At 70.4% G+C, this 112,143-nt stretch carries 106 protein-coding genes (2 of these 106 running past the window's edge); 61 read left to right on the forward strand and 45 right to left on the reverse strand.

The window, feature by feature from the left end; genetic code table 11:
- The 3 genes from AC1DCT_RS12055 to AC1DCT_RS12065 all read left to right on the forward strand — a co-directional run.
- Window positions 1–625, forward strand: partial view of a glycine betaine ABC transporter substrate-binding protein gene (locus AC1DCT_RS12055; RefSeq protein WP_477429420.1) — the 3' portion only. The gene continues 305 nt to the left of window position 1, outside the view; the window shows 625 of its 930 coding nt (coding positions 306–930); the start codon falls outside the window, past its left edge; its stop codon occupies window positions 623–625.
- 157 nt (window positions 626–782) lie between these two features.
- Window positions 783–1,253 carry a hypothetical protein gene (locus AC1DCT_RS12060; protein WP_477429421.1) on the forward strand — a complete coding sequence of 157 codons (471 nt, stop codon included), beginning with the start codon at window positions 783–785 and terminating at the stop codon, window positions 1,251–1,253.
- Between the two features lie 110 nt (window positions 1,254–1,363).
- On the forward strand, window positions 1,364–1,972 hold the full coding sequence (locus AC1DCT_RS12065) for a DUF305 domain-containing protein (RefSeq protein ID WP_441977530.1): 609 nt from the start codon (window positions 1,364–1,366) through the stop codon (window positions 1,970–1,972).
- Window positions 1,973–2,118: 146 nt separating this feature from the next.
- Here AC1DCT_RS12065 and AC1DCT_RS12070 read toward each other — a convergent pair whose 3' ends face one another.
- Entirely contained in the window at window positions 2,119–2,553 is a 435-nt protein-coding gene (locus AC1DCT_RS12070; RefSeq protein WP_477429423.1) for a rhodanese-like domain-containing protein, read from the reverse strand.
- 22 nt (window positions 2,554–2,575) lie between these two features.
- A complete protein-coding gene (locus AC1DCT_RS12075) occupies window positions 2,576–3,301 on the reverse strand; it encodes a helix-turn-helix transcriptional regulator (RefSeq protein WP_440732910.1) in 726 nt (241 codons plus the stop codon).
- Between the two features lie 131 nt (window positions 3,302–3,432).
- Between AC1DCT_RS12075 and AC1DCT_RS12080 the strand changes: the two genes are divergently transcribed.
- On the forward strand, window positions 3,433–4,785 hold the full coding sequence (locus AC1DCT_RS12080; RefSeq protein ID WP_477429425.1) for an MFS transporter: 1,353 nt from the start codon (window positions 3,433–3,435) through the stop codon (window positions 4,783–4,785).
- A gap of 181 nt (window positions 4,786–4,966) precedes the next feature.
- Here the strand turns inward: AC1DCT_RS12080 and AC1DCT_RS12085 are convergent, their stop codons facing one another.
- Window positions 4,967–5,569: a bifunctional 4-hydroxy-2-oxoglutarate aldolase/2-dehydro-3-deoxy-phosphogluconate aldolase gene (locus AC1DCT_RS12085; protein ID WP_440732912.1), complete on the reverse strand. Its 603-nt coding sequence runs from the start codon at window positions 5,567–5,569 to the stop codon at window positions 4,967–4,969.
- 55 nt (window positions 5,570–5,624) lie between these two features.
- Window positions 5,625–6,536, reverse strand: a complete 912-nt coding sequence (locus tag AC1DCT_RS12090; RefSeq protein ID WP_477429427.1) for a sugar kinase — start codon at window positions 6,534–6,536, stop codon at window positions 5,625–5,627.
- Between the two features lie 70 nt (window positions 6,537–6,606).
- Here AC1DCT_RS12090 and AC1DCT_RS12095 point away from each other — a divergent pair, with 70 nt between their 5' ends.
- The 8 genes from AC1DCT_RS12095 (at window position 6,607) to AC1DCT_RS12130 (ending at window position 16,717) form a co-directional block, all read left to right on the forward strand.
- On the forward strand, window positions 6,607–7,860 hold the full coding sequence (locus AC1DCT_RS12095; RefSeq protein ID WP_477429429.1) for a type III PLP-dependent enzyme domain-containing protein: 1,254 nt from the start codon (window positions 6,607–6,609) through the stop codon (window positions 7,858–7,860).
- Between the two features lie 17 nt (window positions 7,861–7,877).
- Window positions 7,878–9,464 carry an N-acyl-D-amino-acid deacylase family protein gene (locus AC1DCT_RS12100; RefSeq protein ID WP_441977524.1) on the forward strand — a complete coding sequence of 529 codons (1,587 nt, stop codon included), beginning with the start codon at window positions 7,878–7,880 and terminating at the stop codon, window positions 9,462–9,464.
- A 3-nt stretch (window positions 9,465–9,467) separates the two neighbouring features.
- A complete protein-coding gene (locus AC1DCT_RS12105; protein ID WP_441977523.1) occupies window positions 9,468–10,199 on the forward strand; it encodes an IclR family transcriptional regulator in 732 nt (243 codons plus the stop codon).
- Window positions 10,200–10,237: 38 nt separating this feature from the next.
- On the forward strand, window positions 10,238–10,621 hold the full coding sequence (locus AC1DCT_RS12110; RefSeq protein ID WP_440732917.1) for a RidA family protein: 384 nt from the start codon (window positions 10,238–10,240) through the stop codon (window positions 10,619–10,621).
- A gap of 88 nt (window positions 10,622–10,709) precedes the next feature.
- Window positions 10,710–12,215, forward strand: a complete 1,506-nt coding sequence (locus AC1DCT_RS12115; RefSeq protein ID WP_477429430.1) for a lipase maturation factor family protein — start codon at window positions 10,710–10,712, stop codon at window positions 12,213–12,215.
- A 157-nt stretch (window positions 12,216–12,372) separates the two neighbouring features.
- Window positions 12,373–13,632, forward strand: coding sequence for an alanine racemase (gene alr / locus AC1DCT_RS12120; RefSeq protein WP_477429432.1), 1,260 nt, complete (start codon window positions 12,373–12,375; stop codon window positions 13,630–13,632).
- Window positions 13,521–14,555, forward strand: coding sequence for a D-alanine--D-alanine ligase family protein (locus AC1DCT_RS12125; RefSeq protein WP_477429433.1), 1,035 nt, complete (start codon window positions 13,521–13,523; stop codon window positions 14,553–14,555). The genes alr and AC1DCT_RS12125 overlap by 112 nt, the downstream gene beginning before the upstream one ends.
- Complete coding sequence (locus AC1DCT_RS12130; RefSeq protein WP_477429434.1) at window positions 14,552–16,717, forward strand: CapA family protein; 2,166 nt, start codon at window positions 14,552–14,554, stop codon at window positions 16,715–16,717. Before AC1DCT_RS12125 ends, AC1DCT_RS12130 begins: the two co-directional genes overlap by 4 nt.
- A gap of 65 nt (window positions 16,718–16,782) precedes the next feature.
- On the opposite strand, the gene AC1DCT_RS12135 is transcribed toward AC1DCT_RS12130, so the two are convergent.
- On the reverse strand, window positions 16,783–19,005 hold the full coding sequence (locus AC1DCT_RS12135; protein ID WP_477429436.1) for a glycoside hydrolase family 3 C-terminal domain-containing protein: 2,223 nt from the start codon (window positions 19,003–19,005) through the stop codon (window positions 16,783–16,785).
- Between the two features lie 217 nt (window positions 19,006–19,222).
- On the opposite strand from AC1DCT_RS12135, the gene AC1DCT_RS12140 reads away from it, so the two are divergent.
- From AC1DCT_RS12140 to AC1DCT_RS12160, 5 genes are all read left to right on the forward strand, one after another.
- Entirely contained in the window at window positions 19,223–20,572 is a 1,350-nt protein-coding gene (locus AC1DCT_RS12140) for an MFS transporter (protein WP_477429438.1), read from the forward strand.
- Between the two features lie 98 nt (window positions 20,573–20,670).
- On the forward strand, window positions 20,671–21,282 hold the full coding sequence (locus tag AC1DCT_RS12145; RefSeq protein WP_477429440.1) for a TetR/AcrR family transcriptional regulator: 612 nt from the start codon (window positions 20,671–20,673) through the stop codon (window positions 21,280–21,282).
- 10 nt (window positions 21,283–21,292) lie between these two features.
- On the forward strand, window positions 21,293–21,874 hold the full coding sequence (locus AC1DCT_RS12150; protein ID WP_477429441.1) for a TetR/AcrR family transcriptional regulator: 582 nt from the start codon (window positions 21,293–21,295) through the stop codon (window positions 21,872–21,874).
- 275 nt (window positions 21,875–22,149) lie between these two features.
- On the forward strand, window positions 22,150–24,807 hold the full coding sequence (locus AC1DCT_RS12155) for a beta-glucosidase (protein WP_477429443.1): 2,658 nt from the start codon (window positions 22,150–22,152) through the stop codon (window positions 24,805–24,807).
- Window positions 24,808–24,885: 78 nt separating this feature from the next.
- Complete coding sequence (locus AC1DCT_RS12160; RefSeq protein WP_477429445.1) at window positions 24,886–25,833, forward strand: histidine phosphatase family protein; 948 nt, start codon at window positions 24,886–24,888, stop codon at window positions 25,831–25,833.
- A 71-nt stretch (window positions 25,834–25,904) separates the two neighbouring features.
- Here AC1DCT_RS12160 and AC1DCT_RS12165 read toward each other — a convergent pair whose 3' ends face one another.
- On the reverse strand, window positions 25,905–26,945 hold the full coding sequence (locus AC1DCT_RS12165) for a Gfo/Idh/MocA family protein (RefSeq protein WP_477429446.1): 1,041 nt from the start codon (window positions 26,943–26,945) through the stop codon (window positions 25,905–25,907).
- Between the two features lie 4 nt (window positions 26,946–26,949).
- A complete protein-coding gene (locus AC1DCT_RS12170; RefSeq protein ID WP_477429448.1) occupies window positions 26,950–27,879 on the reverse strand; it encodes a hypothetical protein in 930 nt (309 codons plus the stop codon).
- 306 nt (window positions 27,880–28,185) lie between these two features.
- On the opposite strand from AC1DCT_RS12170, the gene AC1DCT_RS12175 reads away from it, so the two are divergent.
- Window positions 28,186–28,470, forward strand: a complete 285-nt coding sequence (locus tag AC1DCT_RS12175; protein WP_477229851.1) for a hypothetical protein — start codon at window positions 28,186–28,188, stop codon at window positions 28,468–28,470.
- A 34-nt stretch (window positions 28,471–28,504) separates the two neighbouring features.
- On the opposite strand, the gene AC1DCT_RS12180 is transcribed toward AC1DCT_RS12175, so the two are convergent.
- Window positions 28,505–29,734 carry an MFS transporter gene (locus tag AC1DCT_RS12180; protein WP_477429450.1) on the reverse strand — a complete coding sequence of 410 codons (1,230 nt, stop codon included), beginning with the start codon at window positions 29,732–29,734 and terminating at the stop codon, window positions 28,505–28,507.
- A gap of 87 nt (window positions 29,735–29,821) precedes the next feature.
- Here AC1DCT_RS12180 and AC1DCT_RS12185 point away from each other — a divergent pair, with 87 nt between their 5' ends.
- Window positions 29,822–30,694 carry a LysR family transcriptional regulator gene (locus tag AC1DCT_RS12185; RefSeq protein ID WP_477429452.1) on the forward strand — a complete coding sequence of 291 codons (873 nt, stop codon included), beginning with the start codon at window positions 29,822–29,824 and terminating at the stop codon, window positions 30,692–30,694.
- Window positions 30,695–30,721: 27 nt separating this feature from the next.
- Here AC1DCT_RS12185 and AC1DCT_RS12190 read toward each other — a convergent pair whose 3' ends face one another.
- From AC1DCT_RS12190 to purL, 7 genes are all read right to left on the reverse strand, one after another.
- The gene (locus AC1DCT_RS12190; RefSeq protein ID WP_477429454.1) at window positions 30,722–31,417 is read right to left on the reverse strand and encodes an SGNH/GDSL hydrolase family protein; all 696 of its coding nucleotides are present in this window, start codon (window positions 31,415–31,417) and stop codon (window positions 30,722–30,724) included.
- Between the two features lie 65 nt (window positions 31,418–31,482).
- Complete coding sequence (locus AC1DCT_RS12195; protein ID WP_440732934.1) at window positions 31,483–31,833, reverse strand: TraR/DksA family transcriptional regulator; 351 nt, start codon at window positions 31,831–31,833, stop codon at window positions 31,483–31,485.
- 35 nt (window positions 31,834–31,868) lie between these two features.
- The gene (locus AC1DCT_RS12200; protein ID WP_477429455.1) at window positions 31,869–33,473 is read right to left on the reverse strand and encodes an amidohydrolase; all 1,605 of its coding nucleotides are present in this window, start codon (window positions 33,471–33,473) and stop codon (window positions 31,869–31,871) included.
- Window positions 33,473–34,852 carry an APC family permease gene (locus AC1DCT_RS12205; RefSeq protein ID WP_440732936.1) on the reverse strand — a complete coding sequence of 460 codons (1,380 nt, stop codon included), beginning with the start codon at window positions 34,850–34,852 and terminating at the stop codon, window positions 33,473–33,475. The genes AC1DCT_RS12200 and AC1DCT_RS12205 overlap by 1 nt, the downstream gene beginning before the upstream one ends.
- A gap of 227 nt (window positions 34,853–35,079) precedes the next feature.
- On the reverse strand, window positions 35,080–36,108 hold the full coding sequence (locus tag AC1DCT_RS12210; RefSeq protein ID WP_477429457.1) for a LacI family DNA-binding transcriptional regulator: 1,029 nt from the start codon (window positions 36,106–36,108) through the stop codon (window positions 35,080–35,082).
- A 127-nt stretch (window positions 36,109–36,235) separates the two neighbouring features.
- Window positions 36,236–36,382, reverse strand: a complete 147-nt coding sequence (locus AC1DCT_RS12215; RefSeq protein ID WP_440732938.1) for a hypothetical protein — start codon at window positions 36,380–36,382, stop codon at window positions 36,236–36,238.
- Window positions 36,383–36,405: 23 nt separating this feature from the next.
- Window positions 36,406–38,733 carry a phosphoribosylformylglycinamidine synthase subunit PurL gene (purL, locus tag AC1DCT_RS12220; protein WP_477429459.1) on the reverse strand — a complete coding sequence of 776 codons (2,328 nt, stop codon included), beginning with the start codon at window positions 38,731–38,733 and terminating at the stop codon, window positions 36,406–36,408.
- Between the two features lie 326 nt (window positions 38,734–39,059).
- On the opposite strand from purL, the gene AC1DCT_RS12225 reads away from it, so the two are divergent.
- Window positions 39,060–40,661: an APC family permease gene (locus AC1DCT_RS12225; RefSeq protein WP_477429461.1), complete on the forward strand. Its 1,602-nt coding sequence runs from the start codon at window positions 39,060–39,062 to the stop codon at window positions 40,659–40,661.
- A 77-nt stretch (window positions 40,662–40,738) separates the two neighbouring features.
- Here the strand turns inward: AC1DCT_RS12225 and AC1DCT_RS12230 are convergent, their stop codons facing one another.
- A complete protein-coding gene (locus AC1DCT_RS12230) occupies window positions 40,739–41,200 on the reverse strand; it encodes an Lrp/AsnC family transcriptional regulator (protein ID WP_477429463.1) in 462 nt (153 codons plus the stop codon).
- A 93-nt stretch (window positions 41,201–41,293) separates the two neighbouring features.
- On the opposite strand from AC1DCT_RS12230, the gene AC1DCT_RS12235 reads away from it, so the two are divergent.
- The 6 genes from AC1DCT_RS12235 (at window position 41,294) to AC1DCT_RS12260 (ending at window position 45,049) form a co-directional block, all read left to right on the forward strand.
- On the forward strand, window positions 41,294–41,737 hold the full coding sequence (locus AC1DCT_RS12235) for a rhodanese-like domain-containing protein (RefSeq protein WP_477429465.1): 444 nt from the start codon (window positions 41,294–41,296) through the stop codon (window positions 41,735–41,737).
- Window positions 41,727–42,239 (forward strand): N-acetyltransferase family protein, encoded by a 513-nt coding sequence (locus AC1DCT_RS12240; RefSeq protein WP_477429467.1) that lies wholly within the window; start codon window positions 41,727–41,729, stop codon window positions 42,237–42,239. The genes AC1DCT_RS12235 and AC1DCT_RS12240 overlap by 11 nt, the downstream gene beginning before the upstream one ends.
- 148 nt (window positions 42,240–42,387) lie before the next feature.
- A complete protein-coding gene (locus AC1DCT_RS12245; protein WP_477429469.1) occupies window positions 42,388–42,573 on the forward strand; it encodes a hypothetical protein in 186 nt (61 codons plus the stop codon).
- 173 nt (window positions 42,574–42,746) lie between these two features.
- Window positions 42,747–43,793, forward strand: coding sequence for an iron-containing redox enzyme family protein (locus AC1DCT_RS12250; protein WP_477429471.1), 1,047 nt, complete (start codon window positions 42,747–42,749; stop codon window positions 43,791–43,793).
- Window positions 43,790–43,987 carry a CDGSH iron-sulfur domain-containing protein gene (locus tag AC1DCT_RS12255; protein WP_477429473.1) on the forward strand — a complete coding sequence of 66 codons (198 nt, stop codon included), beginning with the start codon at window positions 43,790–43,792 and terminating at the stop codon, window positions 43,985–43,987. The genes AC1DCT_RS12250 and AC1DCT_RS12255 overlap by 4 nt, the downstream gene beginning before the upstream one ends.
- The gene (locus AC1DCT_RS12260) at window positions 43,988–45,049 is read left to right on the forward strand and encodes a carboxylate-amine ligase (protein ID WP_477429475.1); all 1,062 of its coding nucleotides are present in this window, start codon (window positions 43,988–43,990) and stop codon (window positions 45,047–45,049) included.
- Between the two features lie 114 nt (window positions 45,050–45,163).
- On the opposite strand, the gene AC1DCT_RS12265 is transcribed toward AC1DCT_RS12260, so the two are convergent.
- Entirely contained in the window at window positions 45,164–45,472 is a 309-nt protein-coding gene (locus AC1DCT_RS12265) for a DUF7882 family protein (RefSeq protein ID WP_477429477.1), read from the reverse strand.
- A 500-nt stretch (window positions 45,473–45,972) separates the two neighbouring features.
- The gene (locus tag AC1DCT_RS12270) at window positions 45,973–46,971 is read right to left on the reverse strand and encodes an SDR family NAD(P)-dependent oxidoreductase (protein ID WP_477429478.1); all 999 of its coding nucleotides are present in this window, start codon (window positions 46,969–46,971) and stop codon (window positions 45,973–45,975) included.
- A 121-nt stretch (window positions 46,972–47,092) separates the two neighbouring features.
- Here AC1DCT_RS12270 and AC1DCT_RS12275 point away from each other — a divergent pair, with 121 nt between their 5' ends.
- The 3 genes from AC1DCT_RS12275 to AC1DCT_RS12285 all read left to right on the forward strand — a co-directional run bounded on the left by AC1DCT_RS12275 (window position 47,093) and on the right by AC1DCT_RS12285 (window position 49,267).
- Window positions 47,093–47,665, forward strand: a complete 573-nt coding sequence (locus AC1DCT_RS12275) for a TetR/AcrR family transcriptional regulator (RefSeq protein WP_477429480.1) — start codon at window positions 47,093–47,095, stop codon at window positions 47,663–47,665.
- A 211-nt stretch (window positions 47,666–47,876) separates the two neighbouring features.
- Window positions 47,877–48,422 (forward strand): hypothetical protein, encoded by a 546-nt coding sequence (locus tag AC1DCT_RS12280; protein WP_477429482.1) that lies wholly within the window; start codon window positions 47,877–47,879, stop codon window positions 48,420–48,422.
- Window positions 48,423–48,541: 119 nt separating this feature from the next.
- On the forward strand, window positions 48,542–49,267 hold the full coding sequence (locus AC1DCT_RS12285) for a PKD domain-containing protein (RefSeq protein WP_477429484.1): 726 nt from the start codon (window positions 48,542–48,544) through the stop codon (window positions 49,265–49,267).
- Window positions 49,268–49,301: 34 nt separating this feature from the next.
- Here AC1DCT_RS12285 and AC1DCT_RS12290 read toward each other — a convergent pair whose 3' ends face one another.
- Together AC1DCT_RS12290 and AC1DCT_RS12295 are read right to left on the reverse strand one after the other, a co-directional pair.
- The gene (locus AC1DCT_RS12290) at window positions 49,302–50,411 is read right to left on the reverse strand and encodes a nuclease-related domain-containing protein (RefSeq protein ID WP_477429486.1); all 1,110 of its coding nucleotides are present in this window, start codon (window positions 50,409–50,411) and stop codon (window positions 49,302–49,304) included.
- A gap of 77 nt (window positions 50,412–50,488) precedes the next feature.
- On the reverse strand, window positions 50,489–51,217 hold the full coding sequence (locus tag AC1DCT_RS12295) for a MazG-like family protein (RefSeq protein WP_477429488.1): 729 nt from the start codon (window positions 51,215–51,217) through the stop codon (window positions 50,489–50,491).
- A 35-nt stretch (window positions 51,218–51,252) separates the two neighbouring features.
- Here AC1DCT_RS12295 and AC1DCT_RS12300 point away from each other — a divergent pair, with 35 nt between their 5' ends.
- On the forward strand, window positions 51,253–52,146 hold the full coding sequence (locus tag AC1DCT_RS12300) for an HNH endonuclease (protein WP_477429490.1): 894 nt from the start codon (window positions 51,253–51,255) through the stop codon (window positions 52,144–52,146).
- A 33-nt stretch (window positions 52,147–52,179) separates the two neighbouring features.
- Here the strand turns inward: AC1DCT_RS12300 and AC1DCT_RS12305 are convergent, their stop codons facing one another.
- Window positions 52,180–52,587, reverse strand: coding sequence for a (deoxy)nucleoside triphosphate pyrophosphohydrolase (locus AC1DCT_RS12305; protein WP_477429492.1), 408 nt, complete (start codon window positions 52,585–52,587; stop codon window positions 52,180–52,182).
- A gap of 305 nt (window positions 52,588–52,892) precedes the next feature.
- Between AC1DCT_RS12305 and AC1DCT_RS12310 the strand changes: the two genes are divergently transcribed.
- Genes AC1DCT_RS12310 through panB form a run of 4 tightly spaced genes read left to right on the forward strand, consistent with a single transcriptional unit; the run spans window position 52,893 to window position 55,883 of the window.
- Window positions 52,893–53,762, forward strand: coding sequence for a DUF2520 domain-containing protein (locus AC1DCT_RS12310; RefSeq protein WP_477429493.1), 870 nt, complete (start codon window positions 52,893–52,895; stop codon window positions 53,760–53,762).
- Window positions 53,759–54,625 carry a pantoate--beta-alanine ligase gene (panC, locus tag AC1DCT_RS12315; RefSeq protein ID WP_477429495.1) on the forward strand — a complete coding sequence of 289 codons (867 nt, stop codon included), beginning with the start codon at window positions 53,759–53,761 and terminating at the stop codon, window positions 54,623–54,625. Before AC1DCT_RS12310 ends, panC begins: the two co-directional genes overlap by 4 nt.
- Window positions 54,625–55,017: an aspartate 1-decarboxylase gene (gene panD, locus AC1DCT_RS12320; protein WP_477429497.1), complete on the forward strand. Its 393-nt coding sequence runs from the start codon at window positions 54,625–54,627 to the stop codon at window positions 55,015–55,017. Before panC ends, panD begins: the two co-directional genes overlap by 1 nt.
- The gene (gene panB, locus AC1DCT_RS12325; RefSeq protein WP_477429499.1) at window positions 55,014–55,883 is read left to right on the forward strand and encodes a 3-methyl-2-oxobutanoate hydroxymethyltransferase; all 870 of its coding nucleotides are present in this window, start codon (window positions 55,014–55,016) and stop codon (window positions 55,881–55,883) included. Before panD ends, panB begins: the two co-directional genes overlap by 4 nt.
- Window positions 55,884–56,027: 144 nt before the next feature.
- On the opposite strand, the gene AC1DCT_RS12330 is transcribed toward panB, so the two are convergent.
- Window positions 56,028–56,669 (reverse strand): LysE family transporter, encoded by a 642-nt coding sequence (locus tag AC1DCT_RS12330; protein WP_477429501.1) that lies wholly within the window; start codon window positions 56,667–56,669, stop codon window positions 56,028–56,030.
- A 70-nt stretch (window positions 56,670–56,739) separates the two neighbouring features.
- Here AC1DCT_RS12330 and AC1DCT_RS12335 point away from each other — a divergent pair, with 70 nt between their 5' ends.
- Window positions 56,740–57,165 carry an Lrp/AsnC family transcriptional regulator gene (locus AC1DCT_RS12335; protein ID WP_477429503.1) on the forward strand — a complete coding sequence of 142 codons (426 nt, stop codon included), beginning with the start codon at window positions 56,740–56,742 and terminating at the stop codon, window positions 57,163–57,165.
- Between the two features lie 90 nt (window positions 57,166–57,255).
- Here AC1DCT_RS12335 and AC1DCT_RS12340 read toward each other — a convergent pair whose 3' ends face one another.
- The gene (locus AC1DCT_RS12340) at window positions 57,256–58,017 is read right to left on the reverse strand and encodes a ribonuclease H family protein (RefSeq protein WP_477429505.1); all 762 of its coding nucleotides are present in this window, start codon (window positions 58,015–58,017) and stop codon (window positions 57,256–57,258) included.
- 427 nt (window positions 58,018–58,444) lie between these two features.
- Between AC1DCT_RS12340 and AC1DCT_RS12345 the strand changes: the two genes are divergently transcribed.
- Entirely contained in the window at window positions 58,445–59,038 is a 594-nt protein-coding gene (locus AC1DCT_RS12345; protein ID WP_440732959.1) for a PadR family transcriptional regulator, read from the forward strand.
- 215 nt (window positions 59,039–59,253) lie between these two features.
- Window positions 59,254–61,026, forward strand: coding sequence for an ABC1 kinase family protein (locus AC1DCT_RS12350; RefSeq protein ID WP_477429507.1), 1,773 nt, complete (start codon window positions 59,254–59,256; stop codon window positions 61,024–61,026).
- A gap of 70 nt (window positions 61,027–61,096) precedes the next feature.
- On the opposite strand, the gene AC1DCT_RS12355 is transcribed toward AC1DCT_RS12350, so the two are convergent.
- The gene (locus tag AC1DCT_RS12355; protein ID WP_477429509.1) at window positions 61,097–62,944 is read right to left on the reverse strand and encodes a ParB-like protein; all 1,848 of its coding nucleotides are present in this window, start codon (window positions 62,942–62,944) and stop codon (window positions 61,097–61,099) included.
- A 182-nt stretch (window positions 62,945–63,126) separates the two neighbouring features.
- Window positions 63,127–64,356, reverse strand: a complete 1,230-nt coding sequence (locus AC1DCT_RS12360; protein ID WP_477429510.1) for an MFS transporter — start codon at window positions 64,354–64,356, stop codon at window positions 63,127–63,129.
- 82 nt (window positions 64,357–64,438) lie between these two features.
- Between AC1DCT_RS12360 and AC1DCT_RS12365 the strand changes: the two genes are divergently transcribed.
- A complete protein-coding gene (locus AC1DCT_RS12365; RefSeq protein ID WP_440732963.1) occupies window positions 64,439–64,759 on the forward strand; it encodes an ArsR/SmtB family transcription factor in 321 nt (106 codons plus the stop codon).
- A gap of 124 nt (window positions 64,760–64,883) precedes the next feature.
- On the opposite strand, the gene AC1DCT_RS12370 is transcribed toward AC1DCT_RS12365, so the two are convergent.
- Window positions 64,884–65,354: a hypothetical protein gene (locus AC1DCT_RS12370; RefSeq protein WP_441977473.1), complete on the reverse strand. Its 471-nt coding sequence runs from the start codon at window positions 65,352–65,354 to the stop codon at window positions 64,884–64,886.
- 38 nt (window positions 65,355–65,392) lie between these two features.
- Between AC1DCT_RS12370 and AC1DCT_RS12375 the strand changes: the two genes are divergently transcribed.
- From AC1DCT_RS12375 to AC1DCT_RS12410, 8 genes are all read left to right on the forward strand, one after another.
- Window positions 65,393–66,475: a winged helix DNA-binding domain-containing protein gene (locus AC1DCT_RS12375; RefSeq protein WP_477429512.1), complete on the forward strand. Its 1,083-nt coding sequence runs from the start codon at window positions 65,393–65,395 to the stop codon at window positions 66,473–66,475.
- Between the two features lie 134 nt (window positions 66,476–66,609).
- A complete protein-coding gene (locus AC1DCT_RS12380; RefSeq protein ID WP_477429514.1) occupies window positions 66,610–67,026 on the forward strand; it encodes a hypothetical protein in 417 nt (138 codons plus the stop codon).
- A gap of 52 nt (window positions 67,027–67,078) precedes the next feature.
- Window positions 67,079–67,516, forward strand: a complete 438-nt coding sequence (locus AC1DCT_RS12385) for a hypothetical protein (protein WP_477429516.1) — start codon at window positions 67,079–67,081, stop codon at window positions 67,514–67,516.
- 61 nt (window positions 67,517–67,577) lie between these two features.
- Entirely contained in the window at window positions 67,578–67,991 is a 414-nt protein-coding gene (locus AC1DCT_RS12390) for an ArsR/SmtB family transcription factor (RefSeq protein WP_477429518.1), read from the forward strand.
- Between the two features lie 21 nt (window positions 67,992–68,012).
- Window positions 68,013–68,990, forward strand: a complete 978-nt coding sequence (locus tag AC1DCT_RS12395) for an SRPBCC family protein (protein ID WP_477429520.1) — start codon at window positions 68,013–68,015, stop codon at window positions 68,988–68,990.
- 135 nt (window positions 68,991–69,125) lie between these two features.
- A complete protein-coding gene (locus tag AC1DCT_RS12400) occupies window positions 69,126–69,680 on the forward strand; it encodes a hypothetical protein (RefSeq protein ID WP_441977464.1) in 555 nt (184 codons plus the stop codon).
- A gap of 154 nt (window positions 69,681–69,834) precedes the next feature.
- On the forward strand, window positions 69,835–70,890 hold the full coding sequence (locus tag AC1DCT_RS12405; protein WP_477429522.1) for a DUF998 domain-containing protein: 1,056 nt from the start codon (window positions 69,835–69,837) through the stop codon (window positions 70,888–70,890).
- Window positions 70,891–70,983: 93 nt separating this feature from the next.
- A complete protein-coding gene (locus tag AC1DCT_RS12410; protein WP_441977462.1) occupies window positions 70,984–71,208 on the forward strand; it encodes a hypothetical protein in 225 nt (74 codons plus the stop codon).
- Window positions 71,209–71,224: 16 nt separating this feature from the next.
- Here the strand turns inward: AC1DCT_RS12410 and AC1DCT_RS12415 are convergent, their stop codons facing one another.
- Window positions 71,225–71,809 (reverse strand): helix-turn-helix domain-containing protein, encoded by a 585-nt coding sequence (locus AC1DCT_RS12415; protein ID WP_441977461.1) that lies wholly within the window; start codon window positions 71,807–71,809, stop codon window positions 71,225–71,227.
- A gap of 78 nt (window positions 71,810–71,887) precedes the next feature.
- Between AC1DCT_RS12415 and AC1DCT_RS12420 the strand changes: the two genes are divergently transcribed.
- The gene (locus AC1DCT_RS12420) at window positions 71,888–72,838 is read left to right on the forward strand and encodes an NAD(P)/FAD-dependent oxidoreductase (RefSeq protein ID WP_441977460.1); all 951 of its coding nucleotides are present in this window, start codon (window positions 71,888–71,890) and stop codon (window positions 72,836–72,838) included.
- Window positions 72,835–73,101 (forward strand): hypothetical protein, encoded by a 267-nt coding sequence (locus AC1DCT_RS12425; RefSeq protein ID WP_477429524.1) that lies wholly within the window; start codon window positions 72,835–72,837, stop codon window positions 73,099–73,101. Before AC1DCT_RS12420 ends, AC1DCT_RS12425 begins: the two co-directional genes overlap by 4 nt.
- Before the next feature lie 91 nt (window positions 73,102–73,192).
- Here AC1DCT_RS12425 and AC1DCT_RS12430 read toward each other — a convergent pair whose 3' ends face one another.
- The 4 genes from AC1DCT_RS12430 to AC1DCT_RS12445 form a co-directional block, all read right to left on the reverse strand.
- A complete protein-coding gene (locus tag AC1DCT_RS12430) occupies window positions 73,193–73,549 on the reverse strand; it encodes a protealysin inhibitor emfourin (protein ID WP_477429526.1) in 357 nt (118 codons plus the stop codon).
- Entirely contained in the window at window positions 73,530–74,666 is a 1,137-nt protein-coding gene (locus AC1DCT_RS12435) for a M4 family metallopeptidase (RefSeq protein ID WP_477429528.1), read from the reverse strand. The genes AC1DCT_RS12430 and AC1DCT_RS12435 overlap by 20 nt, the downstream gene beginning before the upstream one ends.
- Window positions 74,667–74,772: 106 nt before the next feature.
- Entirely contained in the window at window positions 74,773–77,343 is a 2,571-nt protein-coding gene (locus tag AC1DCT_RS12440) for a DEAD/DEAH box helicase (RefSeq protein WP_477429530.1), read from the reverse strand.
- Window positions 77,344–77,505: 162 nt separating this feature from the next.
- Window positions 77,506–77,871 carry a zinc ribbon domain-containing protein YjdM gene (locus AC1DCT_RS12445; protein WP_440732978.1) on the reverse strand — a complete coding sequence of 122 codons (366 nt, stop codon included), beginning with the start codon at window positions 77,869–77,871 and terminating at the stop codon, window positions 77,506–77,508.
- Window positions 77,872–77,948: 77 nt separating this feature from the next.
- On the opposite strand from AC1DCT_RS12445, the gene AC1DCT_RS12450 reads away from it, so the two are divergent.
- Entirely contained in the window at window positions 77,949–78,341 is a 393-nt protein-coding gene (locus tag AC1DCT_RS12450) for an ArsR/SmtB family transcription factor (protein WP_477429532.1), read from the forward strand.
- Window positions 78,338–79,987 (forward strand): SulP family inorganic anion transporter, encoded by a 1,650-nt coding sequence (locus tag AC1DCT_RS12455; RefSeq protein ID WP_477429534.1) that lies wholly within the window; start codon window positions 78,338–78,340, stop codon window positions 79,985–79,987. Before AC1DCT_RS12450 ends, AC1DCT_RS12455 begins: the two co-directional genes overlap by 4 nt.
- Before the next feature lie 26 nt (window positions 79,988–80,013).
- On the opposite strand, the gene deoD is transcribed toward AC1DCT_RS12455, so the two are convergent.
- On the reverse strand, window positions 80,014–80,727 hold the full coding sequence (deoD, locus tag AC1DCT_RS12460) for a purine-nucleoside phosphorylase (RefSeq protein ID WP_441977454.1): 714 nt from the start codon (window positions 80,725–80,727) through the stop codon (window positions 80,014–80,016).
- Window positions 80,728–80,880: 153 nt separating this feature from the next.
- Window positions 80,881–81,543 carry a DNA alkylation repair protein gene (locus AC1DCT_RS12465; RefSeq protein WP_477429536.1) on the reverse strand — a complete coding sequence of 221 codons (663 nt, stop codon included), beginning with the start codon at window positions 81,541–81,543 and terminating at the stop codon, window positions 80,881–80,883.
- Between the two features lie 175 nt (window positions 81,544–81,718).
- Between AC1DCT_RS12465 and AC1DCT_RS12470 the strand changes: the two genes are divergently transcribed.
- Window positions 81,719–83,482, forward strand: a complete 1,764-nt coding sequence (locus tag AC1DCT_RS12470) for a glycoside hydrolase family 35 protein (RefSeq protein WP_477429538.1) — start codon at window positions 81,719–81,721, stop codon at window positions 83,480–83,482.
- Window positions 83,483–83,513: 31 nt separating this feature from the next.
- Here the strand turns inward: AC1DCT_RS12470 and AC1DCT_RS12475 are convergent, their stop codons facing one another.
- The gene (locus AC1DCT_RS12475; RefSeq protein ID WP_477229810.1) at window positions 83,514–84,551 is read right to left on the reverse strand and encodes an FUSC family protein; all 1,038 of its coding nucleotides are present in this window, start codon (window positions 84,549–84,551) and stop codon (window positions 83,514–83,516) included.
- A 181-nt stretch (window positions 84,552–84,732) separates the two neighbouring features.
- Between AC1DCT_RS12475 and AC1DCT_RS12480 the strand changes: the two genes are divergently transcribed.
- The 4 genes from AC1DCT_RS12480 (at window position 84,733) to AC1DCT_RS12495 (ending at window position 89,869) form a co-directional block, all read left to right on the forward strand.
- Complete coding sequence (locus tag AC1DCT_RS12480) at window positions 84,733–85,044, forward strand: hypothetical protein (RefSeq protein WP_477429540.1); 312 nt, start codon at window positions 84,733–84,735, stop codon at window positions 85,042–85,044.
- A 221-nt stretch (window positions 85,045–85,265) separates the two neighbouring features.
- A complete protein-coding gene (locus tag AC1DCT_RS12485; RefSeq protein WP_477429541.1) occupies window positions 85,266–88,109 on the forward strand; it encodes a helix-turn-helix transcriptional regulator in 2,844 nt (947 codons plus the stop codon).
- A gap of 128 nt (window positions 88,110–88,237) precedes the next feature.
- The gene (locus AC1DCT_RS12490; protein WP_477229807.1) at window positions 88,238–89,017 is read left to right on the forward strand and encodes a carboxymuconolactone decarboxylase family protein; all 780 of its coding nucleotides are present in this window, start codon (window positions 88,238–88,240) and stop codon (window positions 89,015–89,017) included.
- Between the two features lie 15 nt (window positions 89,018–89,032).
- Window positions 89,033–89,869: an oxidoreductase gene (locus AC1DCT_RS12495; protein ID WP_477230352.1), complete on the forward strand. Its 837-nt coding sequence runs from the start codon at window positions 89,033–89,035 to the stop codon at window positions 89,867–89,869.
- Between the two features lie 58 nt (window positions 89,870–89,927).
- On the opposite strand, the gene AC1DCT_RS12500 is transcribed toward AC1DCT_RS12495, so the two are convergent.
- Entirely contained in the window at window positions 89,928–90,572 is a 645-nt protein-coding gene (locus AC1DCT_RS12500; protein ID WP_441977447.1) for a TetR family transcriptional regulator, read from the reverse strand.
- A 127-nt stretch (window positions 90,573–90,699) separates the two neighbouring features.
- Between AC1DCT_RS12500 and AC1DCT_RS12505 the strand changes: the two genes are divergently transcribed.
- On the forward strand, window positions 90,700–92,106 hold the full coding sequence (locus tag AC1DCT_RS12505) for an APC family permease (protein ID WP_441977446.1): 1,407 nt from the start codon (window positions 90,700–90,702) through the stop codon (window positions 92,104–92,106).
- Window positions 92,107–92,116: 10 nt separating this feature from the next.
- Window positions 92,117–93,322: a serine hydrolase domain-containing protein gene (locus AC1DCT_RS12510; RefSeq protein ID WP_477429544.1), complete on the forward strand. Its 1,206-nt coding sequence runs from the start codon at window positions 92,117–92,119 to the stop codon at window positions 93,320–93,322.
- A gap of 44 nt (window positions 93,323–93,366) precedes the next feature.
- On the opposite strand, the gene AC1DCT_RS12515 is transcribed toward AC1DCT_RS12510, so the two are convergent.
- Complete coding sequence (locus AC1DCT_RS12515) at window positions 93,367–94,329, reverse strand: siderophore-interacting protein (protein WP_477429546.1); 963 nt, start codon at window positions 94,327–94,329, stop codon at window positions 93,367–93,369.
- A 24-nt stretch (window positions 94,330–94,353) separates the two neighbouring features.
- Between AC1DCT_RS12515 and AC1DCT_RS12520 the strand changes: the two genes are divergently transcribed.
- The 3 genes from AC1DCT_RS12520 (at window position 94,354) to AC1DCT_RS12530 (ending at window position 98,553) form a co-directional block, all read left to right on the forward strand.
- Window positions 94,354–95,211 (forward strand): ABC transporter ATP-binding protein, encoded by an 858-nt coding sequence (locus AC1DCT_RS12520; RefSeq protein ID WP_477429547.1) that lies wholly within the window; start codon window positions 94,354–94,356, stop codon window positions 95,209–95,211.
- 179 nt (window positions 95,212–95,390) lie between these two features.
- Window positions 95,391–96,416: an ABC transporter substrate-binding protein gene (locus tag AC1DCT_RS12525; RefSeq protein WP_477229802.1), complete on the forward strand. Its 1,026-nt coding sequence runs from the start codon at window positions 95,391–95,393 to the stop codon at window positions 96,414–96,416.
- A 106-nt stretch (window positions 96,417–96,522) separates the two neighbouring features.
- On the forward strand, window positions 96,523–98,553 hold the full coding sequence (locus AC1DCT_RS12530; protein ID WP_477429549.1) for an iron ABC transporter permease: 2,031 nt from the start codon (window positions 96,523–96,525) through the stop codon (window positions 98,551–98,553).
- Between the two features lie 215 nt (window positions 98,554–98,768).
- Here AC1DCT_RS12530 and AC1DCT_RS12535 read toward each other — a convergent pair whose 3' ends face one another.
- The 9 genes from AC1DCT_RS12535 to AC1DCT_RS12575 form a co-directional block, all read right to left on the reverse strand.
- Window positions 98,769–100,436 carry a phytoene desaturase family protein gene (locus tag AC1DCT_RS12535; RefSeq protein WP_477429551.1) on the reverse strand — a complete coding sequence of 556 codons (1,668 nt, stop codon included), beginning with the start codon at window positions 100,434–100,436 and terminating at the stop codon, window positions 98,769–98,771.
- 41 nt (window positions 100,437–100,477) lie between these two features.
- Complete coding sequence (locus AC1DCT_RS12540; RefSeq protein WP_477429666.1) at window positions 100,478–101,374, reverse strand: universal stress protein; 897 nt, start codon at window positions 101,372–101,374, stop codon at window positions 100,478–100,480.
- Window positions 101,374–102,879 carry an APC family permease gene (locus AC1DCT_RS12545; RefSeq protein ID WP_477429553.1) on the reverse strand — a complete coding sequence of 502 codons (1,506 nt, stop codon included), beginning with the start codon at window positions 102,877–102,879 and terminating at the stop codon, window positions 101,374–101,376. The genes AC1DCT_RS12540 and AC1DCT_RS12545 overlap by 1 nt, the downstream gene beginning before the upstream one ends.
- A gap of 142 nt (window positions 102,880–103,021) precedes the next feature.
- A complete protein-coding gene (locus tag AC1DCT_RS12550) occupies window positions 103,022–103,702 on the reverse strand; it encodes a response regulator (protein ID WP_477429555.1) in 681 nt (226 codons plus the stop codon).
- Window positions 103,699–106,395, reverse strand: a complete 2,697-nt coding sequence (locus AC1DCT_RS12555) for an ATP-binding protein (RefSeq protein WP_477429668.1) — start codon at window positions 106,393–106,395, stop codon at window positions 103,699–103,701. The genes AC1DCT_RS12550 and AC1DCT_RS12555 overlap by 4 nt, the downstream gene beginning before the upstream one ends.
- 41 nt (window positions 106,396–106,436) lie before the next feature.
- Window positions 106,437–107,078, reverse strand: coding sequence for a potassium-transporting ATPase subunit KdpC (gene kdpC / locus AC1DCT_RS12560; RefSeq protein WP_477229798.1), 642 nt, complete (start codon window positions 107,076–107,078; stop codon window positions 106,437–106,439).
- A 32-nt stretch (window positions 107,079–107,110) separates the two neighbouring features.
- Window positions 107,111–109,321 (reverse strand): potassium-transporting ATPase subunit KdpB, encoded by a 2,211-nt coding sequence (gene kdpB, locus AC1DCT_RS12565; protein WP_477429557.1) that lies wholly within the window; start codon window positions 109,319–109,321, stop codon window positions 107,111–107,113.
- Complete coding sequence (gene kdpA / locus AC1DCT_RS12570) at window positions 109,318–111,018, reverse strand: potassium-transporting ATPase subunit KdpA (RefSeq protein WP_477429559.1); 1,701 nt, start codon at window positions 111,016–111,018, stop codon at window positions 109,318–109,320. Before kdpA ends, kdpB begins: the two co-directional genes overlap by 4 nt.
- A complete protein-coding gene (locus AC1DCT_RS12575; protein WP_292718460.1) occupies window positions 111,018–111,107 on the reverse strand; it encodes a potassium-transporting ATPase subunit F in 90 nt (29 codons plus the stop codon). Before AC1DCT_RS12575 ends, kdpA begins: the two co-directional genes overlap by 1 nt.
- Window positions 111,108–111,329: 222 nt before the next feature.
- Between AC1DCT_RS12575 and AC1DCT_RS12580 the strand changes: the two genes are divergently transcribed.
- Window positions 111,330–112,143, forward strand: partial view of a sensor histidine kinase gene (locus tag AC1DCT_RS12580; protein WP_441977435.1) — the 5' portion only. It continues 197 nt past the right edge of the window; only the first 814 of its 1,011 coding nucleotides appear in the window; its start codon is at window positions 111,330–111,332; its stop codon lies off the right edge, out of view.

A 112,143-nucleotide genomic window follows, 5' to 3' on the forward strand; every position in this document is an offset into this window, starting at 1 on the left:
CTTCCCGTCGGCGTGGCCCGAGGTCACGCAGAAGGCGTACATGGACAAGTACCTGGGGTCGATCGACGACCTCGGGACGTACTACGACAACGCCCGCCTCACGATCGCGGTACCGAAGTACTCCGATATCGACTCGATCGACGAGCTCAAGGGCAACGCCTCGAAGTTCGGCGGCAAGATCATCGGCATCGAGCCGGGTGCCGGCCTCACCGCCCAGACCCAGAAGATGATGCCGGAGTACGGCCTCGGCGGCGAGTATCAGCTCGTGACCTCGTCGACCGCGGCGATGCTCACCGAGCTGAAGTCGGCGACGGACAAGAAGCAGGACATCGCGGTGACCCTGTGGCGTCCGTTCTGGGCCAACAGCGCCTACCCCGTGAAGGACCTCAAGGATCCGAAGGGCGCCATGGGCAAGCCCGAGGGGCTGCACTTCCTCGGCGCGAAGGACTTCGCGAAGAAGCACCCGGACGCCGCCGCGCTGATCGGCAAGATCAAGCTCGACGACGCGCAGTACGGCTCGCTCGAGGACATGGTCGTGAACCGGTTCGGCGAGGGCAAGGAGCCCCAGGCGATCGATGCCTGGGTCGAGAAGTACGGCAGTGAGTTCGACTGGGCGAAGAAGTAGGGCCGCGGTTCGCCTGACCCGGCTGTGTGTGACGCCTGCAGGACCCCGATACGGATGCACGACCAGATCCGAGAACGGGCCCTGCAGGCGTCGTATGGTCCTGCAGTCGTCGCAGAGTCCCAGGCCCACAGGGTCGGGGCCGCTATGCTGTACCCCCGTGGGGTATTGGATCCGTGGCCGGGACACGTCGTCGACGTGGTCGCTGCGGATCCTGCTCCTCGTCTCCGCGGTGATCGTCGGACTTCTCGGCATGCATGTACTCGCGGGGCACGGCACGTCGGCGACCGCGGAGCACGCCGTGCACGGCGTGATGGCGGGTACCGCGGCTACCGCACACGTCGCGGACACTCAGGCGCCGACGCGCACGACGGGTTCGACATCCGCGAGTGAAGCAATGACGGCCCGCGACGCGATGGCTGCACCGACGCAGGGCTGCGCGGACTGTGCCGAGCACGCCGTGATGGCCCCGTCCTGCACGCTCGCGCCGATCGCCACCGCCGCACTTCCGGGGCCTCCCGCGGAAGACCTCCGTCCTGCGCTCGCCGTCGTCGTCGTCGCGTCCTCCGCGGCGGTCACGGCAGAGCCCCGCCCTCCGAGCATGGCCGCCCTCTGCATCAGTCGCAGATGAGCCGGATCCGGCGCGTCCCGCACACCCCGCTCCGCGGGCGGACGCGCCGGAACGGCTTCGCGCCCGCCCTCCGGCGGTGCGCGTCATCGACGACGAAAGCAGAGAACGACATGACCATCCGAACCCTTCACCGTGCCCTCGCGATCGGGACGGTCGCCCTCGCCGGGACCGCCCTCACCGCCTGCGCGCCCACGACCGACCACTCCGGGATGCCGGGGATGACGCACGGCGCGTCCACCCCTGCCACCGGATCCGCACAGGGATCCGCGAACGATGCCGATGCGATGTTCGCGACCATGATGATCGGCCACCACCAGCAGGCCGTCGACATGAGCGACACGCTGCTCGCCAAGACCGGCGTGGATCCGCGGGTCGCCGACCTCGCGACCAGGATCAAGGCCGCGCAGGCGCCCGAGATCGCGACCATGCGCGACTGGCTCGATGGCTGGGGCGTGCCGTCTGCGGCCCCTGGATCCATGGGACACGGCGACGGCATGATGAGCGAGACCGACATGGCCGCGCTCGAGGCCGCGTCGGGCGCCGAGGCGGGGAAGCTCTTCCTGCAGCAGATGATCGCGCACCACGAGGGCGCGGTCGAGATGGCCCGCACCGAGAAGGGCGATGGCAAGGATCCTCGTGCCGTCGCTTTGGCGAGCACGATCATCGACGCCCAGACGGTCGAGATCGCCGAGATGAAGGGGCTCCTGGCGCAGCTCTGACGCCCTCCGCGGAACCTGCCTCCGCTCACTGGTCGCGAACTGCCCCCATTCCGCTCGAATGACGGCAATTCGCGACCAGTGAGCGGGTCTGCACCCGCCGCCGGCGACGGCGCTGTCGACCCGCCTGACCGGGATGCCGCGGGGGCTCAGACCTCGGCGGTGACCTGGGGATCCGGTGCCCGGCGCGTGACGACCCCACCTGCCTCGGTCGCGTAGCCGGTGCGCGCCCAGTACTCGTATCCTCCGTACAGCTCGCGCGTATCCCGGCCGGCCGCGAGCAGGATCCGGGCCGTCGCCGTCGCGCCGTTGCAGCCCGGCCCCCAGCCGTAGACGATCAGCGTGCGGTCACGGGGGAGCTCGTGGATCCGCGCCTCCAGGCCGTGCGTGGGCAAGTGCAGGGCGCCGGCGATGTGGCCGTGATCCCACGACTCCCGGCGGCGCGTGTCGACGAGCACGGCCTCGCCTGCTGCGACGGCCTGTGCCGCGGCGACCACGTCTATCTCGTATGCCAGGCGTGCGTCGACGTGCGCGAGTCGCGCCGCGATGGATCCGTCTGCGGCGGCGATGTCGGCTCCGCTCATCTGCATCCTCCTCCGCCCAGGCTCAGCCGCGGGTGCGGGCCTCGTCGAGATAGGCGTATGCGGTCACCCGCGAGATGCCCAGTCGCTTCGCGATCGTCTCGATCGACTTGCGCATCTGGGTGGCTCCGCGCTGGTCGAGGCGCTCGAGCACGGTGATCTTGTCCTCGCGTGACATCTGCTCGACGGGGCGGCCGATCTCGGCGATCGCCTCGGTGATCATCGAGTCCATCACCGACACCAGATCGCTGCCGAAGTGCTCACGGGGGCCGTTGTCCGCCGCACCCTGCACGGGGAGCAGGGCCTCGAGCATGTTCCTGGCCTGCTGGATCGGGCTGAGGTCGACGTTGATGCAGAACGAGGCGATGATGTCGCCGGCAGCGTTGCGGAAGTACACCGATGAGCAGCGCAGCTCGCGACCGTCGCTCGTGAAGCCGCGGTATCCGAAGGCGTCGTGGTCCTTCTGCCGATCCTTCATCACGTCCAGGCCCAGCGAGGTCGACGGCCCGCCGACGGCGCGCCCGGTGACATGGCCGTTCTCGATGGCCATGATGGTGTGCCCGAGGTCGACGTCGGCGCCGTCGAGATTGTGCAGCACGACCTCGACAGAGGGACCGGCGGCCGTGGCCAGCGCCCGCATCACGGGGCGGTACAACCGCAGCACCTCCTCGGCGCTCTCGTACGTCTGGTGGGCGGCATCGCCGGCCAGTGCGGTCGCAGCGGCCTCCATCGTCGCCGGATTCGCCATCATCCACCTCCACTTTACAAAAAGTCCAGCTAGTAGACATACTGTCTACGTCGCGGCTATCTTAGCGAGGACAGCCTTTCACGTCGAGGGCTGACCCCCGATCTCTCCCGCAGTTCCCGAGCAAGGAGGCTCCCATGGCAACAGTCGCATCACGCGGCCTCACGCCCCACCAGCGCAAGACGGTCGCCGGTGGCGCGATCGGCACGCTCATCGAGTACTACGACTACTACCTCTACGGTCTCGCGTCGGCCGCCGTCTTCCCCGCGGTGTTCTTCTCGTCCGACGACCCGGTGGTCGCGCAGCTCTCGTCGTTCGCGACGTTCGCAGTCGGATTCTTCCTCCGTCCCGTCGGCGGCGTCATCTGGGGCATCATCGGCGACAGGGTCGGCCGCAAGGTCGTCCTGATGAGCACCGTGATCGGCATGGGGCTCGCGACGACCGCCATCGGCCTCATCCCGCCGGACCACGCCATCGGCGTCGCCGCGCCGATCCTGCTGCTCGTGTGCCGTCTGTTCCAGGGCTTCTTCGTCGGCGGCGAGATGGGCGGCGCGGCGACGATGGTCGTCGAGGCCGCGCCGATCGGCAAGAAGGGCCTGTACGGCGCCTTCCTCATCAGCGGCGCCGGGATCGCCAACGTCGTCTCCGGTGGCCTCATGGCGGCACTGGGACTGACGCCCGGCTCATGGTTCATCGAATGGGGTTGGCGCATCCCCTTCGTGTTCTCGATCGTTCTCGCGATCGCCGCCGTCATCCTGCGCCGTCACCTCGAGGACTCCGACGAGTTCATCGAGACGCAGACCCTGCACCTGAACGCCACCGGCAAGAAGCCGAACCCGCTGGTCGAGGCGTTCCGCCACCCGAAGAACGCGATCATGGGCATCCTCATCGGGCTGCCGCAGTCGATCGCCGGCTACGTCGTGCTCACCTACGGCCTCGCCTTCATGGTGAGCAACAAGCACCTGCCGGCGTGGATGGGCTTCGCGGGAACGATGATCGTCGGTCTGCTGCAGATCGTCGTCGCGCCGCTGTGGGGTGCGATCTCGGATCGGATCGGCCGTCGCACGGTGTACATCATCGGCTGCCTCGGCTTCGCCGCGATGGTCTACCCCGCCTTCATGCTCTTCAGCACCGGCAACATGTGGCTGATCTGGCTGGGGCAGATCCTCGGCTTCGTCGTGTTCGGCGTCGCGATGCAGGCCACCCTGGCGACGATGCTGGCGGAGATGTTCGACCCGGAGGCGCGCACCACCGGCGTCAACATCGGCTACCAGATCTCCAACACCCTCGGCGGCGGTCTCGCACCCATCATCTGCACGGCGCTGGTCGCCGCCGTCGACGGAGCGATCTGGCCGGTCGTGATCTACGCCGCGGTGATCGCGATCGTCGGCGTCATCGCGACGATGCTCGCGTCCATCCGGCCCGACGTCGAGGGTGCCGGGCGGCTGCACGAGCTGGTCATCGCCCCGCGCGTGGGGGCCGACGCCTGAGCGTCATGACACCGGTGCGCGCCCTGCCGCCGCACGCACGCCCTGTCCTGGCGGACGGGCCGTGCGTGCGGCGGCAGGGCGCGCCGTCGTCCCCGACTGCGCGGCGCTCGGGCTCGCGCCGTGCGCAGAAGATCCCGCCCCCGATGCGGAACGCCGGGAGCGGGATCGGATGCGGATGGGCTCAGCCGAGCAGCTTCGCGAGCGCAGGAAGCTGCGCCTCGTCCTCCAGGGCGGAGCCGACGGCGACGACCCGCACGCCCGCGTCGAGGTACGCCTGGGCGTTGCCGGAGTCCATGCCGCCCGTGGCGACGAACTTCGCCTGCGGGAAGGGGCCGCGCATCGCGGGGAACCAGCCGGTGCCCAGCAGTGACGCCGGGAACGCCTTCAGCCAGGTGAGCCCGTCACCCAGCGCGTGCTGCACCTCGGTGGCGCTCGAGACGCCGGGCAGCGCCGGCATGCCCGCCTCGTGCGAGGCCCGCACCACGTCGAGGTCGAGGCCCGGGCTCACGGTGAACGCCGCGCCCGCTTCGGCGGCCTGGTGCACGTGCTCGAGCGACACGACGGTGCCCGCTCCCACGGTCAGGCCGCGCTCGCGGGCGGCTTCGGCGAGCACGCGCAGCGCCTCGACGTCGGTCGGCGTCTGCACGGGCACCTCGACGGCCGTGATGCCGAGGTCCCAGGCGCGGGTGGCGGTCGCGAGCGTGCGCTCGACGCCCATGCCGCGCAGGATCGCCATCAGGGGCACGTCGCGGAAGATCTCGTCGAATGCGGAGTTGTCGGTCATGGTCGGGGGCCTTTCGCTTCGTCTCGCTGCACCCCCTCGGCGCAGCGTGGTCTTCTCAGTCGGGCAGGAGGTCGCCGGTGGACTGCAGTACGAGGTGCGCGCGGCGGTGGCCGGCGGCGAGGCGCTCCGCGGCCTCGGCGCCCTGCAGGTGGGCGGCCAGGTAGCCGGCCGCGAACGCATCGCCCGCGCCGACGGCCTCGACCACCTCGGTCTTGATCGCTGGAGCGAAGGTGCGCTCGTCGGCGTCGCCCGTGCGGTGGAACTCGGTGGCTCCCACGTCGCCGTCCTTGACGACGAGCAGCTGCGGAGCGGGGATCAGCGCGCGCACGGCATCGGCGTCGGCCGTGCCCCACAGGCCCTCCGCTTCGTCGAGGCCGACGAACACGACATCGGCGCGGCGCGCGAGCGCGAGCAGGGTCGGGGCCGCCGCGCCGGGCGCCCACAGGGCCGCGCGGTGGTTGACGTCGAAGCTCAGGAAGCCGGATCCCGCGCTCACGCGGTCGAAGACGGCGTCGATGAGCGCGGCGCACGACTCCGAGAGCGCCGGGGTGATGCCCGACACGTGCACGAGGTCGGCCTGCTCGAGCGGAACCTCGGAGACCGTGGCGGGGCTCATCGCCGAGGCGGCCGAGCCGCGGCGGTAGTAGAGCACGCCGTGGCCCGGATCCTTGAAGTACACGCCGGTGGGCGCGGCGGGGTCATCAACGACCCAGCGGACGTCGACGCCGTGGCGGGCGACCTCGTCGCGCACCCGCACGCCGAGGGCGTCGTCGCCCACGGCGCTGACCCATGCGGTCGGGATGCCGAGGTGCGCGGCGTGGATCGCCACGTTCGACTCGGCGCCGCCGATGAGCAGCCGCACCTCCTGGGCGGTGGCGAGCGCCTCCGCGCGGGCAGGGGCGATGAGGGCCATCGTCTCGCCGATGGCGATCATGCGTGGTGCGGAGGTCTCGGACACGGTTACCATGATGAGGCGGTCTGTGCGCACAGTGCAACCAACGTTGCGATATATGCACAACGAGGACGAAAGGCGTGAAATGAACGACTGGGACGACGAACTGCTGACGGCGCGGGACAAGGGGATCCCGGAGCGCGCGATCGGGATGACCGCATCCGCCTTCCTCGCGACGAAGCCGCGCCTCGACGAGTTCTGGACGCCGCTGATCGTGCTCGACGACGCCGGTATGCAGGCGAACGTCGCGACCATGGCCGCGTGGTGCGTGGAGCGCGGCCTGGAGATCATGCCGCATGGCAAGACCACGATGGCCCCCGAGCTGTGGAAACGCCAGACCGACGCCGGCGCCCTCGGCATCACCCTCGCGACCATGGGGCAGGTGCGCACCGGCCGCGACCTCGGACTCGACTCGATCATGCTCGCCAACGCCGCCGTCGACGCCCGGTCGCTGGCCTGGCTCGCCGGCGAGCTCGCCGATCCCGGGTTCCGGTTCGTCTGCTGGGCCGACTCGCTCGCCACCGTGGACGCGATGGAGAGCGCGCTGAACGGCGTCGAGCTGCCGCGCCCGGTCGACGTCTGCGTCGAGCTGGGCGCCGCGGGGGGCCGCACGGGCGCCCGTTCCGTCGACGAGGCCATCGAGATCGCCGAGCGCCTCGCCGCCTCCGACGTGCTGCGGCTCGCCGGCGTCGCCGGCTACGAGGGCAGCATCGCGCACGACCGCTCGCCCGAGGGTCTCGCCGCCGTGCGCAGCTACCTCGAGACGCAGCTCGCGCTGCACCGCGCGATCACGCCGCTCTACGACGACGGCGAGGTGTACGTCACCGCCGGTGGCAGCGCGTACTTCGAGATCGTCGCCGACGTGTGGGCGGCCGCCGAGCGCGACGGACGCACCCGGTTCACCCTGCGCTCGGGCGCCTATATCGTGCACGACGACGGGTTCTACCGCGGCATCTCTCCGTTCGACGAGGGCGGCGCGGGCGAGGGACCCCACTTCGTCAACGCGATGCACGGCATCGCCCGCGTCGTCTCCAGCCCCGAGCCCGGTCTGGCGCTGGTGGACGCCGGCAAGCGCGACTTCCCCTACGACGAGGGTCTGCCCATCCCGCGCGCCGTCGCCGCCGATCTCGCCGCGCCCTGGCAGCCGGCCGAGGCGACCGTCTCGGCCATGAACGACCAGCACTCGTACGTGCGGCCGGCCGAGCCGCTGCCCGTCGGGTCAGTCGTGCGCTTCGGCCTCTCGCACCCCTGCACCGCCTTCGACAAGTGGCGCGTGCTGCCCGTCGTCGACTCCCTCGAGTCCGGTGTGGTCACCGGCCTCGTCCGCACCTACTTCTGAGGCCTTCGAGGAGCGCCATGTCCGGTCGTACAGTTCTGCGCGGTGGTTCGGTGGTCACGCCGTCCGGCACCGCGCGCGCCGACGTCGCCCTCGACGGCGCGGTGATCGCCCGGGTCGGCGAGGTCGAGGCGCGCGACGGCGACCTCGTGATCGACGCGTCCGGGCGGCTCGTCCTGCCCGGCTTCGTCGACGCGCACTCGCACGCCGACGGCCTGCTCCGCGAGCCCGAGGTCACCCGGGCGCTGCTGCGCCAGGGGGTGACCACGATCATCGGCGGACAGGATGGCGTCTCCTACGCCCCTGGCGATGGCGCGTACGCGACCGGCTACTTCGCCGCGATCAACGGACCGCACCCGGCCTACCGTGGAGGCGGAGTCGCCGAGCTGCTGGCGGTGGTCGACGGAGCTTCCGCCCTCAACGCCGCGTACCTGGTGCCCGCCGGCACCGTGCGCTTCGAGGTGTGCGGCCGACGCACCGGCCCCGCCGCCGACGCCGAGCGCGCCCGCATGGTCGAGCTCGTGGCGCAGGGCATGGCCGATGGGGCGCTGGGTCTCTCGACCGGGCTCGATTACGTGCCCGGCATCTTCCAGGACGCCGACGAGATCGCCGCGCTGTGCGTGCCGGTGGCCGCGGCCGGCGGCGTGTACGTCAGCCACATGCGCGGCGGATACGAGGCCAACACGGCGGCCGGGATCACCGAGATGGCCGAGATCTCGCGCCGCGCCGCCCGGGGTGCCGGGGCGCCGCTGCCCGTGCACGTGTCGCACCTGCACGCCGACGCCGACATCGTGCTGTCTCAGCTCGACGCGCTCGCCGAGGCCGGCGTCGACGCCACCTTCGACGCGTACCCGTACATCCGCGGCTGCACGCTGCTGGGCATGCCCCTGCTGCCGCCGGAGGTCTCGGCGCTTCCCGCCGACGAGGCCGTCGCCCGCATCGGCGACCCCGAGGGGCGCGACGCCCTGCGCACGGCGTGCATCGAGCGCGCCTCGAACAGCCCGAGTCTGGGACCGGACTGGCCCGACATGATCACGCTCGCGCACATCGCCGCATCCGAGTACGCCTGGGCGCACGGCCTGACCCTGCGCGCGGCATCCGCCCGCGCGGCCCAGGATCCGATGGACTTCGCCCTCGACCTGCTCGCGGCATCGCGCATGGAGAGCAGTGCCGTCATGGCCGTGCGCAATCCGCGGCCGGCCACCGAGCTGGCGCGCATCTTCGCGCATCCCGGCCATATCGGCGGATCGGACGGCATCTTCATCGGCGCGCACCCGCATCCCCGTGCCGCGGGATCGTTCGCCCGCTACCTGCGCGAGTTCGTGCGCGAGCTCGGCACGTGGTCGTGGGCGGACGCTGTGCACCACCTCTCCGCCCAGCCCGCACGGCGCTTCGGCCTCGACCGCCGCGGCGTCGTCGAGGCGGGCGCGATCGCCGACCTGCTGCTCGTCGATCCCGAGGTCGTGGCCGACGGATCCACCTATGAGAACCCGCGCGAGCCCGCCGTCGGCATCGACGACGTCTTCGTCGCCGGCGTCCGCGTGCTCGCCGGGGGCGAGCTGACCGGGGCGCTCCCCGGCCGAGGCCTGCGCAGGGGAGGTGCCTGACCCATGTCGCAGAGTGTCACCCGTGCCGCCGGCATCCTTGCGTCGCTCACCGGCGGGCCCTCGTCGGTGGCCGAGCTCGCCGCGGAGTTCGGCATCCACCGCACCACCATGTTCCGCGAGCTGCAGAGCTTGGAGCAGGTCGCTTTCGTGCGGAAGCAGGCGGACGGACGCTACGCGCTGGGCATGCAGCTCGCCGTGCTCGGCGGGGCCGCGCTCGAACAGCTCGACCTGCGCGGCGCCGCCTTCGCGCAGGTGCGCCGGCTGCACCGCATCGTGGGCAACACCGTGCACGTCGGCGCGCTGATCGGCGACGAGATCGTCTACGTCGACAAGGTCGAGGACGCCGCCGGCGTGCGGATGTACTCCCGCGTCGGCGCTTCGGTGCTGCCGTACTGCAGCGGTATCGGCAAGGCAGTGCTCGCCGAGTTGCCGACCGACCGCCGCGACGCCGTGCTCGCCGGATGCGACTGGCATCCGCACACCGCCCGCACCCTGACCAGCCGTGCCGCCCTCGATGCCGACCTCGCCCTCACCGCACGACGCGGCTGGGCGTTCGACGACGCCGAGTTCGAGGACTTCGTCGGCTGCGTCGCGGTGCCGATCGTGACATCCGCCGGCGTCGTCGGCGCGCTGTCGCTCACGGCGTTGCGCGCCGCCCATAGTCGCGAGCAGCTCGAGCAGCGCGTGCCGATGCTGCGTGAGACCGCGGCAGAGATCTCCCACCAGCTGGGATGAACCGAACACCAGAACCATCCGAGAAGAAGGAGAAGAAGATGCCCAAGACCGGGTTCTACGCCGAAGGCGCCCCCGCCCCCGCCGGCCCCTACAGCCACGGCGTCGTCGCGAACGGATTCCTGTACACGGCCGGCTTCGGCCCGCAGGATGCCGCGAACGACAACGCCATCGCCGACAACGTGGGCGACCAGACCCGCCAGGTGCTGCGGAACATCCAGAAGGTGCTCGCGGAGCACGGACTGACCATGGACGACGTGGTGAAGTCGACGGTGCACCTGCAGGACCTCGCCGACTTCGCCGAGTTCAACGAGGCGTACCAGGAGTTCTTCACGGCTCCGTACCCCGTGCGCACCACGGTGGGCTCGCAGCTGGCGAACATCCTCGTCGAGATCGACGTGGTCGCCGCCCTGCCCCAGGCCTGAGACGGCGGACAGCCGGATGTCGCCCGTGAGCGGCATCCGGCTGTCAAGGCCCCTGCCGTGCGGCCGCGGCGGCCCCTAATCTGTGATCATGGACGGCTTCGCGGCGGTCGACTTCGGCTTCGCGCGAGAGGTGCTCCAGCGAGGCATCGCGGCGCTCTACCTGGTCGCGTTCGTCAGCACGCTGAACCAGTTCCGTGCGCTGCTGGGCGAGCACGGCCTGCTTCCGGCGCCCGAGTTGCTCGCCTGGGCCGGATCCTCGCCGCGCGCCCGCCGACTCCTGCGCCCGACGCTGTTCCTGCGCGTCCGCTACACGGACCGGCGGCTCCTGGCGCTCTGCATCGCGGGCGTCATCGTCTCCGCCGCGCTCGTGGCGGGGATCCCGCAGCTCGCGCCGCCGTGGGTGCCGATGGTGAGCTTCCTGCTGCTGTGGCTCGGGTACATGTCGATCTCGTCGATCGGGCAGACCTTCTACGGCTTCGGCTGGGAGATGCTGCTGCTCGAGGCCGGGTTCCTCGCCGCGTTCCTCGGATCCGGCTCCCAGCCGCCGCCGACCGTGGTCATCATGCTGTTCTGGTGGCTCGTGATCCGGCTCGAGTTCGGCGCGGGCATGATCAAGATCCGCGGCGGTCGCGAGTGGCGCGACCTCACCGCACTCATGTACCACCACGAGACCCAGCCCATGCCGGGCCCGTTCAGTCGCCAGGCGCATCTGCTGCCGTCCTGGTTCCACCGGCTCGAAGCGGTGGGCAACCACATCGCGCAGCTCGGTGCACCGTGGCTCCTGCTCGCGCCGATCCTCGGACTGTGGATCCCCGGTGCTGTCCCTGCCCTCATCGGAGCGGTCGGCGCGGGGATCGTCATCGCGACCCAGCTCTGGCTCATCGTGACGGGCAACTTCGCCTGGCTGAACTGGGCGACCGTCGTGATCGCGTTCTCCGCGATCGGGATCCCGCTCGGCATGCCGCACCGCGCGGAGACCGCACTGCCGTGGGTGATCGACGGCCTGTCGCTGCCGTGGTTCGCGGTCACCTCGGTGGTCGGTGTGCTCTACGTCTGGCTCTCGGTGCCCGCGGTGCGCAACCTGTTCTCGCGCAGCCAGGCCATGAACGCGTCGTTCAACCGCTGGCAGCTCGCGAACGCCTACGGTGCCTTCGGCACGGTGACCAAGGAGCGGATCGAGATCGTGGTCGAGGGCACGCTGCTGCCCGACGCGGATCCGGATCCGCTCGCGGGCGAATGGCGCGAGTACGGCTTCAAGGGCAAGCCCGGCGATCTGCACCGGATCCCCCGACAGTTCGCGCCGTACCACCTGCGCCTCGACTGGCTGATGTGGTTCCTGCCGCTGGGGCGGATGTACGAGGACTGGTTCGCGATGCTTCTCGTGCGACTGCTCGAGGCCGACGCGCCCACGCTGCGGCTGCTGCGACACGACCCGTTCGGCGGGGCGCGCCCGGCGCAGGTGCGCGCCGTCGCCTACCGCTACCGGTTCACGACCCGCGCACAGCGCCGGGAGAGCGGCCAGGTATGGATCCGCGATCGCCGCCGGGTGGTGGTGCGGCCGCTGTCGCTGGGCGACGACGACGGTTCGATGTAGCCGCCGCTATGCCGAACGCGGCGTTGCTCCCTGCGCGGCAACCCCTGACGCGGGTGGCGTCGACTCCCGTCGCCTGCGCAGCGGCGGCGACATATATCGTCCGCATATCGAGAACCGGATACGCCCCGGCAACCCGGCGCTCGCTTGACTCGATCCCATGCCATCGCCAGCTTCGGAACTCGTCGTCCATGAGGACGCGCTCCGCGAGAACACCGCGCGATTCCACGCCCTGACCGGGGGACGGCTGATGGCGGTCCTCAAGGCGGACGCGTTCGGACACGGGGACGTCGCCTCCGCGGTGCTCGAGGCGGGCGCGGGCTCGATCGGCGTGACCAGCATCGACGAGGCGCTCGCACTGCGGCAGGCGGGCATCGGCGCTCCGATCCTGAGCTGGCTCAACACGCCGGACGCCGACTTCGAGACGGCGCTGCGTGCGCGCATCGATCTCGCCGTGCCGAACCTCGAGCTGCTCTATGCGATCGCCGGGGCGGCGCGGGCGACGGGAACCGCAGCCCGGGTGCACCTGCACGTCGACGTCGGCACGGGCCGTGACGGCTGTCCGCCGCGGGACTGGGCCACGCTGTGCGCGCTCGCATGCGAGCAGGAGGCGACGGGTGCCCTGCGCGTGGTGGGCGTGATGGGGCACATGTCCTGCGCCGATGATCCGGAGAGCGGCCAGAACGTACGCGACCGCCTGGTCTTCGAGAACGCGATCCGCAGCGCCCGTCGACGCGGACTGCGCCCGCACCTCCTGCACCTCGCCGCCACGGCGGCGACGCTCACCGGCACTGCAGCCGGATACGACCTGCATCGCGTCGGCGCCGGACTGTTCGGCATCGATCCGTCCCGCGCGACCGATGATCTGCGGCCGGCCCTGAGCCTCACCTCGACCGTCGTGTCCGCCCGTGAGGTGCCGGCGGGCACCGGCGTCGGATACGGCCACGATTTCGTCACCCCCGCTCGCACCGGTCTGGCGCTGCTGCCCCTCGGATACGCCGACGGACTGCCGCGGGCGGCATCGGGGCGGGCCGAGGTGCTGGTGCGCGGCCAGCGGCGCCCGCTGGTGGGCAGGTTCTCGATGGACATGGTCGTCGTCGACACCGGCGAGACGCTGCTGCGGCCGGGCGAGCGCGTGACGATCTTCGGCCCCGGCCGGGACGGCGAGCCGACCGTCGCGGAATGGGCGGCATGGTCGCACACCATCGAGCACGAGATCGTCACCGCGGTCGGCGCGCGGACGTCTCGGATCCCACACGCCCTCGACACGTCGACCACCCGATCGCCCGAACTCTCAGGAGACATCGCATGCCTCAGCACACCCCTCGTCGGATCGCCGTCATCGGCGGCGGCGCGAACGACGAGCACCCGGTCTCCCTCGCGTCCGCGGCCGGCGTCACGCGAGCTGTCCGCGCGCTGAGGCACATCGCGGTCCCGCTCACCATCGGCGAGGACGGCACCTGGCGGGACGATCAGGACGTCGCGCTGCCCGCCCATCGCGCGGTCGAGCTCCTCACAGGCTGCGACGTCGCGTTCCCCGTGCTGCACGGCGAAAGGGGCGAGGACGGCACGATCGCGGGGCTGCTCGAGCTCTGCGGAGTCCCCTTCGCGGGCTCCCCGGTGCGGGCGGGCGCCCTGGGGATGGACAAGCACGCCACGAAGCTGATCGCGGCGTCGCTCGGGATCGCGACGGCGAACGCGCGTCTGGTCGGATCCGGATCCGAAGTGATGGCTACCGGCCTGACGCCCCCCTTCGTCGTCAAGCCGGCGAGCGGCGGATCCAGCAACGGGGTCTTCGTGGTCCCCGACGTCGCCGGTCTCGCGGACGCCGTCGATCGCGCGAGGGCGTTCGGGGATCCGGTGCTGATCGAGGAGTACGTCACCGGCCGGGAGGTCGACATCGCCGTCTTCCGCGACCGGCGCGGCGCGCTGCGTGTCGGCGCCACGCTCGAGATCTCGGTGGCGCCCGGCGACGTGTTCGGGGCGACGGAGAAGTACGACGGCAGCGCACGATTCACGGTGCCGGCCCCGATCGACGACGCCGACGAGGCGGCCGTCCGCGCGGCAGCGACCCGGCTCTACGATGCGCTGGGGTGCGCCGGGGTCGCCCGCTTCGACTTCTTCGTGACCGCCGCCGGCCCGGTGCTCAACGAGGTGAACACGACACCGGGCATGACCGAGCGCTCCCAGGTGCCGCTGATGTACGCGGCGACGGGGCTCGACTACACCGGGTTGATCGCAGAGCTCCTGGACGCCGTGCTGCCGCCGGCCCCGCAGGAGGAGGTTCAGGGTGAGGAGCGGCGTTCCGGTGCAGCGCCGAGCGAGTCCGGATCCGCCACGTGACGGTCGGTGGAGCGTCCCCCACGCCCCGGCTGGCCTGGGCGGACACCGCCAAGGGGCTGCTGATCGTCCTCGTCGTGTTCTGGCACGTCGTGATGAAGAGCTACCTCACGATCGACTGGAGGCTCGGGATCCCCATCCCCGGCGTGTGGGGGCTCATCTCCGACATCGCCTACCCGATGCGGATGCCCCTGTTCTTCCTCATCTCCGGTTGCTTCGCGGCGAACGCCGTCGCCCGGCCGTGGGCGGCGGTCTTCCGCGGGCGAGTCGTGCGCTTCCTGTACCTCTACCTGCTCTGGACCCTCATCCACATCGCGACGATGTGGGCGTTCCCCGACTTCCCGACCCTGGTCCCGCGATCCATCGCGGAGTTCGTCGAGGCGATCACGATCAGCCCGCCGAACGCCTGGTACCTCTACGCACTCGCGCTCTACTTCCTCGTCGCGAAGGGGTTGCGCCGTCTGCCGTCCTGGATCCCTCTGGCCGCCGCGGCCGCACTGACGACCGCCGTGGGTGCGGGGCTCATCGACATCGTCAGCAACCGCGGATCGCTGCTCGCCAACCTGCTCTACTTCCTCATCGGCACCACGTTCTCGCAGCGGATCATCGGTCTCGCGGCCCGCCCGCGCGCTCTGCTCGCGACCGCATCCGTGGTGCTCTACCTGGGCGCCTTCGCGGTGGTGCGGGTGACCGGGACGGAGCAGATCCCCGGGGTGTGGCCGGCGGTCGCCCTCCTCGGCGTCGGGGCGGGGATCGCCGTGGCTCCGCTGCTGGCGACGGTGCCCCGGCTCGGTCAAGGCCTGGCCCGGCTCGGCAGGAGCACGCTGAAGATCTACGTGATCCACATGCCGGTGCTCGCGCTCGCCGATGCCCTCGTGGCGCAACCGGTGTCGGACGCCGGCCGGCCGATGCAGTTGGCCGCAGCCGTCCTGCTGCCCATCGTCCTCACCGCCGCGGTCATCGCCGTCAGCGTCGGGATCGGCGCCCTGATCACGCGGGAGAGGCTGTCATGGCTGTTCGACCTGCCCGTGCGACGCCTCTCCGCGAGGCGCCGTTCCGGGCCCCGAGCCGCGGAGTCGCCCTCCCGGTCTCGCGTCCCGTGGCGCACAGCTGTGGCGGTGCTGGGGCTCGTGGCCGTCGGCATCGTCGCGACCGGGGCGGCGGCGCTGCCCGCTCCTCCTTCCACGATCCCGTACCAGTCCGCGCAGCGCGGCGGCGAGGTGAGCATCGGCGCGACCGGAGACATCCTGCTCTACGACGCCAGCCGCTCCGCACCCTCCGACGGCGGGGCCGGCCACTTCGACCGGGTGCGCCCGTGGTTCACGGAGGACATCGTGACCGGGAACCTCGAACAGGCGATCTCGCCCGACACGGGGCACGACAAATGCGGGAAGGATCCGGACTGCCTCGCCTTCCGCAGCGACCCTGCCTCGGTCGCCGGCCTCGCCGGGTTCGACATCCTCAACCTCGCGAACAACCACAGCCGGGACTTCGGGCAGACCGGCTACGACGACACCCGGGCGAGTCTGGCCGCGGCCGGGATCCGCGCCGTGGGTGATCGCGACGAGATCGTCTACTCGCGGATCGGCGACGTCACCGTGGCGATGATCGGCTTCGCGCCCTACGAGGACTTCAACCGCGTCACCGACCTGCGACATGTGCGCGCGGTCGTCCGCACCGCTGCCGCGCGGGCCGACGTCGTGATCGTGCAGGCGCACATGGGGGCCGAGGGGCCGAACGCCGACGCGGTCACCCCGGGTACCGAGTCGATGTACGGCGAGGATCGGGGGGATCCGATCGCCTTCTCGCATGCGGCGATCGACGCCGGCGCCGACCTCGTCCTCGGTCACGGCCCTCATGTGCTCCGCGGGATGGAGTGGTACCGCGGCCGCCTCATCGCCTACAGCCTCGGCAACTTCGGCGGCGGGGGCGTGTTCGGCAAGGATCCGGCGACGCGGTACGGAGCGTATCTCTCGGTCCGGCTGCGGGCGGATGGGACCGTGGTGGCCGGACAGGTGCGTTCGGTCCGGTTCGACTACGCCGACGGCATCCCGTCGCCCGACCCCGCCGACGGCGCGGCGCAGCTCATCGATCAGCGCGGGCGCCGGGACTTCGGGGCGAACGCGGCGAAGATCGGCTCGGGCGGCACGATCACCGTGCCCTAGGCGTGCGGGACCGGCGGGCGCCAGCCGCGCGCCCGTGTCAGCCGCCGGCCCGCCGGCCCGCCGCGTCAGCCGCGCTGCGCGCGCTCCACGAGTTCGACCATGTCGGCCCGCGGGAGCGGGAAGCCGTCGAGGCGGCCGACGGGGAAGTTGCCGAGCATCTTCAGCAGCTGGTTCTCCCCGGTCCCGTAGCGCTCCTCGATCATCGCGCGCAGGTCGGATCCGACGACGGGGTCGAGCAGCAGCTCGTCGAAGGAGGAGTTCAGCGACGCCGGCAGCACCACCTCATCGCCGTCGACGGCGACGGCGGTCGACGTCCGCAGGTCTCGGCTCGAGGCGCCCACGTCGATGACGTAGGTGCCGCCCTCCACGATCCAGCGGTCCACCCGGATGTCCCAGTACGCGAGCTCCGACCGGCGGATCCGCAGCGTCACCGGTGCCGTCTCGCCCGGGGCGAGCTGCACGGATGCGAACGCCTTCAGCTCGTGCGGCGGGCGCTGCACGTCCGAACCGGGCAGCGACGTGTACGCCTGGACCACCTCGCGGCCGGCCGAACGGCCCGTGTTCGTGACCGGCACGACCACGACGATGTCGCCGTCCTCGCGCACCGCGGCGACCGCCTCGCCGTACGCGAATGTCGTGTAAGAGAGGCCGTGACCGAAGGGGTATCGCACCGCGAGGTGCTTCTCGTCGTACCAGCGGTAGCCCACGAGAAGGCCTTCGCCGTAGCGCACGTGGCCGTGCTCGCCCGGGAAGCTCCCGTACGCGGGGGTGTCCTCGAGGCGCAGCGGGATCGTCTCCGCGAGCCGGCCCGAGGGGTTCACGTCGCCGAACAGCACGTCCGCCGTGGCGGACCCGCCGGCCTGGCCGAGCAGCCATGCCTCGAGGATCGCGGGCACCTTGCTCTCGAAAGGCAGCGCGACCACGCCGCCGTTCGAGAGCACGACGACCACCTCGGAGTTGACCTCGACGATCGCATCGAGGAGGTCGAGCTGCGCGGCGGGAAGATCGATGTGCTCGCGGTCGTATCCCTCCGACTCCTCGTGCGAGGGCACGCCGAGGAACAGCAGCACCGTGCCCGCGTCGCGGGCGACGGATACGGCCTCATCGCGCAGCCGCGCGGTCTCCGCCTCGGACACGCCCTCGGGCGTGATGTCGAAGCCGGCCGCGAACGGCACGTCTCCGGCGACCGCGCGGATCGCGTCGAGTGCGGCGTCGACCCGAGTCGGGTTGATCTGCGAGGATCCGGCGCCCTGGAACCGCGGCGTGCGCGCGAACTCGCCGATCACTGCGAGCCGGGCGTTGCGCGGCAGCGGCAGCGTCCCCTCGTTCTTGAGCAGGACGATCGCGCGGCCGGCGACCTCGCGTGCCAGCGCATGGTGCGCGTCCACATCGAGCGGACCTGTGGCCGCGGCTCGGGCCTGAGCCTTCCGCGCGAGCTCCAGCAGGCGATCTGCGACGGCGTCGAGATCGCGCTCGTCCAGACGGCCGTCGCGCACGGCGGCGACGAGCTCGGCGTCCGTGCGGCCTCCGCTGGACGGCATCTCCAGATCCATGCCCGCGACGAGCCCGGCGACCCGGTCGTTCACCGCGCCCCAGTCCGAGACCACGATGCCGTCGAACCCCCACTCCTCGCGCAGCACCTGCGTGAGCAGCCATGGATCCTCCGAGGCGTAGACGCCGTTGATCCGGTTGTAGGAGCACATCACCGTCCAGGGCTGGGCGTCGCGCACCACGCGCTCGAAGCCACGCAGGTAGATCTCACGCAGCGGTCGCGGATCCACGTCACTGGAGACCCGCAGGCGGTCGGTCTCCTGGTTGTTCGCCGCGAAGTGCTTGAGCGATGAGCCGACGCCCTGGGACTGGATCCCCTTCACCAGGCCCGCGCCCATGGCGCCCGAGACGATCGGATCCTCCGACATGTACTCGAAGTTGCGGCCGCACAGCGGCGAGCGCTTGATGTTGATGCCGGGGCCGAGGATGACCGCGACATCCTCGATGGCGGACTCGACGCCGAGCGCGACGCCCACGCGCTCCGCGAGCTCGGGATCGAACGTCGCACTCAGGCCGACGGCCGGCGGGAAGCAGGTCGCGGGCACGGATCCGGCAAGGCCGAGATGGTCATTGCCCGTGGCCTGTTTGCGGAGACCGTGCGGGCCATCGGTCAGCATGATCGAGGGGACCCCGACCCGATCGATCGCCTTCGTGGTCCAGAAGTCGGCTCCGCTCGTGAGCGCAGCCTTCTCCTCGAGGGTGAGGTCTGCCGCGCGCAGGCCCTTCGGTTCCGTCATCACGGGCTCCCTGTCGTCGGGGTTCATGGGGGAAACCATAACGGGGCAGGTTTTTGTCGACAAGGTTCGCCTCGACATCCGTGACGGCTTTCCCTGGTCCGAAATCTTCTTGCGACGGAAACCTGAAAAGGATAGGTTTTCACGCACGAGGGCCGGAGCTCCCTGGCGGCGCAATGTGGCGTCCGCTCTCCTCCTCGACCGGCCAAAGGAGGCAGGTATGAGTTCTGTCAGCGGTTCCGCTGCGGGCAATCCATCCGGGATGACGGCGGCGAGCCGGACGATCGGCTCGCATGAGCACCATTGGTTCTCCGAGCCGACCGAGCCTGCGAAGAAGAGCTTCGTCTTCTGGCTGATCGTCGCGCAGTTCATCTTCTTCGTGGCGCTGCTCGGCCCCGCGATCGTCGGAATCGGCCTGAAGATCCTCGAGCTCCAGCACACCGGTGCAGTGGAGAACACGGGCGCCGGACTGAACTCCGCCCAGGCGATCCTCGGCGGCGTGGGCGCCCTCTTCGCCACCCTGGCCAATGTCATCTTCGGCCGCGTCTCCGACCGCACGACCAGTCGATGGGGCCGACGCCGGATCTGGATCGTGCTCGGCACGATCATCATGACGATCGGGTTCGTCTTCATGGCGACGGGCACGTCTCTGCTGATCGCGACCGTCGGCTGGGCAATCGCGCAACTCGGCGCGAACATGACGCTCGCACCGTTCGTCGCGACCCTGGCGGATCAGGTCCCGAAGTTCCAGCGGGGAAAGATCACCGCAGCCCTGGGCATCGCGCAGAACGCCGGCATCGTCGGCGGCGTCTACGTCGCCGGCTGGTTCTCGGCCAACCTCTTCATCGTCTTCGTGATCCCGTCGATCCTTGCGATCGGCGCGATGATCGTGTTCGCCTTCGTCCTGCCGGACAAGGTGCTGCCCGTGAAGCCTCCGCGGATGACGTTCGGCGAGATCCTCCAGACCATCTGGGTCAGCCCCGTCAAGGAGCCGGACTTCGCACTGGCCTGGTGGTCGCGGTTCCTGATCACGTTCGCCTCCTTCGGGTTCACTGCGTTCCGCTTCGGGTACCTGATCAACCACCTCAAGGTGCCGGAGAAGGAGATCGGTCTCCTGATCGCCAACACCACGCTGGTGTACACGGGCGCGCTGGTCGTCACCGCCTGGCTCGCGGGCATGCTCTCCGACCGGATCGGGAAGCGCAAGGTCTTCGTGTGGGTGGCGACGGCGCTCTTCGCGGTCGGAACCTTCGCCCTGATCTTCGTCCAGGACATCCCGTCCTACTACGTCCTGGAGCTCTTCCTCGGAGCGGCTTACGGCATCTACGTCGGGGTCGATCTCGCGCTCGTCATCGACGTGCTCCCCAACCCGGACGACTCGGGCAAGGACCTGGGCGTGCTCAACATCGCGAACGCCCTGCCGCAGACCCTCGCCCCGATGATCGGCGGCTTCGTGCTGTTGGCCACGGGCGGCGCCAACGGGTCGAACTACACGGTGTGGTTCACGCTCTGCGCGATCGCAGGACTGATCGGGGCGGTGGTGATCTTCCCGATTAAGAAGGTCAGATAGCGCAAGGAGAGCGGGCCGCCGGGGCCGGACGTCGGCCCGCTCTCCGCCGCCAGGAGCCTGGCGCGGGACGAGGCAGGGGGGTGGAGGTGACGGAGTCGATGCGCACGTCGCGCGGCGCATACGCCAAGGGGGTGCTGCGGCGATCCGAGATCCTCGAGGCCGCGCTCGACGTGATCGCCGAGAACGGCAGCCGGGGCGCCCTGATCGGCGACATCGCCCGCCGGGTGGGGCTCACGCAGGCCGGGCTCATGCATCACTTCCGTTCCCGGGACGAGTTGTTCTGCGCGATCATCCAGACCCGCGATGAGCACGACGAGGCGGTGTATGCGCGCACCCTTGTCGGGATCGCCGGGTTCCTCGCTGTGATCGAGCACAATCAGCAGGTTCCGGGGCTGGTCCAGCTGTTCGCCGAGTACGCCGCCGAGGTCGCGGGCGACCCGCGGCATCCGTCCCGCGGCTTCTTCCAGCAGAGGTACGCCGCGCTGCGGGAGGCGCTGATGGGGGATGTGCGGATCGCGCAGGAGTCGGGGCAGATGGGGCCGGATGCGTGCGCCGCCATCATCGCCGAGCAGATGATCGTCGCGGCCGACGGGCTGCAGGTGCAGTGGCTGCTGGATCGCGAGATCGACATGGCCGAACGTCTGCGGCAGCTGTGGCGAGCGCTGTGCGCGGCGTCCTTCGGCGCGGAGGATCGGGGCGCGAACACGTAGTCTGGCACTCGTGAAGCGGGGCCCGTACGCCAAGGGGACGGCCAAGCGCGAGGAGATCCTCTCCGTCGCGCTCGAGGTTGTGGCTGCGAAGGGCTGCCGGAAGGCGTCGAACCGCGAGATCGCCGAGCGCGTCGGCCTGACCCAGGCCGGGCTCATGCACCACTTCGCGTCGCGCGAGGAGCTGTACCAGGAGGTGCTGCGCGCGCGGGACATCCGCGATCACGGAATGTTCTTCGCACCGGATCCGACCATCGAGGGATTCTTCGCCGTCATCGCCCATAACGCCGAAGTCCCAGGGCTGGTGCGGCTGTACGTCGAGTTCTCCGCCGAGGCGAGCATCCCCGAGCACCCGGCGCATGCGTTCTTCCTCGAGCGGTACGCGTGGCTGCGCGATGGCCTCTCCGGGGTCATCCTGCGCGCCCAGGACGCCGGCGTGATCGGCCCCGCGGTCGACGTCTCCGCCGCGGTCGACCTGCTGGTGGCGGCCGCGGACGGCCTGCAGCTGCAGTGGCTCAACGACCACACGATCGACATGGTGTCGCGCCTGCGCCGACTCTGGGACGGGATCGTGGCGGTCTCGCACGCCGCCTGACGCGAGCCTCCGTGCGACGGATGCAGGACCCGGCGACGTATGCGCGACGGATCCCGGGATCCGGTCCTGCAGGTGTCGCATGATCCTGCATGCGTCGCGCGCGTCATGCGACGCGGCGAGCGGTCATGTTGCTCATCCGGGCGGAGCAGGACCAAAAACTTTAGCCGCTTAGGGATTGCCTGATCGAATACTTGACTCGTTTAGGTATTGACGTCAGACTCGGTGCCACTCGCACATCGCAACGAGGCGATGCGCACAGGCCCGATGGAGGGTTCATGTCTGAGAAGTCCGGCGTCGCCTGGGCCAATGCAGATTGGGACAGTGCAGCCACCGACGAGCGCGTCGAGGGGCTCCTCGCGCAGATGTCGCTCGACGAGAAGATCGCGTTCGTCACGGGCGATCTGAACTGGAACTTCGGCTTCTACGCCGAGGGCGTGGAGCGGCTCGGCATCCCGAACATCCAGATGGCGGACGGGCCCGCCGGCGTGCGGATCAACAAAGGGGATGTGCACGAGGGCAAGGCTACGTCGCTGCCCGCGCCGATCGCCCTCGCCGCCACCTGGGATCCGGCACGGGCATCCGCCTACGGTGCGGTCATCGGCGCGGAATGCCGCGCGACCGACCACAACGTCTCGCTGGGTCCGGCCGTCGACATCGCCCGGGTGCCCATCGGCGGGCGCACGTTCGAGTCGTTCGGCGAGGATCCGCACCTGCAGTCGGAGATCGGTGTCGCGCTCGTGCGCGCCATCCAGGAGCAGGGCGTGCAGGCGTGCGCCAAGCACTACGCGATCAACAATCAGGAGGACCATCGGTCCAGCGTGGACGCGGTGATCGACGAGCGCACCATGCGCGAGCTGTATCTGCCGCCGTTCGAGGCGCTCATCCGGGACGGGGGCGTCGCGTCGATGATGGGATCGTTCAACCGCGTCAACGGCGAGTTCGCGTGTGAGAATCCCCGGATCCTGCGCGACATCCTGCGCGACGACTTCGGGTTCCGCGGCTGGATCATGAGCGACTACGGCGCCAACCACTCCACGACGGAGGCGGCGAACGCCGGGCTCGACCAGGAGCAGCCGAACGAGGGCTTCTGGGGCGGCCAGCTGCGCGCTGCGGTGGACGACGGACGCGTGCCCGAAGCGGTGATCGATGAGAAGGTGCGCAACATCCTGCGCCCGATGATCGGGATGGGGCAGCTGGAGAATCCGGTCGGCATCGCGGACTTCGCCGTCGACGAGCACCACGCCATCGCCCAGGCGATCGCCGAGGACGCGATGGTGCTGCTGCGCAACGACGGGATCCTGCCTCTCGGAGGCGTACGACGCGTGGCGCTGATCGGCCCGGACGTCGACGCCTGGAGCGCGCAGGGCGGGGGCAGCTCGCAGGTCAGGCCGACGCGCGGCGTCTCACCCGCGGAGGGCCTGCGGCGCGCTCTGGGTGACGACGTCGAGATCCTCGTCGAATACGGCAGCGACCCGGTCACCCCGGGTGCGCTCCTGCCCGGGGCGGATCCCGTCGACTCCGGCTTCTTCCGCGCGCCATCGGGCGAGGTCGGTCTGCAGGCCGAGTACTGGGCGAACCCGTCGTTCGAGGGGGATCCGCTGGTGTCCCGGATCGACGGGCGGATCGAGCTGCTGCACGGCTTCCACAACTTCCCCGGGTTCAACGCCGCGTCGGCGCGATACGAGAGGCTGCCCACCGAGCTGAACGCGCAGATGTCGGCGCGGTACACCGGCACGCTGACCGTGCCGGTCACCGGCGCCTACCGGTTCGTGATCACCAGCCTCGGCTCGTACACGTTCGAGCTCGACGGCCGTGTGGTCGCACGATCCGGGATGGCGGAGGTCGTCGAGCACGCCGCCGAGGCTGAGGCCGTGATCGACCTCGCCGCGGATGAGAGTGCAGCGGTGCCGGACGAGGCCAGGCCGTACGGGTGGGGCGGCGACGGCGGGCAGCCCGACGTCTCGATCGACGAGGTCGTGGTGCGGTTGCAGGCCGGTCGCGCCTACCGGATCCGGATGTCTTACGCCGCCGACCACCCGTCGCAGGGTTTCCTGCTCGGGGCGAAGCTCCGGCTCGGCTGGGTGCCGCCGGAGGGGGTCCTCTCACCCGATGCGGCCCGCGCCGCGGAGGCCGCGGCATCCGCCGACGTCGCCGTCGTCATCGCGCGCAGCTACGAGGCGGAGGCTGACGATCGTCCGAGCATGCAGCTGCCCGGCGGCCAGAACGACCTCATCCGCGCGGTGCTCGCGGCGAACCCGCGCACGATCGTCGTGCTGATGACCGGAGCCCCCGTCGACATCGGCGGCTGGGGCGCGGATCCGGCCGCGCTGGTGCAGGCGTGGTATCCCGGTCAGGCGCAGGGCGACGCGCTCGCGCGGGTGCTCACGGGCGCCGTCGAGCCCGGCGGACGGCTGCCGTTGACGCTGCCGGTCGACCTCTCCCAGACGCCCGCCCGTGAGGCCCGCACCTATCCCGGGGTCGACGGACGCGTGCACTACGACGAAGGGGTCTTCGTCGGCTATCGCGGCTTCGACGCGCACGATCTCGAACCGGCGTATCCGTTCGGCCACGGCCTGGGATACACGGCCTGGGAGATCGAGGATCTTGTGGTCGCCTCGTCGGACGGGGACGATGCGGGCACGGCGACGGTGACGGTGCGCAACACCGGCTCGCGCCCGGGATCCGTCGTCGTCCAGGTCTATGCGGGAGACGTCACGGCGCCGGTGCCGATGCCGCCGCAGCAGCTCGCAGGGTTCGCGAAGGTGCGCCTGGAGCCCGGCCGATCCGAGCGCGTCACGGTGCGCATCCCCTGGCGGGCGGTGTCGTACTTCGACGTGGACGCGCACAGCTGGACGCCGGCGACGGGCCCGGCGGAGGTCCGCGTCGGGGTGTCGTCGCGGGACATCCGTGTGAGCGGGCCGCTCGCCTTCTGAACGACCGCCGAGGATCGGGTGCCTCGTCGCGCCCCGATCCGTCAGCCCCTCATCCCTCATCTCATCAAGGAGAGCACCATGAAGAAGAGCATCATCCGCGTCGCGGCGGTCACCGCGGCACTCCTCGCGGCGACGACCCTCACCGCCGTCTCGGCAGCCGCCGCGTCGCCGTCGACCGCGGTTGGGGCCGGCAACAGCAAGGCCGACCGCGTCGTCACGATCTATCTCACCAGGCACGGTCGCACCATCCTCAACCAGACCGACACCGTGCAGGGCTGGTCGGATTCGCCCCTGCTCGTCGGCACGAAGCCCGTCGCGACGGCACCCGTCGGCAAGCTCGATGAGGGGCGCCCGCTCGCGGTCGCCGTCGGTGCGAATCTCGGCGCCGCAGTGGGCCCCTTCTCCGCCGCGTATTCGGCCGACGGCAAGCGCCATTTCGAGACGGCGACCTACGCGCTCCAGGGCGCGGGCCAGTCGAAGCTGACCGTGACCCAGGACGCCCGGCTGCGCGAGATGAACTTCGGCAAGTACGAGGGCAAGGAGAACAAGGAGCTGTGGACGGCGGCCGTGGAGTACCTCGGCTACACGATCGATCACGACGCGCCCCCGCTCGCGCCGGCCGATGCGAACGGCCAGAACGGCGGCTGGCAGACCATGCAGGGCCTCGCGATCTCCCAGCACGGCCTCTACGGGATGATGGCCGCCATCAAGGCCGTCGCCGACGCGCCCGAGCTCGGCCTGCCCGCGGAGGACTGCACCGACGTCGACGCGCGCATGACCGACGCGCTCGCCGAGATCGCTGCGAAGGCCGTGGACAAGAACGAAAGGACGGTGTTCGTGGTCTCGAGCGGCCTGTCGATCTCTTGCTTCGCAGGCGCTCCGGACATGCGCGACACGACCGGGTCCACCCCGGCGATGCCGCCCGCGGGCGTGCCCAACCTGGGCGTGACCAAGGTCGTCTACAAGAACGAGGCCTTCACCATCGACGGCCCCGTCGGCAGCAAGGCGTACTACCCGCAGCCCTGATCCCGTGCAGGGGCGCGATCCCGGCGCGTTTCCCTCCCCTGGGCGTGATTCCCTCCTCTGATGGACGTCTCTCAGGGGAGGGAATCACGCTGCGAGGGGGGAAACGCGGATCTGGCACCGCCCGCGGCGACGGACGCATACGCCGCGTCCACGACGGCGACTGCGGCGATGCCGTCGGCCGGGTTCACCCGGGCCTGCCCTCCCGTGCGGATCGCGTCGGCGAAGTCGGCGATCTGGGCGCGGTACGGGTGATCCTCGGTCTGCGGCGGGAGGTAGTCGGCATCGGACTCGACCGACGGAGCCGGCCCCGCGTCACCGGGCGCAGACGCGGCGGTCTCGGTGACGGCATCCGCGGCGCTGTCGTGCGCGAGCGTCCCCTCGGTGCCGACCACCGCGATCGTGGTGCGGAACGGCGCGCCCTCACCCAGCCAGCCGCCGTCGATGCGTGTGGTCGCGCCGCTCGCGTGGGTGAGTTCGACCACAGCGGTGACCGGTGCCGAGAACCGTCCGTCGACGCTCGGCGGATCCTGCCGCGCGGAGACCGAGACGACAGGCCCGGCGAGCCACAGCGCCTGATCGATGTCGTGGATGAGCAGGTCGCGGATCAGCCCGCCGCCCTCGCCCTCGTCGTAGAACCATCCCGCCGTCGGTCCCGCTCCTGAGCGGCTGAGCCGCAGCGACCGCAGGGCGCCGATCCCGCCGGCGGCGACCTGCTGCTGGATCCGCCGGTACGCCGCGAAGTACCTCACGACGTGGGCGGGGAACAGGCGCACGCCCGCGGCCTCGGCGGCGCCGGCCATGCGCCGCGCCTCGGCAGCCCTCACCGCGAGCGGCTTCTCGCACACCACGTGCCGGCCGCGGGCGATCGCGCGCAGAGCCAGGTCGGGGTGCGTCGGCGTGGGAGCGAGGATCCCGACGACGTCGACCCGGTCGATGAGCGCGTCCACGTCGTCCGCGATCTCCACGCCGAACCGCGCGGCGAGGGCCTCGGGGCGGGTGCGCGAGGAGATCACGCACTCCGCGCCGAGCGCCTGCCAGGCGTCCAGGTGCGATGCGGCGATCCCGCCCGCGCCGATGAGGCCGACGCGCAGCGGCGCGTCCCGGACGGTCACGAGCTCAGCGCTCCGGGTTCGTCAGCGGTGCGGCCTGACGCAGGGGATCCGGAGCCGCGAGCGGATCGCGCGCCGGGATCGGATCCGCGACGGGGACTGGATCCGCCAGCGCGCTCGGGTCCGCGTGCGGGGTCGGCGCCGAGACCACGGCCGGATCCGTCTCGGTCCCCGCGTCCGCGGAGGCGACCGGCTCGGGAGCGCGACCCGGTTCGAGCTGCAGCGCGACCTTCTTCTCGAGGTTCTCCACCGCGGCGTCCGAGAGGTCGATGAGTCCGTCCAGCTCCTCGCGTACGCGGCGGTACGCCGTCTGTCGTTCGGCGGGCGTGGCGGACTGGTCGACGGCGACCTTGAGCATGTGCTGCGCGCGTTCGAGACGCTTGCGCTCGTCGTCGGTGAAGGTGGAGTCGCGCAGGCGGCGGGCGTCCTTCTCCGCGATCTCGAACGCGACCGCGTAGTTGCCGACCGCGTCGAGGTACTCCGTGACCTGCTGCTCGGTGACCTTCGCCTCGGCCGAGCTCGGACGCAGCGCATCGGCGATCTTCTTCGCCCGCAGGAACGCCGCGGTCAGGGGCTGGCGTCCGTCGCTCATCGCCGGGAACGCGATCATCTTCGCGACGTCGAGCTCGTAGTCCAGCCAGCGGGCGGTGATCCCGTCATGCTCGGCGAACAGGCGCTCGAGCAGTTCCTTCGAGGAGTTCGCCTGCTGCTGCGCGGCGGCACGCGGCGAAAGCTGCGGGGCGATCTGGCCGCGGGCGGCGAGCTGGGCGGCCTTGATCTCGCCCTTCAGACGCAGTCTCTCCAGCTTCTGCTTGTGGCGCTGCTGCGACAGCACCTGCCACCGCCGGCCGAGGCCCCCGGCCACGCCCATGAGCGGGAACACGAGCCACCAATAGTTCTTCGCGAACTCCCAGAAACCATCCCAGAACTCCTGCATGATGCCCCTCAGCCTATGCGCCCCGCTCCGTATCGTCATCGGGGCTTTTCGAGCGCCGCCGGGTGCGCGTCGCGACGTGCCGCATCCGTCAGACGGGTGCTCGCCGGGCAATCGCTGCCGGCAGCCGCGCTCTGGGACGGATGCGCGATCGCCGGCCGCTCGCGCCGCTCGCGCCGCTCGCGCCGCTAGGACGAGGATGAAGCGGCGGCGAAGAACGGGTGAAGGATCGGTGTTGTCGCGTAATCGAAGCCCGCTTCGCCCGTCTCTCCTGATGAATGCCCGCAGTCATCCTGGAGGAGGCGGTCAGTGTCCCACGAGTCCGATCGATGGTATTCGGCGCTGCTCGACGAAGCGACGGCGCGTTCGGACGCCGCGTTGCAGTCTGGCGCGAGTTGGTTCCACGTGCGTCGACCGATCGATGACGCAGCGACGATGCTGGCGGAAGTCGCCGTCGGCGCACGCAGCATTCCGGAGGGTTCGGACGCTTCCGACCGCGAGATCACCTACGGCATTCAATTCGGCCGCGCCTACCTCGTCGCGCTCCGGCGCCGCATGAGAGAACGAGTCAGCGTGCGAGATGGAGCCTCGTGACGGGAGTTCGCCGGGGCGGTCGAGCACGCACCGATCACGCCGCCGTCGGCGTCGAGCGGCGCAGCATCCTCCCGCCGGACGCGACCACGAGCAGACCTGCGAGGGCGCTGAGTCCGATGAGCACTGACACGGGGGTCCAGATGCTCAGGGCGCCCGCCGCGAGCAGAGGAGGAAGGGTCATGCCCGCGTAGGCGATCAGGAAGATCGCGGCGAGCGCCTCGCCTCGTCGTTCCGGCGCGGCCGCCGACGCCGCGGTGGTCAGCGCATTGCGGAACAGGATCCCGATACCGGCGCCCGCGATGCCCCCTCCGATCAGGAAGAGTGCCAGCGACGTGAGCACGGCACCCGCCGAGACGGTGGTGAGACCGAGCACCGCCAGGGCGATCGCGCTGATGAGCTGCGCCCGCGCCGGGACCGTCGTCGTGAGCATCTGCGCCGCGGCGGCAGCCATGAAGAGGATGAACGGCGCGACGCCCACCAGCAGGGGCGAATGCACGCCGAGCACCCGGCCGAGGAATGTCGACGAGAGGCCCATGAAGGTGCCGAAGACCGCGAATGCGCCGAACGCGGCCGCCGCAGCCGACCAGAAGGCCGCCCGTCCCTCAGCCGGGATTGCCACGCGCTGCGGCCGGTAGGCGGGCCGCTCTTCGCGGCGTTCGACGGTCTCCGGCACGAAGGCCACGACGACCGCCTCCACGGCGAGGAGGATGGCGAAGATCGCATACGGAGTCACGAGAGGACGCGCTGCCCAGGTGGCGACCACGCCGCCCACCAGCGGCCCGAGGGAGATGCCGCCGAGATTCGCGAACGTCGACACGAGTGACGAACGTCCCCCGGACCGTCCCGCGGCGGCGCCGAGCTCCGAGAGGTGCGCCGTCGCGGTCGCGGTCAGGATGCCGACGCCGAGCCCGCAGACGAAGCGGGCGACGATGAGGCCGGTCACGTCCGTCCATACGAGGAAGAGGACGGCGGAGAGCACGTTGATCAGGAGCGATCCGAGGATCACGCGACGGCGGCCGAGCCAGTCGGAGACGTGGCCCGCCAGATACAGGCTCACCATCACGCCGACCGCGTAGGCGACGAAGATCACCGTGAGGACGATCGTCGGGAAGCCGTCGCGCTGCTGGTAGATCGCGTACAGCGGTGTGGGGATCGCGCAGAACGCCATCTCCGTGAGGAACGCGACGGCGATGATCCAGAAGCCGGCGTGGTGCGGGAGTCGTCGGGCGGAGACGAGGGAAGGGGATGCTGTCGAGGTGGTCACGGCTTCCATGCTTTCCCTCGGGCATCATCGAGTCCAACGATTATCATGGATCACTGTCATCGCTCTGATCGATGGCAAGGAGGTCACGTGGACACCCGTCAGGCCGAGTACGCCATCGCCGTCGCCGACGAGCTGAGCTTCACCCGGGCCGCGCAGCGCGTGTACGCCGGGCAGTCGACCGTCTCGGCGGGGGTGCGCGCGCTGGAGAAGGAACTGGGCGCCGCGCTCTTCGAACGCGATCAACGCGGGGTGCGGATCACCCCGGCCGGCGAGGCCGTCCTCCCCGTGCTGCGCGAGCTCGCTGATGCCGAAGCCCGCGCCAGGGCGGCGGCGGATCCGCGCGGGGAACTGCGCGGGCTCCTGCGCATGGGCATGTTCACGAGTATCAGTTCCATGGCCGTTCCCCGCGTCATCGGAGCATTCCACCGTGCGAATCCACTGGTGGAACTCCGTCTGCGCGGCACCTCTGGCGGATCCGGCGAGCTGCTGGAGTCGGTGCGACGGGGTCGGGTCGATCTCAGCCTTTTCGGCCTTCCGGCGTCGGCCGCTCCCGGCCTGGCCGTGCATCGCCTCGCGACGACGCCGTACCGGGTCATCCTGTCCGAGGACCACGAGCTCGCTCGGCGCGCGGAGATCGGCCTGGCAGAGATCGCTGCCGAGCACTTCGTCGACACGCCCGCCGGATTCGGCAATCGCGACGTCCTCGACTCCGCACTCGCCGCACGGGGCATCGTCCGCGACATCCGCGCCGAAGTGACGGAGACGAGTGCAATACCGGTGTTCGTCGCCACGGGCCTCGGCATCGCGGTGCTTCCGGAACTGCTCATCACGCCTGTCGACGGCGTCGTGTCGGTGGCGCTCGCCGAGCAGATCGACTGGGACCTCAGCATCATCAGCCCCCGCCAGCCCAGCGCCCCGGCAGCGGCGCTGATCGAGGAGTTCCTCGCCGCCTACCGATGAAGCGGGTGCACCGAGGGTGCGCTCGGCTCAGTTCAGCCGGCCCGCGGCGATGTCGGCGCGGAGCTTCGGCAGCACGCGGGAAGCGACCGGGTCCAGTCCCAGGGTTTCGGCGATTTCGAGCGCGAGTGCCTGGTGTCCGGTGGCGTTGGGGTGGAACGGGTCGTTCATGAGCCCCCACGGCACCCCGCCGTTGCCGAGCTCGGCGAAACGGGCGAACTGGTCAACGAGCATCGCGTCCTCGGCGGCGGCGACGTCGCGGACGGCCTGTGCGAACGCGGCGATGCGACCGCGTTCCGGAGCGTTCGGCACGTCCACGGCCGGCGGCGTCTGCAGCACCGGGATCGCACCGAGCTCGCGCACACGCCGGACGAACTCGGTCAGCGACGCCGCGAACTCGTCGGGCGTGATCACGGGGAACGCGCCCGCGTCCGAGCAGTCGTTCGTGCCGATCATGACCGTGACCAGCTGCGGGCGCCACGTGGCGACCCGGCGATCGAAGTCCTCCAGGAGCTGCACGATCCGCCAGCCGCTGATCGCGGTGTCGATGACGACGTCGTGCACCCGGCCGAGCTCGCCGCGGACGATCTCGTGCAGGTGCTCCGCATACGTGCGGCCGCCCTGCGTGTGCACCAGGCCATGCGTGATCGAGTCTCCCGTCAGCACCCAGGTGAGCGGGGCGCCGGAGGCGAGGGCACGGGCGAGAGCGGCGGCGTCGGCGGTCATGGATCCATTCTGGTGGGGGAAGGACCCGGATCCGGTTCCCGCGGCCCCGGACGCGGCGGCGTCCCTCAGCGTCCGAGGCGCTCGGCGCAGGCGACGCAGTGCTCGGCGAACGGGCGCACCTCGAGACGACTGGCGGGGATCGGCCGGCCGCATGAGGCGCAGATGCCGTAGGCGCCGGCGTCCAGGCGCGCGAGCGCGTGGTCGACCTGCTGCAGCTTCGCAGCCGCGGCATCGGCGATCCCCGTGAGGCGGGACCACTCGGACGACAGCGTCACGCCCTCCGGGTCGTGCTCGTCGTCGTCGTTCGAGCCCTCCCGGTCGTGCAGGAGCTCTCGGACCGCGGCGTCGGCCTCGGTGACCTGGGTCGCCGCCGCGGTGCGGAGCTCCTCGAGCAGAGCGCGGGGATCGGAGGCCATGCGGCTGACTCTAGACCTGCCGCGGACCATCCGCCTCACGGCCCGGCGGTGGGCTTCCCGTCGACGAGGGTGAGCAGCACGCGCGCTCCGAGCAGCTCTTCGGGCGAGGTGTCCAGCGGATCGCGGTCGACCACGACGAGATCCGCGGGGGCGCCGGGGACGAGCCGTCCGCCATCGGACGCGACCGCACGGTGCGCATGCGACGTGTATCCCTCGAGTGCCTCGACGGCGCTGAGCGCCTGCTCCGGCCCGACGGGTGCGGAGTCGGCCACCGCGACGGATCGGCGGCCCTGGGCATCCGCCATGATCTCCCACGGATCGAACGCCGCGACCGGCCAGTCCGAGCCCAGGGCGAGCACCGCTCCGCTGCGCCGCACATCGGCGGTGCGCCACGCGCGGGCAGCCCGCTCGGGGCCGAGACGTCGCGACCAGTCGTCGGAGCCGTCCCTGCGCACGTGATGCGTGCAGTGCGTCGGCTGCATGCTCGCCACGATCCCGTTCGCGCCGATCATGGCGATGACGTCGTCCTCGACCGATTCGATGTGCTCGATGCGGTGCGGCACTCCGCCCTTCGGCAGGGCCGCGAGAGTCTCCGCGACGAAGCGGATCCCCTGCTCGCCGATCGCGTGGGTCGCGGTGGGCACCCCTGCATGGTCGAACTGTCGCACGCGCTCGGCGTAGGCCTCGGCGGGCGTCCACGCCGAGGACAGCCCCTCGCCCTGAGCGTCGGGCCGAGACAACCACGCGGTGCCGCCCTCGACGGTGCCGTCGATGAAGAACTTCGCCCCTTCGACCACGTAGCGCCGGCCGCCCCGGCCCTGCAGCGCGATGAGTGCGGCGACCTCGTCGTCCGTCGTCTCGGGCGTGACCCAGGGGGAGATCCGCAGGCGCACGGGGAGATCGCCGGTCGCCTCGATCGCGGCGAGCAGGTCGAGCGCGTCCTCGTCCTGCAGGTCCATGACGTGCGCCGCCGTGATGCCGACTGCGGCCATGTCGGACAGCAGGCGATGAAGCTGCGCGACCCGGTCGGCGAATCCGAGCACGGGGAGGGCACGCTCGAGGATCTCCATGGTCGGGAACTCGATCAGGTGACCGGTGAGGTTGCCGTCCTCATCGCCCGCGGCACCGGATCCGTCCGGATAGGTGACGGGGGCGTCGATGCCGGCGCGGGTGAGGGCGGCCGCCGAGGCGATGCCCGAGTGCGCGTCGAACATCTTGATGTAGGCGGGGCGATCGACGCCGAGTACTTCATGCAGGGCGGCGTTGCCGATCGGGCGGCCCTCGAACGCGGTCGGATCGAGGCCCCAGGCCAGGAACCACTCCGCGCCGGCCTGCTCGTCGCGGCCTCGCTCGAGGGCGGCGACGAGTTCGTCATAGGTGTGCACGCCGGTCAGCGACAGGCCGCGGACGATGCCGAGGCTGTAGATCGGGTGGCTGTGCGCATCGACGAGACCGGGGATGATCGTCGCGCTCGCGTGGGTGATGAGCTCGGTGCCCGCTCCCGCGAGCGGGAGGATCTCGGATCTGGGGCCGACGGCGGTGATCCGGCCGCCGGTGATCGCGACGGCGTCCGCTCCCTCTCCGGTCTCCGGGGCGAGCGAGCGCACCCGCGCTCCGATGACGATCGTGTCGACCACCATCACTCCTTCAGGTCGAGGGTCGGCGTGGGGCGGCGGAAGAACCGCGTGACGATGAGGAGCAGGATGAATCCGATCGCCAGCCAGGAGAGGCCCACGACGAACGTCATTCCGGTGAGGTTCGTCCACAGCCACACCGTCAGGGCGAAGCCGATGCCGGGCAGCACGAGGTTGTTCACCGCGTGCCATCCGCTGCGCTCACCGCGGTCGATGAAGTAGTGCTTGAACGTCGCCAGGTTCACGCAGGAGAACGCGATGAGGGCGCCGAAGCTGATCATGTTCGAGATCGTGAGCAGATCCGCGAACGCGGCGTACAGGGAGACGACCGAGACGATCAGGATCGGGATGACCGGGGTGCCGAAGCGCTTGTTCAGCCTTCCGAAGATCGCGCTCGGCAGCACGCCGTCGCGTCCCATGGCGAACAGGATCCGGGCGACCGATGCCTGCGAGGTCAGCGCCGACCCCATGCCGCCGGCGACGAAGCCCGCGATGAACAGCACGGAGAGCCACTGCTGGCCGAGCGACGCGACCACTTCGATGCTCGCCGTGTCGGGCGAGGTGAACTTGTTCGAGGGGAAGGCCCACTGCGAGAAGTAGGCGAGCAGGATGAAGATCACGCCGGCGGTGATGGTGGTGATCATGATCGCGCGGGGGACGGTGCGGGTGGAGTCCTTCGCCTCCTCGGACAGCGTCGAGACCGAGTCGAAGCCGAGGAATGAGAGGCACAGGATCGCCGCACCCTGGAACAGCGGGCCCAGGCCGGTCACGGTGCCGTCGCCGCGGAACGGCAGCAGCGGGTCGACGTGGTGGCCCGTGGCGGATCCGATCGCGAAGACGACGAACGCGATGATGAAGATCGTCTGCACGGCGATGATCACGAAGTTGGCGCGGGCGACCGAGACGATGCCGATCACGTTCAGGACCGTGACGAGCAGGATCGCACCGACGATCCACACCCAGTTCGGGATCGACGGGAACGTCTGGTTCATGTAGAGCCCGACGATCAGGTAGTTGATCATCGGGAGGAAGAGGTAGTCCAACAGCAGCGCCCATCCGGCGAGGAAGCCGATGGCGCCGCCGAAGCTCTGCTGGGTGTAGATGTACGCGGATCCGGAGTACGGATAGGCGACCGACATCCGCGAGTACGAGCGGGCGGTGAACACCATCGCGACGAGGGTGATCACGTAGGTGATCGGCACGCGCCCGCCGGTGAGCTGGGTGACGATGCCGTACGTCGTGAACGCGGTGAGCGGCACCATGTAGACGAGGCCGAACAGCACGAGGGATGGTGTGCCCAGCACCCTCTTGAAGCGGCCTTCGGTGACCTGGGCGGTGAGCTCCGTGGGCGAGGCGAGCGGCTCGCCGGGGGCGGGGTGAGTCATGGGGGCTCCTGTTCCGCGGGCGTTGCGGGTGGGGGGATCGACGTCGTCGTCGTGTCGGCGGCAGGGAATCCGTCGGTTCCGCCAGAGTAGCAATATCGATAAAGCAAGCGCAACTACTTGTCTGGGCTCAGCTGCGGATCGTGGATACGGATCGGGCGGGCTGGGCGGCCGAGGGTGAGCGCCCCGGGCTCCCGAGGTCACCAGGGCTCTGCGTAGGGGGCCTCGGATCAGTAGGACGGGGGTACGACGGGGCCGCGGGTGGACGCCCGGCGCTGGACCGAGATCGGCACCAGCTCGCGCACCGTGCGGTCATCACCGGCGGCGGCTTCGATCACCGCTACGGCGGCGCGCACGCAGCGCCGACCGAACTCGCGCGGATGCAGGTCGATCGCGGTGACCGAAGGCTGCGCCAGGGCGAGTACCTCGGAGTCGACGAGCGCGGCGACGAGCAGATCCTCGCCGACGCGGCGGCCGAGCCGCTGCGCGCTGGTGACGACGCTGAGCGCGGTGCCGTCGGAGACGGCGAGGATCGCATCGACCGGGTCGTTGACGTCGCGCACGAGCTCGGCCACCGCCGCGTGGATCATCTCGGGCGCCGTCGGGTGCGGCAGCGTGACGGTGCGGGGATGCGTGCCGTGCTCGGTGCACCAGTCGGTGAAGGCATCCCGGACGGTGAACGCCCAGTCGCTCTGCAGGTCGGGGAGCACCATCGCCGGATGCCGCGCCCCCCGCTCGTGCAGATGCGCCATCAGCTCGCGGACGGCCGGCACGTGGTCGCTGGTGACCTCGCCGCGCGCGGCCGGCAGCCCCTCGGGCACGCGCTCGCCGGTGACGACGGGCACCCGACCGGAGAGGAGGGTGCGCGCCGCGGGATCGTCGATGGCGGGATCCAGCAGGATCACGGCATCGGCGGGCAGCTGGTCGTAGCCTTCGGCTCGCTCGCCGGACGGCAGCATGAAGACGATGAGGCCCGTGCGCTCGGCCTCCTCGACCATGCCGAACGTCGCCTCCATGTAGTACGACATCGTGGTGCTGTCGGGCGGGATGTGCAGCGCGAGCATGCCCGTGCGCGAGCCCTTGAGGTTGCGGGCGACGGTGTTCGGCCGGTAGCCGAGTTCATCGGCGACCTCGTGCACGCGGCGGCGCATCTCCTCCGACACGCGGCCGCGCCCCGTGATCGCGAATGACGCGGTCGAGCGGGACACACCGAGGCGATCGGCGATGTCCTGCAGTGTCACCGCACGGTCGGGTCGCATGCTCTCGAACCTACTCTGTACAGGCAGAGGGAGCCGCCCCTGTGCGGGTAGGGAGGCGCCGTCCGCTGTGCGGGCAGAGGGACCCGGGCTCACGTCGCGGCGACGCCGTGCACCCGGAGTGCCCGATTCAGCCCAGCAGCACCGTGAGCAGAGCGGATCCGCCGCCCACCAGGATGAGCGCGACGATCACGACCCAGGCCGTGATGCGGATCCGGCGCTGCCGCCGGGCGCTGTAGATCGAGAGGTCCTCGGTCTCCTCGGGGGTGCTGTTCATGAGCTTCCTCGCTTCGCGGGCCGTCAGGCGCCGACCGGCTCCGCGACGGTCGGGCCGAACGCGGCGGGCAGGGTCGCCTGGGCGGTCGCGCGCAGTTCCTCGACGGAGACGGTGAAGACGTCCTGCACCTCGAGCTGCGGCGCGCTGTCGGTCACGCCGATGCGGAGCACGGGGTAGCCCCGGCCCTCGCACAGGCCCTGGAACTTCACGTCGTCCTCGCGGGGCACGGTCACGATCACGCGGCCGGCCGACTCGGAGAACAGCGCGGTCGCGGCGTCCACGCCGTCGCGCTCCATGAGCTCGGTCAGCCAGACGCGGGCGCCGACGCCGAAGCGCATGACGCCCTCGGCGAGCGCCTGGCCGAGGCCGCCCTCGCTGAGGTCGTGCGCCGAGGAGATCAGCCACTCGTCGCGCGCGGCGCCGATGAGGCCGGCCAGGCGCTTCTCGCCTGCGAGGTCGACCTTGGGCGGCAGGCCGCCGAGGTGGTCGTGGATGACGTCGGCCCAGGCGGATCCGGAAAGCTCCGTCGAGGTGGTGCCGAGCAGGTAGATGTTCTGGCCCTCGTCCTGCCAGCCGGACGGGATCCGGCGGGAGACGTCGTCGATGATGCCGAGCACGCCGACCAGCGGGGTCGGGTGGATCGGCACGTCGCCGGTCTGGTTGTAGAACGAGACGTTGCCGCCGGTGACCGGGGTGCCGAGCTCGAAGCAGCCGTCCGCGAGGCCGTCGACGGTCTGGCCGAACTGCCACATGACCTCGGGGTTCTCGGGCGAGCCGAAGTTGAGGCAGTCGGTGATCGCGGTGGGCTCCGCGCCGGTGACAGCGACGTTGCGGTACGCCTCGGCGAGAGCCAGCTGCGCACCCGCGTAGGGGTCGAGCTGGCTGTAGCGGCCGTTCGCGTCGGTCGAGATCGAGAAGCCGAGGCCCGACTCCTCGTCGACGCGGATCATGCCGGCGTCGTCGGGGAAGGCGAGGGCGGTGTTGCCGAGCACGTAGTAGTCGTACTGGTTGGTGATCCAGCGGGTGTCGGCGAGGTTGGGGCTCTCCAGCAGCGCCAGGAATTGCTGCTTCAGCGCCTCCGGGTCGTTGTCGCGGGGGAGCAGCTCCGCCGCGTCGGCCTGCAGCGCGTCGATCCAGGTGGGGTAGGCGACCGGGCGGTCGTAGACCGGGCCGTCGACGGCGACGGTGGAGGGATCCACGTCGACGATGCGCTCACCCTGCCAGTCGATGATGAGGCGGCCGTCGCCGGTGACCTCGCCGAGGACCGAGGTCTCCACGTCCCACTTCTTCACGACGGCCATGAACGCGTCGAGCTTCTCGGGCGCGACGATCGCCATCATGCGCTCCTGCGACTCCGACATGAGGATCTCCTCAGCGGTCAGCGTGGGGTCGCGCAGCAGCACGTTGTCGAGCGACACGTGCATGCCGGAGTTGCCGTTCGCGGCCAGCTCGCTCGTGGCGCAGGAGATGCCGGCCGCGCCGAGATCCTGGATCGCCTCGACGAGCTCGTCGCGGTACAGCTCGAGGCAGCACTCGATGAGCACCTTCTCGGCGAACGGGTCGCCGACCTGCACCGCGGGGCGCTTGGTCGGGCCCTTCTCGTCGAACGAGTCGGAGGCGAGGATCGACGCACCGCCGATGCCGTCGCCGCCGGTGCGGGCGCCGAAGAGCACGACCTTGTTGCCGACGCCGGTGGCGTTCGCGAGCTTGAGGTCCTCGTGGCGGAGCACGCCGACCGCGAGCGCGTTCACGAGGGGGTTGGCCTGGTAGACGGCGTCGAACACCGTCTCGCCGCCGATGTTCGGCAGGCCGAGGCAGTTGCCGTAGAAGCTGATGCCGGCGGTGACGCCGTGCACGACGCGGGCCGTGTCGGGGTCGTCGATCGCGCCGAAGCGCAGCGCGTCCATGACGGCCACAGGGCGGGCGCCCATCGAGATGATGTCGCGGACGATGCCGCCGACGCCGGTCGCCGCGCCCTGGAACGGCTCGATGAACGACGGGTGGTTGTGCGACTCGGCCTTGAACGTGACCGCCCAGCCCTCGCCCACGTCGATGACGCCCGCGTTCTGGCCCATGCCGACCATGAGACGCTTCTTCATCTCGTCCGAGACCTTCTGGCCGAACCGGCGCAGGTAGTTCTTCGAGGACTTGTAGGAGCAGTGCTCGCTCCACATCACCGAGTACATCGCCAGCTCGCCCGAGGTGGGGCGGCGGCCCAGGATCTCGCGGATCCGCGCGTATTCGTCGTCCTTGAGGCCGAGCGCCGCGTACGGCTGCTCCTTCTCCGGCGTCGCTTCTGCGTTGGCGACCGAGTCGGGGACGTGGTCGGTGGGGGTGTTCGGAGAGGTCACGCGGGCTCCTGGAGCGAGGGGAGGCGGGGCAGGGTCCAGTCTACCGGCGGTCGACGGCCCGGATCCGCGCGTGCTTCGGGAGGCTTCGCCGCGACGATCTGCACAGGATGCGACGATCAGCACACCGGATCCGGCTGAAACGTGTGCTGATCGTCACAGGATGTGCAGATCGTCACCCGTTGAGAGCGCCCGGGCCACCTGCTCGAAGCGGCCGAGCCTGCGCCGCTTTCAGCCCACCCATAGAATTGACGCGGGGCGCAGCGTTGCCGGACACCGTGTTGCCATCGGGGCGGCCGTGCGACGGAGCGCAGGAAGCAGGAAATCGCATGAGTGTGAAGTACGACCAGGGCGCGCCGGATCCGGCTACGCGCACGCTCGACTCGGTCACGGGCATCAGCAAGAAGGGCCTCCCGACGGGCACCGTGGGAGTGCTCGGCTGTCTGGTGATCGGGATCTCGACGTGTGCCCCGGCCTACACGCTGACCGCCGCGGTGGGACCCGCCGCGAGCGAGGTCGGCTATCAGACCCCCGCGATCTTCCTCATGGGCTTCATCCCGATGCTGCTCGTCGCGCTCGGCTACCGCGCGCTCAACTCCGCGATGCCCGACTCGGGCACGTCGTTCACGTGGGCCACCCGCGCCTTCGGACCGTGGATCGGGTGGATGGCCGGCTGGGGCCTGATCGCCGCGACCGTGCTGGTGCTGTCGAATCTGGCCGGCATCGCCGTGGAGTTCCTGTTCCAGTCGATCAGCATCGCCGTCGGCAACCCGGCGATCGCCGACCTCGCCGCGAACAAGTTCATCAACATCGCGGTGTGCCTGGGGTTCATGGCTCTCGCGACGCTCATCTCGTACCGCGGCATGACCTCGACGAAGATCTTCCAGTACATCACCGTGATCTTCCAGATGGCGGTGATGGTGTGGTTCGTGATCGCGATGTTCGTGGGCGCGGCGAACCCCGCCAACAAGGAGGCGAAGCTGCCCGAGCTGAGCTGGTTCAACCCGTTCGAGGTGTCCAGCTTCAGCGCGTTCGCCGCCGGCATCGCCGTGTCGATCTTCGTGTACTGGGGCTGGGACACCGTGCTCACGATGGGCGAGGAGACCAAGCCGTCGAAGGGGCGCCTCTCCACGGAGAGCAAGGCGGCGACGATCCTCGTCGCGATCCTCGTCGTCCTCTACGTCGGTACGGCGACGGCCACCGTCGCGTTCGCCGGTCTCAGCGACGGGCCCACCGGTCTCGGCAACCCGGAGATCATCGAGAACGTGTTCGCGGCGCTCGCGCATCCGGTCATGGGCCCGGCCGCGATCCTGCTCTCGCTCGCGATCCTGGTCAGCGCGATGGCGTCGATCAACTCGACGGCGATCTCGCCCGCGCGCACCCTGCTCGCGATGTCGCACTACGGCGCGCTGCCCGCGTCGCTGAAGAAGGTGCACCCGAAGTACAAGTCGCCGCACGTGGCGCTGCTGCTCTCGTCGATCGTCGCCTCGGTGTTCTACGCCGTCATGCGCTTCATCAGCGAGGACGTGCTGTGGGACACGATCACGGCGCTCGGCATGATGGTGTGCTTCTATTACGGCGTCACCGCGCTCGCGAGCCCCTGGTACTTCCGCAAGGCGGCGATCCGCGAGGGCTTCGGATCGATCATGATGAAGATCGTGCTGCCCGGCCTCGGGGGGATCCTGCTGCTGATCGTGTTCGTCAAGACGACGATCGACGCCATGGATCCGGAAGCCGGATCCGGCAGCAACATCGGCGGCGTGGGCCTGGTCGGGATCATCGGCGTCACCGTGCTGGGCCTGGGCGTGATCCTCATGTTCGTCCAGGCGAAGGTCTCACCGGACTTCTTCCGCGGCAAGCGCCTCACACGCACCGACGCCACGAACGACACCTCGGCGCTGCAGGTCTTCGACGACGGCCTCGGCGGCTGACCTCGCGGATCGCCCTCCGCTCTCCGCGGACCGTCCTGTGCGTACTCCCCGGAGCGACTTCGGCGATCGGCGGCGATTCACGCCGGGGGAAGGAGCGGTCGCGGCGGGAGCGGGGACGAGTAGACCACGCTGGTGGTCACGCTGCCGAGCGTGCCGATCTTCCCGCTGACCTGTTCGAGATGCTTCATGCTGGTCGCGACGACCTTCATGATGAAGCAGTCGTCTCCCGTGACGTGGTGTGCTTCGATCACCTCCGGGAGGTCCGCGAGCAGGTCGTGGAGCGGCTCGTAGATGCTGCTGGGGTAGCGCAGGCGCAGGTAGGCCAGGATCGTGAAGCCCAGCCGTTCCGGATCGACGTGTGCGCCGTATCCGCTGATGACACCGGCCTCCTCGAGCCGGCGCACGCGCTCCGCGGCGGCGCTGTGGCTCATGTTGATCCGGCGGGCGAGGTCGGCGATGCTCTGCCGGCCGTTGGCCTGCAGCTCTTTCAGGATCGCTGCGTCGACCTTGTCGGGCTGAAAAGGGAGATTCACGGCCATGCGCCAAGATTGCCATGAAATCAACGCCGCTCTGCCCGGACTGCCGTGGATGCGACCTTCACATCGTCCAACGACGTGAATAGCGTTTCGGACATGACATTCCTCGCCTCCTCCACTGATCTGCTCGTGGCCCATTTCGCCGGCAAGCTGGCCTTCGAGACTGACGCGTCCGACGTGCACGCCGACCAGGAAGCAGGCGCGCGCTTCGTGCTGATCGATTCGCGTGGCGGGGCGGCGTGGGCGCAAGGCCGGATCGTCGGAGCCGTGCATATGCCGACCGCCGAGATCGCCGGCCGCGCGCCCGCGGAGATCCCCCTCGACCTGCCCGTCGTGACGTACTGCTGGGGACCGGGTTGTAACGGCTCCACACGGGCCGCGCTGGAGTTCGCCAAGCTCGGGTACCAGGTCAAGGAGATGATCGGCGGATTCGAGTACTGGGCGCGGGAGGGTTATCCCGTCGAGGACGCGCACGGGCCGGTGGTCCGCGCTAAGGATCCGCTGACTGCACCGTTGACCTCCATCAGCTGTGATTGCTGAGACCGTCACGATCCGTCGTCCTCGCCGAGGAGACCTGCCCGATCTCGTCGAGCTGATCCGCGAGCATGCGCGCTATGAACGCACCGGCGAGCTGCGGCCGGATCTCGGAGAGGCGATCCGGCGATCGCTGTTCGCTGACTCTCCACGGCTGCATGCGCTGCTGGCGGTGACCGGCGACGAGACAGTCGGGTACGCGACCTGGAGCATGGAGGCCTCGACGTGGCAGGCGGCGGAGTATGCCCACCTTGACTGTCTCTATCTGCGGGACGACGTCCGCGGGCGAGGATTCGGTCGGATGCTGCTGCATGCGGTGCAGGCCGATGCGCGCGCGGCCGGGGCCGAGGAACTGCAGTGGCAGACGCCGGCATGGAACCATGACGCCGTCCGCTTCTATCGTCGTCACGGCGCGCGTGAAGCGGCCAAAATCCGATTCACGCTGTCGCTGGCGCAGCCGGTTCCGGCTCCGCACGGCGTGCCGCTGCAAAGGGCTGTCAGAACGTAGCTCCTCCCGTCGGCTAGCACGCCGGGGTCGTGGTGACAAGCCAGCAGACGCCGGCGTTCTGCCGGCCTAGCGTGTGCCCTGTACCCGGAGTCCGTCGGTCACCCGACGGCGGTTCAGACCGAGACTCCCCGATGCGAAGGAGCGCGCCATGACGAACAACCCGCAGATGCCGCTGGTCCCGGAGGATCCGGAGGATGAGCTCTCCGACCCGCCTCTCCTGGAGGATCCGGACGGCCACGAGAAGCTCGACCCGGATCGGAACGACGAACAGATCGACAGCGCCGAAGCCGACCGCATCGCAGCCGAGACCGACGCCGACCCCCAGGAGAACTGACTCGAGCCGTGCCGTACGTCGGCACGGATGCGCAGCGCCGTGCCCGTGCCGGCAACCGACAGCCGTGCCCCAGCCTGGGTCCGTGCCCATGCTGGCAACCGGCAGCTGTGCCCCAGTCTGGGTCCGTGCCCGTGTCGACAGCCGCGCCGACGAGCCTTGCAAGGAGTCCCACCATGACCTCGACCTTGACCGCATCGCCGACCACGACGACCTTCGCCGCCCGCGGCCCGCTGAGCGGCGCGCTGCTGGACATGCTCACGGGAGCGAGCGCCGACAGTGACCTCGCCGCGCTCGCCCGGCAGGCCGTCGCAGCGGCCGTCGACGTGCTCCGCGACGACGACGTGCAGCTCTCGCTCTTCATCCTGTACGCCTCGCACTATGGATCCGTCCCGGAGTTCGACCCCCGTCTCGAGTGGGACCCGCAGTTGATCGCGGTACGGCAGGTCCTGGAGGAGGAGCTCGAAGCGGCCGTCCGCGACATGGTGCCGGCCGCCCCGATGCCCGAACCGTCGTCAGCGGCGGTGGCCTCGGCCCTGTTCGCGTTGACGTCCGCGGATGCGGGGCCGAGCCTGTCCCGCTACCTGGCGAAGAAGGCCACGCGCGAGCAGGCCCTCGAGTTCTTGATCCAGCGCTCGATCTACACCCTGCGCGAGGCGGATCCGCATTCGTGGGCGATCCCGCGTCTGCATGGGCGGGCCAAGGCGGCGCTCGTGGAGATCCAGGCCGATGAGTACGGCGGGGGTCGCCCGGACCGTGTGCACGCGGAGATCTTCGCGAAGGCGATGCGCGGCGCTGGGCTCGACGATACGTACGCCGGTTATGTCGATGCGGTGCCGGCGATCACGCTCTGCTCGCTGAACACGATGTCGATGTTCGGGGTGAACCGGCGCCTGCTGGGCGCGATCGTCGGTCACCTCGCGGCATTCGAGATGACGTCATCGATCCCGAACCGCCTCTACGGTGACGGGCTGCGCCGCCTGGGCTTTGACCAGGACGTGACCGACTACTTCGACGAGCACGTCGAGGCGGATGCCGTGCACGAGCAGATAGCCGGACACGATCTCGCCGGGGCCCTTGCCGAGGACGAGCCCGAGCTGCTCCCGGACATCATGTTCGGGGCGGGCGCATGCCTGACCGTGGACGGCCTGGTCGCGGCGCACGTGCTGGAGAGCTGGCAGCGCGGCGAGTCGTCGTTGCGCACACCGGGGAGCGCGGCATGAGGTCTGCGCCCGCGACGATCAGCCCGTACCCCGACGGACCGTTGATCGTGCGCGGTGACGTGGAGCTGGTGGACAGCGATGGCACGCCGATCGTGATGCGGCGGCGCACGGTGGCCCTGTGCCGCTGCGGACTGTCCGCGATCAAGCCCTTCTGCGACGGGACGCACAAGGCTGCCGGCTTCAAGGCGGACTGAATGGAGACCACCTTCGGAATCGAAGAGGAGTTCATGCTCCTCGACCCCGATACCCTGGCGCCCGTCGACCGCGGCGACGAGGCGGCTGCCCACCTCGACGACGGCCGGCTTTCCGGCACGGTGGCCCGGGAGTTCCTCCGCTCCCAGATCGAGTACGCGACACCCGTGTGCACGACGATGACCGACGCCCTCGATGCGCTCCGGGGCTTCCGCCGCCGACTCGGACAGTGGGCCGCGGGTGCGGGCTTGGTGGCCGCGGGTACGGGCACGCCCTTCCGCGGCCAGGTATCCGCGACGATCAGTCCGGGCGCGCGCTATGAGCACATCTCCACCGACGTCGCGTCTCTTGCCGGTGACCACCAGATCAACGGCCTGCACGTGCACGTCGGGGCGGATCGCGAACTGGGCCTCAGAGCCTCGAACGCATTGCGTCGGTGGCTGCCCGCCCTGCTCGCGCTGTCGGCCAACTCGCCGTTCTGGGACGCGCACGACACCGGTTACGACAGCTGGCGCGCGATCCATTCGCGCCGCTGGACGACGTACGGGATCCCGCCTGCGTTTCGCGACCTCGACGACTACGAGGACACGGTCGGCGCGCTGATCGGAATCGGCGCCACGTCGGATGTTCGGGGTCTCAACTGGAACGTGCGTCTGTCGACCATGTTCCCGACCATCGAGGTGCGCGTGTGCGACGCCCAGCTCGACGCGGAGTCGTCGGTGGTGCTGGCCGTCGTGATCCGTGCGCTCGTCGACTCCGTCCGCACCTCGCATCCGAATCCGACCGAGGATCGGGTCCCGTGGGACGCGGCGCTCTGGCACGCCGCCCGGCACGGCGTGAGCGAGACCCTGGTCCATGCCGGAACCGGACGCCTCGCCTCCGCGTCGGACGTGCTGCATGCGCTCCACCACCAGATCGCCCCGCACCTGCACGGCAGCGATGAGACGGAGGCTGTGGCGGCATTGCTCGAGCGGCCTCGAGTCGGCGCCGCCCTGCAGCGCGAGGCATATCGCGCAGGGCTCCCCTCGTTGGCGCGCCTCTATCAGGAGCGCCTGGTGCGCTGAACGGATCCGCGGGATGCCGGAGATCCGGATCCTTGGATCGCGACGGGGCGTGCACGGCGGCCTGCGATCCTGCGCCCGGCCGGATCCTCTCGTGTCAGAGCGGATTCTCTCGTGTCAGAGGTTGAGCGTGGCCTCGTCTGGGAGCAGGATCCCGCCGGAGGTGTTGGCGGAGTTCGCGTAGGCCTGGACGCGTCGCGGGTCGATCTCGGGGGGCGTCGGATCCGTGAACTCGAACCGCAGCGGGATGGAGGGGTGCAGCCAGATCGTGGAGCGCCCGAGCGGCTGGTCGCCGTCGTGGCGCCAGGAAAGCGTGAAGCTCTCGTTGCGGCGCAGCTTCGTCGCGATCACGATCTTGAGGTGGGCGAGGGCGACGTCTTCGATCTCGATCGGGTGCTCGGATCCGCCGTAGTAGAGGGTTGCCATGCTCCGGACGCTACGCCTTTCGATCGGATCCTGGGGGCTGACGCGCAAAGTCGCGGTGATGATCCGACAGCCGTCGACCGGCGAGGACCCGGGCCGGTGGCTATCCGGCCCGGGTCCTCGGGGTTCCGCGGCTTGGCGGGAGTCCTGAAGCCTTGGGGATCCCGCATGCGCCCGGAACTTCCCTCCTGTGTCCATCTCCCGGTGACGAGCACGACGCTAGCCGTGATCCATCGGGCCGCGAAGGGGGTTGACCGGGCGCGGCGTTCAGGCTACGCGCGGCACGACCGCGGCTGGTCCGCGCTGACATCCGTGTGCGAGAATCCAAGCCCGCAGCCCGTCTGGGGCGCGTCGCCGGGGAGGAACCGTGGGAATCACCGCAGGTGCGCTTGTCGCCGTCTTCGTCGCGCTGTTCATCGTGCTGGTGGTGCGGCGCCGCAAGTAGCGCGCGACAGCAGCCGACCGCCACGGGGCTCTGTCCTCCCTCGCGGTCCCTTGGCGCGCTACTGCACCGACCATCCGCCGTCGGAAGCGAGGATCGCGCCGTTGATGTTCACGGCGTCGTCCGAGAGCAGGAAGGTGATCGAGGCGGCGAGGTGCTCGGCGGTCGCCACGGTCGGGATGGCCTGCTGGAACGGCGCGAGCCGACCGGATCCGTATTCGGACATGTGCGGGGGCATCGGGATCCCCGTCGCGACGCCTCCGGGGGCGACGGAGTTCACGCGGATCCCCTTCGGGCCGTACATGAAGGCCGCCGACTTCGTGACGCCGATGATGCCGTGCTTGCTGGCGGTGTAGGCGTTGCCCGACGCGTTGCCGCGCAGGCCGGCCTCGCTCGAGACGTTGAGGATGGATCCGCGCCCCGCAGCTTCCATGATCGGGAGGACCGCGCGCATGAGCTTGAACGGCGCGGTGAGGTTGATCGCGATCACGCGGTCCCACACGGCGTCGGGCGTCTCGCCGGCGGGGGAGAAGTCGTCGTTGATGCCGGCGACGTTCGCCAGGCCGTCGATGCGGTCGCCTGCTGCGGCGGCGACGACACGGTCGATCGCGTCCTGCTGAGTGAGGTCGCCGGCGACCGTCACGATGCCGGGGAGGTCCGCGGCCAGCGCGTCGAGCTTGTCGGCCGCGATGTCGCACGCGATGACGCGGCCGCCCTCGCGGGAGATGCGGGACGCCGTGGCCCTGCCGATACCCGACGCGGCGCCCGTGACGATGACGGTCTTGCCGGCGAAGCGGTCGGGGGTCGTCTGCTCGATCCAACCGGTCGGAGCGGCGTCCTCGGGGATCTCGCCGCCGTTCGCCGCCCGCACGAGGTCGTCGACCACGGACTGCGGCATGGCGCCCTGGCTCATCACGACGAGCTGCTGCAGGGGCAGGCCGAGCACGGGGGTGAGCGAGTCGGCGTCCGCTCCGGACTGCGCCAGTAGCCCGCGGATCAGCTCGCCGCCGGTCGGATCGGCGAGCCAGTCGCCGATGGAGGAATTCGCGGTCAGGGCCATGTGTGTCTCCTTCGTGAGCTCGTGGGATCCGGTGGTGTTGCGACGCTCACCTCGGATTGTGATCTGTTTCGCAACGGTGCGTCCACTTATTGAGGAGCGTATACCTCGCTACTCTCGGAGGGTGCCCCGTCCCCGCAGTGAGAACGCCCGCCAGGCGGTGCTGGCGGCGATGCGCGCCGCGCTCGCCGCGGACGGCTACAACGCGGTGACCATCGAGGGGCTCGCCGCCGAGGCTGGTGTCTCGAAGCAGACGATCTACCGGTGGTGGCCCTCGAAGGCGGCGATCCTCGGCGAGGCGCTGCTGGAGGGTGCGCTGCCCGGCGCTGAGGCTGACCTGCCGTTCTCATCGGATCTCGCCGCGGATCTGAGGTCGTGGTTCGCGACCGCGGGCGAGCACCTGTCCCGTGCCGAGAACGTCGAGCTGGCCCGCGCGCTGATCGCGGTGACCGCCACGGATCCGGAGCTGGGTGAGGCCCTGAACCATCGATTCGCGGATCCGATCGTGTCGTGGATCATCGCCCGGGTCACCCGCGCACAGGAGGAGGGTTCGGTGCGCGCCGACGTGGATCCGGCTGCCGTCGCGGACCAGTTCGTCGCCGCGACCTCGTACGCGGCACTGCTCGGCCGGCCGTTGACGGCGGATCGCGTGGACGGGCTCGTCGACCTCGTGATGCGCGGGATCGCGGCGCACTGAATCGATCCTCGGGGTCGTCGGCGACTTCCTTCGCTGGCCGGTGAGGTTTCGCTCCGCTGGGGTCGTTGAGTTCTCGCTCCGCTGGGGTCGTTGAGCGAGCGCAGCGAGACGAAACGCGGCACGCTCCCGGAGCCGTGCCTGTGGATAACTCCCCCGGCGACGCCCCCGATCCGGTTACGGTGTGGGAGTGAACCCTCGATGCAGCGCTCTCGTGACCACGGCCGGTCGTGCCGGCCGCCGCATGGGGCCGCTTCGAGCGGGCGCCGCAGTGGTGCTCGTCGCCGCCGCCATCGGTCTCGCCGGCTGCACACCTGGCCCTGCCCCGAAGCCCACGCCCACCCCGCTTTTCACGAGCGAGGCTGAGGCGTTCAAGGCCGCGGAGCAGGTGTACCGGGACTACAGTGCGGCTGGGGCCAAAGCGGACAGCGGTGATTCGGACGCCAGGCCGGAGAGTTATCTCGCGGGCGCAGCTCTTGATGAGGAGATAGCCAACAGGCGCGACCTTGAAGCACAAGGACTGTCGATCAAGGGCGCAGCCGAGATCGCTTCGTTCACCGGAACTAACTTCAACTCCGCAACGTCCCGAGTGACAGCGGTCCTTTGTCTGGATGTAGGCGGAGCCCGCATCATCGATGAGACAGGCAAAGATGTCACACCGACAGAACGACCAACGATGGTTCCCCTTCAGGTCGACTTTGCCCGCTCCGGCAACTCGTTGCTGATCGTCAGGTCGGCTTCCGGGAACTCGCAATGCTAGGCAAGTTGTCGATTGCTCTGGTGGTAGTCGCGACGCTTGGCGGAGGCGTACCGGCAACAGATCCCGGAGCTTCATGCGGTCGTATTGGCGCCATGTTTGGTTGCCCGGACCATGACGGCGTGACACTCATCGGCAACGAGACTCAAATCGAAGGCGAAGGAGATCCATCGATTGGTGCGGGCGGTCCTGCTTTCGAGCTACCTGGTACCGATGACCTCTGGATCCCGCCGCCTCCGCCGCCCGTCAACATCGCGATGACCTGTCGTGACGATGTCCACGAATTGCAGAGCTGCCTCAACGGAACACGCGTCGACACCCCGGCCATGCAGACGCCCGCTCCTCAAGCTCCAGCGACGCCGGGCTGGAGCGTCACCATCACCGACATCGCCCGCTTCGTCCCCACGAATGCCACCGTCGTCGGCGAGCCCGACAACATCGCGGTCGTGGGACTCCCGGCGAACTTCCTCAGCAGCGCCAAGACCGAGACGGTCCCGGGCACGATCCTCGGTCGGGCGCTCACCATCCGATTCACGCCGGCGAGCTACGCCTTCGACTACGGCGACGGCGAGCAGCGCACGAGCACGACGCCGGGCACAGCTTGGGACGCGAGCGGCCAGGCCCAGTTCACACCCACCGACACGAGTCACGTCTACAAGCAGCCCGGCACCTACACAGTCACCGTCACAGTTACCTACGCCGCGGATGTCGACCTCGGCGCTGGCTGGATCCCGATCAACGGCACGCTGAACGGCCCGCCCGCGAGCCAGCAGATCCGCGTCGTCAAGGCGCACACGGCCTTGGTCCAGGGCACCTGCCTTGAGCGGCCCAGCGCGCCTGGCTGCTGACTCGAAACCGAGCCGCCGCCGATACCCGCCCGCGTCAGACCCGTTCGCTGCGCCGTTCCCGGATCCGCGGGCCTTCGGAGGACGCGGCCTGGGCGGAGAGGTTCCCGTGCGCGGGCATCCGGAAGTTCAGCGGCACCGGGCTGCGGAACTCCGAGGCGAAGCGTCCCGTCCCGTGCAGGTCGGCACCGAGCTCGCGCACCGTCGTGACGAGCTGCGTGAGCTGGTGCGACGAGGGTCCGGCGGGCTCACCCGTTTGCGCATCGAGGAGCGCCTTCTGGATGGTGCGGACAGACGCGATTCGCGTCGGCTGCGCCTTCGCCGTCTCGTCGAGGCCCCCGGTCCACACGCGCGCGTCCGGGTGCGAGTAGAACACGCAGGTCTGTAAGTACGGCGCGGATCCGTGTCGTGCGGACAGATGCTGATGGAAGCGGCGAGCCTGGCGTCGCACTTGTGAGGCGGGGGAGTCCGCCCCAAGCAATGTGCGCACGTCAAGGCGTTCACCGCCATCCCGTGACACCGCGATCGCGAACGATGTCGGCAGCGTGCTCTCATCGAACAGCACCCCGAGAGCTCCCGCGAGCGACGACGGCTTCTTGCCGTCGAGGATGAGGCCCTTCCAGTTCTTGCTGTCGACCAGCACGACCGCCTTCTCGGTGATCACCAAGTGGTCGAGCTGTGCGCAGTACGGCGCGATGGATCCCTCGTCGCTCGGCGAGAACACGATGTTCGTCGCGACAATCGCGTCGAGCCCCGCCGCCTCGCACGCGTCGACGAGGACCTCGCGTGACGCGAGCTCCCAGCGCAGTCCGCGCCCGGCGAGCAGACGGGATCCTTCCTCGTTCGCGATCGCGGCATCGCGCTCTGCAGTGAGTGCGCGCACCTGTTCCTCGTGCGCCTCGAGGCGCTGCGTCATCTCGGCGTCATGCCGCGTGGTCAGCGTGGCGAGCGTCTCGTTGTGGGTGCTCTGCAGTTCGCGTGTGGCACTGGCCTGACGCTCGACGAGCGAGGTCTCCTCGTCGGCGTAGCGACGCTGCAGCTCGTCCCTCGTGCGGCGGTTGCGCCTGATCAGAACCCACGCCGTGAGCGCGAACGCGACCAGCAGCACGGCGACGATGACGAGCAGGACCAGCGTGGAGATCTCCATCCATCCAGCCAACCAGCGGCCGCCGACTTTCCCGGCGCGTCGCCCGCGCGTGGCGCAGACCGGATCCGCAACGCCGATCAGACGCGGATGTAGGCGGCTCCGTCGAACTGGGCATCGCTGAGTGCGACGACCGCGGCAGGCACCGTGATGACGCCGGGTTGGAGCTCGTCAACCCCGATTCGGTGGCTGCGGAGCCCACCCTCGCATGCTTCGATAGCGGAGTCGTCCGTCATGGGAAGTGGTGCGGAGGCCGCGGCGACGCCGGGGATCGCCGGCCCATTCACGATGATGCGGATCCGCGTCTCGGGCCGCTCTGTGTGCAGGATCCCAGCCATGCCGATCGCTCGCGCGACATCTCCTGGCTGCGCGGACGCATGCAACAAGACGGTGCGCTGAGGAGTCATGGCGTCATCCTCTCGCGTGGAGCGTGATCGCTGTGGAGCGTCGTGGTCAGTCTTGCCGTCGCCCGTCGGGCGTCCCTCGGCTGCGAGTTGCGTGTACTTGACCATGCGGCCTCGGGCCTGCTCGACGGGGTATTTCGTGCGGCTCGACTCGAGCTTGCGCAGCACGATGTCGTCGAGGTCTGCACCGATCCGGATCGCCAGGTGGATGCAGTAGGTGACCACGTCGGCGAGCTCTTCCTCGACCCGCGTCTGATCGAACTGGCCGTTCCACTGGAAGCACTCCAGCAGCTCGCCCGACTCGATCACGATGTTCTTGGCGAGATTCTCCGGAGTGTGGAACTGATCCCAGTCCCGCTCCTCGACGAAGGCGCGGAGGGCGGCGAGGGTGCTTGGGGATGGCATGGCCGTGAACGTAGCAGAGGCGATACGGTACAGCCATGGTGCGCTCCCGACCACGAGTTGAACAAGACGCTATCCGTGAGGATGTGTTTCGCTGGCTCGACGCCCGACGTGACGCTGGCGCGTACGAATATAGCCGTGAGCAGTTGATCGGCTATTCGTATCGGGGTGAACGAATACCACTTCTGGACACGGGGCGTGGAATTCGCAATCCTGGTGACTTTGATTCGACACTGACTCTCATGACCAGCTCGAAAGAAACAACCTATTCGGATGGAATCAGTCCACAAGGGCTCGTGACGTATTCCTATCAGTCTCGCGAAGGCGGAGATAATGTCAAGCTCGGCAATGCGTACGCCCAAGGTGACCCCTTAGTCTATTTTCTTGGCGTCCGGCCGGGCCATTTCGTCGCGTTCTATCCTGTGTACATCGTCGTGGACGATCCGGCGAAGCGGCAGGTTACTTTGGCGCTTGACGAATCACTGCGCTATTTCGACGATCCGTTGCATCTCAAGGAATATGAGCGCCGGTACGCCGAGCGCCTAACGCGCACGCGACTTCATCAGCCGATGTTCCGCGCGCGAGTGATGCGAGCGTATAAGTCCTCGTGCGCAATTTGCGAATTGAAACACCCGGAGCTGTTGGACGCGGCGCACATTATTGCGGACGCTCAGGCCGGCGGCGCAGCTGAAATTACGAACGGCTTGGCGCTGTGCAAGATCCATCACGCATCTTACGATCGGAATCTCTTGGGGATCACACCCTCGTACGAGGTTCGCATCGATCGGGATCTGCTGGAAGAGGTCGACGGGCCGATGCTGCGCCACGGTTTGCAGGACATGCACGGAAGAGTGCTGAGAGTTCCGGATCGACCGGCTGAACAGCCGTCCAGGGAGCGTCTTGCTGAGCGGTTTGCTCAGTTTGCTGCATAGCTCGACCTCTTGATGGAACTGAAGCGTTGAGGCTCACGGACGTCGGCCTTGGAAGAGTCTGTGAACAGAAGGGACGTCCGCGGGTGCCCATTCCACGTCTAGCAGGTGTGCGCGGTCAATCCAGCGGAGCTCTGAGTGCTCGCTCGCCACGGGCACTCCAGCGATGAGGGACGCGAAGAAGGTTGAGAGCTCGATTGTGGCGAAGCCGTAAGCATAGAGCGTCGTTTCGATGTGTCGGCCAACCTCGACCGTGCAGCCCAGCTCCTCTGTGATCTCGCGTCGAAGCGCGGCCTCCGGCGTCTCACCAGGCTCGATCTTTCCGCCGGGGAACTCCCACAGACCCGCGAGAGACTGTGAGGCGCCCCGACGAGCAGCTAGCACGCGCTCTTCCTCGACGATCACCGCCCCAACGACTCGGATCCTTTGCTGCTCGCCCTTCATGGACGGCAGCGTAGCGGCGTCACATCGTGCTGATCGATTGTTTCGGAGTGCGGGATGCGGCCGACGCTCGGCCCCTGAAGCGGAACCCGGGGAGAACGGCGGCGAGGCCCTGCGTAGGAACGCGGCCATGGGCGGCATGTACGGGCACGTGGAGACCAATGCGATCGTTCTGTGTCGCAAAGGTGAAGCAAAAAGCTCAATCAGTAGTCAGGATTGCTTGCGCTAATGATCTACAATTTGGCCCGGATCCCTCCGTAGGCGGATACTCGACCCGTCCCGGACGTCGATCCCGACCGGGTCCAACAATGAACTCGACCTCCTCCTCTCTGCCTGCGGTTTCCGACCGCAGCATCGCCATCGTCGGTGCCGGGCGGCTCGGAGGCGTGCTCGCGCGGGCGCTCACGGAGGCCGGGTTCTTCGTGAGCGGGCCGCTCGGTCGTGACGACTCCGTCCCCACGGTCGATATCGCGATCCTGTGCGTGCCCGACGCAGCGATCCACGTCGCCGCGGAAGCCGCGCGCCCGCACGCAGCGCTCGTCGGCCACGTCTCTGGGGCGACGGGGCTCGACGACGTCGACTTCAGCATCCACCCACTGCAGACCTTCACCGGATCGGAGCAACCCAGCGTCTTCCATGGCATCGGCGCCGCGATCGACGGGCGCGCGCCGGAGGCGCTTGCCACCGCGGAGAGCATTGCTCGCGCGCTCGGTGCGCAGCCGTTCCAGGTCGACGATGCGCACCGTGCCGGGTACCACGCGTCCGCCTCTATCGCCTCGAATCTGCTCCTCGCCGTGCTCGACGCGGCCGAGCGGGCCGCCGGATCTGCGGGGATCCCCTCGGGTGAGGCACGCGCGATCCTCGCGCCACTCGTGCGGCAGACCGTAGACAATTGGGCCGATCGCGGTGCCGCGGAGGCACTCACCGGCCCGATCGCCCGCGGTGACGATGTCACCGTCGCGCGGCAGCGGGCGGCCATCGCGGAGGGCAACCCGGAGCTGCTGGAGTTCGTCGACGCCCTGACTGCGCAGACCCGTGTGCTCGCCGATCCCGACGGTGGCACCGTTTCGTCTCGCTTCGCTCGCTCAACGACCATGGGCGTGCCCGGCGTCGGGCCCTCAACGCCCTCGGGTGCTGACCAGGGAACGTCCACGGACTCCGAAAGGACCCGCGCATGAGGATCATCCGCACCATCGCTGAGGTCCGCACGGCGGTGAGTGAGGCCAAGCGCAGCGGCAAGACCGTCGGACTCGTCCCGACCATGGGCGCCTTCCACGCCGGTCACCTGTCGTTGATGCAGGAGGCGCGGAAGAACAATGACCTCGTCGTCGTGTCGCTGTTCGTCAACCCGACGCAGTTCGGCCCGAACGAAGACCTCAGCCGTTACCCGCGCGACGAGGCCCGCGACGCGGCGATGGCCGAGGAGCAGGGCGCCGACATCCTGTTCGCGCCCGAGTCGGCGGAGATCTACCCCGACGGGTTCGCCACGACGATCCACATCGCCGGCATCACCGACGTGCTCGACGGCGCGAGCCGCGGGCCGCATCACTTCGACGGCGTCGCCACGGTCGTCGCGAAGCTGTTCGGCATCGTCGCCCCCGACGTCGCCTACTTCGGGCAGAAGGATGCGCAGCAGGTGCTCGTGGTGCGTCGCCTGGTGCGCGACCTGAACGTCGACGTGCGGATCGAGGCCTGCCCCATCGTGCGCGCGGCGGACGGGCTGGCCATGAGCTCGCGCAACGTCTACCTCGACCCCGAGGCGCGGCGGCGGGCGGCCGCGCTGAACCGCGCGCTCGATGCGGCGCAGACCCTCGCGGACACGGGGGAGCTCGACGCCGGCACCCTCACCGCCGCCGCCGGTGCGATCCTCGCCGACGCCGAGATCGAGCCCGAGTATCTCGAGCTCCGCGACGCCGAAACCCTGAGCCCCGTCATCCGCCTCGACGGCGAGGCGCTGCTCGCGGTCGCCGCGAACGTCGGCGCCGCCCGCCTGATCGACAACCACATCCTCCGCTCTGCCGACAGGAGAGGCGACGTCTGATGCGACGCACCATGCTGAAGTCGAAGATCCACCGCGCGACGATCACCGGATCCGACCTGCACTACGTCGGATCCATCACGATCGATCCCGACCTGCTGGAGGCGGCCGACATCCTCCCGCACGAGCAGGTGCACGTCGTCGACGTCGACAACGGATCCCGCTTCGAGACGTACACGATCGCGGGAGAGCGCGGATCCGGAGTGATCCAGGTCAACGGCGCCGCCGCCCGACTCGTGCACACGGGCGACACCGTGATCGTCATCTCGTACGCCGACTACTCCGCCGAAGACCTCGCCGACTACGCGCCGACCGTGGTGCATGTCGACCGGGCGAACGCGATCATCCAGGTCGACTCCGCCGTGGACCAACTGCTGACGGGAATCGCACGATGAGCGCGCATGCCGCACCCAGCCGCCGGCTCACGCTGAGCGACCTCGCCGCGAAGAAGGCCGCGGGCGAGCCGATCGTCATGGTCACCGCGTACGACCACCCCGGCGCGCAGATCGTCGAGGCGGCCGGCGTCGACATCGTGCTCGTGGGCGACTCCGCCGCGATGACGGTGCTCGGCTACGACAGCACGGTGCCGGTCTCGGTCGACGAGATGATCATGCTCACCAAGGCGGTTCGACGCGGCCTCACGAAGCCGCTGCTCGTCGCGGATCTGCCGTTCGGGTCGTACGAGACCTCCGACGCGCAGGCGCTCGCCACGGCCCAGCGCTTCGTGAAGGAGACCGGCTGCGACCTCGTCAAGATCGAGCGCGGCGGCACCTCGGTGCAGCGCGCGCGGGCGCTGGTGGAGGCCGGGATCCCCGTCGTCGGCCATGTCGGGCTCACCCCGCAGACGGCGACGTCGCTCGGTGGCTACCGCGCGCAGGGCCGCACGGCTGATGCGGCGCTGTCGCTCATCGACGACGCCCTCGCCTTGCAGGACGCGGGCTGCGCGCTGCTCGTGGTCGAGGCCGTGCCGAGCGACGTCACCGCCGCGCTCATGCCGCTCATCGACATCCCGGTGATCGGGATCGGAGCCGGATCCGACACCGACGGGCAGGTGCTCGTTTTCCATGACCTGCTGGGGATCTACGACGGCGGCGCGGCGAAGTTCGTCAAGCGGTACGCGGACCTGCGCACCGCGGCGATCGACGGTGTGACGGCCTACGCCGACGAGGTGCGCGACCGCGCGTACCCGGCGCCGGAGCACACCTACTCGATGCCTGCCGAGGAGGCCGCCCGGCTGCGCGAGCTGCTCGCGGCGCGGTGACGAAGCCGGGCTGACCCGTGCAGTCCGCCGAGCTGATGGTCGTGCGCCAGGCTCGGAGATGTGCACGATCTTCGGAGGAACGTGCCGGATCCGTCCGAAGATCGTGCACAAATCCGAGGCGCCCGTGCACCGGTGGGCGCCTCGCTAGCGGGTGGCGAGCGCGCCGGTGCCCTCGGCGAGCACCACGGCCCCGAGGCCGATCACCACGATCGAGGCCGCGATCCCGATGATCCGGGTGGCGCGCGGTCTGATCAGGTGGCCGAACGCGGCGCCCGCGCCGGCGAGCAGGAGTTGCCATGCGAACGAGGCGATCCCGGCGGCAGCCACGAAGACCACCGGCCCCGCCGCCGAGGTGCTGCGCGCCGTGACCGCGCCGCCGAGCGCGATGAAGTAGATCAGCGTCATCGGGTTGATCGCAGTGAGGCAGAAGAGTCGGACGAAGGCGCGCAGTGCGGAGATCCTGCCGACCTCAGGCGCATCGGATCCTGGATCCCGCCGGATCCGCAGCAGCTGCAGGATCCCGATCCCGACGACGAGGACCCCGGAGGCGATCAGGAACGGGCCGCGGAAGCCCTCGATCGCGGAGGCGAGGAGAGCCCCTGTCGCGGTGGCGATCGCGCAGTAGAGCAGGTCGACCGTCGCGACACCGGCGGCCGCGGCGGCGCCGACCCGGAAGCCGTTCACGATGCCCTCGCGCAGCAGCAGAGCGCCGATCGCACCGAGCGGCATCGCCACGCCGAGCCCGGCCAACGCGCCGGCCGCCGCGGGCACCCACAATCCGTCCATGGAGCCCAGTGTGGCGGGAGCGTCGTGGCTGAACAGGGATTCTCGCTGTCTTACGACTACTCTGACCAGCATGGACGCGCTTGACGAGCAGATCATCGGTCTTCTTCAAGAGAATGCACGCCGATCGTTCAGTGACCTCGGGCGCACGATCGGGCTCAGCACCAACGCCACCGCGGCGCGCGTGCGACGCCTCGAGGAGAGCGGCATCATCCTCGGCTACACGATCCGCACCGGCAGCGATGCCCCCGATCCGCGGGGCGGGCTGGAGGTGTTCATCGACGTGCGCCTGGACGAGGCGACCGATTTCGACGTGTTCGCGGAGCGCGTCGGGTCGATCGGCGAGATCGTCGACGCCGTGCACATGACCGGCCCTTACGACGGGATGGTGCGCGCGTTCACCCGCGATACCGCGTCGCTCGATCGCCTGCTGCGGCGGCTGAAGAAGGAGTGCGGCGCCGCGCAGACGCAGACCCGCGTGGCTCTGCGCTCGCGCTGAGGCTCGCGCTGACCGGGCGCTGCGGTCGCTCGAGGCGCGATCGGCAGGGAGGAGGGCGGTGCCGGTGGGGAGGCAGGCCTCGCCGCGATTTCAGATCAGCCGGCGCAGCGCTTCCTCGAGTGTCACGCCCTGCGCGTCGGCACGGTCGCGAAGGCGGGCGTGCTCCTCGGCGCTGAGCGTCACCCGCAGCTCGATCGGGGTCGCGTCGGCGGGGAGGTCGAGCCCGTCGAGCAGATCCGACGCCTCGGCCCAGAGTGCGGGCGCCGGAGTGGCGGAAGAGGCGACGACAGGGAGGGAGAAGGATCCGGCGACAGGGGCCGCATCGCGAGCCTCCGGAACAGCAGCCGTGGCAGGCGTCGGCGCCGAGGTCACAGCCTCCGCAAGGCCGCCGGTGAACCCCGGGCCGCGGTCCGGATCCTGCTTGCGCTGATAGGCGGTCGCGGCGGCGTTCGCGCGCTGATCCGCGGCCTCGTTGAGGGGGTGTCCGGCGTGGCCCTTGACCCAGGTGAACGACACGTCGCGGCCGCGCAGCGCCTCGTCGATCCCCTCGAGCAGGTCGCGGTTGAGCACCGGCCCGCCGTCGGACTTGCGCCAGCCCTTGCGCTTCCAGCCCGGCATCCACTTGGTCACGGAGTCGATCACGTACCGGCTGTCGCACTCGATCACGAGCTTCTCGCCGGCCGCGCCCACGGTCGCCTGCAGCAGCTCGAGCACGGCCCGCAGCTCGCCCTGATTGTTCGTGCCGTGCGGGGATCCGCCGGCGGCCCAGTTCTCGTCATCGATGTACCAGGCCCAGCCATTGGGGCCGGGGTTTCCCAGGGCGGATCCGTCTGCCGCGGCGGTGATCGTCATCCCTCAACCGTAGGGCGTGGCGGGTGGTGGGCCGGGCGTGGCGGGCGGTCTGGGCGGGCGCGGCTCGTGCCCGTCGGACCTCACTGGAGGGCGCCGCCTGGCGGACTCGTCCAACTTGCGTTCCCAATTCAGGACGAATTCTCGAGTTCGGCGTGTTTTGGTGCTTCCGTGGGACCTCCGGACGAATTCCTCCTGAATTGAGCGCATCGGAATCGTCGCTGCTCTGCGCGCTACTCAGGCTGGAGCTTCGGAAATCGCCGGATCGGGCCCCTTTCACCGCGTCACAGCGAGATCCAGCCTGAGTTGTGCACGGCAGGCGGCGGGTCTCTGTGAAGCAGCTTCGGATCCGGATCCAGTCTTCCCTTCCGATACATAGCGACATATCGTTGACTATCGCTCGACAGGACTCGGACCTGAGGAGGTCGTCATGGACAACAGCTACGCATCGCACGGTTTCGGCGGAATGGGCTTCGGCGCCAGCGGAGGACGAGGCTTCGGCGGCCGCCCTGGCATGAACCCGACCGCAGGGCTCTGGGAGGCCATGGAGCACCTGCGCTCCGCTTTCGACCAGCGCCCGTCCACCCCGCGCATGGCCCGCGGAGATGTGCGCGCCGCCGTGCTCGCGCTGCTCGCCGAGCAGCCCATGCACGGCTACCAGATCATCCAGGAGATCGAGGAGCGCAGCGGCGGCTCGTGGAAGCCGAGTGCCGGATCCGTCTATCCCACGCTGCAGCTGCTCGCGGACGAAGGGCTCATCGAAGCGGCCGAGCAGGGTGGGCGCAAGACCTACTCGCTCACCGAGGCCGGCCGTGCGGTCGCGGACGAGGCCGGCACGCCGCCGTGGGAGAGCTCCGGCGCCCGCGCGGGTTCGGCATCGTTCGGAGCACTGCCCAAGGCGGGCGTCGACCTCGCGGGCGCCGCGGCCCAGGTCGCACGCACGGGCACTCCGGAACAGGTGCAGCAGGCCATCGAGGTGCTCGACGAGGCCCGACGCAAGCTGTACGCGATCCTCGCCGACTGATGGCGGCCGGCGACACCGACGACTGGTTCCTGAGTCAGAGCCCGGACCAGGCGCCCGCCGCGACGGCTTCCGCGCCTGCAGCGGAGGCCGCGCGACCGGACGCGTCCGCGGCGCGCCCGGATTCGGTGCCCACGTCTGCCGGGCCGGCCGCGCCCGTGCGGGCGACGCCTGCATCCCCCGGGCGACCGACCCCGGACACGGTGCAGGCTTCCGATGTGAGCGCGTCCCCGCGCACCGCGGTCGAGGCCGGTCCTCCGCTGCGCGCCAGGTACCGGCGGATCCTCGGGTTCGCCGCGCGCGTGCTCGTGCAGACGTGGTGGTTCGAACTCGCGTTGCCGCGGATCGGCTTCGCGCGCGTGGCGGAGCAATCACGCGAACGCCGGATGCGGGTGCTCGCCCAGCGGTTCCACGCGCTCGCGGTCGAACTGGGCGGGCTGATGATCAAGGTCGGCCAGTTCATGTCCTCGCGCCTGGACGTGCTGCCGCCCGAGATCACGAAGGAGCTCGAGGGCCTGCAGGATGAGGTCCCGCCCGTCCCGATCGCCGAGATCCGCGCGCTCGCCGAGGCCGAACTCGGTGTGCCGCTCGCCCGTGCCTTCGCCTCGTTCGACGACACCCCGCTCGCCGCGGCTTCGCTCGGGCAGGCTCATCGCGCCCGGCTGTCCGACCTGGACGCCGCCGACGCCGGGTTCGCCGACGTCGTGGTCAAGGTGCAGCGCCCCGGCATCGACCAGGTGGTCGCGACGGACCTCGCCGCATTGCGCCGCGTCGCAGGCTGGCTGCGACGCATCAGGTTCATCGCCGACCGGGTCGACACGCCCGCGCTCGTCGAGGAGTTCGCGCAGACCAGCCTCGAGGAGATCGACTACCTCCACGAGGCCTCGGCCGCGGAGCGGTTCGCCGAGAACTTCGCCCACGACCCGCGGGTCGACGCGCCGCTCGTGGCCTGGGAGCGCACCACGCGTCGCGTGCTCACGCTCTCCGATGTCACCGCGATCAAGATCAACGACGTCGACGCCCTGCGCGCGGCCGGCATCGACCCCGCCGACGTCGCCCGCGTGTTCGCCGAGGTCATGTTCGACCAGCTCTTCACGCACGGATTCGTGCACGCGGATCCGCATCCGGGGAACATCTTCGTCACCCCGCACCGGGCGGGCGGCGTGGGGATGCCCGGCGCTTCGACGGGCTCAGCGGCCGGCCCGGCTCCGGCGACCGGCGCCGCGCACCCGGCCTGGCGGCTCACGTTCATCGACTTCGGCATGATGGCGGAGGTGCCCGAGGGGATCCGGCACGGGCTGCGCACGCTGTTCATCGCCGCCGCCTCCCGCGACGGAAAGGGCATGGTCGCCGCCGCGCAGGAGATCGGCGTGCTCATGCCCTCCGCCGAGAACCGCGAGCTGGAGCGGGCCCTCACCGCCCTCTTCGCCCGCTTCGGCGGCATGGGCTTCGCCGAACTGCGTGACGTGGATCCGCGGGAGTTCCAGGGCTTCGCCGAGGAGTTCGGCGACACCATGCGCTCGCTGCCGGTGCAGCTGCCGGAGGGGCTCCTCCTGCTCATCCGCGCCGTCTCGCTCACCTCGGGCATGTGCAGCGGACTGGATCCGCAGTTCAACATCTGGGAGTCGATCGAGCCCTACGCCACCCGGCTGCTGGCGGACGAGAGCGGCAACCTCGTGCGGGACGTCGCGCAGCAGGCCGTCGCGAACGCCGCCACCCTCTGGCGGCTGCCGAAGCGGATCGATGACATCATCACCCGGGTCGACGAGGGATCCGTCACATTCGACACGTCGCGCATCGAGCGCCGGCTCGACCGCATCGACGGGCTGATCCGCCGCGGCATCTCGGGGCTGCTCTTCGCCGCGCTGCTCATCGGCGGGGCACTCGTGCTCGCCGTGAACCCGGTGCTCGGAATCGTGCTGATGAGCGTCTCGGCGCTGCCCCTGCTGCACGCGCTGTTCGCCGGTCTGTTCCGGCGCGGACCGCGGTAGCTCGGCCCGCACGGACGACGAAGGGGCGCACGACCGGATCTTCGGTCCTGCGCCCCTCGTCGTGCTGCGGTCAGTTCTGGTCGAGCCCGGTGCGACGTCGTGCGAGCAGCAGCACGCCGACGGCGATCACGAGGGCGCCTGCGACGCCGAGCGCGATGGGCGCGTCGGATCCGGTGGTCGCGAGGCCGCTCGAACCAGCCGAACCGGATCCCGCCGAACCTGCATCGGCGTCGGATCCGCCCGACCCCGCACCGGATCCGGTTCCGCCGCCGGATCCGGCATCGCCGCCGCCGGCCGCCGCGACCGTGAACGACGCGGATGCGAGGGTCGTGCCGTTGAACGACACGGTCACGGTGTGCGCCCCCGAGGGCAGCGACGTGGGCAGCGCGGCCTGCAGCGTGAACGCGCCGGCCCCGTCGGTCGAGCCGGTGCCGAGGGTGACGGGGTCGGAGTGCACCACGACCACGAAGCCTGCCGCGTCGGCGGCGAGGTCGGACGCGGTGACGGTGACGGATCCGCCCGGGCGGAAGTCGCCGGTGATCGCGACCGAGCCGCGCGTCGCGGTGGGATCCGCCACGGTGACCGTCGTGGCGGCGGAGGCGGTGGATCCGATCGCGTTGTGCGCGGTGATCGTGAGTGCGTACGAGCCCGGAGCGACGTCATCGAACGTGAACGACGTGGCGCGCGCGTCGACCTCGGCCGCCCGGTTCGCGCCGAGGGCAACGGTGTAGCCGGTGAGAGCGGATCCGCCGTCGGCCGGCGCCGACCAGGAGACCTCGACGTGGGAGCCTGCGGGCGAGGCGCCGCCGACGACCGCTGCCGGAGCGGCCGGCGCGGCGGGCGCGGTCGGAGCCGGGGTCACGTGCCGCAGGCGGTACTCGGTCATGTAGGCGAGCTTGCCGGGCTTGGCATCGGAGTAGGGCTTGGCGAGCTTGGCCCACTCGCCCTTGCCCTCGGCCTTGCCGTCGTTCCAGGCGCTCAGCACGCTGAGGTCGCCCGCGGTGTAGCCGGACTGCGGGTCGACGACGGTGCCGGCGCCGAGCGCGACCTGCGCCTGGGTGAGCTGCTTCACGAGCGCAAGGGATCCAGCCCAGTCGTCCTGGTCCCAGTCCGCGACGGGGATGCCGGGCTCCGACCGCAGCCAGGTGCCCCAGTAGAACTCCTGGAACGGTACGGCGCCGTCGGCGGAGTAGCCGATGTCGCGCGCGAAATAGAGGATGCTGCGGAAGCGGTCGTCCTCGAAGTTCGACAGGCCCACATTCGACGGCAGCTGGGCCGGGGTGATCGCGTCGCCGTTCACATCGCGCAGCCAGGTCCACTTGTTCGCCTGCATCGCGGCCCAGAAGTCCGCGTCGGACAGGCCGGACAGGTTGCCGAGCACGCGCAGCCGCACGTGCACGTCGGGACCGCTGTTCTCCTGGAACGAGGTGAGGGTGTGGTGTCCGTCGGTGAGGTACAGCACGCCGCCGGGTCCGATGACGACCGTCTTCATGGGCTCGATCGTGTCGGCGGTCTCGCTGCCGATCGGCACCGTGCAGGTGAAGGTGGACGGATCCGTCAGCGTCGCGTTCGGCTGTGCGCTCGCAACGTCCTGCTGGCCGTTCGCCTCGCACCAGTCGGCGAACTTCTTGTTGATCGCGTCCTTCGAGAGTTCCGCGTCGTAGCGGCCGAGCTTGTAGTAGACCTCGTCGTAGCCCAGCGAGGGCTGGGTCGGGTGCACGTCGCCGATGCGGACGTCGAGCAGCTCGCCAACCGGTGCGCACAGATCACGGGTGTCGCCGACGGCGCAGGACGCGTCCTTGACGTCGGTCGGCGCGTCGGCGGCGGAGGCGGGCGTCGCGGCGAGGACGGATCCGCCGAGGGCGAGGAACGAGGCGAGCGCGACGGCGAGCGTGCGACGCGAGCGGAGCAGGGGCACGGGGGTCTCCAGGGATGCGTGGTCGGTGCGGATCCGCGATCCGGACGTCAGTCATCCACGTGCGGGATCCGATTCGACCCTGGCCAGCCCAGGCGGACGCGGGGTTGCGGAGGGATGAACAGTCGGTGACACCGGCCTCTCCGCGCGTCACCGCCCTCCCGCGGATCGTCGCCTGCCGTCGGTCAGGCGGACCGGCGAACGCGCAGCACGAGCGCGATCAGCGACAGCACGATGACGAAGACGCCATACCCGAGGCACACCGTGCCGAGTCCGAGCGGGGCGACCAGCACCCCCGCGATGACCGCGGGCACACCGAAGGCGAGGTAGGCGAGCAGATACAGCACGGCGAACGCGTCGGCGCGCTGGGTCGCCGGAATCTTCGGGGCGAGGGATCCGACGACGCCGAAGAATGCGGTGCCGAAGCCCATGCCCGTCACCGCGGCGGCCACGAGGTAGGCCGCGAGCGAGCCGATCCCGAGTGCCAGCAGCGAGAGGGCGGTGCCCGCGGCCAGCGCGGCGGTGCCGAAGATCACGATGGTGCGCGCGCTGCGGCGCCGGATCGCGAAGGCTGTGATGGCGCCCACCCCCGCCAGGAGGGCGACGGCGAGGCCCTGCCAGAGGTGCGCGGTGCCGCCGAGCTCGCCGTGGACGATCGTCGCCCCGAGCGAGAGGAACAGGCCCCCTGTGGCCCACCCGGCGATGACGGCGGGTGCCGCCCGCCAGAACTCGGCGCGGATCTCCGCCGGAACCGACAGACGGAAACGCAGCGATGCCCAGGCTCTGGGCAGCCGCGGCGCGGTCTCCGGCGCGATGAGCACGAGGCCCGCGATCACGACGTAGATCACGGCGAGCGGAAGGAAGATGTCGCGCAGCGCGTCCGGGGTGGTGTCCAGAGCGAGGGCCGCGATCAGCGCGCCCGAGGCCAGGCCGATCCCGGGGCTGAGGGCGTTCCAGAGTGCGGCGGCGCCGGGGCGCGCGGGCGGAGCGAGGTCGAGCACGGTCGCCGAGAGCGCCGAGATGAGCAGCCCGCTCGCGATGCCCTGCAGGATCCGAGCGAGGACGAGCAACGTCACGGATCCGGCGTTGCCGAACAGCACCATGCTGGCGGCGAGCAGGACGAGGCCCGCGATGATCACCGGGCGCCGCCCGACGTGATCCGAGAGCGACCCCGCCGAGAGCAGCGTGAGGAGCAGGGCGAGCGCATACACGGCGAACACAGCCGTGATCACGATCGCGTCGAAACCGAGGTGCTGCGCGAGTACGGGATAGAACGGCGACGGTGCGCTGGCTCCTGCCATCATCAGGATCTGCGCGACGATGCCGAGCGCGAACCCGAAGCGCGTGCGTGCGGAGCGCACGGGCAGGGCGGCGGACGCCCCGATCCGAGGCGTCGCGATCGGCTGCGTGGTCATGGCGTCTCCTCATCCGTTCGAGAATTCTCGAACGTTGTGCACATTACTCGTCCGCCGATGAATGTTCAAGTATTATCGAACTATGCCTGGCGCTGTCGACCTCCCGCATCCGGAACGCTCCCAGATCGAGCTGACCGCGGTGCTCTTCGCGCTGAGCGATCCGGAACGCCTGTCCATCGCGCGCCAGCTCGTCGATGGACCGCTCGACATGGCGGCGTGCCATGCGACGGATCCCGACCTGCCGAAGTCGACCAAGTCGCATTTCATGAAGGTGCTGCGCGAGGCGGGGGTGATCCGCAACGAGCCCAACGGGCGACGGCGCATCCTCACCCTGCGCCGTGACGACCTGGACGCGAAGTTTCCCGGCCTGCTCGATGCCGTGCTGGGGTCGACCGAGAGCTGAGCCGGGGCGGGATCCGTATCGCGCTGTTCCCAGCGGTCGATCGCAACGGCGTATCCGGACCCTGAGCCCGTCGAAGGGCCCGGATCCAAGGGCCGGACGCATCGACGGGCTCAGCGGCTGGCGTTCAGCCCCGGGCGATCTCCTGCACGGTCGTGCGCGTGGATCCGGTCGCGTCGGTGGTCTCGTACAGCACCGGCATCCCCGGATGGGCGAGCGCGAACCAGAACACGGCGACGACGCCGTCGTCGTCGTTCACGTCGTACCTCAGGCACTCGAGCTGGCCGAGTGGGTGCTCGATCGTCTCGGTGACCACTGTGGTGCGGTTGGCGGGGAAGGCGGCGTGCTCCTGCAGGTCCCGCCAGCTCACGCGTTTCGAGACGGCCGCCTCGACGTCATCGAGAGGGTGGGTCGTCAGCAGGGCTCCGACGTCATCCCCGTCGGCGAAGCGGTTGATCCGCTCGGACCGGGCGCCGCCGGCCTCCTCGTCGAGGATCCGGATCGTGGCCCCGCCTCGCAGTGCCTCGCGGATCTCGTCGGCCGTGAACGGCGTCGGCAGCAGACCCTCGGCGATGACGTGCGGATCCGGTTCGCTCATGCGGTCAGGATAGGCCCGGTCGCTGGCAGGATGTCGGCATGACGACGCTCCGCGACATCGCGCGCTGGCGGCTCCGCTCCCAGCTGCTCGACGCTCCCGCGGGCGCCGCCGAGGACGTCGTACGGACCATGCTCGCGGTGCAGGCGGAGAACCCCGCTCAATCCGCCTGGGCGGTCGCCGCACGCACGGCCTCTCCTCGCGTCGGCGACCTCGCCGGGGCGCTGTCCGATGCCAGGGTCGTGCGCACGCACGTGCTGCGCCCGACATGGCACTACGTGCATGCGGACGACGTGCGCTGGTTGATCGAGCTCACCGCGCCCCGCGTGCTGCCGGTGTTCGATCAGCAGCTGCGACCCTCTGCGGACCGCATGGTCGCACTCACCGACGCGATCGCGCATGCGGTCGCCGGGGGAACCGGCCTCACGCGCCCCGAGATCGCGATCGCGCTCGCCGAGGCCGGGCTCGACCTGCCCTCCTCTCAGCTCACGCTGCTGCTGGGCCGGCTCGAGCTGCAGCTGCTGCTCACCAGCGGCGTTCCCCGCGACGGCCAGCACACCTACGCCCTCCTCGCTGAGCGCGTGCATTCGGCCGAGACCGTCGATCGAGACGAGGCGCTCGCCAACCTGGCACTCCGCTATCTCGGCGCCCACGGCCCAGCCACGGACCGCGACCTCGCGTACTGGGCGACGCTCACCCTGACCGATGCCCGGCGGGGGATTGCAGCGGTCGCCGACCGGCTGGAGTCGTTCGATCACGACGATCGCACCTACTGGCACCACGCGGGCGGGTATGGCGCCGAGACCACGAGTTCGCGAGGTCGCGGTGCCGCGCACCTCCTGCAGATCCTCGACGAGATGTACCGGGGCTATCAGGACTCGCGCTGGGCGCTCGACTCCGAGGGCATCGTGCCCCGCGACCGCGAGGCCTCGATGGGCATGGTGCTGTGCGATGGCCAGCTCGTGGCCGGCATGCGGCGGAGCCTCGACAAACGTCGCGCGGTCTTCGCTCTTGCGCCCTATCGCCCGCTCACTGCCCGCGAGCGTGCCGAGATCGAGAAGGCCGCCGCACGCTGCGCGGCGTTCCTCGGGGTGGAGCCGGTGGTCGAGTTCGCGTCGGCGTGATCGGCGGACGCCACATCGAATCACGCCGACCGACCCGGCTCTGGTTAGGATCGGTCCGCGGATCGAGCCTTCGGGTCGAGATCCCGTCAACATGCCGACGAACCGCGTCCGCATCGACCAGAGGAGAGTGACGGATGATGAAGCGGGCCGCCACTGCGTTCATGCTCGGCGTTCTCATCGTCCTGCTCGGCGGCTGCGCCGGGCTCGGACCGTCCGACGCCCAGCTTGCGGAGAAGTACAAGGACGCCGTCACGTCCTTGCCCCACGTGGAGAGCGTGGACAGCAGCTACAAGACGGTCGTCGGAATGGGCCGGACGGGGTTCGTGCATATCACCGCGGACACCAGTGACGACGGGGAACTGCTCGCTCTGCTGAAGCAGGCCTTCCCGGCGGTCGTGCGCGCGGCGGAGAACGACCCCGAGATCGGTCTGGAGATTCTGGTCGTCGCGTCCGACGGCAGCGGCGGCTATGGGCCGGAAGCCCTCGGATACTCCGGCGTGGGCACGCTCACGAGCTACCGCGACTTCCTGAAATCTCATCCGGACCTGTGAGTGGAGAAATCCTGCACTTTGCCACGAACGACCGGCAGGGAGGTTGAGGACCATGAGCTCCGACGACTCCGACCGTGATCGACGGGACCAGCGCACCCGCGACGAGCACCGCGCAGCTCGTGTCCGCGGCGAACGCAGATATCTCAGCCGCACCGTCGAGGGCGAGCTCTACAGCTATGCCGCTGACGAGTTCGGCGTTGTCGGCGGCCCCATGGGCGGGAACATCCAGGTCAGGACACTGCCCGGGTTCGTCGTTGTGATGTCGCTGGGGTGGCTCTTCGTGCTGGGCACTCTCTTCGAGACCTTCGTGTACGCGCCGTTCGTGCAGCCTGGGGACGGCCGCCCAGCGTGGCCCGTTCTCATCGCCACCGGGGTGGCCGGCCTCGTCGCCTGGGCCGGCACCCACTACGTCGCTACGGAGCTCCGCGCCCGCAAGGTGCGCCGGGCGCGCGGGATCCCGGAGCCTCGCGCCGGCAGCACGAGCTCATGACTCCTCGCTGATTTCGGGAGCCTCTTGACACCCGGATCCGACCATCGTAATCTACAACCAAATGGTTGTACGAGATGAACTGAGCGATGAACAGACCGACCGTGTGTTCCAGGCCCTGGCGGCGAGCACGCGGCGCGACATCCTGCGCCGCACGATCACCCAGGAGCAGACCGTCTCCGAGCTCGCCCGCGACTACGACATGTCGTTCGCGGCGGTGCAGAAGCACGTGGCGGTGCTCGAGGCGGCCGAACTCATCGTCAAGCGCGCCGAGGGACGCGAGCGGCTGGTCCGCGCGAATCCCGAGATGATCGCGCGCGCTCGGGCTCTGCTCGCCCGCTACGAGGACCTGTGGCGCAGCCGCATCGCGCGCCTCGACGATCTGCTCGCCGAACCGGTTGCTGCGCCTGGCGAAGCATCCGACCCCGACCGCAATACCGATCCCGGATCCGCGCCGCGCGGATCCAGCACCACCTGACCGACACAGAAGGAGAGTGACATGCCTGTCACCGACGTGATCACCGATCCCGAGAATCTGACGCTGACGATCCTCGCCGACTTCGCCGCTCCGGTGGAGCGGGTGTGGGCGGCGTACTCCGACCCGCGCCAGCTGGAGCGCTTCTGGGGCCCGCCCGGATGGCCGGCGACCTTCACCGAGTTCGACCACACGGTCGGCGGCTTCGCGCAGTACCACCTCGACGGTCCGCGCGGAGAGAAGTCGTCGGGGCGATGGGAGTTCACCCGCATCGAGGCGCCGGCGCTGTTCGAGGTGCTCGACTCTTTCGTCGACGAATCCGGGCAGCCGATCGACGGGTTCCCGGCGATGCGGATGACGCTGGCGTTCTCGCCGACCGCCGACGGCACCCGCATGACCGGCACCAGCCACTTCGACTCGGCGGAGGCGCTCGAGCAGGTCGTCGCGATGGGCGTGATCGAGGGCACGAAGGCCGCGATGGGCCAGCTCGACACGGTGCTGCAGGACCTGCGCGACTACGCGCAGGGCAAGGGCACGCGGGTGGAGCTGCTCGACGACACGCACGTGCGGATCACGCGGCTCGTCGAAGGGCCGAAGGATCTGGTCTGGCGTGCGCACAACGAGCCCGAGCTCATGAAGCAGTGGCTGCTGGGACCGGACGGGTGGGAGATGACCGAGTGCGTGATCGCCACGGAGTCGGGTCAGGCGTACCGCTACTCCTGGGCTCCGGTCGGCGACACCGCGGGTCAGGCGTTCGGCTTCGAGGGGGAGGCGCTGCTCGTCGACGCCACGCGCCGCGCCGTGACCACGGAGAAGATGCAGGGCACCGACGGGCCCGTGACGCTGAACGACCTCAGCTTCTACGAGGAGGACGGCGCCACGCTGATCACCCTCCTCGTCGAGTACCCCGACGTCGAGACCCGCGACATGATCCTGGCCACCGGCATGGTCGACGGCATGGAGGCCTCGTACGCCCGCATGGAGGACCTGGTCCTGGTCTGACGCGCGTTCGCATCGCGAGAGATCCCGGTCGTCCCTCCCGCCTGGGAGCGGATCCGACCGGGATCTCTTGCGCGCCGGCTTGCCGCGAGGCGGAGGCGGGCTTCGACGGCTCCCGCGACACGGTACCGTCGAGGGATGTCCGCCTTCGTGGTGAAGATCCTCCTCGTGCTGGCCGTCCTGATCCTGGTGGCGGCCGCCGTGTCGAGGATGCGAGGGCGTCGATCCGTGGGGCCCGTGCGGCAGCGCATGCCCAAGCTCGTCCTGGTCGTGGGCGCGCTGTTCGTCGCGGTCGGCGGGTTGATGGCGCTGGCCTCCTTCACGGAGAAGAACACCGACGGCATGCTGTGGCCCATGCGCATCGCGTCGCTCGTGATCGGCCTCGGCGGCGTGGCGTTCCTAGTGATGTACCGCAACTTCTACGTCGAACCGCGCGTCGACGAGGTCGCGTTCCGCACGATCTGGGGGCGCGAGGCCGTCATCGCCTATTCCGACATCGTCGACTACTACGTGCGCGCCTCCGGCGGGCAGCTGCAGCTCACCGTGCGTGCGGCGTCCGGCCCGCGGCTGCGCCTGAATCCGCGCATCTACGATCTCTCGCCGCTGCTGCGCGCGAACGAGTTCCGGCAGCACAACGGGCGCTGGCCGCTGCGCGGCGAGCTGCACGGCGGAACCGGCACCGTCTCGCGCTGACGCGGCCTGTCGCCATCCGGATCCTGACACTTCCTGACCGCGAGACTGCATCTCGGCGACGAGACTGCAGTCCATGCGTGCAGTCTCGTAGCGCAGATGCAGTCTCGCGGTTCGGCGCGAGGACGACGTCGGCGGGGCGTGGTTCGATGGCGGCATGGACACCTCGCTCGGGCTGCGCAACGAGACGCGCACGGTGTGGGCGACGGCGCTGTGCTTCGCCCTCGGCACGATCGCGGGGCTCGTGGTGCTGCAGGGACCGCCGCGGCCGCTGACCGGCCCCGGATCGTTGAGCCAGCCCGTCGCGGTGATCGCCGGCGTCGTCGCGGCAGCCGCATTCGTCGTGAGCACGGTGCAGCATCGCCGCGGTGAGACGGATCCGATGCCGCCATGGCAGACGACGGCGTCGCACGTCTCCGCCGTCGCACTGACCGTGGCCTTCGCGGCGGTGACCGCGTTCGGGGTGCTGCTGGGCGGCGTCGTTTTCGGGGCCGGGCTGCACGACTTCACGGCCCCGTCTCTGGGCGGCGCCCTCGTCGCGGGCGTCGCGGCGGCGATCGGCGGGCGGTTCTCCTACACCGCCGGCGTCGGGATCCGCACGCGGGATCTGGCGACGCTGCTGTTCGGATTCCTCACGATCGGCACGCTGTTCGCGATGGCGACCGCATCGGATCCGCTGTGGTGGCAGCAGAACTTCTCACAGCTCGGTCTCGGCCTGCGCGGCTGGGCGTTCAACGGAACGCTGGTCGTGGCGGGGCTGCTGTTCGCCACGGTCGGCGCCTACATCGGCCGCGACCTGCACCGGCTGCGCGGCGACAGCGCGCTGCGCGGGATCGCCGCGGTCGTCGCGCTCTGGGGTGCCACCGGGGCCGCGCTGGCGGTCGTGGGGTTCGTGCCGATCGAACTGAACCGCGTGGTGCACTGGATCGCGGCCATCGGCACACTCGTGCTGTTCGGGGTCGCCGCGCTGCTCTCGACGCGGGTGCTGCCCGGTCCGCCGCGCGCGCTCCTGATCGCGACCGTGGGCCTCGGCGTGCTCATGGTGGCGGCGGTGCTGCTGCACTGGCCGATGGGGCTGTACTCCTCCGCGGGGCTTGAGGCGATCGCGGTGGGGCTGGGCCTGGTCTGGATGACCACCTTCGTGCGCGTGCTCGCCGTGCTGGTGCCGGACGTACCGCGGGTCTCCGCCCGGTCGTCGCTTCTGCGCGGCTGAGGCGGCGAGGCACCGGCCGGCGCGGGCCGTCGAGAGTGCTCACAGGGTAGAGCGGCGGATCCGCTCCCGCGCCGGCGGGCGCACAATGGACGCATGGGCATGTTCACGCAGAAGCCGGAAGAGCCGAGCGAGTGGGCGGCGCTGCCCGGGGAGCTGTTCGACCGCGATGAGGCGGATCTGCTCCCCGCGCAGCCGACGGCGGATCCGTTCGGGCTCGGCCTCGGCACGCCGACGTCCGCGGCGAGCGTGGCGATCCCGCTGCCGCCCGCGGAGCCGAGCGCAGCCGGCGGCGAGTCCGGGGCTGAGCCCACGCGCTGAGCGACGTCGTCCGTCCTCAGGCGGCGTCGCCCGCCTCGGGAAGGTGCACCCGGGCCCCGGTGCGATCGAACAGGCTGAGGATCTCCGCGGGCCCGTCGCCCGTGGCGCCGAACCAGTGCGGCGTGCGGGTGTCGAAGTCGGCGACCTCGCCCGGTCCGAGAACGAGGTCCCGTTGGCCTACGATGAGGCGGATGCGCCCGCTGAGGACGTAGATCCACTCGGATCCGTCATGCGTGCGCCGTTCGCCGGGGTCCGTCTCGAGGGGCATCACGATCTTCCACGCCTGCACGCCGCCGGGGTTGCGGCTCAGCGGGATCACGATGCGCCCGTTCCTGCGCCGCGGCCGCAACTGCACGCGCGGATCCCCGAACTCGGGGGCGCCGACGAGGTCGTCCAGGCTCATCCCGTACACCCGGGCGAGGGGGAAGAGCAGCTCGAGGCTGGGGCGCCGCAAGCCGCTCTCGAGCCGCGACACGGTGCTGGCCGAGGTGCCGGCGAGCTCCGCCACCTCTGCGAGGGTGAGGCCTCGGTTCGTCCGGATGCGCTGCAGGCGCGGTCCGATCCCGTCCAGCGCGGCGGCGAGGTCTGCGTTCGTGTCCACAGAGACAAGAACACCAGGGGTTTGCGGTTTCTGCAAGAAGGATTGCCAGATCGCACAATCCGACGCGAACCTTTACGTATGACCCCAGAACAGTTCGACACCGCGATCGTCGGAGGCGGAGCCGCCGGGCTGAGCGCCGCGCTCGTCCTCGCCCGCTCCCGCCGCTCCGTCGTGCTCCTCGACGGCGGCGCACCCCGCAACGCGCCCGCGGCCCACATGCATGGCTTCCTCTCGCGCGACGGCTTCCCGCCGTCGCAGCTGCTGGAGATCGGACGCGAGGAGATCGCGTCCTACGGTGCACGCCTGGTCCGGCATCCCGTGGTGTCGGCGCGCGGCGATGTCGAGGACGGATTCGTCCTCACGACCGACGACGGAGCCGAGTTCGCCGCTCGCAGCATCATCCTGGCGACGGGCCTCGAGGACGTGCTTCCTGACATCCCGGGAGCCCGCCAAGCCTGGGGGCGGTTCCTGCTGCACTGCCCCTACTGCCACGGCTACGAGGTCGGGGATCGCTCCCTGGCCGTCTACGGCGGCGTTCCGGGCGCCGTCGCGCAGGCGCTGCTCATCCGGCAGTGGTCGGCCGATCTCACGTACTTCACGAACGGCAGCGCGCTCACGGACGACGATGCGCAGCTGCTCCATATCCGGGGCATCCGCGTGCAGCACGGTCGGATCGCGGAGCTCGTCCTCGACGGCGGGCGGTTCGGCGGCGTGAGGCTCGACAGCGGTGACATCGTCCCGGTCGACGCGGTGTTCCTCCGGCCGGAGTCCCGCCCCCGCACCGACCTCGTCGTGGCTCTCGGCGGTTCCGTCGACGGCGCGGGCTTCGCGCATGTCGATGCGTCGGGGCGCACCTCCGTACCCGGAGTCCGGGTCACCGGCAACCTGGTGGATCCGCGCGCGCAGGTGATCACCGCCGCGGGGCACGCCAACGCGGTCGCGATGGACGTCAACGCCGATCTCGTCGACGACGACATCCGCGCCGAACGACGGATGCCCCCACTGCGCAGAGAGATGAGCAACGCATGACGCACACGTCCGCCCCCACTGCCCCGACCGCCCCTGCGACGCCGAGGCCGCCGAGCCAGCACACGCTCGCGCTCATGATCTGGATCGCCGTGACGCCGACCCTGCTGGCGATCAACCTGCTGCTCGGCCCGCTGATGACCGGGATCCCCGTGGTCCCGCGCACGATCATCACCGTGACGATCGCCGTTCCCATCGTGATCTACGGGCTCATGCCCTTGCTGCACCGGATCCGCCGTCGCTGGGCGATGTCCCGCAGGTTCTAGGGGCGGCTGTCCGGGAGACGGCGCGCTCGACGTGAGCAACCGCCCTTCCCCGGGCACCCGCGATCCTTCAGGCGGCAGCGGGAATCGACGATCAGCCGCCCGGCGTGCCCGCGTCTGCCTCCCGCACGGCGTCGACGAGCGCCCGCCACGGACCCTGCAGGTGCTCCTCGGGGATCACCTGCTCGTGGCGCTCCCGGCGGATCCGCACCTCGATCCGCCAGACGAAACGGTCGGCGCCGGTGCCGGCGGGGGGTTTCTGGTCCCACGGACAGCGTTCGACGAGAAGCATCCAGTGCTCGCTCTCGCTGCCGGACGGCTGGACGCTCCATCGCCGGGTCATCCCGGCGATCCCGCCGCTGCGGGCGACGCGGATCGCGACGTCGTCGTCGCCGGCGGCATCGGAGTCGGCGGGAACGCCGACGGGCGGATCAGCCGGAGGTTCGTTCATCGCCTGTCGCCGATCCCGTTGCGCTGCCGACCCCGGCCTTGATCACGCCGACCGAGGTCCATGCCATGCGCGCAGCGTCGCCGGTCGCTGCGCTCACCGCGTCCGCCTCTCTGATCGTCGCGTTCGCGAACTGCGCGAACGTCGCCGACGACGACAGCCTCCCGGTGAGCGCGCGGTACCAGACCGATCCGGCGGTCTCCCACGCGTGACCCCCGAGCTCCACGGCGAACAACGCGAACGCCCGGTTCGGGATGCCCGAATTCATGTGCACCCCGCCGTTGTCGTCGGTGGTCTTGACGTAGCCGCTCATGTCGGCCGGCTGCGGATCCTTGCCGAGCTCCGGGTCGTCGTAGGCCGTGCCCGGATGCAGCATCGATCGCAGCGCCTTGCCGTGCACGGCAGGGGTGAAGATGCCCGCACCGATGAGCCAGGTCGCCTGATCCGCAGTCTGGCCCTGCAGGTGCTGCTCGGTGAGGGCGCCGAACACGTCGGCGATCGACTCGTTGAGCGCCCCGGGCTGACCCTGGTACTCCAGGGCGGCGGTGTACTGCACCACGCCGTGCCCGAGCTCGTGTCCGATCACGCTGGTCGCGCCGGTGAAGCCTTGGAACACTTGGCCATCGCCGTCGCCGAACACCATGCGCTCACCGTTCCAGAACGCGTTGTCGTAACCGGATCCGTAGTGCACCGTCGCATCCAGCGGCAGGCCTTGGCCGTCGACCGAGTTGCGCTGGAAGGCGTCGAGCAGCATCTGGAACGTCGCGCCGAGCCCGTCGAACGCCTGGTTCACGGCGACGTCGGCGACGGTCGGCTCGTCCTCCGTGCGTACCACCGTGCCGGGCAGGGTCTCCGCGCCGTGCGCGTCGCTGATGGTGCGATTCGGTGCGGCCTCGACCGTGGCGACGAGCGTGCCGTTCTCGTCGATGGAGAGCTGCAGCTGCGCGCGGTGCTGCGCCGGTGCCGGCGCGATCAGGGTCTGCCTGGCCGCTTCGGCGGCCTGCGTGTATCGCTCTGACTCAGCGAGCTTCGCCAGCAGATAGGACGGGATGATGCCCTGGTGGATCGGGCCCCGCCGACCTGTCGTCTGCGGCCCCCCGCGACCTTCGTGAATCGTCATGACGTCCTCCGTTCCGCTCCGTGTGTTCGACGATACGCCGGGTCGCCGACACCGGCGCGGAGAGCGCGGAGAACCGCGGAGAGGTTGACGGAGCGGCGCCGCCGGGCTAGAGCCGAGTCAGCCCGGACACGACGACGACGGCCTCGCCGGCCTCATCGGAGGCGTCGAGATCCACCATCGCGGAGATCCGCCAGTCGTGGTCGCCGGCGGGATCGTCGAGGATCTGCTGCACGGCCCACGCCCGCGCGGGGCGTTCGTGGTCGGGCCCGCCGGTCTCGTCGATGATGAGCAGTGCCGCGCTGCGAGCATCGGCGCCGGTGCGGATCTCGTCGTGCTCGGCGAAGTAGGCGTCGAGGGCGGCATCCCAGCCATCGGCGCCGAACTCCGGATCCAGTGCGGCGAGGGCGTCCAGATCCTCTCGTGCGGCGAGCTGCACGCGGCGGAACAGCTCGTTGCGCACCAGGATCCGGAAGGCTCGGACATTCGTCGTGAGCCGCTTCGGCGCCGGCGGCACGACCGGCTCGTCGGTGTGCGAGACGGGATGGCCCGAGATGAGCTCCTCCCACTCGTCGAGCAACGAGGAGTCGACCTGGCGGACCAGCTCGCCGAGCCACTCGATGAGGTCGCGCAGCTCCTCGGTCTTCAGGTGCTCGGGGATGGTCTGCGACGCCGCGCGGTAGGCGTCGGAGAGGTAGCGCAGCACGACGCCCTCGGAGCGTGCGACCTTGTACAGCGCGACGTATTCCCCGAACGACATGGCGCGCTCATACATGTCGCGGACGACCGACTTCGGGTGCAGCTCGAAGTCGCGGATCCACGGCTGGGCGGCGCTGAAGGTCTCGAACGCGGCCGACAGCAGCTCCTCGAGCGGCTTCGGATAGGTGATCTCCTCGAGCGCCTCCATGCGCTCGTCGTACTCCATGCCCTCGCGCTTCATCGCCGCCACGGCCTCGCCGCGGGCGACGAACTCCTGTTGGCTGAGGATCGCGCGCGGGTCGTCGAGGGTCGCTTCCACGATCGAGAGCATGTCGAGCGCGAAGGTCGAGGAATGCGGAGCCGCGGGAGCGGATCCCTCGGTCCCTGAGCCCGTCGAAGGGTCGAGCAGCTCGAAGGCCGCCAGTGCGAACGGCGACAGTGGTTGGTTCAGCGCGAAGTTCGGCTGCAGGTCGACCGTGAGGCGCACCCTCCCGTCGGGGTCCCGCTCGACGATCCCCGACTCCCGCAGCGTCCTGTAGATCCCCAGCGCCCGCAACGCCAGGATCCTCTGCTTCTGCCGGGGCTCGTGGTTGTCATATACCAGTGCGCGCATATTGGCGAAGACGTCGCCACCGCGGCCGACCACGTTCAGCATCATGGCGCTCGTGATCTGCATGTGCGACGACAGCGTCTCGGGCTCGGCGGCGATGAGCTTCTGGAACGACGGCTCACCCCAGGACACGAAGCCGTCGGGCGCCTTCTTGCGGATGATCTTGCGCTTCTTCTTCGGATCGTCGCCGGCCTTGCGGATCGCGGCGATGTTCTCGCTCTCGTGCTCAGGAGCCTGCGCGACGACCGTGCCGGCGGTGTCGAAGCCGGCCCGCCCGGCCCGGCCGGCGATCTGGTGGAACTCGCGGGCGTTGAGCTGGCGCATCCGCGTGCCGTCGAACTTGGTGAGCGCCGTGAGCAGCACCGTGCGGATGGGCACATTGATGCCGACCCCGAGGGTGTCCGTGCCGCAGATGACGCGCAGGAGCCCGCGCTGCGCCAGCTGCTCGACGAGGCGCCGGTACTTCGGCAGCATGCCGGCGTGGTGCACGCCGATGCCGAGACGGAGGAGGCGTGCCAGGGTCTTGCCGAACGACGTGGTGAAGCGGAACCCGCCGATGAGCTCGGCGATCTCGTCGCGCTGCTCGCGGGTGGCGACCTTCGCGCTTGCGAGGGCCTGGGCGCGCTCCATCGCCGCGGCCTGCGAGAAGTGCACGATGTAGACGGGCGCACGGTCGGTGTGCAGCAGATCCTCGATCGTCTCGTGGATCGGCGTCGTCTCGTAGAAGAAGTGCAGAGGAACGGGCCGCTCCACACCCGTGACCACGGCCGTCTCGCGGCCGGTGCGGCGGGTGAGGTCGGCGGCGAGATCGGTCACGTCGCCGAGCGTGGCCGACATCAGGATGAACTGCGCCTGCGGCAGCGTGAGCAGCGGCACCTGCCAGGCCCAGCCGCGGTCGGGGTCGCCGTAGAAATGGAACTCGTCCATGACGACCTGGCCGACCTCGGCGTCGGGCCCCTGGCGCAGGGCCAGGTTGGCGAGGATCTCCGCCGTGCAGCAGACGATCGGCGCGTCCGCGTTCACGGCGGAGTCGCCGGTGACCATGCCGACGTTCTCGGCGCCGAACACCTCGACCAGGCTGAAGAACTTCTCGCTGACCAGCGCCTTGATGGGGGCGGTGTAGTAGGTGCGGCGCCCATCGGCGAGGGCGGCGAAATGCGCGGCGACCGCGACGAGGGACTTGCCGGTGCCGGTCGGGGTGCTGAGGATCAGGTTCTGCCCCGAGACGATCTCGATGACGGCCTCGTCCTGCGCCGGGTAGAGCGAGATCCCGCTCTCCTCGACCCATTCGACGAACGCGAGGTAGACGGCGTCGGGATCCGGATCCCCCGCAGCCGGGCGGACGACGGACGGATCGAGGCGCGCAGACATGATGTGTCGATCATCCCACCCGGGGGCGGCCGATGCGGGTCGTACCGTGCTCAGGATGGAATGCTCCGGATCGGCGGAAGGAGGCCGAGATCACGGGGATCCACGGAATCCCTCCTGAGTTCGGAACCGTGGCCGGCGCGCACCGGTGCAACGGGCGGGCGGTCAGGCCTTCTTCACGAGGCTCGACTTCAGAAGCATGGCGCCGAAGCCGTCGATCTTGCAGTCGATGTCATGGCCGTTCACCGGATCGATCAGGCGGATTCCCCGCACCTTGGTGCCGGCCTTGATGCCCTGCGGGGACCCTTTGACCTTGATCGACGTCGTGACGACGACCGTGTCGCCGTCGGCCAGCACATTCCCGACGGCGTCCTTCACGACGCTCTCGTTGGCGCCCTCGGCGGACGCGACGGCGTCGCCGCCGACACCCGGTGCCCACTCGTGGCCGCACATCGGGCACACCAGCAGCGGGCCCATCTCGTAGGCGTGCTCGCTGGAGCACTCGGGGCAGAGGGGGAAGGGCTCGGACATGCTCGGGATTCTATCGCGATATGATGAAACCATCACATCAGGACCCGCAGCGCGGGTGCGCCGGAGGGAGAACGCCGATGCTCAGCGACCCGAGCCGCCCGCTGTATGAGGTGAAGGCGGGCCTGTTCAAGGGCCTCGCCCACCCGATCCGGATCCGCATCCTCGAGGTGCTGTCCGCGGCGCCCGAGGCCTCGGTCACCGAGCTGCTCGCCGCTACCGAGCTCGAAGCCTCGCACGTGTCTCAGCATCTCGCCGTGCTGCGCGGCAACCGCCTCGTGGTGTCCGAGCGGCGTGGCAGCCTCGTCTACTACCGCCTCGCCTATCCGCAGGTGGCCGACCTGCTGCGGGTCGCCCGCGCCCTGCTCGGTGAGATCCTGCAGACGACGCAGCAGCAGCTGGTGGAGCAGAACGGCCTGCCCGCGATCCCCGACACCGTTCCGGAGGCGGAGCCCGCCGGGACCGCTCGATGAGCGCTCGTCCCCGGTCCACCGCCCTTCTCGCGCTGCTGCCCTCGGCGGCCGACTACCGCGACCTCCGGCGCACTTGGCGGGGAGACCTCCTCGCTGGCGTCACGGTCGGCATCGTCGCGCTGCCGCTGGCCCTCGCCTTCGGCGTCAGTTCGGGCGCGGGCGCCGAGAGCGGCCTGGTCACCGCGATCATCGCAGGAGTCGTGGCGGCGGTGTTCGGCGGCTCCAACGTTCAGGTGTCGGGGCCGACCGGGGCGATGGTCGTCGTGCTCGCCCCTATCGTCGCGGCGCACGGCGCCGGCGCGCTCGCGCTGGTCTGCCTGCTCGCCGGGTTCATCGTGCTGGCCGCCGGGGTTCTGCGGCTGGGGCGCACCGTCTCGTACATCCCGTGGCCGGTGATCGAGGGGTTCACACTCGGCATCGCGGTGATCATCTTCCTTCAGCAGGTGCCCACGGCGACCGGGTCCCACAGTGCGAAGAACGCGAACGCCGCCGTCGCGGCCGTCGAAACGCTGCTGGCCACGCAGTCGCCGAAGCTCGGCTGGTCGCTGATGCTGGTCGCGATCGTCGTCGCGGTCATGCTGGTCTCTCTGCGAATCCATCCGCGCTTCCCCGGGTCTCTCGTCGCGATCGTGATCACCGCCGTCGCCGCCGCGGTGTTCGGCCTGCCGGTGGACACCATCGGGGCCCTGCCGCCCGGCCTGCCGGCGCCGGCGCTGCCCTCCTTCGACGTCGCCTCGATCTCCGCCCTGATCGGGCCGGCGGCCGCAGTGGCTGCACTTGCGGCGATCGAGTCCCTGCTGTCGGCCAGGGTCGCCTCGACGCTCGCCGACACCGGGCCGTACGACGCCGATCGCGAACTCGTCGGACAAGGTCTCGCCTCGATCGCCGCCGGGCTGTTCGGCGGCATGCCGGCCACGGGAGCGATCGCCCGCACCGCGGTCGGGGTGCGGGCCGGGGCGCGCACCCGGCTCGCCGCGATCACGCATGGCGTGCTGCTCCTGGCGATCGTGCTGGTCGGATCGGCAGTGGTCTCCCGCATCCCTCTGGCGGCGCTCGCGGGTGTGCTCATGGTCACCGCATGCCGGATGATCACCCCGCGCACCGTCCGCACCATCCTGCGTGCCTCACGCTCCGATGCGATCGTGTTCTGCCTCACCGCGATCGTGACGGTGAGCGTCGACCTCATCTACGCGGTGCTCATCGGCCTGCTCGTGGCGGGGTTCTTCGCGCTGCACCAGCTGGCCCGCACCAGCGGCGTGCATCGCGAGGAACTGCCGGGGCCGGCCCAGCCGGGCGATGAGCGCATCGCCGTGTTCCGGCTGGAGGGGGCGCTGTTCTTCGGTGCGGCCGAGCGCACGCTCGAGCGGGTCGCGGGGTTGCGCGACGTGGAGGTCGTGATCCTGCGGATGTCGCAGCTGCAGCTGCTCGACGCGACTGGCGCGCAGGTGGTGACCGAGCTCATCGCCTCCCTCGAGCGCCGCGGCATCGCCGTACTGGTGAAGGGGATCCGCCCCGTGCACCGCGACATCGCCGAGCGCGTCGGCGTGGTCTCTTCGCTGCGGCACCAGAACCATCTCTTCGACGATCTCGGATCCGCCGTCGCACATGCGCGCAGCCACGTCGTGCGCGGCCCCGGCGTGGGCTGACCCGCGCGGCGGCAGGCGGCAGCGGCTCAGCCCGCGGTCGCCGCTTCCAGGGCGATGCGCACCATGTCGCCGAAGCTCTGCTCGCGTTCCAGGGCAGTGGTCTCCTCGTGCGTGACGAGGTGGTCGGACACGGTGCAGATGCTGAGCGCGCGGCGGCCGTAGTACGCGGCGAGCGTGTAGAGCGCGCTGGTCTCCATCTCGACGGCGAGCGCGCCGTGTTGCACGAACGGCTCGGTGAGCTCGGGGCGGGTGCTGTAGAACTGGTCGCTCGAGAACAGCAGGCCGACGTGCACGGCGTGCTCGAGATCCATCCGCTCGCTCGCCTCGACGGCGCGGCGCAGCAGGGAGAAGTCGGCCACGGGCGCGTAGTCCTGGCCGTGGAAGCGGATCCGGTTGATCCCGGAATCGGTGCAGGCGCCGTTCGCGATGATGATGTCGCGCATGCCGACCTTCTCGGTGAGCGCGCCGCAGGAGCCGACCCGCACGACGGCCTGCACGTCGTAGTCCTGGAACAGCTCGTTCGCGTAGATCGACATCGATGGCTGGCCCATGCCGGATCCCTGCACCGAGACGCGGTGTCCCTGCCAGGTGCCGGTGAAGCCGAGCATGCCACGGACCTCGCTGTAGAGCTCTGCGCCCTCGAGGAAGTTCTCGGCGATCCACTTCGCTCGCAGCGGATCGCCGGGGAAGAGGACAACGGGTGCGATCTGACCGGGCGCGGCGGCGATGTGCGTGCTCATGGCATCAGGGTATGCGGGGGGATCCGTTCCCTGGTCGCGGATTGCGGCCTTCATGCCCGCATTACCGCAATCTGCGACCGGTGAACGGGCCCCGATCGGCCTCGTGCGGATCCGGTCATACCGGGCTCTTCCTGGCGAGCGAGCACGCCCCGCTCAGCCCTGGCGGGGCACCATCTCCGCGATCCAGAGCGGGGCGAACGGCGAGGTGCAGTTCGGCGGCGTGGGATAGTCGGCGAGCACCTGCAGGCGCTCGCCGATCGCGATCGCACGGTCGCGCAGGGCGGCGTGGTGGATGCCGATCGTGGCGAGGGTCTCGTTCATCGCCCACTGCTCGCGGGCGGGGGCGGCGGCCAGTTCGCGCTCGATCCGATCCAGGAGCGCGTCGAGGTCGAGGCCGTCCGGAGTCTTCGCGACCCGGGCGCTCGTGAGCGACCAGGCCGCGGCGCGGGCATCGGGCTCGGCATCGTCCAGCCAGCGCAGGCGCAGCTCCTCCGCGTGCGGTGACTTCTTCACGAGGTAGGCGACGAGCCAGTCGTGCGCCTTGGCGCTCTGCGTGGCGCGCACCATGCGGTCGAGCTCGCCGGCCGCGAGAGCGCGGGGCTTCGCGACCAGGATCCCGAGGAGCTGTCCGGCCACATCGCCGCAGTCGTACAGCTCGCGGGCGAGCCCGGGATCCGTGCCGATCCGCTTCGCGAGCGCGCGCATCCGCGACAGGTTCACGCCGTGCGCGTCGCCGTGCCGCTCGTTGACGGCGCGAGCCTTCGGATCCTCCAGCGCGGCCAGTTCGGCGAGAGCCTCGGGCAGGGTGGTCGACATGCCGCCAGCCTATGTCGCGCGAAACTCAGTCGATTCGGGCGGTAGGGCGTCCAGCGTTGCGAATTCGCCCTGAATCGACTGAGTTTCGCACCGAACCCCGCTCGCAGGCGCGCCTCAGAGGTGCGGTGAGCAAGAATGGTGACGCAAACATCGTGCCGCACCCCCGAGGAGAGCCATGACCGAGTCCCCGCGCGCCGCGCTCACCTACGAGGACGGCGCGCTGCTGCGCCAGGGGAAGCCGTTCCGGATGCTCTCCGGCGCCGTGCACTATTTCCGCATCCACCCGGACCAGTGGGAGGACCGGTTGCGCCGCCTCGCCGCGATGGGCGCGAACACGGTCGACACCTACATTCCGTGGAACTTCCACGAGCGGGTCGAGGGCGCGGTCGACTTCACCGGCTGGCGCGACGCGGAGCGGTTCATCCGGCTCGCCGGCGAGATCGGGCTCGACGTCTTCGTGCGCCCGAGCCCCTACATCTGCGCGGAATGGTCGAACGGGGGGATCCCGTTCTGGCTGAGCGGGCGCACGCGCGCCCTGCGCACGAGCGATCCCGTCTTCCTCGCCGCGGTCGATGCCTGGTACGACGCGCTGATCCCGCGGCTCGCCGCGCTGCAGGCCGCACACGGCGGGCCGATCACCGCCGTGCAGATCGAGAACGAGTACGGATCCTTCGGCAGTGACCACGACTACCTCGTGCACCTGCGCGACGGGTTGCGTGCGAGGGGCATGGTCGAGCTGCTCACCACGGCCGACGGCACGACGGCGGACATGGTTCGCAACGGCAGCGTCGAGGGCGCGATGGGCTCGTTCACCTTCGGCACCGGCGTCGCGGAGGCGGAGCGCCTGCGCGTGCCGGACCAGGCGCTGCTCTGCGCCGAGCTGTGGGGCGGCTGGTTCGACCACTGGGGTGAGCAGCACCACGTGCGCTCTGCGGCGAGCATGATCGGCACCGTGGAGGAGCTGCTGGCCGAGGGCGGATCCGTCAGCCTCTACATGGCGCACGGCGGCACGAACTTCGGCCTCTGGGCGGGGGCCAACCACGACGGCGTGCTGCAGCCGACCGTCACGAGCTACGACTCGGACGCGCCGATCGGCGAGGACGGATCGCTGAACGACAAGTTCCATGCGCTGCGGGCGGCGTTCGCCCCGTTCCACGACGGCGACCTGCCAGAGGTCCCGGATCCGCTCCGGCGGCAGGCGGCGGCATCCGCCCCGCTGGTGCCGGTCGCCTCGCTGCTCGACGTCGTGCGTGCGGTTCCTGCGGGCGTCACCGCTCCGATGCCGCTCACGTTCGAGGAGCTCGGCGCCGAGGACGGGCTGGTCGCCTACCAGGCCGAGATCTCCTACGTTCCGGGGGCGGCGCTGACCGTCGACGTGCTGCATGACCGGGCTGTCGTCTTCCTGGACGGCGTGCGCCTCGGCGCGCTCGAGCGTGACGGAGAGCAAACTCTGGACCTGCCCGGGACTGGCGGACCCGGCCTGCTCACGCTCGTCGTGGAGAGCCGGGGACGCGTCAACTACGGCCCGCACACCGGCGAGGGCAAGGGCATCATGGCGGGCGTGCGGGTCGGGCGCCGCTTCGCGCACGGCTGGACCCACCGGGTCCTCCCGCAGGACGCGCCTGCCGATCCGGAGGGCGCCGTGGCATCCGGAGTCGACGCGGCCGACGGTCTCGCCGTCGCCGTGTTCGACGTCGCCGATCCCGCTGACGCCTGGCTCGCCTTCCCGGGCGGCGAGAACGGCATGGTGTGGCTGAACGGTTTCCTGCTCGGCCGGTATCGTGCGGCCGGCCCGCAGGTCACGCTGTACGCCCCCGGACCGCTGTGGCGGGCGGGACGCAACGAGATCCGCGTGCTGGACACCGACGGGATCGGATCCGCCGTCGAGATCCGCGAGGAGCCCGACTTCGGCCCGGTGGAGGAGTTCATCGGAGCCTGAGCAGATACGACCCCGGCGCGGGGCTCGCGGATCAGGCCTCGTCGCGCAGGCCGGCGCGGATGCGGCGCAGATCCTCGGTGAGGGATCCGATCAGCACCCAATTGCGCGACGAGGGCGGACGGATGTCCAGCGGCGAGGTGAGCGCCGGGATGGCGGAGGTCAGCGCCTCGGGCTCCGGAACCACCTCCGCGAGCTGGACGGCGAGGCGCACGTCGTGGGCCGCGCGGTGCATCTGATCGGCGATCGCGGCGACCGAGGGCTCCGCGGGGAGCGTGTCGTCGTACTGGTCGACGAAGGCGCGGGTCATCCCGATCACTTGCGTCACGATCGGGCCGAGGCGCTCCAGCAGCGCGCGCATCGCGGCGAGCTCCGGGCGGTGGCGTGACCCGAGCGGGTTCAGCGTGAGCGACTCCTCCCCGGCGGTGAGCGAGGCGTCGGCGGCGTCCTTCATCGGGCGCAGCAGTCGCGCCTCGAGCATGAGCTCCTGCAGGCGCGCGGGGCTCTGCTCTGCGGTGATCGCATCGGCCAGGCGGTCGAGGGTGGCGGCGAGCTCTCCGCCGAGCAGAGCCAGATCGCGGCGCACCGGGGCGACCAGTACCGGCGGCACCACGACGACGTTCACTACGAAGCCGATCGCCGCGCCGATCAGGGTCTCCAGGATCCGGTCCACGGCGTAGTCGGGGCTCGCCGAACCGAGCGCCAGCACGAGCATCGCCGAGATCGCCACCTGATTCGCGGTGCCTGGGGTGGCCTTGAACGACCACGCCACCACCATCGCCACGACCACCGCGAGCAGCACGACCCAGCTGAGCCCGCCGAGCGCGAGGCTCAGCAGCACTGCGATCACGACGCCCGCGATCACGCCGATGCTGCGCTCCACGGCCTTCGCGAACGACTGGTTCACGCTCGGCTGCACCACGAGCAGGGCGGCGATCGCTGCGAACACGGGCAGGTGCCCCGGCACGAGCCAGCCCGCGATCAGCCAGGCCGCGATGGTCGCCGCTGCCGACTTCGCCACCTGCAGCAGCGGCGCGCGTCGGGCGGCGCGGAGGGCGGCGAGCGGACGCATGGTTCCACGGTAGTCCGCGAGCCTGTGCGCGGCGGGAGGCCGCCCCTCCTTGCCGGTCGCCAGGCATGGCGGTGCGACTCGGATCCGGATCTGAGGTACCCGCGTCGGAAGTTAGGGCATCTGCCCGATGGGGTGAGGGGGCCTTAGCGACGAGCGTATGAGTACCGGAGAAGGAGACATCATGGAACTGAACTACGCGATGAGCTACCGCATCACCACGCTGGAGATCGAGCAGGCGGCGATCCGTGCCGAGCGCGCCAGGATGGCCGCCGAGAACGCGGACATGATCGTGCGCCGCGACGGCATCCTGCGCCGGGCGCTGCGTCGCCTGCAGACCCGCCGCGCCGTGGTCGTGCCGGCCCCTGCAGCCGAGGCGTCTGCGGTCGCCCCCGCCACGCAGGCGGTCGCCCCCGCCCGGGTCGCTGAGCTCGCGCCGGCATCGGACGAGACCCGCGACCGCGAGCTCGTCGGCTGCGTCTCGCACGCCGCATGAGTGCAGTGGCGCCCGAGCCGGCGTCCACCGCCATGGCATCCGCCCTGTCATCGACAGCGGACGCCCCCGAACGCAAGAGCCTCCCGACGACGGATCCGGCACAGGGTCCGCGGTCATCGGGAGGCTCTTCGCCGTCTGCCGAGGCCACCGCCGGTTCTGCCGAGAGCGGCGCCCCGCGCGCAGCGGCGCCCGATGTCCGTGGCTGGTGGCACGATGAAGACATGTCCCTCGCCACCACGTCGGCCGCCATGGTCGGACGCGATGCCGAACTCGCGCTCCTCGACGACGCCCTGCGCCGTGCGGGTGCCGGCGAGTCCGCGTCCGTGCTCGTGGGCGGCGAGGCGGGCATCGGCAAGTCCCGGTTGACGGCCGAGTTCCGCCGCCGCGTGGCGGACGAGGCCACGGTGCTGACGGGCTGGTGCCTGGACTACGGGTCGACGCCGGCGCCCTTCGGCCCGCTTCCGGCGATCCTGCGCGGCGTGCTCGACGAGCTCGGGGATCGCGCCGACGAGGCCGCAGGCCCGGGCCGCGATGCCCTGCAGCTGCTGCTGCCCGAGCGTGCCGTCGGTCCGGTCGACCGCTCGGCGATCCGCCCCGAGGGACTGCGCGAGACGATCGCGAACCTGCTCGAGGCCGCCGCCGCCATCCGTCCCGTGGTGGTCGTGATCGAAGACCTGCACTGGGCCGACGCCGCGACCCTGTCGATGCTGTCCTTCCTGCTCCGCGCCCTCGCGGGCCGCCCCGTGCTGTTCCTGCTCACCTGCCGCATCGACGAGGTGCGCCGCGGCGGAGAGGTGCGCACGTTCCTCGCCGAGGCCGAACGCGCCCGCCTTCTCGATCGGGTCACCCTCGACCGCCTGGACGCGAACGCCGTGCGCGACCTCGTGCAGCGTCTGCGCGGGCCGGTGGGCGACGTCGGCCTGGCCAAGCTCATGGAACGCAGCGAGGGCGTGCCGTTCTTCGTCGAGGAGCTGCTCTGCAACGTGCAGGGCCCCATGCCCGACACCCTGCGGGACGTGCTCCTGGCCCGATTCGACGCCCTCGGCGACGACGCCAAGCGCGTCGTGCGGGTCGCGTCGGGATCCGATGGAGCGATCGCGCACGACCTGCTCGCCACGCTCGCCGGCTTCGGTGATGAGCGCCTCGACGAGGCCGTCCGCGAGGCGATGGGCGCGGGCATCATCGGGGTCGCCGACCGGGAGAGCTACGGTTTCCGGCATGCGCTGTTGCGCGAGGCCGTGCACGACGATCTGCTGCCGGGCGAGCGCGCCCGCCTGCACTGGGCCTACGCCGACGCGCTGGAGGCGGCCGGTGCGGCGCCGTCGACGCTCGCGTTCCACTGGCATCGCGCGCACGACTCACCGCGCGCGCTCGCCGCAGCGGTGACTGCGATGCAGGAGGCGAAGAACAGCTATGCCTTCTCGACCGCGGCGCGGTTCGGGGAACTCGCCCTGGAGTTGTGGGAGCAGGTGCCGGACGCGGCGGAGGTCGCCGGCATCGAACGGATACCGCTGCTCGCCCAGGTCGGATCCATCCTGCGCAACGGCGGCGACGGGGAACGGGCGCTCGCCGTCGTCTCGCTCGCACTCGCCGAGATCGACCCTGCGCGCGTCGACCGCTCCGTGCACGCGCGGCTGCTGCGAGACAAGGCGCTCTACCTGCAGAATCTCGGCCGCGGCGGATCCGTCGATCTGTTCCTGGAGGCGCTCGCGATCATCGAGTCCGAGCCGGGACAGGAGCGGCTGAGAGCTGCCCTGCTGGGCTATCTCGCGGGGCGCTATCTCATCGGAGCCCGGCTGGAGGAGGCGGTCGCGACCGCCGACGAGGCGTTCCGGATGGCGGAGTCGATCGGCTTCGACAACGTGATGTCCGTCGCCGCGAACCTGCGCGGTTGCAGCCGGATCCATCTCGGTCAGGTCGAGGCCGGTCTCGCCGACTTCCGCCTGTCGTGGGAGCATGCGGCCGATCACGACGCGCAGCTGCGCTACCGGGTCAACTACGCCGACAGTCTGAACATGCTCGGCCGTTTCCGCGAGGCCGTCGAGGTCGCAGAGGCCGGTGTGGCGCACTCGCGGACGCTCGGTGTCGAGCGGTCGACCGGCGCCATCCTCTCGCACAACATGGTCGAGCCTCTGCTCGAGCTCGGCGAGATCGACCGCGTGGAGGAGATCTCCGCACGAGAGCTCGCCGTGCGCACGCTGCAGGTCTTCCGGATGTACTCGACGATGTCGCGCATCAGGGCCCTGGTCTGGCGCGGCGAGATGGACGAGGCCGTCCGCGTGCTCGGCGAATGGCGTTCGATCGCCGAGGGCGTCGCCGCCGTCGAACGGCAGGTCTGGTACTCGTTGCACGATGTCGAGATCCTCATCGCCCTCGGACTCGGCGACTCGGTGCGCGCCGCCGCAGAGCTGCGCACGGTCATCGAGGATCCGGGTCAGCGGCTCGCCCTGATGGGGCGGATCCTGCTCGAGGGCGGCCGGGTCGTCGCCGACCTCCGCGCGGACGGACACACCGCGCTGGCCGCGTCGACGGCCGAGCTGGTGCGTGCCCGCTGGCTGTCCCTGCCCGTCGAACTGCAGCACCCGCACTGGGCCGCCGTGCTCACCGCGCTGCTGGACGCGGATCCGGAACGGCTCGAAGCAGCGTTCGCCCTGGTCGACGGCGAGGACGTACCCGCTGTCTTCCGTCCGCTCGTCCGGCTGGAACGCGCCAGGGCGCTCGTGGCGGAGGGCGACAGAGCAGCCGCGGTCGACGTGGTGACCGAAGCCGCTGCGATCGCGGAGAGCCTGGGGCACGATCGGCTGCGCCGGCGCACCGCGGAGTTCATGGATGCGGCGGGGCTCAACCGCACCGCGGCGCGCGGCGTGCAGTCGGTGGAGAGCATCGAGCTCACGGCACGCGAGCAGCAAGTGCTCGACCTGATCGCCGAGGGGCTCAGCAACCGGCAGATCGGCGAGCGGCTGTTCATCAGCGGAAAGACCGCGAGCGTGCACGTCTCCGCGATCCTGCGCAAGCTCGGCGTCTCCAGCCGCACCGAGGCCGCCGTCGCCCAGCGCGTCCGCTGAAGTCCGGCGTCCCGGCCGAGGGTCGGAAACGCCGACGCGGGGCCGCAGAACAGCGCACCGGTCGTAACCTGGGCGCGAAGGACGGATGATCGTCCAGCGATGGCATGAGCCCGCGAGGAAGGACCCGCATGGCCGAGAACGACGCTTCGAACGTGGACGAGGGCGGACGCACCGCCGCCGCGGAGGAGGTCTACGCGCGGCTGTTCGGGCCGCGAGACACGACCGCGCCGGGTGACGATCCGGAGCTGATGGGGATCCTGCGGGGGTTCATCTTCGGGGACGTGTTCGGCACCGGCGTCATCGACGACCGCGCTCGCGAGCTGATCACGGTCACCGTCCTGGCCTGTCTCCAGGCGCTGCCGCAGCTGAGGGCGCACGTGGGCGCGGCGTTGAACGTCGGAGTGGATCCGGTTCAGGTGCGGGAGGCGATCTATCAGCTGGCCCCGTTCATCGGCTTCCCGTACACGCTCAACGCCGTCGCCGTGGCGAACGACGTGTTCCGCGAGCGCGGGATACCGCTGCCGCTTCCGGATCAGGGGACGGTGGCCGACACCGACCGGACCGCGAAGGGCCGGGAGATCCAGGCACCGCTGTACGGCACGGAGATCGCTGACGACCTCGCCGATCTTCCTGCCCCGTTCGCGGAGGCGCTGCCGCGATTCCTGACCGAGTTCTGCTTCGGCGACTTCTACACGCGTGGCGGCCTGACGCTCGCGCAGCGGGAGTTGCTGGTGCTGTGCGCGCTGACGACGATCGGCGACACGGCCGCGCAACTCGGCCCGCACGCGCGCGTCTGCCTCGAGGTCGGCAACTCCAAGGCCGAGGTCGTCGCCGCGCTCGTGCAGTGCTTCCCCTACATCGGCTTCCCTCGCACGGTCGCCGCCATTCGTGCGGTGAAGAGCCTCTGAGGAGGAGCGGTGGCGATGAGAACGAAGGTCGCACTGGTCACGGGAGCCTCCTCGGGGATCGGCGAGTCCGCCGCGCGTCACCTGAAGGAGGCGGGCTTCACCGTCTACGCCGCCGCGCGGCGCGTGGAGCGGATGGCGGGGCTGCGGGACGCGGGCGTGCACACCATCGCCCTGGACGTCACCGATGACAGGTCTGCGCAGGCCGCGGTCGCGCAGATCCTCGCCGAGCAGGGGCACATCGACGTGCTCGTGAACAACGCCGGCTACGGCTCGTACGGCGCGCTCGAGGACGTGCCGCTCACCGAGGCGCAGGCGCAGCTCGACGTGAACGTGCTGGGCCTGGCGCGCATGGCGCAGCTGGTGCTGCCGCCGATGCGCGCGCAGCGCAGCGGGACGATCATCAACATCGCCTCGATGGGCGGGAACTTCACGACGCCCCTTGGTGCGTGGTACCACGCCAGCAAGTACGCGGTCGAGGCGCTCAGCGATGCGATGCGCATGGAGCTGGCACCCTTCGGCATCGACGTCGTCGTCATCGAGCCCGGATCCATCCGCACCGAGTGGGGTGGCATCGCCGCCGCGAAGGTGCTCGAGACGTCCGGCCGGGGCGCGTACCGGAAGCAGGCGGAGCAGGTGTCGGCAGTCCTCGGTCGCACCTCCGTGCCCGGCGCCAGGATGACGTCGCCTGCGGACGTCGTCGCGCGGGCGATCACCACGGCGGCGACCTCCCGCCGCCCTCGAACCCGCTACCGCATCGGCTTCGGCGCGAAGCCTCTCTTCTTCGCGCACCGGATCCTGCCCGCCCGCGTGTTCGACCGGCTCATCCAGCGCGGCATGGGCATCGGCGGCTGAGCGGGCGACAGCACCTCGGTGGTGCCGCGATCTGCTTCTGCTGCGAACGCGCAGGGCATCACGCCAGGCGGGCGATCGCCTCCTCGAACCGTGCGCGGTCCAGGTCGAGCGTCCAGACTGCGACATCGCCCACGAAACGGGAGAACGCCTCTCCGGCGAACGGGCCACGATCGTTCACGTAGCAGCCGAAGGCGTCGATCGCCATGAAGATCCGGATGCAGGAGGCCTCGGCATCGGCGGTCGCGAACTGCCCGGCGGCGACGCCGCTCTCGATCAGCGCCGTGAGCCGGGCCCGGTCGAGCGCCTCTTGCTCCTCGATCGAGTCGAGCAGGTCCTCGCTGAACCTCGACAGATGCCGCGCGTTCAGCCACAGCCGCGCGAGGTCGTCGGCCCGACGGCTCTCGATCCGGTGCACGAGATGCGCGATCTGCTCCAGGGGCGAGCCATCGCCCGGGAACATCGCCTCGCGTTCCCCCTTGATTGCGAGTTCGAACGCGGCGATCACCAGATCCTGGACTGCGGGGAAGTAGTGCCCGATCAGGCCGGGGCGCACGCCGAGCTGCTCAGCCACTCCTCGCAGCGTGACGCGCTCGAGCCCTTCCGTCAGGGCGATCCGCGCTGCCTCGGCGAGGATCTCGGCGCGTCGTTCGCCGGGCGGCTTGCGCACCTGCCGGGCAGGGCCGGAAGAGACTCTTGACACCATGCAAGACAACCTATTGGATTGGTGACCAATAGCACTATTGGTCCTATGCCCAATAGATGAATCCCGATCCATGTTCGAAGGGGAACAGCATGCACACCGACCTCTGCCGTGACGGCGGGACCGTCCGATGAGTGAGACAACGCCCGGAGCGCATCTGCAGAAGAGCCTCGGGCTTCCCTCGGTCGTCGCGTTCGGCCTGGGCTACATGGCCCCGAGCCTGGTGATGGTGATCTTCGGCGTGATCGCGGTCGCCAGCGCCGGCACTTCGGCGACGGTGTTCGGCGTCGCCACCCTTGCGATGCTGCTGACCGCGCTCAGCTACGCGAAGCTGTCGCACCACTATCCGGTGTCCGGATCCGCCTACTTCTACGCGCGGCGCCTGATCGGCTCTCCGATCGGGTTCCTGGTCGGTTGGAGCGTGCTGCTCGACTATCTGTTCCTGCCGATGGTCGCGTGGCTCGTGCAGTCGGTCTATCTGAACGCCCAGTTTCCCGACATCCCGATCTGGATCTGGATGCTGGTCAACGCCGGCCTCACGACCCTGATCAACATCGTGGGCGTGGTGCTCAGCGACCGCGTGAACATGGTGCTCACGGGGGCTGCCGTGTTCCTGGTGCTGCTGTTCGTCGCGTACTGCCTGGTCTTCCTGGTGCACGACCACCCGTCGGACTATGTCGCGCCGATCTGGAACCCGCTCACCACGGTCGGCGGGGTCACTGCAGCCACCGCCATCGCGGCCTACTCCTACCTCGGCTTCGACGCTGTCACGACGCTCTCGGAAGAGACGAAGGACGCGGGCAGGACGATTCCCCGGGCGGTCATCCTGGTCATCCTCATCGGCGGAGTGCTGTTCACCGCGGTCGCCTACGTCATGCAGCTCGTGCACCCGGGCTTCGACTTCGGCAAGCCCGGCGACGAACAGGTGGGCGGCTACATCCTCTCCATCCAGGTCGGCGGGCAGGCCTTCGCCGACTGGACGAATCTGGCGGGGATCGTCGCCGGCTTCGCCTCGGGCCTCGCCGTGCAGCTGAGTTCGAGCCGACTGCTGTACTTCATGGGCCGCGACGGCGTCTTGTCGAAGCGGGTCTTCGGGTGGGTCAGCCCGCGCACCAAGACGCCGATCTGGGCGATCCTGTTCACCGGGCTGATGTGCTTCGTGGGGATGGGGCTGACCACCGACGTCGCCTACTCGTTCATCAACTTCGGAGCCTTCACCGGATTCACCGTCGTGAACATCTGCGTCATCGCGTTCTTCGTGCGCAAGCGGAAGACGCGCAGGCTCAGCGTTCTGGGGTACGTGGTGCTCCCGGCGCTCGGAGCGTCCGTGACCGTCTACCTGCTCACGCAGCTCAGCCCGACCGCGCTCATCATCGGCGGCAGCTGGCTCGCCGCCGGGTTGCTCTGGCTGCTCTGGCTCACCCGAGGGTTCCGCCGGCCGACACCGTCCATGAGCGCCACCGAGTACGGGGAGATCCCCGAAGGCGCTTCGACTCGGCCCGTGAGTGTGGCCGACCTCGCAGAGATCGACGAATAGGAGAGCCCTCGTGCACGCCGACCCTACCCCGAGCCGCGCGACGACCCTTGTCGACACTGGACCGCACCCGGCGCGATACCCCGGCGCGCCGGTGGGCGAGCCGACGATCGACAGCTGGCAGGAGCCGCCGTACAACCGCTGGGTCTTCGCCCACATGAACGAGCTCATGCCGGTCGCGACCGTGTCGCGGCGCGCCGAGAACCCGGGGGCGACCGTGCGCCTCGGTCCCCTGACCGAGCAGCTGCCGGATCTCGTCGCGCGACTCGAGCAGACCTACACCGACGCGTTCCTCGTGTTCCGCGGTGACGAGGTGCTCGCGGAGTACTATCGCGAGGGATTCGGCCCCGACCAGCTGCATCTGTTGATGAGCGTCTCGAAGTCGCTGTGCAGCACGGTGTTCGGGGCGCTGGTGGATGCTGGCAGGATCGACCCGGCCGGCCGGATCACCGCGTATGTGCCCGAGCTGGCAGGCTCCGTCTACGACGGCCCGACCGTGCAGCAGCTGCTCGACATGGAGATCGCGATCGACTATGACGAGGACTACGTCGATCCCGCCTCCGAGGTGCAGGCGCACGACCGCGCCGCGGGCTGGCGCACGCGGCTGCCCGGCGACGCGGCGAGCGACTACGAGTTCCTCACCACCTTGCGAGGCAGCGGATCCGTCGGCGAGTTCCAGTACTGCTCGGCGAACACCGATGTGCTGGCCTGGATCATCGAGAGGGTCAGCGGGCTGCGCTACGCAGACGCGCTGTCCCGGTTCCTCTGGGCCAAGCTGGACGCCGATCACGACGCGACCATCACCGTCGACGCGACCGGTTTCGGCTATGCCAACGGCGGTGTCTCCGCGACTGCTCGAGACCTCGCCCGCGTCGGACGGATGATGCTCGATGGAGGGGTCGCCCCGCGCGATCGGGTGGTGTCGCAGGACTGGGTCCGCAGCGTGTTCGCCGGCGGCTCCCGCGAGGCGATGACGTACGAGGGTTTCACGAAGACGTTCCCGAACGGGAGCTACACCCGGCAGTGGTGGTGCACCGGCAACGAGCGCGGGAACGTGAGCGGGATCGGGATCCACGGCCAGAGCCTCTGGCTGGACCCGCTCACCGACTCGGTGATCGTCAAGCTCTCCGCGTGGCCGGATCCGGACACCGAGGAGTGGAATGCACTGCAGAGCGAGTTACTTCTCGACGTCAGCCGCGCCCTCGACACGGTTCCGTAGCGGCGGCTCGGGTGGTGGAGTGCGTTCGGGCCGAGTCCTCCGGCTCAGGCCGCCTCGGCGCGACCCCGACGCCAGTAGCCCATGAACGCCACCGAACGGCGGTCGATGCCGAGGCCGCGCACCAGGTGCCGGCGCAGCGCCGTGATCGTCGACGCCTCCCCGGCCAGCCAGGCGTAGCAGGATCCGACGGTGTCCTCCGGAACCTCCCAGAGCACGTCGTCCTCGCTCGGGTCCGCCAGCTCCGCTCCTGCAGCGGTCTCGGGTCCCGCGGGCTGCGGGGCGTGGACCGGGTCTGCGACGTCGGCGGTCGGCGTGCCCCTGGTGACCCGCGACTCGCCCCAGGCGTGCACGGCCGCGCTCAGGCGCAGCCCGTGCGCCGCGCTTCCGCGGGCCAGCCACCGGACCGCGACGCCGTCCGGGGCCGTGAGCGGCAGCGCGTCCGCCTCGGTGGGCACCTCGATGTAGACGGATCCGGTCACGTGTGCGGGCAGTGCCTCGACGATCGCGCAGATCGCGGGCACCGCGGTCTCATCGCCCGCGATGAGCACGGAACCGGCATCGCCCGGGTTCCACTCCCGTCCGCCGGTCTCGTCGGCGCGCGCATCGGGGCCGATCACGACCAGCGGTTCCCCTGGCGCGGCGGCCGTGGCCCAGGCGGAAGCCGGGCCCTCGGTGCCGTGCAGCACGAAATCGACGTCGATCTCACGGGATTCCGGTCGCACCGCGCGGATCGTGTACGTGCGGATCGGATTGCGCTGCTCATCGGGGAGTTCTCGCCATCGGCGATACCACTCCATCATGCCCACCGACTCGTCGAACTGGCCGACGTCGGTGAAGGATCCGTCGGGCAGTGGCAGCACGAGCTTGATGCGCTGATCGAGCCCTGCCGTGCCGAAGTGCACGAGATCGGGGCCGGTCAGCGTCATCCGCAGGAAGCTCGGCGACAGCTGCTCGCGGCGGGCGACGGTGGTGCGATAGGTCCGGTACGGGTGATGTGACACGCTCATCAGGATAGGTTAGGCTCCCCTAACATGACGAATCGGAACTCCTCCGACGCCCTCCCGCAGGTCGGGCTCGAGGCAGAGGGCCTCGCGCTGCACTACGGCCGGACACCTGTCGTGCACGACGTCGCGCTCACGCTCCGACCCGGATCCGTCACGGCGCTCATCGGGCCGAACGGCAGCGGCAAGTCCACGGCGCTGCGGGCCATCGCGCGACTGCATCGGATCCAGGCCGGGTCAGTGCGCATCGACGCCGACGGCGCTCGCCGCGACGCCGCGGCGATGGACGCGAAGGAGTTCGCGCGCACCGTGGCGATGCTGTCGCAGTCGCGGCCGCACCCCTCCGGACTGGAGGTGCGCGATGTCGTCGCCTTCGGGCGGCATCCGCATCGCGGGCGCTTCTCGGGCCTGCGCGACGAGGATCGCACTGCCATCGACCGGGCGCTGGCGCTCACGGGCCTCGACGCGATGGGCGCCCGTCCTGTCGACGAACTCTCTGGAGGGGAGCTGCAGCGCGTCTGGCTGGCCACCGCGCTTGCGCAGACCACGCCGATCCTGCTGCTCGACGAGCCGACCAACCATCTCGACCTGCGCTACCAGATCGAGACGCTCGACCTCATCCGCGACCTCGCCGACGCCGGCACCGCGCTGGGCGTCGTGCTGCACGACCTCGACCACGCCGCCGCGGTCGCCGACCGTGTCGTGCTGCTCCACGACGGCCGCGTGCGCGCCGATGGCACCCCCGCCGAGGTGCTCACCGGCGAGAACCTGTCGGCGGCCTACGGGCTGCGCATCGACACCGCGCTCGACGACGACGGCCGGGTGCGCGTGATCCCGCGCGGCCGGCACGACGCGCGGCGCTCCGCACGCGAGCCGCAGCTGGTCTGACCGCGAGCGGACGCGCGCCGACGCGCCCACGGCGCCCCATCGGCCCGACGGCCACCGCGCCTGCGCCCGCGCTCGGCCGCCGCGACCGGATCCGCCAACCCCTGACCAAGCCTTCAGCAACCCGACCGTCCCGACCCACCGACCACCCCGACCCACCGACTCACCGACCCTGGAGAACCATGCGCAAGCCCCTCGCCGTCCTCTCACTGCTCGCCGCCAGCACCCTCGCCCTCGCCGGCTGCGGAACGACCTCCGTCGCGGCGCCCACCAGCAGCGCCGCACCCGCCGCGAGCGCCGAGTGCGCCAAGGACTCCACGACCACCGCCACGGGGCCGGTCACTGTGACCGACGCCCTCGGCCGCACCGTGAAGCTCGACAAGCCCGCCGCGCGCGTCGCGGTGCTGGAGTGGCAGCAGGTCGAGGATGCGCTCACCCTGTGCGTGACGCCCGTGGCCGTGGCCGATGCGGCCGGCTACCGGCAGTGGGACAAGGCTGAGACGCTGCCCGAGGGCGTGAAGGACGTGGGAACCCGGCAGGAGCCGAACCTCGATGCGTTGTTCCAGGCCAAGCCGGACCTCGTCATCGTCGAGGCGCAGGCCCGCGACGACGCGATCATCGGCCAGCTCGAGAAGTACGGCGTGCCCGTGCTCGTCACGATCGGCGCCGACGCGAAGGATCCGGTGAAGCAGCTGCTCGCGACCTTCGGCCTCATCGCGCAGGCCACCGGCCGCACCGAACGGGCCGAGGCCGTCACGACGGAGATGAAGAACCACCTCGCGGAGGCGAAGAAGACCCTGGCCGCGGCGAAGCCCTCCAGCACCGAGTTCGTGTACTTCGATGGCTGGGTCGACGGCGGCACCGTGTCGCTGCGCCCCTTCGGCACCGGCTCGCTGATCGGCGCGATCGGCGCCGAGCTGGGGCTCACGAACGTGTGGAAGGGCGAGACCGACCCCGCGTACGGGCTCGGCAGCACCGACATCGAGGGCATGGCGACGGTCGGATCCGCGACGCTGCTGCACACCGGGACCGATGACCCCGACAGCGACAGCTTCATCACGGCGGCCCAGAAGAACCCGGCCTGGGCCTCGATCCCGGCGGTGAAGGAGAAGCGCATCCACGCGTTCCCGAGCGGCATCTGGACGTTCGGCGGACCGCGCTCGGCCGAGAAGATCGCCGACGCGTACGTCGCCGCGTTCGGCAAGTGAGCCGACGGCGGTGAGCTCGATGCGGGTGGACGAGCAGGATCCTGCGAGGCCGGTTGCGCGCGGGGCGGCGGAACCGACGGCCGAGGCGGGCACGGATGTGCGGGCGATGACCGGAGAAGCGGGCGCGAGCCCTGCGTCCGCCGTCCGCGCCCGCCTCGGCGCCGTCGGCGTGCTGGTCCTGCTCGCCCTCGCCCTCGTCGCCGCCGCGGGCTGGCACCTCACCCAGGGCACGAGCGGGGCCGTCTGGGCCAACCCCGACATCCTGCTCGGTGCGCGCCTGCCGCGGCTCGCCGCGGGCGTCGCCGTCGGCGTCGCGCTCGGCATGGCCGGCCTGCTCATGCAGTCGCTGGCGCGCAACGCCCTGGCCTCGCCCGACACGCTCGGCGTGACGGCGGGTTCGTATCTCGCCGTCACCGCGGTCGCCGCGTTCGGGATCTCGGTCCCGTTCTGGTCATCGGGGATCGTCGCGTTCGCCGGCGGACTCGTCGCGGCCGTGATCGTGCTGGGACTCGCGGGGGGCGCCGGATCCTCGACGACCCGGCTCGTGCTGGCCGGATCCGCGCTGGCCCTCGCGTTCCAGGCCGCGACCTCGGCGCTGCTGATCCTGTTCAGCGAGCAGACCAAGGGGCTGCTGGCTTGGGGGAGCGGCAGCCTCTCGCAGCTCGGGCTCGAGGCCTTCCTGCGCGCGGCGCCGGTCGTCGTGGTCGCCGGACTGCTGGCGCTGCTCCTCGCCCGCCGCCTCGACGTGCTCGCCCTCGGCGACGATCTGGCCGCGTCCCTCGGCGTGCGGATCCGCTCCACGCGCATCCTCGGGATCCTGCTCTCGGTGCTGCTGACCGCGACCGCCGTCACCCTTGCCGGTCCGCTCGGGTTCGTCGGACTGTGCGCGCCCGTGCTCGCACGCCTGCTCGTGCGGATCGTGCCGGGTCTCGGCCGTCATGCCCTGCTGCTGCCCGCCTCCGGTCTCATCGGCGCGCTCGTGGTGATCCTCGCCGACGCCTTGCTGCGGCTGATCATCGGCGCCGAGGGTGCGATCGCGGTGCCCACGGGCGTGGCGACGACCGTGCTCGGATCCGTCGTGCTCGTGGTGATGGCGCGGCGGCTGCGCGATTCCGGGCCCACGCGACGCCCGCCGTCGATCCGGTTCGGGGTGCGGGGGCCGCTGCGCTTCCGACTCGTGCTCGCGGTCTCGGCCGTGCTGGTGGTCGCCGTCGTGATCGCCGGCCTGCTGCTGGGTGCGACGCCGCTGCTCACCGGCGACGTGATGCTCTGGCTGCAGGGGCAGGCGCCGCCGCAGATCGCGTTCGCGCTGGACGAGCGTGCGCCCCGGGTCATCGCCGCGGTCACGGCGGGCGCGGCGCTCGCGCTCGCCGGGTGCCTCACCCAGGCGGTGAGCCGCAACCCGCTCGCGGATCCGGGACTCCTCGGCATCACCGGCGGCGCGGGGCTCGGAGCTGTGCTCGTGGTGACGAGTGCCACGGCCTCGACCTTCGGCATGCTCGTGGCTGCGGTGATCGGCGCGATCGCGGCGTTCGCCCTCGTCTATCTGCTCTCCTGGCGCGGCGGGCTCAGTGCGGACCGGTTCATCCTCATCGGGATCGGCGTCTCCTCGGCGGCGGTGGCACTCACCTCGTTCGTGCTGCTGCGCGCGAGCCCGTTCGACACTCCGAAGATCTACACCTGGCTGAGCGGCACGACGTACGGCCGGATCTGGGAGCAGGTCGTGCCGCTGGCCGTGGTTCTGCTGATCGCGCTGCCCGTGGTGCTGCTGCGCGGTCGAGAGCTGGATCTGCTCGGCCTCGACGAGGACACCCCGCGCGTGCTGGGCGTGAAGCTCGAACGCTCGCGTCTGCTGATCCTCGCGGTCGCGGCGCTGCTCGCGGCGTTCAGCGTGGTGGCCGTCGGCGTGATCGGCTTCGTGGGCCTCGTCGCCCCGCATGCCGCCCGCGCGCTGGTCGGCGCGCGGCATGCGCGCGTGGTGCCGGTCGCGGTGCTGCTCGGGGCGGTGCTGGTGGGGCTTGCGGACGCCGTGGGGCGCACGGTGATCGCGCCCGCGCAGCTGCCCGCGGGGCTCGCGGTCGCCGTGCTCGGCGCGCCGTACTTCGTCTGGCTGCTCTGGCGCTCCCGCGACGTGTGAGCCGGCGATCGTCGGGTGCGCGCTCGGCGGTGCCGGTGCTCGCTCAGGAACCGGGGGAGGAAGGGCGCTCAGGACTCGGGGAGGCTCACCTCCGCTCAGGTCGCAGAAACTGCTCCGATGGAGGCCCCTTCACAGCAGATAGTGCGACCTGAGCGGCGGGAGTGCAACCTGACCGGATGGGAGTGCGACCTGAGGGGGCGGCACGACGCTGCGGCTCAGCCCGCGGCGTCGGCCTCGAGCACCGCCATCGCGGCGTTGTGGCCGCCGATGCCCGAGACGGCGCCGCCGCGGACCGCGCCGGATCCGCACAACAGCACGTCCGGGAAGCGGGTCGCCACGCCCCAGCGCTGGGCGGGAGTGCCGAGCTCGGCGCCGTCCTCGGCCCAGGGCCAGGACAGCGGCCCGTGGAAGATGTTGCCACCCGGCATCGCGAGCGCTTCCTCCAGGTCGCGCGTCGTCTTGACCTCGATGCACGGCGCGCCCGCCGCATCGACGGCGAGGACGTCCTCGATCGGCTCCGCGAGGACCGAGTCCAGCGAGGCGAGCACGGCGGTCCGGATCCGGTCGCGCAGTTCGTCGTTGCCGATCCGGTCGACGAGGCGGTCGGGCACGTGCAGGCCGAACAGGGTGAGAGTCTGGGCGGGGGTGTCGCGGAGAGATTCGCCCAGGATCGTCCGGTCGCTCAGCGTGTGGCAGTAGATCTCGCACGGCATCGGATCCGGCAGCTCGCCCGCCTCTGCGCGCTCGAAGGCGGCCCGCAGCTGCACGCCGAGCTCGTTGATGTGGAAGGTGCCTGCGAACGCCGCCTCGGGCGCGACGGTCTCGTCGCGGAGTCTCGGCAGCCGGGTGAGGAACAGGTTCACCTTCGCCTGTGCGCCCTCGGGACGGACCGCGGCGGCGCCATCCGCGACGCCGGACGTGTCAGACGGCCCGGCGTCGCCGAGCAGCCGCTCGAGCACCGCGGGCGCGACGTTCGACAGGATCGTCCGCGCGGTGACCGTGCGCAGCTCACCGCCGTGGCGGTACTGCACCGTGGCCACGTCCGTCGCCGCGTCCGTGGCCGTGCCCGCGAAGGCGCCGGCACCGGCCGGGGTCACCGACAGCACCTCGGCCTCGGTGAGCACGGTCGCGCCGGCGACCGAGGCCGCTCGGGCGATCTCGCCCGAGACCGCGCCCATGCCGCCGACCGGCACGTCCCAGTCGCCGGTGCCGCCGCCGATCACGTGGTACAGGAAGCAGCGGTTCGCATCGAGCGCCGGATCGTCGAGGCTCGTGAACGTCCCGATCAGCCCGTCTGTCGCGACGATGCCCCGCACCAGATCGCTGCGGAACCGTGCGTCGATCGTCTCGCCGAGCGGACGCTCGATGAATGCGTCCCACACGTCGTCCTCGCCGAGACGGGCCTTCGCCTCGACACGGGTCGGCAGCGGCTCGGTCAAGGTCGGGAACAGCGCCTGCGCGATCCGCCGCGTCTCGTCGTAGAGCGCGTCCCAGGCCGCCACATCCTCGGCGCCGACCCCGGCCCGAGCGAAGTCGGCGCGGGCGCCCTCGGCGTCGGCCGCCCGATCCACGAGCAGGCCGCGCGTCGGGTCGAGCGGATCCGGCGTGTACGACGAGTAGCGGCGTCGGACGAGGCTGATGTCCAGTCCCAGGTCGTCGATGATCCGCTGCGGGAGCAGGCTGACCAGGTAGGCGTAGCGGGAGAGCCGGGCGTCGACCCCCTCGAACGCCTGGGCCGACACCGCCGCGCCGCCGACATGGTCGTCGCGTTCGAGCACGAGCACGCTGCGCCCGGCCTTGGCGAGATAGGCCGCGGCCGTCAGTCCGTTGTGGCCGCCTCCGACGACGACGGCATCGTAGTCGGGGGTCTTCTCGTCAGGCATGAGAGATCCTCGTTCGTTGCGGGCAGATTCTCGGATCCGGTTCACTCCGTCGTGGCTGCACCGGGCACGGCGACGACGGGGACCGGCGCGTAGCGGATGATCTTGGCCGCACTCGATCCCAGGAACACGCGGGCGATCGGGTGCGTCGAAGAGGAGCCGATGGCGAGGATGTCGCCCTCCTCCCAATCGAGCCGACGGATCGCGCGGGCCCAGTCGGATCCCTCGGCGATCGTGAACACGAGCGTGTCGTCGTCAAAGCCCTGCGAGCGCAGGAACCCCTCCGCGTCGCGCTGCGCGTTGCCCGCCTGCATGCGCCACAGGTCGATCACCTGGGTCTCGGCGTGCCCCATGCGGGACGTGACGGGACGGCGGGGCGGGGCGACCACGAAGGTCACCACGCGCAGCCGCGCCCCCGTGCGCCGACAGATCTCGGCGACGCCGGTGAGCAGCGACCAGCTCGCGTCGTCGTCGCGGAACGCGACCGTGACACGGGTCACGCCGCTGTCGGTGCGGTAGCCCCGGGGCGCGATGGCCACGGGGACCGGCGATGAGTGCACGAGCCGGTCGGTCTTCGAGCTGAGTCTGATGCGGCCGGGCTCTGCGTCGCCGCTCGAGCCGACCACGAGCATCCGTGCCTCATGCTCCATCGCCTGCTCGACGAGGGCCTGTGGCACCGAGCGCCCGCTCACCCAGACCGCCGTGCCGTTGACGCCGGGGTGCTGGGCCAGGTCGGCGCGCGCCTCCTCGGCGGTGATCTCGCCCTCGCTCGCCGCCCAGTCCTCGAACTCCCGGTCGGTGCCGCCGGCGAGCGGGGTGCCCCAGCCCTGCGGGACGACGGACACGGCGCGGACCGGCTGGGGCTCGGAGCGGGCGAACTGGCAGGCGAGTTCGATGGCGGAACGGTCGTTGTTGTGGGGGCCGTAGCCGACGAGGTACATCACTTGCCCTGGTCTTCGAGCTCGGGGTGGATGGGTTCGGAGATCTCCTCGTCGGAGGTGTAGGTGTTCAGCGTGGCCCTGCGGCGCCCGTAGGCGACGTAGAACAGGAACACGATCACGAGCCAGCTCACGCAGATCATCCAGGTGATGGGCTGCAACTGGGTCAGCACGTACACGCACACCACCACGGTGAGGATCGGAACGACCCACGGGCCGAACGGCACCTTGTACGGCCGCTCGATCTCGGGGTGGGTGCGGCGCAGGACCATCAGGGAGATCGCGACGATGCTGAACGCGACCAGCGTGCCGAAGGAGACGCTGTCCCACAGGTAGTCCGCCGGCACGAACCCGGCGACGAGCGCGACGATGATCGACACCGTGAGGGTGTTGAAGACGGGGGTGCCGAACCTCGGGCTGACGCGCTCGAACTTCTTCGAGACCATGCCGTCACGGGAGATCGAGAACAGGATGCGGGTCTGCCCGTAGAGGGTGACCAGGGTCACCGAGAACACGGAGATCACCGCACCTGCGGACAGGACGATCGGCCAGATCGGGCTCCCGGTCACATGCAGCAGGATCTTCGCGAGGCCCGCTTCGCCGGCCTCCTTCGTCGCGAACCAGCTGGCGGGCTCGGCGGCGAGGCCCGCGACGGAGACCAGGACGTAGATCACGGTGACGATCAGCAGCGCGCCGATGATCGCGCGGGGGATCGCCTTCTGCGGGTTGCGCACCTCCTCAGACGCGGTGGCGACCGCATCGAGTCCGATGTACGAGAAGAAGATCACGCCCGCCGCGCCGCTGATCCCGGACGCCTGCCCGAAGAAGTTCGCGAAGTGGTCGGCGTTGAACGCCGTGAACGCGAGCACCACGAACAGCAGCAGCACGCCGAGCTTGACGCACACCATGATCGCGTTCACGGTCGCGGACTCCGACGCGCCGCGGATCAGCAGCAGCATGCACAGACCGATCAGCACCACGGCGGGCAGGTTGATGAACCCGCCGTTCGGGGATCCGTCCGGGTTCGGGATGAACGTCAGCGACAGCGCCGTCGGCAGCTCGAAGTGGAACAGCTGCAGCAGCAGCTCGTTGAAGTACCCGCTCCATCCGACCGCGACGGCCGAGACGGCGAGGCCGTACTCGAGCAGCACCGCACCGCCGACCAGGACCGCCGGCCCCTCACCCAGCGCGTGATACGTGTACGAATAGCTCGACCCGCTGACGGGGATCGCCGACGCGAGTTCGGCGTAGCACAGCGCCGACAGCCCCGCGGCGACCGCCGCGAGCAGGAAGGAGAGGATGACCGCCGGTCCCGCCAGGGGGACCGCGCTGCTGAGGACGAAGAAGACACCGGTGCCGACGGTGGCGCCGACGCCGAACATCATCAGCTGGAACGTCCCCAGATTGCGGGACAGCTCCTCGCCCTGATGGTGCCGGCGCTGAAAGATGATCGGCTTGCGACGCACGAGCTGCCGGCCGAAAGACGTCGGGGTGTGATTGCTGGACATATGGCTCCCAAAGGCCGGTGGCGGGCGTCTTCGACCGCCGTTGCCTCATGTTGGCACTCGGCGAGAGCGATACCAACAACCTTTCGAAGGCGGCTATCTGGGATCTCAGACTGAGGTCTCGCTCGTTCGTCAGAGCGGGGGATCAGTCCGGATCCAGCACCAGGCGGTAGCCCATCCCCTGCTCGGTGAGCAGGTGCTTCGGAGCGCTGGGGGTGCGCTCGAGCTTCTTGCGCAGCTGCGACAGGTACAGCCGCAGATAGCCGGTGTCGGTGATCTGCTCGGTGCCCCAGATCTCGCGCAGCAGCTCTTGCCGCGTCACGAGCGCGCCGGGGTGGCGGGCCAGATGCTCCAGGATCTGCCACTCCGTGGGAGTGAGGTGCACGCGGGATCCGCCGCGCGTCACGGCCTTGGCTGCCAGATCCACCTCCACCTCGCCGAAGGCGACCGACGACTCGGCCGGTGCTCCGCCGCGGCGGCGGGCGAGGGCGCGCAGCCGCGCGAGCAGCTCGTCGATCTGGAACGGCTTGGTGACGTAGTCGTCGGCGCCCGCATCGAGGGCCTCGACCTTGTCCGCGGATCCGGTCCGGCCCGACACGACCAGGATCGGCACGTCGCTCCAGCCGCGCAGCGCCTCGATCACGGCGATTCCGTCGAGCTTCGGCATGCCGAGGTCGAGCAGCACGATGTCGGGGTGGGCCTGGGCGGCCATCGCGATCGCGGCGGCGCCGTCGGGGGCGGCGATCACGTCGTAGCCGTGCGCGGCGAGCGTGATCCGCAGGGCGCGCACGAGCTGCGGGTCGTCGTCGGCGACGAGCAGTTTCATCGAGGATCTCCGTCCGTCGTGGGGCTCTCCCGGTTCGAAGCGCGCAAATGGTCGTATTCCGTGCTCGGATACGGCAAAGTGCGCGCTTCGAAACCAGCATCCGCGAGCGGCAGCGACACCACCATCGTGAGGCCGCCGCCGGGGGTGTCCTCGGCCGTCAGCGTACCGCCCATGCCCTCGGCGAAACCGCGGGACAGGGCGAGGCCGAGGCCGAGCCCCGTCGTGTTGTCGGTGTCGCCGTGGCGCTGGAACGGCAGGAACGCGCTCGCGCGCTGGTCCTCGGGGATGCCCTCGCCCCGGTCGGCCACGCGGATCTCCGCGCGCTCGCCGAGGCGGCTCGTCGACACGATCACGCGGACGCCGTCGGGCGAATGCCGGACGGCATTGGTGAGCAGGTTCACGAGCACGCGCTGCAGCAGCACCGGATCCGCGCGCAGCGCCGGCAGCACCGGATCCAGGGCGAGCTCGACATCGGCGGGGCCGAGCGACAGCTCGTCCAGCGCCGAGACCACGCCGCTCGCAGCATCCACCCGGCCCAGCGACACCGCCAGCACACCGGCCTGCACGCGGCTGACATCGAGCAGGTCGGTGACCAGGCGTGACAGCGTGGCGAGGCTCTCGTCGGCGGTCTCGACGAGCTCGGCGCGGTCCTCCGCCGAGAGGCGGTGCGCACTGCGCAGTCCGCCGACCGCGGCGACGGCGGCGGCGAGCGGGCGGCGCAGGTCGTGGCTCAGGGCCGAGAGTAGGGCGCTGCGCACCTGATCGGTCTCGGCGAGCACCGCGGCCTGGCTCGCGGTCTCGCGCAGGTCGGTGTGCTCGATCGCGGCGGCGAGCTGCGCCACGATCGCGTCGAGCAGCCGGCGTCCCGCCGCGTCGAGGTCGACCCCGTGCAGCTCGAGGATCGCGCGCGGCTGTCCATCCGCTCCGATGCCGACCGGCACGGTCTCGACGCGCCCGGCGGCGGTCGATGCCGACGCCGATCCTGCTGCGGCGGATTCTCCGGCCGGGGATTCGCTCGGATCCTCGTCGCTCCGGGCGAGCGGCTCCCCGTCGGCGGCGATCACCGCGCCGTCGGGGGAGAGCAGCCGGATGCCGCTCAGTCCAAACGCCTCGCGTGCTCGTGCGACCAGGGCGGTGGGGGCGCTGTCGCCGCGCAGCACGTTGCCCGCCACCGCGGCGAGGAGCTCGGCCTCCCCGGCCGCGCGCTGGGCGGCGCGGGCGCGGCGGGCCGCCTGGTCCACGACGATGCTCACGAGCACCGCGATCACGACGTAGAGCGCGAGGGCGAGGGCGTGCAGCGGATCCGCGATCGTGACGGTGAACAGCGGATCGACGAAGAGGAAGTCCAGCGTGAACCCGCTCAGCACGGCGGCGAAGAGGGCCGGCCGCAGGCCGCCGATGAGCGCCACCACGACGACCAGCAGCTGGTAGCTGAGCACGTCGGTGGTGATGGATCCGGGTGCCTTGAGCGCGAACAGCAGCCAGGACAGCAGCGGCCCGCCGACCAGGGCCACGGCGAGGCCGATGAGCTGGCGCCGCCACCCGAGGGCTCCGCCTCTGATCGAGGGGAGCGGTCCGCGCCCGCCTGCGGCGGCGTGGGTGACGATGTGCACGTCGATGTCCCCGGAGCGGCGGATGATCTCCGCGCCGATGCCCGGCCCCGTGAGCGCTGCGGAGAGCCGGGAGCGCCGGCTCACTCCGATCACGAGCTGGCTGGCGTCGACGGACTGCGCGAACTCGACCAGCGCGCCCGGCACGTCGTCGCCCACGAGCTGGTGGTAGCTGCCGCCCAGGGATTCCACGAGGCCGCGCTGGGCGCTGAGTGCGCCAGGGCGATCGCCGCGCAGGCCATCCTGCGTGGTGACGTGCACGGCGAGCAGCTCCCCGCCCGCCGAACGCGCCGCGATCCTGGCGCCACGGCGCAGCAGCGTCTCGCCCTCCGGTCCACCGGTGAGGGCGACGACCACGCGCTCCCTGGCCTGCCAGGCGCTGTCGATGCCGTGCTGGGTGCGGTAGCTGCGCAGCGCGCTGTCCACCTCGTCCGCCAGCCACAGCAGCGCCAGTTCTCGCAGCGCCGTGAGGTTGCCGAGGCGGAAGTAGTTCGACAGCGCCGCGTCGATGCGCTCGGCCGGATACACCTGGCCCGCGGACAGCCGGTCGCGCAAGGTCTGCGGGGCGAGATCCACGACCTCCACCTCGTCCGCGTCGCGGATGACGTCGTCCGGGACGGTCTCCTGCTGCACGACGCCGGTGATCTTCTCGACGACGGCGTTGAGCGACTCGATGTGCTGCACGTTCACCGTGGTGATCACGTCGATGCCCGCGTCCAGCAGCTCCTGCACGTCCTGCCAGCGCTTGGCGTTGCGGGATCCGGGCGCGTTGGTGTGCGCCATCTCGTCGATGAGCGCGAGCTCTGGCCGACGGGCGAGCACCGCGTCGAGGTCGAGCTCATCGAGCTGCACCCCGCGGTGCGACACGGCCCGGCGCGGCACCTGCTCGATGCCCCGGGTCTGCGCCAGGGTCGCGTCGCGACCGTGCGTCTCCACGATCCCGATCGCCACATCGCGCCCGGCCTCGGCGAGACGTCGGCCCTCGCCGAGCATCTCGTAGGTCTTGCCCACGCCGGGCGCCGCACCCAGCAGCACGCGCAGGCGTCCGCGGGATCCGGATCCCCCCTCGCGCCTCGCGCCCATCATCGCCTCGCTCACTGCAGGTGCTCTCTCGTCGCCGGTTCTCACCGCTGCAGGGCGTCGAGGGCCTGATTCAGCGCGAGCACGTTCACCCGCTCCTCGCCGAGGAAGCCCGCATCGCGCGTTTGAATCCTAGACTCCACCAGCGAGCGGACGGCGGAGGCGTCCAGGCCGCGCGCCTCGGCGACCCGGTTCACCTGCAGCAGGGCGTACGCCGGGCTGATCTGCGGATCGAGGCCCGACGCCGAGGCGGTGACAGCGTCCGCAGGGACCGCGGATGCGGCGACGTGCTCGCGCGCCGCGATCGCCGCACGGCGCTCGGCGATCGCCTTGACGAGGTCGGGGTTGTTGGGCCCGAGGTTGCTGCCGCCCGAGGCCGTGGGGTCATAGCCGTTCTTGCCGGCCGCTGAGGGGCGGGGCTGGAAGTACTGCGGCAGCGCCTCGCCCTTGGCGTCGGTGAAGGACTGCCCGATCAGCGCGCTGCCGAGCGGCGCGTCACCGCCGGCCCAGCCGCCGACGGGTCGCCCCTTCGCGTCGACGAGGGATCCGTTCGACTGCCAGGGCAGCGCGAGCTGGCCGATGCCGGTGATCGCGAGCGTGTACCCGACGCCGAGGAGGAGGGTGAGCACGAGCATCGCGCGGACGGCGACGCCGGTGAGGCGGACGGTGCCGCGGAGGTTCGACATGGTGTGCGTTCCTTTGGAGTCAGTGGCCGGCGTCAGAAACCGGGGATGAGAGCGACGACGAGGTCGATGAGCTTGATGCCGACGAACGGGAGGATCACGCCGCCGATCCCGTAGATCAGCAGGTTGCGCTGCAGGATCTGCGACGCGCTCGCCGGCTTGTAGGCCACGCCGCGCAGGGCGAGCGGGATGAGGAAGACGATCACGACCGCGTTGAAGATGATCGCGCTCGTCACTGCGGAGGCCGGCGAGTGCAGCTGCATGATGTTGAGCGCCGCGAGCCCGGGGAAAGCACCCATGAACATCGCCGGGATGATCGCGAAGTACTTCGCGATGTCGTTGGCGAGCGAGAACGTGGTGAGCGCGCCACGGGTGATCAGCAGCTGCTTGCCGATCCGCACGATGTCGATGAGCTTGGTCGGATCCGAGTCGAGATCCACCATGTTCCCGGCCTCCTTGGCGGCCGAGGTGCCGGTGTTCATCGCGACGCCGACATCGGCCTGCGCGAGCGCCGGGGCGTCGTTCGTGCCGTCCCCGGTCATCGCGACGAGGCGGCCGCCCTCCTGCTCGCGACGGATCAGGGCCAGCTTGTCCTCCGGGGTGGCCTCGGCGAGGTAGTCGTCGACGCCGGCCTCGGCCGCGATCGCCTTCGCCGTGAGCGGGTTGTCACCCGTGATCATCACGGTGCGGATGCCCATGCTGCGCAGTTCACCGAACCGCTCCGCCAGGCCCTCCTTGACGACATCCTTGAGGTGCACGACGCCGAGGATGCGGGTGCCCGCCTCGCTCAACGACCCCGAGGAGACCACGGCCACCATGAGCGGAGTGCCGCCCGACGCGGCGATCTCGTCGGCGAAGCGCGCGGCCTCGGCGGCGGCCGCCGCGTCGCCGGAGCCCTCCGACTCGATCCAGGCGCGGATCGCGGATCCTGCCCCCTTGCGGATCTGCGTCCCGTCGATCAGGTCGACGCCGCTCATGCGGGTCTGCGCGGTGAACGGCACGGTCTCGGCACCCTCGGGAGCGGCGACCACGATGCCGCGGCCCGCGGCGAGCTCGACGATCGACGCGCCCTCCGGCGTGGGGTCGGCGAGGGAGGACAGTGCCGCGGCGTGCAACAACTCCTCCGCGGAGACCCCGGCGACCGGTCGGACGTCGGTGGCACGGCGGTTGCCGTAAGTGATCGTGCCGGTCTTGTCGAGGAGCAGCGTGGTGACGTCGCCCGCGGCCTCGACCGCGCGGCCCGACATCGCCAGCACGTTGCGCTGCACGAGACGGTCCATCCCGGCGATGCCGATCGCGCTCAGCAGCGCGCCGATCGTGGTCGGGATCAGGCAGACGAGCAGGGCGATCAGCACCGGGATGCTCACCGGCGACGCCGAGTACGACGCGATCGGGTTGAGGGCCAGCACCACCACCAGGAACACGATCGACAGGCTCGCGAGCAGGATGTTGAGCGCGATCTCGTTAGGGGTGCGCTGGCGATCCGCGCCTTCGACGAGCGCGATCATGCGGTCGACGAAGGTCTCGCCGGGCTGGGACGTGATCCGCACCACGATCCGGTCCGACAGCACCCGGGTGCCGCCGGTGACGGCGCTGCGGTCGCCGCCGGACTCGCGCACCACAGGGGCGCTCTCGCCGGTGATCGCCGACTCGTCGACGGTCGCGATGCCGGCGACGATATCGCCGTCTCCGGGGATGGGCTCGCCCGCGACCACGATCACCACGTCGTCCCGGCGCAGGTCGGCGGAGGAGACCTCCTCGGTCGCCGCGCGCTCCGCCGTGGGATCGGTCGCGTCGTCGTAGCGGACCACGCGCCGGGCCATCGTGCTCGTGCGCGTCTTGCGCAGAGTGGCCGCCTGCGCCTTGCCGCGCCCCTCGGCGACCGACTCCGCGAGGTTCGCGAACAGCACCGTGAGCCACAGCCAGACCGCGATCGACCAGGTGAAGCCGTTCGGGACGGGAGTGCCGCCCGAGGCCGCCGCGGCTGAACCGACGAACGGCTCGGCGACCGCCAGCACGGTGGTGATCGCGGCGCCGGCCCACACGAGAAGGATGACGGGGTTGCGCAGCAGAGTGGCGGGATTCAGCCGGCGCAGCGCACCGGGCAGAGCCTGCGTGAGCTGGCTCCAGCCGAAGGCGCGCTGCGGGCGCTTCGGGGATCCGGATCCGTCGCCCGATGCGGGTTCGGGAGCGGGGTGGGTGAGACCTTCGACAGGCTCAGGGACTGAGGGGGTCATGACGGTCATCGGACGAGTCCTTCTGCGAGCGGCCCGAGCGTGAGCACGGGGAAGTAGGTGAGGGCGGTGACCACAACGGACACTGCGATGAGGAGCCCGACGAACTGCGGGCGGTGCGTGGGCAGCGTTCCGGCCGTCTCCGGCACGTGCTGCTGCCGGGCCAGGGATCCGGCGAGAGCCAGCACGAACACGATCGGGACGAACCGTCCGAGCAGCATCGCGACGCCGAGCGCGGTGTTCAGCCAGGGGGTGTTCGCGGTGAGGCCGGCGAAGGCGGATCCGTTGTTGTTCGCCGCCGAGGTGAAGGCGTAGAGCACCTCGCTGAGCCCATGCGGGCCGGGGTTGAGGATCGAGGTCTTCTCCACATCGGCGCGGATCGGCGGGATCGCGAAGCTCAGGGCGGTGCCGGCCAGCACCAGGGTCGGCGTCACCAGGATGTAGAGGCTGGCGAGCTTGATCTCACGCGGACCGAGACGCTTGCCCAGGTACTCCGGGGTGCGGCCGACGAGCAGCCCGCCCACGAACACCGCGATCACGGCGAGGATGAGCATGCCGTACAGCCCGGACCCGACGCCGCCGGGCGCGACCTCGCCGAGCATCATGTTGATCATCGGCATCATGCCGCCGAGCGGGGTGAACGAGTCGTGCATCGCATTGACCGCACCGGTGGAGGTGAGCGTGGACGCGGTGCCGAAGAGCGAGGATCCGAGGATCCCGAACCGCTGCTCCTTGCCCTCCATGGCGGATCCGGCGAGCTGCGTGGCCGTACCGCCGCCACCGAGTTCGAGGGCGCTCAGTGCGATCAAGGAGACCAGGAAGATCGTGCCCATCACGGCCGCGATCGCGTAGCCCTGGCGGTGGTCGCCGACGATCCGGCCGAACGTGCGCGGCAGCGCGAACGGGATCGCGAGGATCAGGATGATCTCGAGCAGGTTCGTCCACGGCGTCGGGTTCTCGAACGGGTGCGCGGAGTTGGCGTTGTAGAAGCCGCCGCCGTTGGTGCCGAGGAGCTTGATGGCCTCCTGCGAGGCGACCGGTCCTCCGGGGATCGCCTGCGCGGTGCCGGCGAGCGTGTGCACCTCGGTGAAGCCGGACAGGTTCTGCACCACGCCGCCGGCGATGAGGGCGAGCGCCGAGAGCACGGCGAGGGGAAGCAGCAGGCGGATCAGTCCGCGGATGAGGTCGACCCAGAAGTTGCCGATCGTGGCGCTGCCGCGACGGGCGAAGCCGCGCACGAGGGCGATGGCGATCGCGATGCCGACCGCGGCCGAGGTGAAGTTCTGCACGGCGAGGCCGGCGAGCTGGACGAGGTGGCCCATGGTCTGCTCGGGCGAGTACGACTGCCAGTTGGTGTTGGCGACGAACGAGGCGGCCGTGTTGAACGCGAGGCCCTCCGGCACCGAGGGCAGGCCGAGCGAGAGCGGCAGGACCTGCTGCACGCGCTGCAGCAGGTAGAGCAGCAGCAGGCCGACGACGGAGAACGCGAGCACGCTGCGCGCGTAGGCCCGCCAGGTCTGCTCGGACGACGGATCAACGCCGATGAGGTGGTAGAGGCCGCGCTCCACGCGCAGATCCTTGGCGCCGGTGTAGACGCGGGCCATGTAGTCGCCAAGGGGGCGGTACAGCAGCACGAGGACGACGATGAGCGTGGCGGCCTGGAGCACGCCGAGCCAGAGGCCGGCGCTGTCGAGTGACGCGGCGCCCATCAGAACTTCTCCGGGGCGACGAGGGCGACCACGAGGTAGCCGATCGCGGCGACGGCGAGGACAGCGGCGATGATCTCGATGACGATCACAGCTTCTCCACTCCCTTCGCGATCAGTGCGACCAGGGCGAACAGCGCGAGCATTCCCGCGACGTAGATGATGTCGAGCACGGATCCGATCGAACCGGTCCTGAGAGCGCCGGATCGGGATCCTCACGACTCCCTCACGCGCCGCTGCGGGATCCATGCACCTTCCGCACGGACCGGTGCCGAGTGCGGGCCCGCCGGAGGCGCGCCAGGGGATGATGGACGCATGACGCGACGTGCGCACCCGCCGGATCCGCTCGATCCGCGCCGCTCCAGCCGTGCGATCGGCTGGCAGGTCGCCGGGGTCTCGGCCGTTCTCGTGCTCGTCGGCGCCGCGCTCGCGATGGGCTACCTGTTCTGGCAGACCAGGCCGGCAGAGGAGGCGGGGGTCGATCCGGGCAGCGTCCGCGTGTTCGTGGAGCCGGCCAACCTCGTGATCGCCGGCCTGGTCGTGGGTGTCGGCGCAGTGCTGTGCGCCGGCGGTGCGGCCTGGCTCATCGCCCGCCGCGCGGTCCGCCCGCTTGCAGAGGCCGCCCGCATCCAGGAGCGGTTCGTCGCCGATGCCAGTCACGAGCTGCGCACCCCGCTCGCCGTGTTGAACGCGCGGGCGCAGCACCTCGCGTTGCTCACGCCCGCGGACGACCCCCGCCACGAGATCGTCGGAGCGCTGCGCGCCGACGCCCGGATCATGTCGGGCGTGGTCGATGACATGCTGGCCGTCGCGACCGGCGCGCCCGCCCGCCGCGGCAGCTGCGTGGTCGCCGACGTGCTGACCGAGGTCGCGGCCGACCTCGCCGTGCTTGCCGCGCAGCGCGAGGTCTCGGTGCGGGTCGAGCTCCCGGCGAGTGCCGTCCCGGGGCCGGTCGTCGCGGCGCTGCCGGAATCGGAACTGCGCCGCTGCCTGGTCGCGCTGCTCGACAACGCGATCGATCACTCCCCGTCGAACGGGACGGTCGTGGTCTCGGCGGCGACCGAGGACGACATGGTGCGCGTCACCGTCCTGGACGGCGGATCCGGCATCGTCGGGATCGCGCCGGAGC

This window comes from Microbacterium sp. 10L49 (assembly GCF_056395125.1).

Coding starts and splice junctions, on each gene's coding strand:
- AC1DCT_RS12065 (WP_441977530.1), top strand. CDS start 1,364: ATGACCATCCGAACCCTTCACCGTGCCCTCGCGATCGGGACGGTCGCC.
- AC1DCT_RS12070 (WP_477429423.1), bottom strand. CDS start 2,553: ATGAGCGGAGCCGACATCGCCGCCGCAGACGGATCCATCGCGGCGCGA.
- AC1DCT_RS12075 (WP_440732910.1), bottom strand. CDS start 3,301: ATGATGGCGAATCCGGCGACGATGGAGGCCGCTGCGACCGCACTGGCC.
- AC1DCT_RS12080 (WP_477429425.1), top strand. CDS start 3,433: ATGGCAACAGTCGCATCACGCGGCCTCACGCCCCACCAGCGCAAGACG.
- AC1DCT_RS12085 (WP_440732912.1), bottom strand. CDS start 5,569: ATGACCGACAACTCCGCATTCGACGAGATCTTCCGCGACGTGCCCCTG.
- AC1DCT_RS12090 (WP_477429427.1), bottom strand. CDS start 6,536: ATGGTAACCGTGTCCGAGACCTCCGCACCACGCATGATCGCCATCGGC.
- AC1DCT_RS12095 (WP_477429429.1), top strand. CDS start 6,607: ATGAACGACTGGGACGACGAACTGCTGACGGCGCGGGACAAGGGGATC.
- AC1DCT_RS12100 (WP_441977524.1), top strand. CDS start 7,878: ATGTCCGGTCGTACAGTTCTGCGCGGTGGTTCGGTGGTCACGCCGTCC.
- AC1DCT_RS12105 (WP_441977523.1), top strand. CDS start 9,468: ATGTCGCAGAGTGTCACCCGTGCCGCCGGCATCCTTGCGTCGCTCACC.
- AC1DCT_RS12110 (WP_440732917.1), top strand. CDS start 10,238: ATGCCCAAGACCGGGTTCTACGCCGAAGGCGCCCCCGCCCCCGCCGGC.
- AC1DCT_RS12115 (WP_477429430.1), top strand. CDS start 10,710: ATGGACGGCTTCGCGGCGGTCGACTTCGGCTTCGCGCGAGAGGTGCTC.
- alr (WP_477429432.1), top strand. CDS start 12,373: ATGCCATCGCCAGCTTCGGAACTCGTCGTCCATGAGGACGCGCTCCGC.
- AC1DCT_RS12125 (WP_477429433.1), top strand. CDS start 13,521: ATGCCTCAGCACACCCCTCGTCGGATCGCCGTCATCGGCGGCGGCGCG.
- AC1DCT_RS12135 (WP_477429436.1), bottom strand. CDS start 19,005: ATGACGGAACCGAAGGGCCTGCGCGCGGCAGACCTCACCCTCGAGGAG.
- AC1DCT_RS12140 (WP_477429438.1), top strand. CDS start 19,223: ATGAGTTCTGTCAGCGGTTCCGCTGCGGGCAATCCATCCGGGATGACG.
- AC1DCT_RS12145 (WP_477429440.1), top strand. CDS start 20,671: ATGCGCACGTCGCGCGGCGCATACGCCAAGGGGGTGCTGCGGCGATCC.
- AC1DCT_RS12155 (WP_477429443.1), top strand. CDS start 22,150: ATGTCTGAGAAGTCCGGCGTCGCCTGGGCCAATGCAGATTGGGACAGT.
- AC1DCT_RS12160 (WP_477429445.1), top strand. CDS start 24,886: ATGAAGAAGAGCATCATCCGCGTCGCGGCGGTCACCGCGGCACTCCTC.
- AC1DCT_RS12170 (WP_477429448.1), bottom strand. CDS start 27,879: ATGCAGGAGTTCTGGGATGGTTTCTGGGAGTTCGCGAAGAACTATTGG.
- AC1DCT_RS12190 (WP_477429454.1), bottom strand. CDS start 31,417: ATGACCGCCGACGCCGCCGCTCTCGCCCGTGCCCTCGCCTCCGGCGCC.
- AC1DCT_RS12195 (WP_440732934.1), bottom strand. CDS start 31,833: ATGGCCTCCGATCCCCGCGCTCTGCTCGAGGAGCTCCGCACCGCGGCG.
- AC1DCT_RS12200 (WP_477429455.1), bottom strand. CDS start 33,473: ATGGTGGTCGACACGATCGTCATCGGAGCGCGGGTGCGCTCGCTCGCC.
- AC1DCT_RS12205 (WP_440732936.1), bottom strand. CDS start 34,852: ATGACTCACCCCGCCCCCGGCGAGCCGCTCGCCTCGCCCACGGAGCTC.
- AC1DCT_RS12210 (WP_477429457.1), bottom strand. CDS start 36,108: ATGCGACCCGACCGTGCGGTGACACTGCAGGACATCGCCGATCGCCTC.
- AC1DCT_RS12215 (WP_440732938.1), bottom strand. CDS start 36,382: ATGAACAGCACCCCCGAGGAGACCGAGGACCTCTCGATCTACAGCGCC.
- AC1DCT_RS12225 (WP_477429461.1), top strand. CDS start 39,060: ATGAGTGTGAAGTACGACCAGGGCGCGCCGGATCCGGCTACGCGCACG.
- AC1DCT_RS12230 (WP_477429463.1), bottom strand. CDS start 41,200: ATGGCCGTGAATCTCCCTTTTCAGCCCGACAAGGTCGACGCAGCGATC.
- AC1DCT_RS12235 (WP_477429465.1), top strand. CDS start 41,294: ATGACATTCCTCGCCTCCTCCACTGATCTGCTCGTGGCCCATTTCGCC.
- AC1DCT_RS12245 (WP_477429469.1), top strand. CDS start 42,388: ATGACGAACAACCCGCAGATGCCGCTGGTCCCGGAGGATCCGGAGGAT.
- AC1DCT_RS12250 (WP_477429471.1), top strand. CDS start 42,747: ATGACCTCGACCTTGACCGCATCGCCGACCACGACGACCTTCGCCGCC.
- AC1DCT_RS12255 (WP_477429473.1), top strand. CDS start 43,790: ATGAGGTCTGCGCCCGCGACGATCAGCCCGTACCCCGACGGACCGTTG.
- AC1DCT_RS12260 (WP_477429475.1), top strand. CDS start 43,988: ATGGAGACCACCTTCGGAATCGAAGAGGAGTTCATGCTCCTCGACCCC.
- AC1DCT_RS12265 (WP_477429477.1), bottom strand. CDS start 45,472: ATGGCAACCCTCTACTACGGCGGATCCGAGCACCCGATCGAGATCGAA.
- AC1DCT_RS12270 (WP_477429478.1), bottom strand. CDS start 46,971: ATGGCCCTGACCGCGAATTCCTCCATCGGCGACTGGCTCGCCGATCCG.
- AC1DCT_RS12290 (WP_477429486.1), bottom strand. CDS start 50,411: ATGGAGATCTCCACGCTGGTCCTGCTCGTCATCGTCGCCGTGCTGCTG.
- AC1DCT_RS12295 (WP_477429488.1), bottom strand. CDS start 51,217: ATGCCATCCCCAAGCACCCTCGCCGCCCTCCGCGCCTTCGTCGAGGAG.
- AC1DCT_RS12300 (WP_477429490.1), top strand. CDS start 51,253: ATGGTGCGCTCCCGACCACGAGTTGAACAAGACGCTATCCGTGAGGAT.
- AC1DCT_RS12305 (WP_477429492.1), bottom strand. CDS start 52,587: ATGAAGGGCGAGCAGCAAAGGATCCGAGTCGTTGGGGCGGTGATCGTC.
- AC1DCT_RS12310 (WP_477429493.1), top strand. CDS start 52,893: ATGAACTCGACCTCCTCCTCTCTGCCTGCGGTTTCCGACCGCAGCATC.
- panC (WP_477429495.1), top strand. CDS start 53,759: ATGAGGATCATCCGCACCATCGCTGAGGTCCGCACGGCGGTGAGTGAG.
- panD (WP_477429497.1), top strand. CDS start 54,625: ATGCGACGCACCATGCTGAAGTCGAAGATCCACCGCGCGACGATCACC.
- panB (WP_477429499.1), top strand. CDS start 55,014: ATGAGCGCGCATGCCGCACCCAGCCGCCGGCTCACGCTGAGCGACCTC.
- AC1DCT_RS12330 (WP_477429501.1), bottom strand. CDS start 56,669: ATGGACGGATTGTGGGTGCCCGCGGCGGCCGGCGCGTTGGCCGGGCTC.
- AC1DCT_RS12335 (WP_477429503.1), top strand. CDS start 56,740: ATGGACGCGCTTGACGAGCAGATCATCGGTCTTCTTCAAGAGAATGCA.
- AC1DCT_RS12340 (WP_477429505.1), bottom strand. CDS start 58,017: ATGACGATCACCGCCGCGGCAGACGGATCCGCCCTGGGAAACCCCGGC.
- AC1DCT_RS12345 (WP_440732959.1), top strand. CDS start 58,445: ATGGACAACAGCTACGCATCGCACGGTTTCGGCGGAATGGGCTTCGGC.
- AC1DCT_RS12360 (WP_477429510.1), bottom strand. CDS start 64,356: ATGACCACGCAGCCGATCGCGACGCCTCGGATCGGGGCGTCCGCCGCC.
- AC1DCT_RS12365 (WP_440732963.1), top strand. CDS start 64,439: ATGCCTGGCGCTGTCGACCTCCCGCATCCGGAACGCTCCCAGATCGAG.
- AC1DCT_RS12370 (WP_441977473.1), bottom strand. CDS start 65,354: ATGAGCGAACCGGATCCGCACGTCATCGCCGAGGGTCTGCTGCCGACG.
- AC1DCT_RS12375 (WP_477429512.1), top strand. CDS start 65,393: ATGACGACGCTCCGCGACATCGCGCGCTGGCGGCTCCGCTCCCAGCTG.
- AC1DCT_RS12380 (WP_477429514.1), top strand. CDS start 66,610: ATGATGAAGCGGGCCGCCACTGCGTTCATGCTCGGCGTTCTCATCGTC.
- AC1DCT_RS12385 (WP_477429516.1), top strand. CDS start 67,079: ATGAGCTCCGACGACTCCGACCGTGATCGACGGGACCAGCGCACCCGC.
- AC1DCT_RS12390 (WP_477429518.1), top strand. CDS start 67,578: ATGGTTGTACGAGATGAACTGAGCGATGAACAGACCGACCGTGTGTTC.
- AC1DCT_RS12395 (WP_477429520.1), top strand. CDS start 68,013: ATGCCTGTCACCGACGTGATCACCGATCCCGAGAATCTGACGCTGACG.
- AC1DCT_RS12400 (WP_441977464.1), top strand. CDS start 69,126: ATGTCCGCCTTCGTGGTGAAGATCCTCCTCGTGCTGGCCGTCCTGATC.
- AC1DCT_RS12405 (WP_477429522.1), top strand. CDS start 69,835: ATGGACACCTCGCTCGGGCTGCGCAACGAGACGCGCACGGTGTGGGCG.
- AC1DCT_RS12410 (WP_441977462.1), top strand. CDS start 70,984: ATGGGCATGTTCACGCAGAAGCCGGAAGAGCCGAGCGAGTGGGCGGCG.
- AC1DCT_RS12420 (WP_441977460.1), top strand. CDS start 71,888: ATGACCCCAGAACAGTTCGACACCGCGATCGTCGGAGGCGGAGCCGCC.
- AC1DCT_RS12425 (WP_477429524.1), top strand. CDS start 72,835: ATGACGCACACGTCCGCCCCCACTGCCCCGACCGCCCCTGCGACGCCG.
- AC1DCT_RS12430 (WP_477429526.1), bottom strand. CDS start 73,549: ATGAACGAACCTCCGGCTGATCCGCCCGTCGGCGTTCCCGCCGACTCC.
- AC1DCT_RS12435 (WP_477429528.1), bottom strand. CDS start 74,666: ATGACGATTCACGAAGGTCGCGGGGGGCCGCAGACGACAGGTCGGCGG.
- AC1DCT_RS12440 (WP_477429530.1), bottom strand. CDS start 77,343: ATGTCTGCGCGCCTCGATCCGTCCGTCGTCCGCCCGGCTGCGGGGGAT.
- AC1DCT_RS12445 (WP_440732978.1), bottom strand. CDS start 77,871: ATGTCCGAGCCCTTCCCCCTCTGCCCCGAGTGCTCCAGCGAGCACGCC.
- AC1DCT_RS12450 (WP_477429532.1), top strand. CDS start 77,949: ATGCTCAGCGACCCGAGCCGCCCGCTGTATGAGGTGAAGGCGGGCCTG.
- AC1DCT_RS12455 (WP_477429534.1), top strand. CDS start 78,338: ATGAGCGCTCGTCCCCGGTCCACCGCCCTTCTCGCGCTGCTGCCCTCG.
- deoD (WP_441977454.1), bottom strand. CDS start 80,727: ATGAGCACGCACATCGCCGCCGCGCCCGGTCAGATCGCACCCGTTGTC.
- AC1DCT_RS12465 (WP_477429536.1), bottom strand. CDS start 81,543: ATGTCGACCACCCTGCCCGAGGCTCTCGCCGAACTGGCCGCGCTGGAG.
- AC1DCT_RS12470 (WP_477429538.1), top strand. CDS start 81,719: ATGACCGAGTCCCCGCGCGCCGCGCTCACCTACGAGGACGGCGCGCTG.
- AC1DCT_RS12475 (WP_477229810.1), bottom strand. CDS start 84,551: ATGCGTCCGCTCGCCGCCCTCCGCGCCGCCCGACGCGCGCCGCTGCTG.
- AC1DCT_RS12480 (WP_477429540.1), top strand. CDS start 84,733: ATGGAACTGAACTACGCGATGAGCTACCGCATCACCACGCTGGAGATC.
- AC1DCT_RS12485 (WP_477429541.1), top strand. CDS start 85,266: ATGTCCCTCGCCACCACGTCGGCCGCCATGGTCGGACGCGATGCCGAA.
- AC1DCT_RS12490 (WP_477229807.1), top strand. CDS start 88,238: ATGGCCGAGAACGACGCTTCGAACGTGGACGAGGGCGGACGCACCGCC.
- AC1DCT_RS12495 (WP_477230352.1), top strand. CDS start 89,033: ATGAGAACGAAGGTCGCACTGGTCACGGGAGCCTCCTCGGGGATCGGC.
- AC1DCT_RS12500 (WP_441977447.1), bottom strand. CDS start 90,572: ATGGTGTCAAGAGTCTCTTCCGGCCCTGCCCGGCAGGTGCGCAAGCCG.
- AC1DCT_RS12505 (WP_441977446.1), top strand. CDS start 90,700: ATGAGTGAGACAACGCCCGGAGCGCATCTGCAGAAGAGCCTCGGGCTT.
- AC1DCT_RS12515 (WP_477429546.1), bottom strand. CDS start 94,329: ATGAGCGTGTCACATCACCCGTACCGGACCTATCGCACCACCGTCGCC.
- AC1DCT_RS12520 (WP_477429547.1), top strand. CDS start 94,354: ATGACGAATCGGAACTCCTCCGACGCCCTCCCGCAGGTCGGGCTCGAG.
- AC1DCT_RS12525 (WP_477229802.1), top strand. CDS start 95,391: ATGCGCAAGCCCCTCGCCGTCCTCTCACTGCTCGCCGCCAGCACCCTC.
- AC1DCT_RS12530 (WP_477429549.1), top strand. CDS start 96,523: ATGACCGGAGAAGCGGGCGCGAGCCCTGCGTCCGCCGTCCGCGCCCGC.
- AC1DCT_RS12535 (WP_477429551.1), bottom strand. CDS start 100,436: ATGCCTGACGAGAAGACCCCCGACTACGATGCCGTCGTCGTCGGAGGC.
- AC1DCT_RS12540 (WP_477429666.1), bottom strand. CDS start 101,374: ATGTACCTCGTCGGCTACGGCCCCCACAACAACGACCGTTCCGCCATC.
- AC1DCT_RS12545 (WP_477429553.1), bottom strand. CDS start 102,879: ATGTCCAGCAATCACACCCCGACGTCTTTCGGCCGGCAGCTCGTGCGT.
- AC1DCT_RS12550 (WP_477429555.1), bottom strand. CDS start 103,702: ATGAAACTGCTCGTCGCCGACGACGACCCGCAGCTCGTGCGCGCCCTG.
- AC1DCT_RS12555 (WP_477429668.1), bottom strand. CDS start 106,395: ATGGGCGCGAGGCGCGAGGGGGGATCCGGATCCCGCGGACGCCTGCGC.
- kdpC (WP_477229798.1), bottom strand. CDS start 107,078: ATGTCGAACCTCCGCGGCACCGTCCGCCTCACCGGCGTCGCCGTCCGC.
- kdpB (WP_477429557.1), bottom strand. CDS start 109,321: ATGACCGTCATGACCCCCTCAGTCCCTGAGCCTGTCGAAGGTCTCACC.
- kdpA (WP_477429559.1), bottom strand. CDS start 111,018: ATGGGCGCCGCGTCACTCGACAGCGCCGGCCTCTGGCTCGGCGTGCTC.